Source organism: Ectobacillus funiculus, from assembly GCF_004138295.1.
GTDB lineage: Bacteria > Bacillota > Bacilli > Bacillales > Bacillaceae_G > Ectobacillus > Ectobacillus funiculus.
This window is the reverse complement of the sequence record NZ_SCFM01000013.1, coordinates 1-115,343: the sequence shown is the minus strand read 5'-3', so window position 1 is coordinate 115,343 and position 115,343 is coordinate 1. Positions and strand designations below refer to the sequence as shown.

The window sequence follows — 115,343 nt, the reverse complement described above, 5'->3', positions numbered from 1 at the left end:
CATTTATCCCCTTGGACAATAACAAATTTGCATGAGTATATCTTAAATCGTGGAAGCGGATTTTAGGAGCATCCGCCACTTTAATAAATCGATTAAAGGTCCTTCTAACATTTGCCGGATTGACAGGCATTCCGTGCTGTGTACATGCTACCAAATCGAAGTCCTCGTAAATAGGTCCCAAGCTAAGCTTCTCTTTTGAAACGATTAATTTACGCCCCTTCAACACCCTTATCGTAGTCTCAGATAAGTTGATGGTTCGTAGACTAGGTTTAGTTTTAGCCCCACTTATAAATTCCTTCCCATCATAGCTTAACGTTTGCCTAATATGGATTAAACCTTTTTCCAAATCAACATCTCTCCAGCGTAGCCCGAGTCTTTCACCTTGTCGCATTCCCGTTGTTAACGCCAAGTGAAAGACGATATATCCAGGATCCTCTTTTGCTGCCTTGAGAAACTGATTTATTTGCTCTTCATTCCATACTGTCATTTCTTTTTTATTTGCTTTTACACTAGCATGTTGCTCCCTTCCTAATTCAAGTTGTTAATCATCCAACTGCTTCTCCTATAGAGATACTTCCTTTTTCACTTAACCAAGGGGATCGTATTTTATAGTTTTTAGTTGGCTGGCATACCATCACATCTCAAAACCTTGTTATTTCCCTTGCAAGAAATGCATTTTTCACACCAAAATATTGGTCACACACTACCGAAAACTACCGGAAATTACAGTCAATTTTAAAGTTGACAGACACCTCATAAGCCTTAATATAAAACCATTTCCAGGCACAATAGGATATTATAGAAAAATAATACACTGACCGCGTTGTCAAGGTAGCGCTCTCCCAGTTGAAACACTTTATATTGCTGGGTTTATCAATAACTAATGATTAAGCCATCTTTTCTAACGGTCACGTGACTAATTTGTGACCAAAAATATACTCTTGAGGCTGCGAATAAAGGTTTCCTTTAATTAAACAGTTTGATATCTAATCAAACAAAGACAAGGAACTTTAAGTTGCTCACTGTCTTTGTTTTTAATAGCTTAAATGAAATATGCTACCCCCTATACAAGCGGTTTTGAAATTTGCTAGCATCTGTTTTTCTAATACCTTGAAGTAGCCATAAGTATTAATAAATTAAATTTTTTTGCTTTCTATTGTTTTCCTGTGATTTCTAATTTAAGAAATTTGGGCACCAAGCAGGGCACCACAAATCAATATGTTAAAATCCATATGATTTTATTACCTTTTGTCCCCAGAATACTAAAAAGCAATCAATTTATTGGAGTGTGGAAGCGCCTTTCAATTACACTCTCTATGTTTGTACTATCTCATAACCTAATCACATGAAGATTAAATGTACCTTCTTTCAAACTTCGGTACGCCTGCATAATTTCACTAAAGAGTTTATTACGAACAGCCGATGAACGACTTACCAATAATATTTTGCATTCTCTAAGAATTTTCAACAAAAATAACCTATCATTAGTAAAGTTTTTATGCTATTTAGCCTAGGAAGATAGACTTACTGTTGGGTATCCCTACTCCACTTGGAAATAAGTGTACTAATATAACCAAATATTAGTTAGAATATGAGATAATTGAATCGATAATTTTAATTAAATTAGAACTGAGGTGGAAATAATGACAGACTTTTATAACGATGAACAAGAGATAGAGGAGGAGGTATATAATGATGATAATAATGAAATTATAACTGAACCTTTTGATCCCGCAAAAATAGATATTTCTATGCGTTCTATGACATTAGATTTACTTATCAAAAGAATTAAAGAAAATGAAATTGCCTTAAATACAAAATTCCAAAGAAAAGGCGACCTTTGGAGAACTAGTGAGCAAAGCCGATTGATTGAATCTCTTATGGTAAGAATCCCCTTGCCAGCATTTTACTTTGATGGTACAGATGATAATGAGTGGCTAATTGTTGATGGCTTACAAAGATTAACAACTTTAAAGAAATTTGTTGTTGATAAAAATTTACAACTAACTAATCTAGAATTCCTTACTCAGTATAATGACTTTAAATTTGATGACCTTCCCCGCCAGATGCAAAGACGAATAGAAGAAACGCAGGTTACAGTTTTTATTATCAATCCTGGAACCCCTCCGGAAGTAAAATTTAATATCTTTAGAAGGATTAATACAGGTGGTCTTACTCTTGAACCGCAAGAAATTCGTCATGCTTTAAATCAAGGTTTTGCTGCAGACTTTCTCGAGGAGTTAGCTGAGTTGGATGTTTTTAAGGAAGCGACATGTTACCTTATTAAATCAGATCGTATGCAGGACAGAGAAATGGTGTTACGTTTTTTAGCTTTTACAATGGTCCCTTATACAAACTATACACCTGATCTCGAAAACTTCTTGAATAATGCGATGATTAATTTAGGGAAAACTTCTCTTTCTGAAAGAAAAATACTAAAAGAAAAATTCATTAAAGCAATGGATGCAGCTATTAAAATTTTTGATAATGATGCATTCAGGAAAAGATACGGTAAAAATGATTCAAGAAAACCTATAAATAAAGCATTGTTTGAAGCGTGGTCAGTAATATTGGGTGGCTTAAGCAATCAACAGTTAAATTTATTAAGAATAAAAAAGAATAAATTAATTTCTATGTTTATTGACTTATTAAATAATGATAAAAGTTTTGACAGGTCAATAACCACAGGAACTAGCCAAAGCACTTTTGTGCAAAAAAGGTTTAAAGGCATTGAAAATATCGTCCAGGAGGTTTTGAAATGATTAATTCTTTGTATTTAAAAAACTTTAAGTGTTTTAAAGAGGAACAAATATCGATTGGACCTCTAACTTTACTATCTGGTTTAAATGGTACCGGGAAATCAACAATTATTCAATCTTTACTTCTTTTAAGACAATCTTATTTACAGGGTACTTTAAATACTAGTGGGTTAGTTTTAAATGGAAACTTAATATCAATAGGCACGGGGCAAGACGCGTTGAATCAAAATGCTGAAGAAGAAGAAATTTCTTTTACGGTCGAAACCTCTGACAACTACAAAGCAACTTGGATATGGGAGTATGATAAATCCTCAGAGTTTTTAAAACTAAAAAATAAACAGAACGATGACGCCATCTATCGATTAGCCCTTTTTTCAGACAGTTTTCAATATCTTACAGCAGAACGAATTGGACCGAGAACCTCTTTTAAAACTTCTCAGTATAGCGTAAGGAATCACAAACAGCTTGGAATCAGAGGAGAGTATACAATTCATTTTATTTCTGTTTTTGGAGATGAGCCTATTCCAAATGAAAGTCTTATCCATCCTGGAACACCTTCCCGCAGTCTAAAAACCCAAATTGATGCCTGGATGGGAACAATTAGTCCGGGTACACGATTAAAAGTTACTGAACACGATGATATTGACCTAGTTAGTCTTCGGTATCAGTTCTTAGGGGAAAGAGATGTTACAAACGAATTCCGTTCCACTAATGTGGGATTTGGATTAACCAATGTATTACCAGTAATTACTGCTATTCTAGCCTCTCCTCCAGGTTCAATTTTACTAATTGAAAACCCAGAAGCCCATCTACACCCTCAAGGACAATTTGAAATGGGGAGACTTATAGCGAAGGCTGTTAATGCCGGAGTGCAGATTATCTTAGAAACCCACAGCGACCATGTACTTAATGGAATTAGAGTAGCAGTAAAAAATCAGGAAATCTCCGATAAAAAAATAAAAATTCATTTTTTTGAAAGAAGTTGGATAACTGAACAATTAAGCCACAAAGTTATTTCACCTAAAATAGATAAAAATGGACGGTTAGATAGGTGGCCGGAAGGTTTCTTTGATGAATGGGATAAGAGTTTAGATCAATTAATCTAGCTAAAGGGAATGAATATAAATGGAACTTATATTAAATGATTTATCCTCTAATATACCTGCAAAAGATATATTTTTAGGTCGCGAGTTAATGAATAACTTCATTTTAGTATGCAAAACAGCCATAAACAAAGGAGCCGAGAGGTCTTTAAGAACAACGGAAAACTTTTATAAAGAATTAATTGCCCCTGATTATCATATTGGAAATTGGCTTAATGATCCTCATGTTGATAAAGAATATCAAAGATATCTTCGTTCCTTATCACATAAGGCACCATACATAAATTCCGAAGTAGAAAATGAATTATACCAACGACAATTAAATTCTGATTTTAAATTTGATGGCAAACAAGGAAATGGTCTGGGAGCAGCATATTTACTTGATGGTCTTGCTGTAAGTTTCAAAAGTGAAGATCGGTGGTCTGCCTCAAAGCTTTACTTGGTAATGGAGTACCTGGATGATGACGTAGCAGATATAGTTACCGAAGAAATTTTAATAAACCATGCAAGTGATCAATCTCATTTGGAAGAACACCTTGAATGGTTCAATACTCAAAAGCTTAATAGAATTATAGATGGTAAAGATTTATGGAACAGAAGGGAATCAATATTCCCACATTTGGTATTCTGTGAGCGCGTGGAAAGGCAAATTAGGGATTTGCATTTTGGAAATCCAATTTTTCGCCAAACAATAAAGCGTTTATTGGAGTTCAATTCATACTTTTCAACTTGGAACGGTCTTTTTGAACCTGACTATTTCTCTTCTAAAGTTACTCCAGAGAGCAAGGAAACATTAACTCGTTTTGAAATAGAACATACTTTTCAATTGCCAAATGGTGAATTTAAGGTATTTTCATGGCATGCAAGGATGACTCCTGGTCCCTGGAGATTATTTTTTATTCCAGATGAAGAATATAACAAAGGGATTATTGGTCATATAGGGCTTAAATTACCTAATGTCACTTATCCCAAATAAGGGCGGATATACATGCCGCTCTTATTTATTTCATTTTATTACTTGCTACTTCTTGCATCACTTTAGTTTTTAGCTTACGTTTAGCCCATATTAAGGTACTTTTTGAAATTCCAGTCATTTCTTCAACATTTGTCATACCATCACATCTCAACTTCCTACTTTTTAATAAAACAAATACATTTTCAATACTAAAATATTGGGCACACTCTGGTAACATTTTGGTCACGTACTCTAGAAAACTATCGGAAATTACAGTTCACCAAAAGACTTATAAAGGCCTCAGAAACCTTGATACAAAGCCATTCACGGACTTTTAGTAAATCATAGGAAATGATGTAGACCACGCTGGCAGCGTAGAGGTCAGGGGTTCGAGCCCCCATGCTCCATTTTAACAATATTATCAAGGGTTTTAGGATTCTTGTCTTACTATTTTGTGTAGTAGTCTGAGATAGCATCTAAAACGCGACGGACTGACCACTTCTCCATTACATTGTGAGGAGTGTTTTTTTATGTTAGTACGATTTTTAATTGAGGAGTTTATTGCTGAGAAACGGTATGAGAACGTGACAGAGCATAGCATTAAAACTTCTGAGTATAACTACAAGCATTTAGAGGGGTTTCTTGTTGCTCAAGGTATTGAACAAGTTAATGATATTACACCTCGAGTTGCAAAGCGCTATATGATGTACTGCAAGGAGAACGGTGATAAACCAACTACCTTAAACTCACGTCTAAAACGAATTAAGGCTCTTTTTAACTGGGCGGTAAAAGAAAAAATTATAGAAGAAAATCCTTTTACAGAAGTTAAAAAAGTTCGGGAGGATGCTCGCATTCATACCTTTACTGATGAAGAAGTAAAAGAAATCATTTCTTATCTGAGAAGAAAGAAACGCAGAGAAGATACATTCTATGCGGTACGAAACTATACTGCATTCCTTACTCTTATCGGAACGGGTATACGCCTAGGAGAACTGGTTAATTTAAGATGGGAAGACATCAACTTTGAAACAGGACAAATGAAGGTCTTTGGGAAGGCAAGAAAAGAAGCAAATGTGCCTATTGCAAGTTCCTTACTCCGAGAACTTTCCCTATGGAGAGTATATTGTGAAGAGAAATTCAACAAACTCTCTTCTAACGTTTTTGTTAACAAGACTAATCAGTCCCTGACAGACAATGCCATAAAATGCTTTTTTAAACGGCTTTCTCAGGCTATGGAATTTCCTGAGACACGCTGTTCTGCACACTCTTGCCGACATTACTATGCCAAGACTTATATTCAGTCTGGTGGAGACATTGTGTCCTTAGCAAGGATTTTACGTCATACTAGCATAAAGACAACTGAGCGTTATTTGCATATGTTTTCTAATGAACTAAAAGAGAATAACGAGAAATTTAACCCGCTAAATAAGTTATTTTAAGTAGCCATCAGCAGTGGATAATTCTTAATTGATTTATGTTGCATAAGTTGTTTTACATGTTAAGGAGAAGGATGGAATACTAATCGTTTTATTGACCAAAAATTAATGCTGTGAATAAAAATTTTTTTTGACTTTTTAACACAAAAAGACAGTAAGTATGTACATTACTCACTGTCTTTTATTATTTAATATCCTTCGGTTTTGAAGACCGCGGGGACACCGGTACCCCATTCAGCTTCAATTTCTTCAGTAATATCAAGGGGTCTCGGCAGTCTGCTATCCAATAGACCCTTCCATTTCGAACTTGATTAGGCGAACGTAAAACAGCTTGAAATGAATTATAAAAAACGGCTTTATATCAAGGGTTTAACCCTTTTCTTATAATAAATTTAAATGCAAAATAAAATCATTTCGGCATGAAATCGGCACGAAGTCGGCATGAAAATTCACTGTCAAAAACCGTTTGTAGCAAGGGCTAAGAGTGTTTTCATTTCCTTATAATATTCAGCCCAAGATTATCTAATAAATGTTCAAAAAGCCAAACTAGATGGAGTGAATCTTCCTTGGTTCAATTACTAAAGAAGAAACAATTTTATTTAATCCTTGATGATCCAATTGTTGAGTTTAGCTGGTTCATAAGCCGACAGCAGCAACCACAAAAAGGGAATGATTATATATCCCATACACGAAGAAAGAGTGAATTTCCGTTTGTTCTTACATGTAGACTGTATAATATGGAAGAAATCAGACTATAAATCCTTACTATATTAGTGTCTTATATTTTTTCTCGAGAAATATCATTCTAAACTTTTCGTGACAGAAAGCACCTGACTAAAATAGTTGGGTGCTTAATAAATATGATAAAACATCCACATGTTCAATATATCTGAACTGTTGGAGTGGAAAAAAATTAAATAAGATGTAAATTGTTTACCATAATATAAACAATTACTTTATTTTATTAAAAAGTGACCTAGATTAATTAGTAGTAAGATAACAATTGTTCGAACCTTATCTCGATTCCCACTTCTTTAAGTAAATCTTTTCTATCATTATATAACTTCTCTAAAACACCTGAATTATCCCTACCGTAGTGTAAAAGATTATGACAATGGCTACATAACGATATAATATTTTGTTCCACATCCAAAGAATAGGGAAAATCACCATGAAAACTTAATGGTATTAAATGATGTGGTTCAGTATAAGGTTTGCCATCTCTTTTTCTTATGAAAGTATTATGACTGTTATCAAATTCGCACTTGAATCTTGCCAACTTAAGTGCATTCATAGCTATTTTTAAATTTCTAGGATATGTAGGAACACCTTTATCATTTGTTTTTAATGATAACTTCTCTTTTGGAACCCTAGTGTACGAAACCTCTTCATTATCCTCTATTTCAAGTTTCTCAACTAAATCAACTAACCCAAAATCGTCGAGTAATTCGGTTTCATTTAAGTTCAGCAGTCCAAATTGTTCTCTTATTTTATTTATCTCGTTCTTACTAATTTCATCTTCTTGGCTCAGTTCAGTTTGTATTAAGATGTATTTTGCTAACTCTTTGTTTGCTGAAAATAAATATCCTGTATTACCTCTTCCAATTGAATTGAAAGGAGCATTATGAGATGGCTGTAATTCCCGAATTTTTTTCATATGATCTGAAGTAATTATAGGTTTCTTAATTTCATAATATTTTGTATCTACTCTCCAGCCTTCATCTTCCCATAATTTCTCCTTTTGAAGTTCCTCAGGCTGATATGCAGAGTAGGCATTTGAACTTGCAATACTAATAGCCACTATTTTCTTTAAATAACTATGTATAATTAGATCACTTTTTTTGACCTCCAGCATTCGATCCCAATGGGAAACACGATTACCATTTTTATTCCTTTTTGGTGCCCATAGGTAACTACCTGCTTTTTCCTTCAAATAAGTTTTATTTTGAAATACAAAAAAGTAATTCATAAAACCTCCTATATTTTATATTTTCTAGCTATGAAATGTCACCACCAAAACAAAGCATCTTATCTTATCGAATTTCCTTAACTCCAAGTTCTTCAACAAAATATTTAAATGTATTATTAAGTAGAGGATCCTCTGGTATACAAATAATTAGACCATTTCTTCCCCTTGTTAATAATACTCGGTAGATATTCTTTAATATTTTTAAAGGATCTTTATAGCCCTTTAATCCATCATACAGTTCTCCCGTATGTTTTTTTCGATAAAACGTTTGCCCCTTACTCCAATTGTCTTTTTTACTGATTTTGATTAAATCATGTCCCCAATAAACGACTGGATAGTCAATTTCAAGACCTTGGGAATCAAATTCTGTTACATACGCTTTAAATTCCCTACACTTTTCCTTGTACCATGACCCTAAATCCTTTCTTGATAAAGGATATTTATCCCTTTTATCCAATTCATATTGTGCAAACGAACTTGTAACCAGGCCATATGTCTCCAAACTTTCATCAACATGTTGTCTTATGTGTTCTTGACCTTTCAGCAAAGATTTTGTTACAAAAATCGGAAAATATCTTTGCTCATCATAAATGGATTTTAATAATTTTCTTGCACCTTCCGTCTCATTATTCAAAACGGCATTTATCCATTGAGGGAATTTATCTGCTCCATGTCCCCTTAAATATGAATTTAAATATAAATTATCATTAAAAATTGCATTTGTTCCCTCAAGAATTTTTCTGTATCTTGTTGGAGCGTAAATTTTTATTTTTCTTTTTTTAAAGCTTTTACTTTTAATAGCTGAAACCCAATTATTAATTCCATCTTCCTCGCCACGGTAAATCTCCTGACCATCTCCAACTAAACATATTAACGTTTTTGAGCTTTTAAGTTTCTTTATACTACTCAGTAAATAATAAAGTAAAACTTCCGGTTGACTAAACTCCAACTGATACTTATATTTCATTTGCTCTTTTCCCCAAGCTCTCTGTGCCTCATCAAATACTAGTATTTTCTCTTTTTTTATATCACCATAGCCTAATTTCTCTTCCGTTTTTTGTAAATATTTTATAATAGGATCTAAATAATGGGGAACTGCATTTACATATGCCTCACCATATGTCTTTCTCTCTTCTTTTCCTTTATTACATGCCTCATCAATCTGAAACTTTAAAACATCTACTAATGGGCCGTTACCTGATAAGTATAGTGCTGAACTACTTGTTTCAAATTGATTTATATAATCCCGCACTATTTTTAAGCCAAGCAATGTTTTACCTGCACCGGGATCACCAGAAACTAAAATAAGATTTAATGTTTCATTTTCAGTATGATCTACAGTATCCTTAATTGAACTAAGAACCCCTTCAATATTAGATTTAGATCTCATAATGTCAGGTAAATTACTAGAGTTAAATATCCCATCCACTGCGTTTAATATATCTGGGATTGCTTCATAATTTGAGTTAAACCACTCAGAATCTTCTTTATCATAAAGGATATCGTTTATTTCTTTACTAATAATTGGAGCAAAATTATCTTTATATAAGGCATCATCTTCATTTATATTTATATTTGGGTGTGTGTAAACAATGTATGGTTTAACTTTCAACTTATTTTTATAAGTATATTCGTGATAGTTTTCAAACCTCATGCTGTAATTTTCTACTTGACCACGGTGTGCATCTATATAAGCACCTGCATTTTCACCACTTTTAAACTCTAGTACAAGCAGAGTAGATTTTGTGAGAACTAGTACATCTGGTCGCATACCGTTTTCTAACTTATATTCAAATATTATTGTTGCTTCCTTTTGCATTGAAGACAACTTATTAAGTTCTTCTTTTAAAAATATAAAACAATCTTCCCACGCACTAAGTTGCGATTCACTTACACTAAAACCCAAACTGCCTAATTTATCAGTAAAGTCTTTTTTATCAAGAATTTTTAAGAATGCGCTTATTTTTAATTTCCATCCACGACTCATACAATTTCCCCCTTAGCCAAATAATCATATGATAATATTACTATAAAAAAATAATGATTGTAAAAAATATGGTCTAAAACATTACTAAATAATGCACCATGTAGCTAAAAGCTAAGTTATAAGAAGTAAGTTTGGTTAAAATAGTAATGACACCTACAAAATAAAAAACCACCTCAGTATGAGATGGTACCTAACTTGTTACTAATTTAACCGCTTTGTTAATTCTCAAAAAAGTGACATTAATAATTGGCTCTGTTAAATTTCAATGTTGATTTTTAGCCCCCAAAAAAACCAGAGGTTTCTCCCGCTTTTTTTTGGCTTCTTTCTTAAGCTAACGCCCCAGATAATTCAAATAGAAATGTTCAAAAATACCTTCTACAATCTAAAATAATTTGTTCACTAAAAAATGGGATGTACCAAAATATAAGTATATTGGCTGAACACCTTTTATTTTTCATAAGTATCGCTTATTTTTTAGTTTATAACTCATCTTTTACACTTTGGAATAACTTGACTAAATCAAAAATATACCTTTTGAAACTTAATAATTGAGCATATACTGCTTCATATTTTAATTCCGTTATAGGCTCTACTCCATAATGAACGGAGTTTCTGTTTCCTAGAACAGTATTAGACCATTCCTTAACTTTATTCAAGTGCTTATGATTTATGTCCGTTTTTTCAGCTATATCTTTAAACCAATGTGTATAATCACTATAAAATTTATTTATATCTTCAACTTTCCTTGTAATTGGAGTTACACCTTTTAAATAATCAATTTTAGTTTCATAGTTTGTTTGATCGTAACCGAATTTTTCTTTTGCTAGTTCATATAATGCAAGTCCTAATTGTATCCAGGCTCCTTCCAATGCAGTTACAGCCATTACTATTGCTGGACGATATAAATCATTATTAAAACATTTTAGAGAATCTCTAAATGCTTCTTTCATCTCTTCATCCACACCTGGAAAATCCTTAAATACTAATAAGTCAGGCTCTGTAAATAAATATGTTTCTTTTGAAGACTGTCTCATTGAAAATGCTCTATGTATAAAAAATGGTAGTCGAATTTTTAATTCTTCAAATTCTAGGGTCTTCTCTTGAAACTCGTCGTAGCAATTTATTTTAACATTAAGAGAAAGGGGACTATAAAATCTTGAATCAGGGTTTTCAATAATAAAAGAATTTGACCCAATCAATGACCAAACAGCTTCACAATAAGCTAGGTGTATTGAAATATAACGAGCAGATACCTGAATATTTTCCTCTTCATTTTCTTTAAGAAAAAATTTGGTGGGCTTTTTTATATTTTGACTCTGTACGAATGCTTCCATTAATTCTAGTACATTTATCTTATTATCCTGGTTAGTTAATAATAATTCTTTTGCTAATATGACATCATGTTTAGAAACAATTATTTGTCTTTCAATTTCTGCTTTAATTTGATGTACGTTATCTATCCTCATTCAATTCAACCTTTCAAATTATAATAATTTTAGTCTTAAATACTTTAGCATAGAATCATTTATTTGTTAGTTTCTTCTATAGCTTCCTGCTTGTTATATTAAAATCAAACAACTCTATTATCTTCATGTTCTCTTGCAAACCATCTAATAATTTGCTGAGCAAGAATATCTAAACATTTAGCGAAATCATCTAATTGGTCTTCAGGGCACTCTTTCCCTTTTTTTTCGTAATTAGTTTTTGCGTGAGCAAGCATGTTTCTTGTGTTACTAATTGCATTAGCTACTTCATCAAGGGCTCTTTGTAAATCTTCTGGCTTACTATCCATCGTAAGTTTCCTAGTAAATTTCAAAAATTGAGGAGCATTAGACACTATCTCAAGTAGGTCACAACAAGTCTCAACAGTTAGTTTTATTGCTAAATGATCTTTTTTGTGATTTCTATTTCCCTCAAAAATCTTACTTAGTTCAAGTATGTAATTTGCATCAGGACTAAGAGCTTTAGGACTAGATAGTTTCTTAGAAACAGTGCGAATAAGGTCTTGCTGAATAACAGTTTGAGAAACATATTCTATTACCTTTGTATACGTCAAAATAAGAATTTCGGCATTTTGCGTGGATAAAGATGAATTATACAATTTTAGTAATTCAGGCACTCCTTTTCCTCGCAACAATGGTCTTAATCTTGATAGTGCTGCTTCCAATTGAACATCCTCTTCTTCCCATGGATCATAAAAAACTCTTGGTGAAGGATGAACTTCTATACCTATTGTTGATTTTAATTCAAACAAATACGCCTCTACTAAGCTTTCAAGTACCTCTTCATCTAACTTATCTTCGCACGAGATTTCTATAAAAATATCATCAAAATCGACAGGTGGTACATACTTACTATACATTTGATCAATGACTAGCTTAAAAGCATAGCTAGTTAACCCTGCTACAATATTAAGCTCATATTCCTGGTCATGTGCGGATTCTGTAATAGTTGTAGGCAATTCATATGCCGCTCTGCTTAACATTTCTCTACTATAACTGTCAATGCGAAATAGAGCCAACCTTTTCCCAATAAACTTATATTCATCTATTTGTCGCGCTTTTAAAGCTTCTCTAACCATCTCAATTACATCACCTAAAGTCGAACTTTCTTCATAATCAGTACGTGGTAGCCAAACTTGAATTGCTGTGTCTTTATCAATGATAGTATCTTCTTCTTTATAATCATTTGACAAATATCCATCAAAGTCATGCTGAATTTCATGTTCTTCAAAGAAATCCAACAGTTGTTTCAATTCTTCTTTTAGTTCTTCCGGAACAAATTTAACAGCCATATTTTCTACTCCTTAATTAATACGGAATTTTTTTATAGCCCTACCAATATCAATTTTATAATTAATTCAACACAAAAATAAAAAAGCCTTCCTTAATATAATATGATCCCCTTATAGTAGACAGGAAAAAGGAAGCTCCTTAATCTATCTACTATGGAGGGGATTTTTTTATAGGGGAAATTAACAAAACATATGATCAAGCATTTAAGAAAAAAGCCGTAGACTTATACTTCCAAGAAGGAATGGGATACGAGACTGTTGCCAAGGAATTAGGCGTTGATTCTAGAATGGTACGGCGCTGGGTGAAGCACTTTGAAACCGAAGGAATGAAGGCTCTTGAGGAAAAACGAGGAAAGGCAAAAGGGACTTGGTCAGGGGAGACCTAGAATTCGACCAGAGGACCCAGAGGCTAAGATAAAACGATTGGAAGCAGAAAATGCATTACTAAAAAAGCTGTTAGGGAAATGAAAGGGGGAATGGAAGCAATGTCGGCAAGGGAGAAATACGCAGTGATTCAGGGGATGGCACATCAGTACTCAATTCAGCTCCTCTGTGACCTAGCGCAAGTCTCTCGGAGCGGATACTATAAGTGGCTTCAACGACAAACATACCTCTCCCCTAAACAAATAGAGGGTCAGAAAATAAAGGAAAGAATTAAGGAATACCACGCAAAGTTGAAAGGAATTTATGGCTATCGAAGAGTTATGGTTTGGCTGAGACGTAGACACGGCTTACAGTTAAACCACCATAAGCGTGTACAACGACTCATGCGGTCATCCGGAAGAAACGCCCCTACTATGGCAAGAAAGAAGTGTATGTCATTTCACAAAATCATCTAAATAGAGATTTTCAGGCATCAAAACCGGATGAAAAATGGGTTACAGACATCACCTATCTCATCTTTCACGGAGAAAAACTGTCCCTATCTGTCATTAAAGACCTCTATAACAATGAGATTTTGCGTATCAGATCAGTCGAAGAAATGATTTAAAGCTCGTTATGGATACACTCAAGAAGGCCCGAAAAAGACGTAAGGTACAAGGAGTTCTTTTACATAGCGATCAAGAGTTTCATTATACATCCCGTCAATATAACAACCTACTCAAAAAGTATCAGATGAAAGCGAGTATGTTCCGAAAAGGAAACTGTTGGGACAATGCAAGTATGGAAAACTTCTTTAGTCATTTTAAATCGGAGTGCTTTCATCTTCACTCCTTTCATACAATTGATGAGGTGAAAACTGCCGTTCAACGATATATTCGCTTTTATAACCACCAACGATTCCAGAAAAAATTAAACAACCTGAGTCCATACGAATATAGAAATCAGGCTGCTTAGGGTTGCTTTTTTATCACTGTCTACTTGACAGGGGTCACTTCACTTGAGGAGGCTTTATTATACATCTATTAACATACTCCTTACTCTTCCAAGAATTTTAATTCGCTGTTAAAAATCAGAGACTCTAAAATTCCATTGTCTGAAGTAAGGGTTTTTTCTCTTCCACACACCGATACCTTCTTTTAAGTTTTTTGTTGTAAACCAATATAATTTTTGTACCAAAACTGAATAAACTACAAAAATAAATTCCCGTCCAAAACTTCTTGCCAACTAATCTTTTTTAAAGTAACAAATCCTGCAGATAAATCCCTAACATAAATCATATCATTTTTATCGTCTTCTTCAGAGTAACCTAGTATTACTTCTTCTTCAGGCAATTCTATTATAGAAATTGTCCCTCCCTCTCCAATTTGAATTGCTACATATTCTTCTCCTGCTTGACGCCTTTTGAGTATTTGCTCCTTAATCCAGTCTAAATCCAGTCCATTGTAATTATGCGTATCAAAGGGTGTAATTTCGTGAAATAAAGGTGGAGTAATACTATCTACCAACTCCAGAAAATATGTCTCAAAGGTATCAATTATAAATTCATCGCTAATATCGGCCACTATATTTGAAATATCCTTGTCTTTTATATTACAAAAATCTATATTATGTAAGTATTCAAACTTAATCATTTTCATTGTTTCTTCCGGAGGATATCGAATTTCTTTTACAAAGACATCCTCTAATATACCGTTTAACCAATCTCTAACTAGTGTAATTATTTCTTTTTTCATCCTATTTATTGTCTCAATCGAATCCTCATTACCTGAATTTAGAATCATGTTAGAATATTGGTTTTCTAGGGCTAAGCCTTCACTGAATCCAAGGTTAAAAAATAATTTATATACACCATTAGAATCAAAATCTAATAGATGCTCATTGATCCAAAGCACATAGTCTTCCACTAGCTTGATATTCCTTAATGTTTCATTATAGATATGCACTTTGAAAGTTGGGGGTGGTACAGTTATTGAGTCACTTTCTTCATATCTAAAACCTATTTCCTTAATTGCAGGAATCAAATAAATATTCAACCAGTATAACCATGATTCAAATAAATTATAATTAGAATTGATCTCTCTTAATTCACTTATTTGGATGAGAAGCGCAAGGTTTTTACCGAATAAAAAGAAACTTTTCACACAAAAATTTCCATTGTTAAATACAGTCATACCCGTCATATAATTGATTATTTGAATTCCAATCACTGGATTTTTATAGGATAATTGTCCGTTGATGGGTTGTCTGAAATAAGTATTTTTAACCCCTGGATGCAGATAAAAGTACCTGACAAAATCCCCGACAGTCCCCCATGAATCCATCAATAAAGGAAGTTTTTGAATCTTAAGATTACTATCATTAAAATCGTTATGCCAGGTAGACGGAATTTCAAAGGTTGAATCAAAGTATTTTTCTAGTAACTTCCTAGCATTGTCGGTAATCCTAAAAATAGATTGAGGGGAGTAGTACTCATATTCAAACAACTCGTTTCTTTCCCATAGTTTACTTAACAGAGGGTTAGTTTCATTTATACTAAGACCAACTAAATATTTTTGAAATATGTATGGATTAATTACATATATGGTTATACAATATTCTGAATACCCTACATTCAACATATTTCTCCATATAATATAAAAACCATGGGAATTGTGCCTGTTACCATAGTGTGTTATTAAATCTCCCGCCATCTCTAACAAATCATATATCCCATCACCGAGATTTTTTAAGGAATCTTTATAATCATAAAGAACCAAGGTGTACGAAACAAGAGCTTCACTTGGTAAGCATGCGCAATATAGATCCGTCCAGGAATTAGGTTGAACCACTTCTAGGCTAGATACTTCACTCTCCTCAATATTTGGCTTTAAACATAGGATATTTAGTGTTGTATCTAAAATCAACGAGCCCACTGAATGTCTCAAGAGTGTTTCAAACTCCGTTGAAATTATAATAAAGGAATAGTCATAATTGGAAAGAAAGGGAAGATGGTTTTTCATCTCCTGTGCATAAGCAATTAATTCTGTTATCGCCTCCCTCTCGGCACCAGAATCTCTTTTTAATTCAATAATAATAATCTGTTCTGTTTCATTATTTATCAAAACAAAATCAGGGTATAATCGTTCATTTTTCTTGAGAGATATACTTCTTATTTTTTTACCATTAATTATCTCTAAATCACCAGATAACATTTTAATAACTTCATTTGCGGAATAGCAGTAGCGATATTTTAATAAGTAATCGATAGAAAAATTAGGTATATAATTTTCTGCCTCATCCTGCTTTAGTGGTTGTTCAATAGATTCAATATTACTTATATAATTATATAAATTCCCGTTTTCTATAATTTCAAATAATTCCTTTTGAAGTTCATTTTCTTTCATCATTTTCCTTCCTTCCATGTATATCGGGAAATCTGCATCTTCGATCGAATTTGTTCTGGTGCAACGATTGTATTTGTTTCAAAGAGGTATATAGATTCCCAGGGGCTCCGGTCTTAAGCGGGCGCCTTCAAATAATTGATGGGTGAACTTCACGTGTTATCAAAGCTACAATGTAATATTAAATCGTGTTATTGTTTAATATAGTCATTCACCCTATTCACCACCTTCTTTGATATCTTAACACTAAAATTATATCAAATATTTCCATTTTAAGATTCAAACATATTGTATGAACTCTAATGGAATATTTCGTTGAAAAGATGGTACCAAAAAACTTCATTGTGAAAAGTATAGGTGAAAAACAGGTCGTAGCATTAGCCTAAAATAATGCCGCCTTTGTGCTATAGCAAATAAGATATTTTTCAGATAGATGGCTGAATCTATATTGGAAGGAAAATGAACCTATTGAGTAGAATAACAAGTTATAGCAAAGTTTTTTCTATTCTATAAGTAGTTTATCTAAGTCAATTAGGTATTCAAAAGTAGGGGTAGTTAACATAGCTATAATTTGGTTTCTAACGAGAAAGAGGAAGACATTCCCTCCGCTTTTAAAGTTCTTGGTAACCACTTCGTGGATATTTGACAAGAATCACTCCTGCTATAAAGTTTACAATAGGGCCACGTTAGGAAAAAAAATCAGAGAATAGTTATAAGGAGAACAAACCATGATAAAAAAATGTTTAAATTGTAATCGAACATTTGGAAGGCAATTCGAGCCTGGTAAGTGCCCGTTTTGCAAATCAGAAAAGATTAAAGTACATGAAATGAAAATAAAACAAAAATAAAAATGAGGGCATCCATTCCCTCATTTTTCTGTCGGTAAAGGTAATATCAGTGTATGCATTGTCTCCATCCTCAAGATATTGAATGGCTGGCTTAACAACCTTCCCTTCAATCCCATGTATCCTCATTGATTCCAACATTGAATGACGCCCCATTAATAATAATTTAAAAAATATATTGGTTATGTGTAAATTCCTATGTGCTATAGATCTGAAGATAAGTTATTCATAATCGTTTATCTCAATTATTTGTAAAGTCAATTTACTGGTTCATCTTCTTTTCGACACAACTCGATCCATTTATTAGATAACAACTTATCTGCTACAACATCAATAACAGCTGCTGTATTTGGTGCATAAGCAACAACTTTCTCCTCGCCCGTAGATTTTAGTTTGAATACCTTCTTCTTACCATCCTTTACAGAATGTCCAGTGATGGCAATCCAATGTGTACGATAGCGATGCCAATCAATTTCTTTTAATCTTGCCACAAACTCCTCGAGTGCCATTGGAGCTTTACCCTTAAACTGTTCCTTCCTCTTTTCAGCCTGAATTAGAAATTTCTCTTCCAAATTCTTTGAAGCATCCTGTACTTCTTTTTCGGTCCCGATGGCTGCCGCTAACGGGCCAATCTCCTCAATCCGAACTTGGTGATAAGCTTTAGCCAGGGCTTTTAAAGCAAAAGGCCAACCATGAACGTATAGACGTCGGTATGGATCCATATTTTCCGGGGTTTCCGCGGGCCAATATTTTGCAAACAACTGATCTAATAATCGAATAAATTCACGGACATATGGTTTAAAAGCGTCAATATAATAATGTTGGAATTTTTCAGGTTTTATTCGACCATTCGCAACCACATTAATTAACATTTGCTCCATTGTGGATAAATCGACGATATTGCCAGTTGCTGTCTCGGACGTTCCTGTAGTACGTCCATCTGCAATTCGATTTTCAAATACGGTCCCTTCTATTGCAAAAACGCGAAGCTGACTTAATGGTGAAGATCTATCCATTTTAATCACAAGATTCTTATTCTTCTTCGAACCTCGACCATTGCGATCAGCAAAACTTTGCCCTGCTTCATGCGTCGAGACATTCAACTCAATTTCTAGCGTAAGTGATAAAGAGTCCAAAGCTCCAGAAGTAATTGCTTCGATGGTTTTTGAAGCTTGAAAAATAGCAGCCGTTTGTGTTTGTCCATCAGCCTGCATAACAGGATCTTTAGGCAAATATAATTCTCCATACATTGCATTTGGATTTTCTTCATCAAAAGTAACAAAAATTGTCTTCTCAAAGCTAAGTGTGGACTGCCAGCCAGTTACGGTAGGCAAATACAGCGTACGATGACCGGCGATCCCTTCTAGAATATAATTTCGGAAATCTAGGGCATTTTGTTTCTTTTGTCCCTGAAAATCACTTTGTGTTTGTTCATGGGCTTCAATCATGCCGTGGGCAAGATAATCATCAGTTGGTGGGTTGGATGGATCATACTTAATGATATCGACGAATTGTTTCATTGTAGGATGAACGATTGCAACAAGTCGATAAATCTTTTCAGCCCCCTTACGGCACAATGTTGCCTTTATCACTGTATAGTCCGCATGGTCATGCTGAAACTTATAGGTCCTGTTAGTATAATTACTTCGATCTTGCTCATTGCTAGCATAACGAACAATTCGAAGATTTTTATAGTTAGGATCTTGTTGGATTTGATCATTTGTTATTTTTGATTGATTTGGTATTAACATATAAATCACCTCAGTTTCTTACTTCATACGATTCTTACTCGAATAACTCCTTTCAAAAGAAGAGACAGAAGAATGTCTCTTCTTTTGAATTATATCTTTCAAGGAAGCTGAATTCTAACAAATTCATCTCCTAGTGCTTGCAAGGAACTGGATTCAGACAAAATTTCATCTTTCCAAGACCATTTATTGGAATGAATTGGAGCTAAACGTGGATTTCCACCCCCAATGAAGCAAACAGCATGTTGCGCACGCGTAACAGCAACGTAGAAAACCCGTGCCTCTTCCTGAAAGAAATCTCTCCGATATTGTTCCATCCACTCGTTAAAACGCAGTGAGCGACCATGTTCATTTGAAAGGTTTAAGTCAAGCCCCCAGTCACAGTCAGGTCTAGCTATATCAAAAAAACTCGGTAACTGGAAATCGTTAAGTAGTGGTCTTTGCACCTCGGGAATTATGACAATGGGATACTCTAAACCTTTGGATGAGTGTACTGTCGAGAAAACAACTGCATTCGGGCGTCCAGCCATTTCACCAAGATCCGCCTCATCCATTTTTTCACCAGTAAATATAGCATTCTGGAATCTTTGGAAGAAACTCTGCATTGTGAGAGCTTCCGCATTGTCAAACATGGTTCTAGACCATGCCACCAATTTTTCAAGGTTAGCAATTGCCTGTAAATCTCCCTGTTGTGCATACCACTCTCGAACACCCGTAAACTCATAGATTTTAGTTAAAAGTTGCGGAACAAGGTCCACTTTTATATCTTGTCTTACTTCCATCATTCCTTTATACCACCGCTCTACGGAGGGTTCTTGCTTCAACCAGGTTGAAAACTGCGTACTGGAGAAATCAGTACGATGGATAGTGATTGGTGCTTTTATTGGAAAGAAAGGCGTCCCCATAATCTGGCTAAGCGTCGTATCGTTCGGATAACTCAAGATTGCATGTAGCATGTAATAACAATAAAGAATCTCAGGTTTCTGAAAGAACCCTCCACCAACATCCGTAACTACAGGGATACCTGCTTCTTTAAATAGAACTTCGTATTGTGCCATATGTCGGTTGGTTCGAAATAGAATACAGATATCCTTATAGTTCACGGAACGAGACCCCTCTTTAGGGCGGTGAATTTGTTGACTAAGGTAAGACCGAACCTTATCAATAGTTCTCATAATGTACGCTTCACGGTCGTTTCCCATTACATGGAGATACTCTAAAGGTGTAATTTGATCTTGCGGCACATGCGCATCTTCCGGAACTGTGAGTTGTTCCTGCAAGAAAGAATAACGTCTCCTCATTCCTGCAAACAAAACCCTTTGCACCTCAAATAAGTGGCGGGTTGGGCGCCGGGATGCTAGTAATGGTATTGGATTCATGTTGTATTCGTTCGCTAGTTCTTCTAGAACTGAATAGTCTGCACCACGCCATCCATAGATGGCTTGTTTACGATCCCCTACGACTAACACATGTTCCATGTAAGGAAGCAGTATTTTAATGATCCGCTTCTGAGTACGATCTGTATCCTGAAACTCATCAACGAACAGAAATTTATACCTTTTTTGTATCGTTCTGCCAATTCGTGCTTGGTGCTTCTCAATTAGTTGCGCGCATTTGTACAATAAATCATGTGAGTCCTGACCTCCATGTTCCTGCTTAACTCTTTTGTAGTTACGGTCAATTTTCTGCAGCATTTTGGCTACCGCATTCCGATATCCAGACTCCCCATCAACAGGTTGAGCATACGTTCGCTTCGCCACATGATCAATAGAACGTCCGTTGTTGCGTATGTGTTCGTAAAGATTTGTCAAATATTTTTCCCATCGAAAAGGTTCCCATGGAATATTTGCTTCATTAAACAACAGTTGTGTATCAGGGTCGGTTAATCCTTCATTTAGTGCATCCTTTAATGATTGCTGGAAATAACGCTTAGCAATTAGGATTTCTGTTTCATGCGGGACGTGCTCCTCATACCCATACTGACGTAGGAGCATAGAACAGAACCGGTGAATTGTTCCAATGAATGCATTGGCAAGCCGTTCTTTTTGTTCAAACCACATATCTGCTTCTGCCTGACTTTCAGCCTCTTTAATCCGGTTATCTAATTCTTCTTCTAGTCGTTTGCGCATCTCATCGGTTGCCTTGTTAGTAAAGGTTATCAACGCAAAATCATCAACTCTAACATCTTCCCTCGATTTAATTAAGTGCAGGTCAGTCGCTATCATAACACGAGTCTTGCCGGACCCGGCTCCTGCAGAAACCACTGTCGGAGCTACGGGTCCAGTTGTCATAACATGATCTACGATATTAGCCTGCTCTTGAGATAATGTAATTCCACCTCGTTCTATCATTCTTCCGTTCCCTCCTCATCAAGCGCAATTCCAAGACATTCCATGCGCACTGGACATTTGTTACAGTGCGTTCCCTCATTTTTGGGGAACTTGTCACCCTCAATCCCTGATATCCATTCAATAATAAGGTCAGGTGCCTCATGAAATACCCTCAATGCTTTCCGAATATGATTTTGACTAATGGGAGCACCACTCTCCTTATAGTGATGTCCGTTGATGATATTTCGCCACCAGCCTACAGCATGTCCTAGTGTTGAGAACAGTCGAATTCCATTCTTTGACACAAATTCTTCATCTGAACCCTCAGAGTCAGCGGGTAAAAGCCATTCTCTGTGGAGTATCATATCAAATACTGGAACATCGAATTTTGTTGTCTTCCAATAGTATGGAACTTCGTACTCAATATCTATGGTATCTTCTTCCTCATTCATAACGGAAAAGACCTCCAAAGAAGCTCCACGTACCCCTTTTAGATACTTAAATCGATGTTCCCAATGAATATTGATCAATTGATGGAATACCTTATTTTTTATACCGTGCCAAGTGATTTGGTTAAAGCCTGAAAACCACTGGCGTATATGTGGCTCAACTGCATTCATCGTACGGATGAAGTAGATTTTTAACTTTTCAGGATCTCCATACGGTAAATGATCGTTCTCTTGCTGAAGCCTTTGCAAAATCTCATCCAACCACTTCCCTTGCGCAACAAACGGCAATTGCCAATCCATACGGTACGAACGTGCCTCAGAGTGTAACAGTTCCAGCCGATATCGTGCCGGACAAAGGCCATAGTGTGCTAATTCATTAAGTTCGTAGTTCCTACGGATTGCTGGAATCGCTGTCGGCATTAGCGGAATCTCTGGCACATTACTCATATCTAAGGCATCAAGTACTGTAAACTTATCTAATTCAGCATTTGCTAACTGCAGTACAGTCCCTGCATAGGCACTAGGTTGATAGGAACGTTCTGCATCCTGCAAGGAGTAACTGAGCACTAATTTTTCCATAGCCGCTCGTAGTACGGTCAGGAACATATATCGTTCTTTTTCTAAATGCTCGTCTCGAACGTCTTCAAAAAATGGCCAAGAGTCTGTGTACATCGCGGGAACATGCTGGTTGTCCACCCCGATATAAAGTACGGCCCTTACATGAATACCGTCAATCGTCTCCGGACTGTAGACTTTCAATTCCCCTGGGTCGCCTTCATCATTTGTTTCATCATCATCGTTGACCTGATCAGAGATTAAGGCATGGAGTGTACGACTAAATTCATTGGTGCTTAAGTCGATTGTATGCTCTTGCACAAGTTCTTCAAAAACCTCCATCACTTTTTCCAGGACACGCTTCTCGGTTTGACGTATGTCATCTGGGAGTATTCCTTTCAACTGTTCTTGCAGTACTCGGATATGTTGACCGATTGCACTTTCACCAGTACTGAACAGCTTTCTACAAACCCTTTCTAGTAACTCGATGACATCTTTCCAAGCCCTAATTGCACGCTGATCAAGAATATTTATAGGCATCCGTTCCTGTGGTCTTCTTGTACGGCAAAGAGGTAGTAGGGAATCGAGAACATTTAGCCACTCATTTTTCTTCGTGCATTGAGCAAAAGACTGGTGTTTCACTGCGCGAAATTTTTGGGTTAGATCTTGTGCTTTTGCACCAAGCCAACCAGATCCAAGAAGAATTTCCAATTGATCGGCACTAAGAGACAGTTCATTGTCTTCCCAAATTTCATATAGAGTCAATATAAAGCGCCCAACAGGCGTAAGAAGCAACTTTCGTGGTGATATAGGTAGCTTCACTTGATGCTGCTCTGTTTGTCCATTATCTAAGTGTTCTTCATAGATAATTGGACGCATCTGTAACAGGTCAGCTAATCGATACAGAAACTCTTTTTTGTTACGCATCACGATTGCAATTTCAGACGGCAAGTACCCATTCGTCAGTAATTGTTTTATTTGCTGCAATATAGCAGCCAACTCTTGATCGCGATTAGAGTACTGTTGGACAAGTATGTGAGTAGCTTTATCCTCATACGGCACTGGTGCTTTCGTAAAAAATTGCGATTGTAAGTGCTGTAGATCTGGATATTCAGAGATTGACTCTGTATCTATGTTCTTCCGTTCTACCCCCGGAATACTCGCATACGTCCTTTCTATAATCTCGAATCCCTTCCTTTGCATGGGGTTATTCGGAACGAGGAAGCAAATTCGAATGTCATTATTTATACAGACATCAATGAGATGCCTTTGTTGTGGAGTAAAGTACGTGAACCCTTCCATTACAATCGTAAAGTAAGATCCAAACAACTCCAAAAATTTGGGAACAAAGTCCTGTTTTATGTAGTCATAAGCCAACTTCTCATACAAAACCTTGCCTTTTGAACGCAACTCGTGATAAAATTGCCGTTGAATATCTGGAAGAAGGACTTCAAAAGTTGGTTCTAAAAGTTGATCTTGCAGGTTGGGCGGGAATCCATTTGCAAGATCGATATTTTTTGCTGCAAGGTCCTTTAGGGTCTTCAGAAGCGATCCTCTATCTTTTTTCAGAATATCCTGAAGTTCTTGATCTGTAGTGACAACTTTTTCAATGGCTCGGATTAACAAGGTCTGTTCTTCAAGACCAGTCGCAGCCTTGCCGGGATAAGATTGCTTCACCCATCCTTTGAGTAAATCACCAAAGAGTGCTAACTTTTCCTTTGACTCCTTCTGCCCTTTCCTCGTTACAAACTCCTGATGGGTAGAGGGGATTAACTTCTCGCGTTCTTTCGCCATCTTCTTCGTCGCTGTCAGGTACACGTATGAATGTTTTGATGTGTCAAGACCCAATTCTTCCTTCACTTTCTCATTTCTCGGCCTTTTATTTTGATACTGATACAAAGTAATCATAGTAATAATAGAACCCCCTTTCCAATCTTTCATGAATTAAATCTCGGAGATTTATGGTAAATCTCCAATAAATAAGGTTGCGTCTCGCAACCTTCGCACTCATATAGTAACGTTTTCCATTTTTATTGTCAACTCTTTTTACTAGTTTCATATCTCTTATTTCTTTGTTAAATCTCGGAGATTTATAGCAGAAGCTTTTTTAAAAATACCCCACTGAATTTTCTTTTGAAGTGATCAGGAATCTATAGTAATACTGTTCCTCAAACCTTTCCTGCGTCATACCTTCATCTCTTTAATGCAACTGCTCTACTCCTAAACGGAAAAGAACACGCATGAAGTTTATGTTTTACTTATTACAAACAATGAAGCCATAGTGCTGATTTTAGTAATGAGTATTTGCCATTCTTGTTCGTTATATTTCATTTCTTTATACAAGCTATCCCATAATGATACGACAAAAAAACGCTTCCCCTTCTTCATTTTCGTCCTTCTCTATTCCGTTTAAACAGTTTAATGCTTGCGCAAACGCTGTAACTTGTGGTTGTCTACCGTCCTTGATTGCCTTCTCATTCAACAGATAAGATATTTTGTTATCATCAATATGATGTCAACTGATAAATTGAAGTTTTGTTGGTTGCATGAAAACCCCTTTGATCTGATTAATAAAAAAGAACCGTTCAAGTTTTCCAACGATCCTTATTCCGTGTAATTTTCAACATTGAATAATATTTATTTTACGTACTAACTAGGAAGTTACTCAATGACATGCTAATTATACAAATGTGGTATACAATGGTATTTATCATACAACATGTATAAGGAGGGGGATATTGGTCATGCATCCATTTTTTTCACATGAAAATCTAATTTCTCTAGTGAAGCCGTTTTCAGAGGAACTTCCCTACTATAGACCATTCATCTTGCACGGCAGACCTGAACAAATTGATCTATTTTTGGTCGGGATTAATCCTGCAACGGCCGTTTCCCCTGAAGATGGAGTCGACATCGATACGTGGGTAGAAACGTTAATGGACCCAGGCCTTTATAGTACCAGACATTCGTCAAATGGTCCAACAAGACTAGGAATCCAGGGATTGCTTCGCTATGTAAAGACGTACTATCCCTATTCGCTGCTGGAAACAAACATCAATGCATTTCCCACTTCGAGGGCAATTGGTTTAGAGGAATATTCCGTGAAGGAGGCTGTAATAGAGGGCCAGCACCGTTTTATAAGAATCTTAACTACTCATGAACCTTCTCTTATCATTTTACATAGTCAGCATACAACTAGGGAGTTTATCGATATCCTCGTGAAATACAAATGGATTCACCCGCGCCATGTGTTAAAGAAAACCACCATTAAACATCGTGAAACTCAATTTCCACATTTCACGTTTACATATCCAAGCGGAAAGAAAGCGAAAGTGTTTGCTTGTCGGCACTTGCAATACTTTGGTCATGAAGGAGATTCATTCCAACCATTCTTACATGCATTGGTTCCTTTTTTAAAAGAAAAAGCTAAAATACCTTATTGCCCTCTATCAAGGGATGGTGTAACAGGAAAAGAATACATGGAAGAATTTAGGGTATAACTCCCCGATTCTTCCATGGATTAAGCTTAAAAATCAGCATGACCCTTACATTTTTGTGTCAAAAATATTGACTTAAGTCCCTGGAATAATCTCTTTCATTTAATTTTGTTCTGGCTAATTTTTAAAATAGTTGTTAAGAAAGATGTTCCAAAGATAATCCTAATTTTTCTAAAAAATTACCTATGATTTGTCTCTGTTCTTCACTAGGCATATCTAGTTTCATTTGCATTAAATAAGTTTTAGCTGCTTCATACGCTAAAGATACATCTTTATTAAAATGTATAATCTTTTCTATTTCTTCTTCAGTATCAGGAATAGTTATTGATATGTCAAAAAGCTTCAATCCTAATCCAAATAGAATTTCTTTTTCATACTCATCATTATCTTGTAATATTTCCTTAGTATTGTCTATTCCTTTCCGTCTAAGATGTAAGTGATAATCACTTGAAATATTAAACTTTTCATTTAATATGTCTATAATAAATCTATGGGAGAGAGCGTTATTTAGCTCTAGTTTTAAATAGTCAATTGGCTCACCATATTCTGGATCAAATTTTAATACCCCTAATTGTTCTACATACAAATGTCCTAATTCATGTGCTTCTGCTTGTAATTTATTTTCATCAGGCAGATCATCTAATACATAAATTTTTCCATCCCTAACATTGGCTGGAGACTCTTCTGTTAACCAGTTTTCTTTAGCTTTAGATTTTTCCACATAAATAACTTCAATCTGTTTACTCTGATTCAGTTCTTTCTTCAAATCACTTATACTCATATTTATTTCCCCTTCATAAATGTTTATAGTTTCATTATATTATTCTCTTCTCTTCACCACGAGAAGCAATGTTCACCTTTTTTCCAACCCATTCCCTTAATACTCTTAATGAAAGACAGCGATCGAATATTTATTATTAGAGGGATTTAATTGTTTCTGATAGCCTGGAGGAAGAGACTCCAGGCCATGCTCCTTATCTAAGTCTTTGGTTGCAACTAGATAGGAATATTCTCTAGCCTTTATAATCTCTTTTTTAATTTGGAGTAAAGTGGGACGCTTCCATGAAAAAATTATCAGTTTAAGCATAATTTTTTACCATCTAATTTGGAATTCGTAATCCTATATGAGAAAAGGCTAGTTAAATAGACTAATCATACGAATAAATTTTAGGTGTTATTATAATTATATAGCACAATATAATCATAAAAAGAAGTTTTTGGTAACTGTGTAAGTAAATTCTTTTATAATAACCTGTATTAGTATGAAGAACCAATTTCTCATATTTCAATTTCAAAAATCTTATAAAAGATAACCCAAAAAAACACTTAAATTGAGTGCTTTTTTTGGGTTATTACAGTAATATTATAAATTATTTATTTTTATATCTTGAATTAGTACGGTGGAATTAACTTCTCTTGTTATTTTAAGTGATTCAAATTAGAAAACGGTAAGTAATTTCTCACATTTCAACCATCTTAATATTTACTCTGGATTGTCAATACTAAACTAGAAAATTTTCTTGAAGTGTTCAATTTTGTATTAGATTGGGCGTACATACAATTATTCCCTAAATTCCAATGTATTAAACCAATACATATGGTTTTGTAGTCCTCTCTTATTTACAATAAGGTTTTATACTTCATTATAATTTTATAAATTTTGAAACAAGTGTTTACCAATTTTAAAATGGAATCTAAGCAAAATGTTGCTCAAGTTCTGCAATAATACTGGATGTACCAGAAGACTTCGGATATAGAGGTGGATCCTTTAGATATGGTGTGATTCCGTAAAACAATGCATGTTTCATAGCTGTCGTAACCAATACGACAACATCTGAATTACTAGCTAGGCTTTTTGCTTGTTTTGTTAAGCTAGTATCTGCGTTTACTATAACCTTTAAATTTTGGTTCCGACTTGTTATTTGCTCAACAGCTCGACGAGCTGAACTTTCCCGTAGTGAGAAGATAACAATTGTGGTTTCTGGAACAAGTGAAAGAGGGTCTTCCTCATCCTCATTCTCCGTTACAAATTCTTTTACAGAATTAATAAGATATTCTTCTCCACTAAGAGCCTCACCGATTCGTAACCAGTCTCTTATTTCAATATCCGTTAGCGTTGAAAGACCCGATAAAAGGGTAGACGTCCATTGATTCCAAATTTCTTTTAAATCATCAAGAGTTTGTCCATAATCATAAAATAATTCAAGCGTAAATAAAAGGTTAGGAAGCATTACCTTCATTGGTGTCATATCATACCATTGTCTTGCCCAATCCCAATACTTTGAAACTTGTTGTACATCTATTAATAGTAAGCCTTCAAGTAACCTGTTTAAGTAATTAGTGTTGATTTCATTTTTTTTACAATGTAGTAATAGTACCTCGACCGAGTAACTATATAATTCTGTACCCATTGTTCGTGGAAATTGCTCATCTCTAATAAGTTCAGAGAGATATGTTGTAATTCCTTCACCAAGGACAAGCGTTTTTTTGTGAGTAAATGACGTTATGGCAATTTCAATGATTAAGTTTCCTAATTCACTTATCATCGATGGTGACCAAATAAAAGTCGGGAGTTTGTCTTGAGCATATAAAAGCTCAAATAATGGATCTAAAGAGTTCTCATCTATTTCCACGATTTGTTGAAACCAATGATTCCAGGTGTACTCAATTTTTTCCTGAACTTCCTTAGGTTCATTACGGGTACCTTCATTAGCCATCTTAATAAATGTCAGATAAGCATTAGCTTGTATATCTGCTGTTAACTCACTTTGCTCACTCTCTGATAATGCAAGTAACAATTCATAAGCATCTCTTTGAATTTCATTGGATCCAGTAAAGAAACCAATAGCACTCATAATTCTTACTTTTTCTTTTGAGTTGCTACACTCCCTAATTAATAGATATGCATCATCTAATAGACCATTCTGAAGGAAATCGGCTGCTTGTTTTTCCGGCGGAGCCGGTATAACAGGATCTTCCTTCCACATGAACTTCGACTCTAGGTAACTTATTAGTTCTTGTGTTGTTTCATCAACAGCCTGACCTTTTATAAATGAAAGTTTTTCATAATTATTTTCAACTAGAGATTCATATGCAAATACTCTGAATATATGTTCTTCTTGTATTCCTAGATGAGTATCTAGAAGTGAACTAAGTCGGAAACGATTTGTTTTAAATTTTTCATAACTGGTTTGGAACTCTCCAGATACATCAGATTCAGCTAATATTACAAAGTAAAAGGCGGATAAAAGTGCTATTTTTACATCCTTTGGGATTCGATGTAAACCGGAAAGAGCATCAAACTCTGTCCAGTACCAAATTTCTTTCCATTTCTTTTGTGCAACTAAAAGTTCAACATAAAGAAACAAATAATTTTCATCCGATACGTAGTGCCCTTCACGGATGACATCTAACGTTCTTTCTGCTGGGCCCCACTCCATCATTTCTAAATAACTTCGGAACTTACTTCGTAATGTGTACGCATTGATGACAGATTCTTCCCAACGAATCGATGGTTTTCGTTTCAGGACAGAAAGCCAGAGGTTCAAGGAATCCCAAACCTTTTCCTCTTTGTCTAGGTCAGACTTGAACACATAATACCCATTAACAAATAGTTCACTACCTAATCTCCCAAACTCGGACGTGTCTTTAAAAAATTTTTTTGGATCTGATACACCTACGCAATAAGGAAGGATAAATTTTTTCAATGAAGCGTAATCAATAGTTAATGATTGCTTATCACTTTGCAGGCACATCCAGTAGATATCATTCTTACTTTGGAATGGTAGTATGGATGTTTCCCCTTTTGCAAATCTATCAATCATTTGTTGGAAGCCAGAATGATCAACAAATAACTGATTATTTATCTCGGTTACTCTGTACCTAGGGCCGTTCAATTTTAGTAAGTCTTGAAGGAACTTAAGTAATGAAGTATTCATATGTCTTCTGCTTCCTCCCAACGTTGCCGAAATGCTATTAGGGCTTCATTAATGTCTGAACCAACGCTCGTCGTCCTTAAACTCTCTTTGTTCAAATAAATACCACTATACGTAAAGTTCATTGAACCATGAACATATACATTGTTTGTAACAAGCCCTTTATCATGATTTTGTTCTAGTTTTCGAAACTCAATGTGATCACGAAGGGCATGAATTAACGGTTTTGTTTCTTCCCGTTCATTGTCACAGATGATTCGTACAGACATTCCTTTCCAAGCAAACGTTGTAAGAATATCTGAGAGATAGATCGTTTTAGACTTGATCAATGGAAATACATCTGTATATTGGTTATGTTTATTTTCAATAAGTGGTGAATTACTTAAAAATGGTGAAATCAAATACAACTCTTTACTCGGATTCATTGCCTCCGCAACAAATAGTGATACTAAGTAATCTCTTAGTGCATGACTTCCCCCAAATGAACGAATAATTCTACTAGACATACGAAACCTCCCGAATGCTCACATCATAATACCAACTGTCTCCATTATTTGTGACTCTTTCTAAAAACGGATAATATAATTGGAACTTGAATTCAATTGGCGTATGGAAAAGACGGAACAGTTCACCTTGAAATGTAGCCTTTTCCGATGTAGGCACAACAACTCTTAGACGTTTCGCAGATTCAAGCGATCTTGTAGCTTTTTTATAAAAGTCCGGACTTGGATACTGATGAATTTCATGGGTTGGCTTAAATATTGCCTGTAATAATAGCCTAGACGGTTTTAAAAACGATTGAAATAGACTATATAAATTTAAGCACTCTGGACAAGAATCGTGACAATCATGTAATAGAAACGACTCCATAAATAGAAATGCTTGTGTATTGGTTGAGAAGTTCAGATTGACATCTTTCATTACTGCATTTAATTTCTCTTTTATTTCTTCTCGGCGTAAGCTTGCCACAGAAAAAACATTTGGAGTAATTTGAAATTGTAATCTTTCTTCTTCTTGCTCCCAAAACTCATGTATTTCTTTCATGAACTTGTCTGTTTTGACTGAACGATTACTTCTAAAGAGCTTGTTTGACAAACTCATAATCAAATCTCGTTTAGGAGGGATACCTAATTGGTCAAGAACAGCTTGAAGTTCTCTTAAATAATTTTGTTGCTTTTCTACCCTCTGCTCTTGACGAATATTTGCTATCAATGTTGACATCTTATCCTCTTCAATATGTTGTAAGACTGATTTCAGTGACGTTGTTATAGTATTTCTTTGACAGTGATTAATATTACTAGACACTAACTCCTCAAATAAAGAAGGACTATGCTTTAATGATGAAACAATTTTTGTAATAATCCCTAAGCCACCCGATTCTGTCTCCGAAATCCAGACACTGTTACCTATTACATCTACATTTGTATCCTCTGTATTCACGTCAGGGAGCATTTCTTCTAATGCTACTTTAATTGTAGCGGCAATAGAATCAACAACAGTTAAACTCATCCATTGAAGAAATTGTTCATTTTTCCGTAAGTCACCTTCAAGTGTTTCTAAGTGGACAAGTAAAGAATTCATGAATGATTCGTCCTCGATAATAGCTTGTAGATTTCTCTTGACTTTTGGATCGTTTGAAGCGTTCTCATCATCTGTAACAATCGTAGAATGAAAGATAGCTTCAAGAGTTCGTTTTGAAATCGCAACGAGATCTTGCTTATATCGTGCAATCGCCTCTTTGAGTGAAACGTCTTGGCTAATACTGATAGCTGTGACAGCTGATAAAACAATTTGTGCCATCCATTCGCGTAAAAACACGTTTAATCTTCCAGAGATTTCTTGATCGTTCATTAACAAATAATTGTAGAATGCAGGTTTGGAAACTGAGATAATTTGTTCAGACAAAGATGAATCCAATAATTGTTGCATGTCCATAGGTTGAACATCAAAGCGAATCGCATCAACATAACGCTGAAATCCAATTGCACATGGATTACCTTTGTTACTAAATTTAGATACAAAAGGTATCTCCTGTCCTTTACTAGTTTTTTTAACTCCCTCTCCATAGAGAGCATACCTTGTCATTTTAACGGAGTTGTGTTCATCACTAGTGAAATACTCAATTTGTTCAAAAAGCGTGTTCAATGAACTTTGAACTGGAAATTCAACTTTGTTCTCGGATGTATGTTGAATTGGTTTAATATCTAAATTCCAAATATACTTTCCTGTTGATCGGTCTGAAATGTCAAAAGGAATAGTTGTTAACGTAATAGAAACTGGCTCAAAGACATGAATTAACTGTGCATTTAGTTGAACTGTTTCAACTTGGCGAGAATTCATGACTTTGGAATTAACGTCAACCATATCCTCTTCATTGACTGGCAACCAATGAGCTTCATTAATTCGATAAGCTTTTACATACCGCTTTGAAACATTCCCTGGTGCAAACTCCATCATTCCTTGGACGAGTGGTTGATGGATAACTTTATCTGAGTTAGGAACATGAATTGCCAATTCTGATATATCAAGTGATGAGAATAATGTTCTTGGAATATAACCTACAAAAGGATCATTTGTTTGATTCTCTTTTGGAATAAACGAAAAATTCTCCTTTAACTGTGCATATAAAGTAGGTAAGACATCAAAAAAGAACGATCGTGGCTCACTCCACGCAATACGCTTGAGTGTATCTTCATCAACTTGAAGCGATTTTTGCCAATACCCCATTAAATCCTGATCATTTCCTTCAAGTACATCTCGTACTAGAGATAAAATAAGGTTACTATTATAGTCATTACCATTTTGACCTAAAGCACTTAATTTATATCGTACATTAAGACGCTTTGATTGTTTATAGAATCGATCCATTAACCATTCCATAAATGTAAATACCATCTGTATACGTAATACATTTGAATTTTGGATTGGTAAATACATTTCATTTAAGTTAGGCTGAAAATATAGTTCTGGGAAGTCATACACAAACCGATCTCGTCCGTAGGCAGATGATATAACAACCATCCAAGGTCTCATTCCTCTTACACGTCCAGCACGCCCTTTTCTTTGTAAGAAAGAGGCTAAATTACGTGGTGCTTTATGCTGGATAACTCCACCTACTTTTGGATCATTATAACCAACCTCTAATGTACTAGTTGCAATAACAAGTTTGGCCTTTTCACTAACTCCTTTATATTGAGAAGAGGTAAGATCAACTTCCATAGGTGTTTTCAATGTTCGCTCATCAATTTCAGTAGGTGCAAGCCATATTTGTCCTGCTTTATATTGTTCCGCTAACTTCGAAGGATTTTTTCTTTTAACTTCACTAGCATCACGATACTTACTTAACGTCTTTTCTCTCTCTGCATCTATTTCAATGTGAAACCATCTGTTAATAACATCTAGTTTATCTGTAAATCCAAACAACTTAGAGCCATAGGCTCCTAAAGAAAGATTTTTATCAATCGGATCTAACATTCGGCCTAATAGCATGGCAGTTTGAACAGATGTTGATAATAAAGAAGCTGCTGAGAAAGGGTCTCCACGTACAACCAGATTATACTCAATACCCTCAGATACTAAATCCTTTTCAAGTGGTGTGATGTATTCAATATATTTTTCTTCTATCCCAGTAAGTTGCGAGAAAAATGAACTAGGATTAGACAAGGTTGCAGATAGACCAATAAATTGAATACCACGATTTGGATGTTTCTGCTTTATCAGGTGTTTCATTCTTCTTAGAAGATAAGCAACGTGTGCACCTGTAATACCTTCATACACATGGACTTCATCTAATAATACAAACATCGGTGGGCGATTTGCATAGATTCCGAATAGACCATTTTCTTTAGAATTGGGTAACTTTTTATTAATCATTTCTGTTGTTGTAAAAATGATATCTGGTGCAGTTTCATTCATTCTATCTCTTGTAAGGACAATGTTTTCCTCTCCAATAACAGTGCCACATTTTTCGTTTGAACAATTTAAGCGTTCAATATTATTTATAACATCCTCTTCTCTCCAAACCATAGTTTGGGAACATTCTGGATCTGGACAAGTAAAAAATGGTGATTCGTAACCACCCTCTACTTTCTTCCACTTACGGTCTTTGTGATATTGAACATCACTAGCTATTTTAGGAGTGTCACCAAAGAGTCCTCCAATCGTAAGTGGACGAATCCCTAAGCTAGCACAAAGAGGATTCAAGGTTAGGATTTCTGAAATAGCCTCACGGAATTGATCCTTTAAAAGCTCGACACGTGGGTATAGACCAATAATTTTTGTCCATTTTGATGGATCCTTTGTAATCGTATCTATAAGTGCTGCAAAGGCAGGTATGTAAAAAGATTTTGTTTTCCCCGATCCAGTACCAGCCCCAACAACAGTACCAGAATCAAATTTACTTCTAGATGAAGTAAGAATTCGTGATAAAGAGTCCATTTGGAATTGGGAAAGTTGAAATTTTCCATCTCTAAGCAAGGTAGATATTACTTTTCTATGAACTGAAGAGATTCCAATCATTCCATCTAATTTCTCATTAATAACATGTAAAGGAATATCACGACGAGGATAACTTCGATAAGACAACATTGGCTTTATATTACTTACTAAGTTTTTACCTGATTGCCAATCATCAAATGAAAAACGTTGCTTTAATAAATATAACATTCGAATTGTCTCTGCAAATCGTGAGCGATACAATGGCTTATTATTTGCTTTTAAACGGAATAACAATTTTCGATCAAGTAGATTATTTAGAATTGCAATTGTATCATCTTCAGTCACTTCAAGTTTTTTTATTAGGTCTTCTAAAAAAGAAGTAGATGGATGACGCAGAAGAGAACGTATTTCCTCTTCTGCGTCAATTCCACCTCCAATAAATCCCCATTCAAGTAACTGATTTTCCTTCATTTCAATCTGCGTTAAGATTTCTTCAGCAAGAATATCAAAATCAGTTCGCTTCTTCATTCTGGAATTTCTCCTTACTTGAATTTTATTACTAGTTTGTTCATTAATTGCTGTTTACGGAGCCACAAGATTACTTCTTCTGTTAAATCGTCTAATGTTGCATGATTAGTCGCGACTTTTCCGATAAATTCTTGGATACCTTTACTTGCTTGCATGTCTGAAATGACTTTTTTCGCATTTGCAAGTTGATCATGGTATCGATTTACAGTAGTTGAAGTAACAGGCCACTTACTCTCAAACTGTTTCAAGTCCACAATTAATTGCTTTATTTCATTTGGATTGTTTACAATGCTTTGCATCTGGTCTAGTAATCCGATGATGTCGTTATTTTTATTACGGACATAGTGCATCCAACCTATTTTTAAGTCTGCATCCAGTTTTTTTAGTGGTCGAGAGAAGGCTAAGACCTCATCCCTATTGTAATTCTCCAAACTATCCTTACTTAATGCTTCTAACTGCCTAATCACAAACGACATATTCCTTTTAGGGAAAGCATCCTCATCCATCGCATGAAGTGCAGAATAACTTCTAAGGATGGTTTTACATTTATTCAATTCGTCTTTAGTAAATTGAAAAAAGGAGTTAACTCTTTTTACTTCCAGGAGTTTTTGATCAAGTTGCTTATATTCTCCAACTGTCTTACGGACTTTTGAAATTTTATTTAACAACATACTGAGCACTCCTTTCATCCAAATTTGTAATGTCCTCTTTAATGGTCATCAATTCATGTTGCATAGCCGATATCTCATTTTTCGAATACGAAGATATCTCCTCCTGTAATCCTTCAATTTTGGGCGATAACAACCTATCTTTCTCATCCACAAGCTTACTAAACTTGTCTAAGAGAACATAGAATGGTTGAACTTGGAGTAAAGGATTGTTTGACATCATTATAAGTTGCTCTACCATGGAATCTGTTTCTGAAAGAGTCTGAAGAACCTTGATCTTATCAGCAATTTCCCGATAATCAAAAACATCCTTATACAAGATTTCATACGTATCATGTTGAAATGGTTCCATTATTTCCTTTAAATAATCAAGAAAACCTTTCATTTCTTCAACCGTCTTGATAATGATTTCATTAGACACTTCGTTACCAATAATTTCTCTTAAAGCTTCAACAAAGGCCCTTGACTGCTTCACTTCTTCTTCAATAGTCGTAGTCACACGTTCACTGATCGCTTTTGAAATATTAGCAGAAATGTACCAACTATTAGTTCGACCACTTGGAATGTTATCTACTTGTATTTTAAAATCAACTGATTTTAGTTTGTTAATCATTGTAATGATTTCATATGCGTCATAGAAAAGAGTAAACGATGCTCGACTTAAAGTTTTAACTCCTCCTTGAACGACGTTAAAATAATGTCTAAACAACTCAGTCTGACCTTTGTGTAAATAATTTGTAATCGCAGACCAGTATTGACTATGTTGCTTCGTTTTATCACTTTCTTTGTTTTTGACTAATTGAAGATAAATATCTTCAGCCAATTCTTCCGCTCCTATAAACCCATTTAACAAGGCTGTTGTATAAAATTCAGCTGAAACCAAGTACTCTTTCATTTGCCAATGATCACTATCGTAATCATAAGGTTTTTTCAAGAAGTAAATAACATCCCCCTTTACCATTTCTATCCATGTGTGCAAGGATAAAAGCGCCATGTAAGAATTATCAAAGTCCCAACTTTTCTTGCCTTCATATTTATAGGAGGCAAGTGCTTCTAATGCATATCGAAGATTATCACTACGTTTAAATACAAGTGCATTCTCTTCCTTAACCTTTACACTTTTTGATTGACCTTCGATTAATACGTAATTATTTGTTAAAAAGTCTTTCACAATAAGCGTTGAAATTCCTTCTAGGTCCCAGTGGATATAATCACGAATAATGTCCAATAAATCGGAAATCATCCAGGTATTAGACAATGGACTTCCTTTTGACCATTTCTCTATTTCCCCTAACGCCTCTTCTAGTTCAGGGTTTAGGAGTGATTCATCAATTACAGGTGGTTTTGGATTTACAGTTGGATCTACAGGTGGTAGACTTCCTTTTGTTGATACAACTGGTTTCGGTTTGATAGTACCTCCGTGTTCCTCAGGTTTTTTACCTCTAGCGGTAGGTCCTTGTGTAACTGAAGATGTATCACCTGAAGTTCTACCTGTCTGAGCCTCAGATGTAGTTGAACTACTCTTAATTCCCGAAACAGGTTCTAGACCGAATGCTAGAAATATATCATCCTCTAACCCGCCAACTATATTTTTTCCGTTAAAGATTTGCTCTTCCATTGTTCCATTTCCCCAAATACGGAACAGTGTCTCATATTGCTCTTTTAAGTGAGCTGGAACTTTATTTTTCAACACACGGTCTGTACTTGAATTCCTCCAGTTTGGTACCCTTTTGAAATCAGTAATTACCTTATGTATTGGTGGTGGGAAATTGCCGCTTGGCCCATCAATAGTGTATTTTTGGATATATTGTAATAATACGATTTGAAGGAAGTTTCGCGGTGTTTGTGTATCTAAATTCTTGTAAAAATTCCAAAGGGCAGCTTTTGTAAATGGAAAAATAGATAATTCAAAATTATTTTCAATCTTACAATTCGCCCATTCATGATGTTTAAATACTGTTGCGACAGGAAACTCATCTAAGCGATATCCGCTACTCTTCCATTGTTGAATTTGATCATCTTCTACATAAACTGCATTGATATATCGTGCTGCAAGTTCTGCTGCTTCATCCTCATTTTGAATAACGACATTATCGATTTCAATATGACTTGTGATACGATCCGTAATACTACCTGGTAGGGATGTATTATAATAACCATTTGTAATTCCTACAATGGATATTAATCTACAAAGCGTGGAATCCTCTTTATCATCACTAATTAATACTTCAACTAAATCTTTGTCAACCCCTGTAAAGGATGTAATATCTTCAATGAAGAGAGTTAAGTTTTTTCCTTCCTTTTTTAGTTCTTGACGCAGCAATAAGAAAATGTCTGTTAAGTCTGTTCCACGTAGGCTAAGACATTCTTGAACAACTTTATCAAGGAATTGATTTAAATACTTGGCAATCTGCTCTCGAAACTCTTCTACCTCTTGTTGCTCTTCTGCATCGGAAGCATCTTGTATCTCAGCAATAAAATTTAATGCTTTTTTACTTAAATCAGTTAGCTTCAATTCTCCTGCTCGTTTCGAAGTAATCCGAAAATCTTCTGGAACAAAATGAGGATTTACGTCATTCATTACCTCATTATTAACTCCTGGTGCTAACTTCTTTTGAATTCGATCAATCGGACCGTTCGCTCTTAGTAACAATTCTTGTGTTTCTTGGCTAGCCAGGAAGTCATACAGGCTATTTCGTTTACTTTGACGTAGCTTTACTTCTTGTTTGTCGTTATCCTCTCGAACGGCTACCATGAAGTGCGCAAGGATAAGATTCTTTAAATGTTTGTTATCTAAATGCTCATTTGCTTCTATTAGTTTCTTTAGTCTATCCGATGTCTCATGATTACGAATAACCTCAGCATTTATAATCTGTTGAATGGCACCTTTCAATGTACTTTGCATTCTCGAAATAAAGATTACTGCTTCATCCTGGACCTCTTGTTCATAATGTTCTTTAATCCAGCGGATAAGATGGGATTTACCTGATCCGTTGTCCCCCTTTACAACATGAAATTGGTGATCATCTCGATTGGCAAGAATTATGTCATAGAGATCATTTTCGTGAAGACTTTTTTCACCGTTTAAAAATAAACTATTACTAATTAGCTTTATATTTTTAAAAGGCTTATGCGTTAACATGAAATAATCTTTTTCAACAGTTATAGCATTTATTTGAAAAACATCTGATAGTTTCCTTTTATATTGTGTTATATGCATCATCTATCAACCTTTCACCATAATATCGGTTACTTGATTTGGAATTTCATGAGTCTGCACCTCATGCAAATACCATATATTTTTTACGTCTCTCGTATTCTGTAAAATAATGATCTGTAAGTCATGTAATGTTCTAAGTGCTAGTGAAAACGCAAACGAGAGTTGTTGGTTACTAAACTGGTCATTAAATTCAAGATTTACTGTTCCGCCGTCTAATTCTGGACATCTTTTCACAATCCAGTCCATAAATTCCTGGACACGGATAAATTCTCCTCTAGGTAATTCTTGATCAAACTCTAGTTCATTTCGAATTCTATTAGCAGGATTAACAACAAACTTACTGTTTAACGTATGACCCATACCAAAGTAATTCGCCCATGTCATCCAACCTATAATATTAGTTGAGTTAAATTCTTGTGATGATGTGTACTTCCTGGATACCTCATTAAAAAAACGTTCAGCAAGTTCATCTCTTGTCTCAGTAAGGACTTTTTCTCCCCTAGTCATGACCCATGCACTAAATCGCCCAAAGATAAAATCTTTATTTTCAAATGCTAATCCGGCTACATAATGTGCAAATCTTTTACTGTCAAGCACTTCACTTTTTGGAACTTGTAGATGTACTTTTTTATTCTCATCTAAACTTACCAATCCGCCATTTCGTGCTAACTTAAAAACATCTTTTGCTTGTGTTTTGTCTGAGTCGGGTTGGAGCAACTCCATCAATTTCTCTTGACTGTAAGATTCTAGTAATAAAAGCTTACACAGTGCGTGAACTCTGCCTGGAGTTTGTATATTTTTCAAACTATTATCAAATGGCATTTAGATCAACCTCCCATTTTCAACAACTTATAATACCCTTAAGTGAACTTTATTAAGAAAAAACTAAAGACAATTATTTAAAACATTTCGAGTGTAAACATATCACCTTGTCTTTCAAGGAAATCAGTTAGTTCAATTGTCATATAATCAATTAAACTGTCTAGAGTTTTCCCTTCTGACAGTATATAAATATCTGGGATTGTTACATGAACGATTTTTCCAAACGGATGTATTTCCAAGAATCTTCTTGACCATTGGTAGAGTTGATCATTTAACTGCTCATCCTCTTGATAAAAAATGGCTATTGGGACCTTTAAAAATTCTATTGGATAGTTCGTTAACTCCTTACTCGTTAAGAATGTATAATTAGCAGAACCAAATCCTGAAGGGGATTCCTTCACCAAATCTATTAAATTGATCCTTTGTCCTTCAGGTAGTACAATTGTAGAAATGTTACTAAGGATCAACTGTTCAACCAGCTCTAAAAGACTAACCTGGTTCCATTCGTTTTGATTCGTTTTTAATATCAGTTCTTGAAATCCAGCTGACTGAGTTTCTAGACTTCCAGTAAAATCTGCTTTTACTGGAACGTCGTGATGACTATCTGGGATTCGTAATTTGGGAGGGTAGTACGAAATGTCATTTCTAGTTTCAAAGCAAGCTGGACACCCCCCGCATGCTACTACTGCATATGGATACATATCAACAAAAAACTCAGAGAAGCACTCAACATTACTTTTTCTAACAAGTTTTCTCATTTGACGTTGATCTTTGTTTACTCTTTCTCTTTCCTTTTCCCGATCTGGTTCGAGTGTAGTCTTTAACCTCTCCTCATCATTTACAACTGAAAAGTTTACGATTTTTACAAGTAATTTTCTAGTGATTTCTCCACTTTCAAGCAAAGTATCAACAATTTCAATGACACCATGTCTAGCAAGCATCAAACAAACTGCTTCATTCCAAGCTCCATTACTTTTCCCAGAAGGACCGGTTAATCCATCATGTTGGGAATTCATATGAAGCCAAAATTCATCCGCAACGGCAGTAGACTCTCTCCGTACATACATCGCTTCCCAACGTTTCCATACCATTTCAGTTGTTAAAACAGCTTTCGATGTTAAATTATCCTGAACAGCTACGTCCTTATCATATACATAACTTAATAGACTAATAGAAGCAAATCCGTCTCGTCCACCTCTTCCAACTTCTTGATAAAAACGATTCACACTTTCAGGAAGACAACAGTGGATCACGGTTCGAATATCGCCTTTATCCACTCCCATTCCAAATGCTGACGTAGCAACAATGATATCAAGTTCATCATTATTCCATTCACGAATAATACGCTCTCTTTCAGAATCAACCGTATCTCCATTAAAAACAGCTACACTCTGATAGCCCTTTTCAACTAACTTTTCTCTCCACATTTTTGTGTCTTCCTTCTTTGACACATAAATGATAATCGGCCGTGGCATAAATGGTAACATCTTTGTTATTTTGTTAAATCGTTCATCTACTGATTCACTTTCATCAATAAAATAGGTTGGTTCAAGACGGAGTTCATCGCCACGTATTTCAGTATATCTGTCATTATGACAAAATAGTTGTTTTAACAAGCTAGTAGCTGCATCCGATAGAGTAGCGGATAATAAGATTGTTTTTAACTTTCCTTTTGTTGCTTTGATCAATTTCTTTTGAAAAACAGTCAATAATTGAAAATCAGTTCTAAAGTTGCTACCCCAATCTAGGACAATATGAGCCTCATCTATTACAAATCTCGTAATATTTCCCTTGTGAGCGGCATTTATTAACGCTTTAGCTAATGCTCCATTTACAATTGACTCTGGAGAAGTAAAAAGGATTGGAAGCGAACCATCTTGTAATCCTTCAAAAATAATTTTCTTTTCCTCAGATGCTAAGTCACCGTAATAAGCTTGTGGTTGATATTTTTCTTCAAGTGCATTTTTAAATAATTTCCTTGCAGACATTTTTTGATCGATTGCTAGAGAAACAGTAGGAACAACTACAATAGTAGTTCCTACTGTTTCTCTTATTGATCCTAAAAGTGAACCACCTTCTGTTTCAAAGAAGGATGGTAGTAAGAAAACCAAACTTTTCCCCCCGCCTGTTGGTAAACAAGAGAGCAACGTTTCTCCCTCTTCCATGTCCATACATGACTTGACCATGATCTTTTGAGCTGCAGAGCGGTAATTCGGAAACTTTGCCATATTATACAGGATTCCATCTCCAATTGGTGGGGTCACCATTCTTCTTTCAGGTAACTGATAAATCTCCTGCATTTTCAAAAGGTGAGGAATTTTAACAGGAAAGTCTGAATGGATATCTACTTCTCCGTTTAACCTAACATACAAACCGGCCTCTTCACTAATGCTCATTAATTGCTCACGTAAGTTTTCAGAAACACGAACCTTCGATTGAAACATCAGGATAAACTGGCGTAAATGCCCTGCTAGGTCTAAAATAGATGATTGAATAGGATAGGCTTTAATGCCTTTGACACAACGAAATAAACGTTTTACACAACTCGATTTAGAGCGAAATCTAATGTTAACCTCTTTTAAGAGATCGTTTAGTGTTTCAATTCCATCTACTACATCTATTTCTTCAAGTAAGACCTTCTGAGTTAAGTCATACACTTTATCCACTCACATTCACCAACCTTATAAATGCTATAGATTCTAGTCGGAAAACTGGGTTTTCAATTCCCTTTTGTACAGCATCAAATATGGACGATAAATAGTTAATTTGTTCATCATCGTTGTGTCCATAATAAAGGTTTGAGGCTTTTAATGAATTTATTTTTCGCTTAAAATCTTCGCGTGCTTGGTCCACTTGAACTTCAGATTGGAAAAACTCTTTTACTTTACCTCTACTATTTTCATAACTAATTTCAATTATATTTTCCCAAATATCTCTAGGATATTCTTCTATGAATTGCTTAGATGATCCTCCACTTCTCTTGCCTAAATGTCTTAAATATTTGCCAGGAAGATCTCTAGAGAGTAAAGATGAGATTTTCCTTTCATCAATATCATCTCCGTTAACTTTTTCAATTGTCTTAAAATGTTGAAGTGGAAGGTAACCTTGAGCATGATAAAGATGATCCAATGATTCTCCCATTTCAATAAGTGGTCTTGGGTTCAATGAAATCGACCACGTAAAAACAATTCCTTCCCAATCAACACCATCTATCCTAATTTCAAGTGCTGTCGAACGTCCTGCTGAAAGTTCATAAGCATTATTAACAATCGAATCAAATAATAAATCTCCAGGGGCAAAGAACATTAAATCTTCGCGTGTAATGGCATTTTTTCGAATAAATGTCCCACGTAATTCATTTGATCTTAAAGATCTTTTGCGCGCCTCTTCCAAATCTGGTACAAAATATTGAGAATTATTCATTGACTTAAAGTTCAATGATTTTCTGGAATACATAATGGCTGTACCTTGCTCAACAGTTATTCCATGTAAACCACACATGGAAGCCCACGCCATCATTGTTGAAGCTAAGACCCCGCCATCATTTTCATCAAACTTATCTATCAAATGTAACAATTGTTGTTCTACAGATTGATCTAGTTGTCTTGCAACATCGAAGAAACGTTCTTCTTCAACTTTTTCTCGCATCTTGTGAAGACTCAAATTAATTTCCTCTAATTTGTTTCTTAGACCAGTTTGTAGATTGGTAGTAATTGCATCTGAAATTAAGTTTTGAATTTCATATAAAGCGATTTCAATACCACTTAAGGACTCATTAAATACATGTAATCCTTCGTCCCATAATCGATATAAATCTTCTTCAACTGTTTCTTCCGAACAGAACACTACAGATAGAACATCTTTTTCACGATTTAAACGATCAAGACGCCCAATTCTTTGTTCTAAGTCCGTAGGAGACCATGGTAAGTCAAGGTGTACTAAAAAATCAGCCATTTGAAAGTTGCGACCTTCCCCACCAAGTGGATCACAAACCATGAAGCGACATGAAGAATTACTTTGGAAATCATCTACTGCCTGCTGTAGTTCCTCATCACTTTTACCATAATAGAAACTTCTTACAGTGTCTTCACCGAAGCGAGAAACAAGTAAGCTCTCAAATTGAACAATCGTTTCTTTCCATTGGGAAAAGATAACGACCTTTTCATTTTTCGTGTTTTCGATTATATAATCTAAAGCGTGCATTAACCTTCCATTAATTAAATCCGGGTCGTTGTAGAGGGCCTCCATATTTTCAAACTCTGATTCTGCAGCCTTCTTCCACCTTTTATTCATTTCTAATAAATCATTTAGAAAGGTCTCCTCATTCTCAGAAGTAGGAAGGTTTATTAATGCTTTAAAATGTTCATGTTTATCAGTTAGGCCACGTTTTTTTAAGACATCAAGTCGTTTTAAAATCATAGACTCAAGAGCCCAAGGTGAACTATACATACTTGAGAGGAATAAGCGATGATAAGCCCCCGTTAGACCACTTTCATACCCTTCTCTATTAATAAAGTCTAAATAGGTCATAAGTGTATCGTTTACCTCAGACTCATAATAAAGCATATCTGAGCCTTGCATTTGATAATACATTACTTCTTTTAATCGTTTCGGTAACTGCTGTCGTTGTTCTAATTCTTTACGCCGATGACGGATAACCTTTCGTTCAATTTGATAATTTTCTGCCAAATAGGCAAGAGCAAATTTTACTTGGTCTAATCCTTGATCGTCTGAATTAGGATCAATATTGTCGATTATTCCATCAAAATTATCGTCTTTCAATTTTCTAGAAATCTTCTCAAAATTATCAATGTAGTCTTCCGCATGTTCCTCTTCAATATATTCAGGAAGATTTTGCATCATTTTATAAACTCTACGACGAATGTAAGATTGCTTTTCCAACAATTCATCAAAATGGTCCTCAGACATCTCTAAATATTTAGTAGGTTCTAGTAAACGAACCAATTTTAAGAATTCGTTTGGACGAGATTGAATAGGAGTCGCGCTTAATAGCAAAAGGTTTTCAACTCGTTGGCTTACCCGAAGAATCTTCTTGTAGTCATCATCTAAGAACAGCAAGCGGTGAGTCTCATCAATGATGACTAAATCCCAATTGGCTTCCATAATACTATCACCAACCAATGTATTTACCTTTTCTAGCGGGAATAGCACAAATGGATTATTGTTACTAATCGATTCTTCGTTATGCACTTGAAAATCCGTCCAGAATTTATAGGATAACTCGTTTTTCCATTGATATAGTAATGATTCTGGTGTAACAATCAGAATCCGCATATCTCCTGATCGTTTTTGTAGGCCTTTCATAATAACAATCGCTTCAATAGTTTTTCCAAGTCCTACTTCATCAGCTAACATAAAGCGGCATGGTCTCTCAGAGATTGCTCGAATAATCGTATCTACTTGGTGTTTTAATAAATAAACACGAGAACCAACTAATGTATCAAATCCAAATGTTGCATTCTTTAACGTATGTAAGGAATTAGTTACAACTTCACGCTTTAAGTACCATGTTGGATTATTTAGCTCATAATTTAAAAGTTGTTTCTTAGGATTAACATCTGCCCGATTAAAAGAAACCGTAAGTTGTGATTCTGAAAACACACTAACTGTCTTCTCTTTACCAACAGTTAACTCAATATGATACCAGTATTCTCCTTTGTTGTCTTCATGGGAAAAGTCAACAACTTGCCCTTCATAATTATAAATTTTCACTTTAACTTTTGTCTTAGGAAGAATTTTAATACGCTCTACCTGAGTAATATGAAACAGTTCTCGCTTAGGAACTTTGTAAAGTGAAAAGTAATCAAACTGCTTATCCAAACTATAAAAATTAACCATAATTTCTTCACTTTGAGAATAAACCTGATCAATCTGACCCATCGCAAACCTTCTGGGTATATCTGGGTATTCTTTATCTATATTACATCTGACATACATACCTAGGTGGTATTTTTCCATTATCTGATCAGCACCTTATTACAATTTCTGACATCATTTATATTAATTATATAATATTTCAATATTCTCGTCATATGTAAAATTCTTGAATACCCCTATAAACATTATATTTATTACGAATATATTTATATTTCACAAAAGAGTACGAATAGAACAATGAAAAACAAATAATCAAACTGTTTAGGTGAATTTAGTGTTTAGCCCTTTTTCTTGACGGAGGGATAACTATGGACGAAAAAATGCCTAATATTCAAATTCAATCGTTGTCTTTAATGTTAGGAAGCGGGAGTGCTTATCATGGGGTAGAATTGAGCGCTGCACTGGGTTGTATGTGCCTGTGTCATTATAGATAATAAATCGTGTCTTGGTGATGGAATCCACTTTAATATAGTAGTGCAAAAGGTAGTAAAGACTAGCTTTCTATAATACAGAGTACTCAATAATCCAAGGATTTATAAAGTTACTGCTATAAACCAAAAAAAAGAGGAGTGTTTCCCTCCTCCAACTGTTATCCTAATGCCTCTTCTTTCTGTAACTTCGGAATACGACTTAGAACAATTGCTCCAATTCCCTGGATAATAGTTTTAACTATTACTTGTCCAACTATTGCAGCAGGTACTGCAGCCCATGGTAAGAAGTTCGCTCCAAGAGGACTTAACCCAATAACTACAAAGATTGCGGAATCTAAACATCCTCCCACAAGACCACTGTAGAAAACACGCCAACTCATAGGTAATTTTAGTCGTGAATATATCTCTGTATCAGTTGTCTCCGAGATTGCAAAGGACAATGCGGAAGCAAGTACAATTAATAAAGTGTCTCCATGCAAATATGAAACAACTGCTGACAAAATTAAGGCAATACCAATTATCATATATGTCTTAACTCGCCCGTGCTGATTTTGTACTAAATCGCGTAAGATAAAGGTTATACCAATGAATAACGTTCCCATCGGAACAATGAATGCTCCTAAATGTAAAGGTGAAAATGCAGCTGTTACAAAGTTAGCTAGCACAATCACGGTAAGGTAAAAAATAATTCTCATCCGAATCCTCCATTCTCCTATTTTAATGGCAACTTCTACTTTATAAGATTGCTGGTTTACTTTCAACAAAACTCTAACTGAATTATATTTCCAATATCTAATTGTATTTTTTCTCGAGCACTTGATTATCTAAGAGACATTCTGGAGATCTCCCTTAGTTAAAAAAGTCCTCGGCAATCGATATCTCTCATGGACCTATTGAGTACAGTGAAACTTCTAATCGATCAAGGATATATTGCAATTCACTTATATATACTTGTTGCTTCCCAATTCTCTCATATGATTAATCTCACCCGAAATATCTACCTCTTTAGATTGATCAAGCTTTCATCTTTAAAGATTAATTAAAGATAAAAGCTTTGATTTAGAATAGTATTTGATATTCTTCGTCTGTCGTAATCATCGAATTGAAAATCGCTTTAACTGTTCACTTCGAGGCCAATACATTATCTTTTTTATAATGTCTAATTTTCACGAGACAATTTTCGGCTTTAACTTTAATGTTACGGTAATAAGATCTTTTAATATATCTGGATGGATTTGCTCCAAATCTCTAACGATTCCTTTCCATTGATGACGCGGTAAAATCGTCTCCCCATTTACCAAAAGTTTTGTAAGCTGTCTTTGAACTTGTGGTCTTACTTGCAATGTTTCTCTTAGCAATCTTTCTAAGTCTTCTTTATCTTGTAATAGTACTTCTTCTTGTGAAAGGTACTGTGCAAATTGTTTTGTATTAGTTAGAAATTCTTTTTTTTCATACCAGTTTTGTACTAAACCACTACCTTGATCGCACTGATTGAACCAATTTTCAATATCATGGAACTCCAGAATATGTTGAATGTTTTCCGGCTGTACAACCCAGGTATCTAGGAAATCTTCTACCCTTTTACCGTACTCCATATTAACGCTATGAATAAAAGGTACTAATTCTCTGTATAGTTTCATTCTCTCAGTAATGAAGGCAACTGCTTTTTTCTTCATCTCTAATACAGTCTCATGCAATAAGTAAAGGAACTTATCTAGGTTATATTCTCCGATACTGTACTTACTTAATGCAGGTTGAGGTTTAAAAGTCTTTAACCATATTTCGAATTCATTTACATCTGGCATGAGTTCAATACTCGCATAGTCGATCATATTATCTCTTAGAGAGAACCAGTCGAGATACAAGTGTTCAATCAATTCGTATATCTCATCGGATATCAGAGGTTGAAAATCTTTTCCCCAGTCTGCTTGACCTACAGTCCACCAAATATCCATATATGTTTTTAAGCCATGTGCAAACTTGGGTAAACTTAACTGCAATAGTTGCTCTATCTCACATCTCCAATCCTCCTTCAAAAACTCTGTGGTATAAATCCAATCTGCAATAAAAGAATCTTGGGTACTTCGGGAAAATAGATCTGCCTTCCGCTGTGGTTTTTGTTCATGAAAATTTAGTAAATACTTATTGCTTAAATCTTTTTGAATTACTATAGTAGGCTCTCTAGATTCCCCTAAAACAATAGGATACTTATATCGCTGCTGTACCTCTGTTCTTTGTAAAGTAGATCCTGCTCTTACATATCTAGGTGTGTAAGGTCTAGATATGTTTGTTCCTTTTGTCACTTCATGAACAATCTGAGCTGTACTCTTTTTCAAGGGATCAAGCACATTTTCGTTGACTTGTCGCCCCTCTACCCAATCGAGAAAATGAGCTGGAATAACCTCCTTTTTTATAGCCACTTGTTCCTCTATAGGAACGACCTCTTCCGTAAACTTCATAAGAGGTAGTGTAACATCTAGAGCATCTAAACCGAAGGATTGTAGCATCTGGCCGGGAAGAGTCACAAAATCATCATTCGAATCTGCAAACATTTCCCCTAGTAGCTTTATAACAGGGGAATCATATTTTACAAAACTGTCACGCTGAATATAGCCTTGAATTCTTTGTACATCCTTGATTTTTTTAGAAGATAAGCTCTTCAAGATCTCTCGCATATGTAAAACCATGTAGCGTAAAACACCTTTACCTGCCGGGATACCATCATATATCCTACTAATGAGAGCTCTATTAAACGGCAAGATTTTAGTATTAGATTCTCCTATAAGAAGTTCTTTACATCCTTGATAGTAAGGACATTCTACTGAACAAGTATAACCATTGGCTTTTTTTAGTGCATTCAGATACTTTTCAGTATATTCGTGTGCTTGTTCTTTAGATAAGGAGAAGAACGTTTCCCCCGCTTCATCGGAAAGCCAAAGCTTTTTTACCCTATCATCTATGGTATCCAAATGCTGTACCCTCTGATTGAACTCTTTATTGTAATCTGTTGCATTAACTACACCGGGAGTTAGTCCAACAACAACGTCCCAATTTCCCTCTTCGAGTGTAATAAAATGGTCCAAAATTTCCGCAGCATATAAATTTACAGACTGCACTAAGTCATCAATCAATAAAAGGGGTCTAATTCCTTGTTGTTTTAGATAATGAGATAATTGTTTTAGAAGTTGTGAAAGGCTATGACCTTGAAACAAGAAATGTTCTAGCTTTTTTGCAAGGGCATCCTGCAATGTTTTAAACTTAATCTCTACTGGGATTGTGGTACATTGTTGAACCTTTTTAAACTCCCCTTCCGTAATGATTTGAAGAGGTTTACTAATTTTCTTTTTCCGCACCTGTTTGGCAAAATCCATGATATTGCGCTCCACAACTGGTCTTAAGAGTAGAGCAACTGGCACAATCTCCTCATCGCATTCCATCACCTCAGATAAAGCCGTCCAAATTATTTGATTGACAATAGTGATAGGTTTTTTCAGCAGGATATCCCATTTTTGTTCATCCAACTGTAGGTCCTCTGCCTGAATATTCAGCGCATTATAACATTTTTTGATTAATAATTGTGGATTCAGTTCACTCCTTGAGATACGAATAACCGGTCTGGTAACCTTGTGCATAATCCATTGGTCTCTTAACCAGCAAAGTAGTTCAGACTTCCCTGAGCCTGTAGAACCAAATATAATGTATACTCTATTTCCTGTTGATTCCGGGGCATCCTGTAATTCAGCAAGTAATTCCTTCTCTTTCCACTGCCTTAAAAGTTTTTGCTTGTAAAATTCACTCATCACTTGTGGATAGTGAGTCTCTCGAAACAGTTCCCTAGAAAATTCATACCGTTCATCTGCTGTTCCCTTCAACATCTTCAACGTCTTCACATCTAAACAAGGTATCATGAAACTTCCTCCTTAACTTGAAGCCAATTCCATCTTCCATTTGTTCCTTCATAGTGTGCATATGGCAAGTCTTGTCTATATTGTAAATCGACTACTCCCTGACGGTATAGACCTTGTAGTCCATATAACACTCCTCGGTAAACTTTCCCTTGATATTCACAAGGAATAATAGAGGAGAGATGTTCCTGACAAAATACCTGTACTGGTCCTTCCCAACCCTTTTTACTTTCTATAATTTTTAAAAGTAATGCTGGATGCGGGAGTGCATAAAAACCTCCGTACGCTCTGTACCCCAATCCTAAAAACTCCATTACTCTCTTCCATGCATTTACCTTTTCTTGTCCAACTGGTTGACTTGCAAACATTGCATTAGTTTCATAGTATACATCTTGTACATACATCCGATCTGGCTTTACAAACAATTCATAATACATAGTTGAAAATAGATAATTGAAGGAAGTCTCTTTTTCGTTTTGCATGATGTTATTCAGTTGTTTTAGCAGGGTAATAACATCCCAACGATTCTGCTGAGGATAAATTCGTTTCTCTTCTACCCTCAAAAAGTTTACCTCTTTTAAAAAGGTGATAGCCCCCTCTATGAGAGAGGTAATGTCTCCCTCTCGTTTATACTGGAACAGATCGGTCAGTTCCAGTATTGTTATACCTGGTTGTCGGCAAACAATCGTATGAATACTTTCTAACTCAGGACCGTAACACATTTGAAATAGCATTTACGTCATCCTCCTTTCGTAAGAACGGTTGTACTGTCTTCAGGAAATGATAATAATTATGAATAGAACGTACCTTAGTATACTTTCGGTGAGTAAGGTTCATGAGGTCCATTGGATTCTCTTGGCACACTGGGCAATTGCAGTAAAGGGGAGCTGAAATTTTCTGGTACCTTTTATCTATCCTTGATCCCTCAATAACATAGGTACGAAGGGGCTTACTATAAAATACTTGATGGTATATCGCCATTTTTGTTGGTCTGCTAGAATCAAATGAAGAAATCCCCATACGACTCATTGCTTGAATTTGAGGAACCCCAGTTACGCCAAACACATGGAGGTTTTTTGCGCCAACAATTTCCGCTGCCCAACTAATAAATTGTATCTGTTCGGACATACTTCTTCCCAACAATGATCCAATACCAAATTTATGGTATCCTAACCTCTTAAGTTCAAAGATACTATATTGAATACTCGGGAAGTCATAACCTTGAATCACACCCAAAATAGACACATTAGAATCCTTACCTATATTTTGTGCCCTCACCAAGTTCATGTACTCATAAGCATTAATAAGTGTTCTCTCAATTGCTCCATATTTTTCTACTAGTGTTACTTTATTTAACAAAGGTTCGTCTACATGTACAAAGGTAACTGGGCATTGATGTAAAACTGGCATTGCAGTAAGAAGTTGTCTTTCAAAAATCTCTTCTACTGTATAGGGAATTCTTTTTCGTACATAGTAAACAGCCCCTGAATCTACCATTAATCTAGACGGTAGTTTTTTAAACTTTCGCAAGGAATTCTTATTATCAGGGACCGCAGATATAAGAATTGGACAATCAGTAAAGTATTCACAGTATAGAGCATCACTATGCGACCAACTAACATAAAAGTCCATCCCTAACCTCCTTCCAAACTAAGTTAACATAACCAGTATTCCATTATTTTCAATTCACCAAACAAAAATCCCTTTTTTTCTCTGGCGAGTTCGATTGAATAATTCTTTTTATCCGTTAGTACAATTAAAGCGGGAGTTCTTATTTTCATGAAAGTTGTCTTTTCCTTAATATAGTTTCTATTGCATAGAAAAAGGGTTGTTGAAAGTAGATTTCAACAACCCTTTTGATGGAAGACTATTGCGTAACTTTAGTGTTTTGCATAATTTCTTTAAACTGTTCATAAAAAACATGAGTATTATGAAAGCCCCGTCTCCGATTACGATTATTACCACGGAAAATGATAACCTCTACTCCAATACCCCTACAAATCTCACAATTACATTTCTTCCAAGGCTGATCCGCTAGTACTCGTAAATAGTGAGGTCTAAGTTTATTATTAGCACATACTGTTTCGTAATTTTCTGTAAAGTATTCCTTTAGTGTAGATGAAAGAAGTGTCAGGGCTTCCTTCTCAATTACTTCTACTTCTAGTGCTGCTATGTCCTTCATAATCCGTAGAAATGGATCTTCTATATACTTTTCGACAACAGCAATATTTTCAAAAAGGAATTTATGAAAACTTACATCTCCCCAGGAATATTCTTCAAATTGTGATAATTCTTCTTTTTTATGAATAGTACGCATTTGTTTCTCAATTTGTTCCTCTACCCATCCCAATATTTTGGAGGGTGTCCAAGTTGCAGATTTAGCTAAAATTGTTTCGGCAGTGTTAACTGCCGCTTTACTTGTCGTACCTTTAGCAATTTTCCATGCAATGTTTTCTAGCTCTTGTGATGTAACCTTAAGGTTAGCAACAATATGTTTATTTCTTTTTTCTACTTGCCCCTTATAAAGCTTTTTGTACTCCTTCAAGGTTTCATAATGGGAATCGTATCTTATAACAGCTTCAATTGTTTCTTCCATGCTAACATTTCCGTCAGCATAGCTTCGCAGATAGTTAAGAGCCTTTTTTTCCATGTCTTCAAAGTAAGATATCTCACCGATGTCTCTAGCCACTAGTTCCTTCAACTTTGGATTTTTACTTGTATTAGCTTGTGGAATCCGGACAGCAGCGTATTTTTCTTGATCCTTAGTAAAATAATTTCCACCAGAAGCCCCCCCCCATGCCTTCTTAAGGAAAGCTGTAGAATCAAATGAAGTAACACCTAGTTGATAATACGTTTGGAGTAATTCCAGTCGTGCCGCTCCAAATAAGTGTACTTCCATATATTCTGGCAATAGAGGCGCAACTTCTATTAATACATCAAGAATCTGTTCAGATTTTGCATAGGCGAGTCCTCCGAGAGAAATATGTCGATATCCCATCTCAACCAACTGTTTGACAGCTTCATGATAAGAGGATGGATCCCATCCTTGAGCGATGCCAGATGGTTTGAACTGGTACCCTCCTGACTGATGTTTAACGAGAAAGTCTTTTGCATTCTCTAGTGTTAAGTCGAACCGATAATTTCTTTTAGCTACATCTTGAGCAATATGTCCAATTACAAGGTGGTCAATTGATACACCGATATCAAACTGGAAATCGCTATAATACTGGAGTATTTCTTCTGTTTGGTAAGGCGGTTTGTCCTTGTTAATGTAGCTGAAGGCGCCACAATCACCGTATAATGGAATATTAGCAGGTAACCTTAAGAAATTACGCAATCCCCCAACTTCAAGGATCCGTTGTTTTCGCATCTCGGATTCGTCGATATTGACCTTAGAAATCAAGACACCGTCATAATTAGGTACTCCATAAATTTCATGCGCATACACATCATCCATAAATGGGTCTCTATCCTTTGTATGCTCTTCCGTAATAAAGTTAAAGTTTGGATCCACACGATCGTTATTCTCTGGCATGAAATACTTCATTTCATGGAAACCGTAGTTCTTTGCATTCTGGATTTGGGGTATGTGTATAACGGGTGGTTTTGCTTTACTATCTTCTCTGTTAACCTTATTCTTGGTTGTTTTAGTTACTTCTTCTTCAAAGAGTGAAAGTTGTTCAATCTCTGGCTGTCTATACCGATCCAATAACTGAAGTAATTGTTCTGGTTCCTTATATACATCCTCTAGAGTGTTTATACCGTTTATTGCAACTTCTTGTGCTAGTAATTTAAAAAGATGTCCTTTTATACTAATTGACATCTCCCCAAATTCTTTAGCATCTTGGTGTCTCACTTCCACAAAGTAGTACGGGCGATGATCCGGAATTAATTTCTTACTAGCCTTGCCTGATAAAAAGATTAATTTTTGATCATCTCTGGTTTTTATGAATGGCAAGCAGAGGGAGCGAAGGTATTCTTCTCCAAGTAGAAAAAGTACTAAATCATATGATTGAATTAATTTACTGGTATTCTCATTTATCTTCAAATGATTAGACCAAGCAATAACCTCGTCTTTCTTCATTTCACTGAAAGTAACATTGTAAGGGACTATTTCATCATCTTCGTCCAACAAGCCATAGCCTGCAGAAATAATAGCTAAATCGACTACATCCTTCCCAAATTTGTCCCTCAAATGTTGGATGCCTTCCATCACTTTTACATGCTGTCTTCCTTTATATATGTCTTTAGCTTTAGTTCGAAACTGCTCCAACCTTTTTTCTTTTTGGGTAATAAGATCTAAATCAATAAAGTCCTCTTTACTTAATTGATTGTTAACATTGTATATTTTATCCTTTGTACATGAACTGATAATTAGAGTTTTCATTCTTTTCCCCCTATTTATGAGGTTAGCTGTAAGGTGTCTTTTTTCGACATAAACTATATTGTAATATAAAAGACACCTTTTTTCCATTTTAATAATTCCATAAATATAATTTGTGGGATTGATTGGTTTTAACGTAAGACAATTTACAGGGATTATATTTCACAAACATCTTGCTGGCTTATGAATTATCTGTAGCCTAGATATCACAACAAATTTGATATTACTTTGCTGCAACCACCATAAACGCATATACTATAGATATGGATACCATCATGATTCTAAGACTTTTAACTAAAGAAGCCTAGGCATATGTTACAGGGAGTTCTATTAGAGATCTAAAGGAAAACCTTCCTTTTTAATCTAGATTAATTTCTATATGATACTTATCATCTTCACCAAACAACATTTTACCAAATTTGATTGCCGTATCCTTCTGCATACTTGGTAACAGATGACTGTAAGTATCAAGTGTGATTCTTACATCAGCATGTCCCAAGCGTTCTGATACAATCTTAGGATTTACCCCTTGCAACAGAAGCAGTGTAGCATGAGTATGCCGCATATCATGAAATCTAATCTTTGGCAGTTTAGCTTTTTTGATGATGGCATTGAAACTTCTCCGAATATTACTTTTATTTGTTGGTGTACCTAACTCAGTGCATACGACTAAGTCCATGTTATTATAGGCTCCCGACCCTACTTCTAACTTTTCTGCTTCTATCAGTTTTCGATGCTTCTTTAACTGAAGAATAGTTTCCTCTGGTAAATCCACCGTTCTTGAGCCTGATTTTGTTTTAGTATACGGCAAAATCTCTTTTCCATCACTGCTTAAAGTTTGTGTGATTCGTACACATCCTGTTGTAAAATCAACATCTCTCCAACGAAGTCCTAATATCTCCCCCTGCCTCATTCCAGTTGTTAACGCCAACAAAAAGGCAATGTAGTACCTGCTATGATTTTCAGCATATTTTAGAAAAGTTTTTACTTCTTTTACATCCCAAACCTTTATTTCCTTCTTCACTGCTTTGGGTCTATCAACTAAAGAAGCGGGATTTTTGGGAATAAGTCCCCAACGCTCTGCTTTCTTTAAAGAGTCGTTTATTAATGTGTGTACTTTTTGTATATTTTCATCAGATAATACCTTTTCTTTAGTTAGTTGGTTATATAGCTTTTGAATTGCCATTGGTGTAAGTTGAAGAAGTTCTATATTTCCTATTGCAGGTACAATATGTTTTTCCACAAGCCATCTATATGTTTGCAAAGTTTGTTTTTTTACCTTAGTTTGCTTATCTTCAAGCCATTGATCCAATAGATAGTCCCTGTAAAGCATTTTTGTCGGAGCAATATATGTTCCTGTCATTAATGAATGTTCAAGTTCATGAAGTGCTTTAAGAGCCTCCTGCTTTGTTTTAAATCCACGTTTTTTAAATTGTCTCGGTTTACCGTCCTCTTTTTTTCCATATGTTAAGACGAAATACCAGCTCTTAGCATCCTTCTTGACCGTTCTACCTGCCATTTGTATGCCTCCTGTTTTATCAAGAAATGAAAAACAGCGACTACTCGCCGCTGCTTGTGAAGATTCAAGTATTAGTTTAGTTACTCGTGTTCTTCTAATGGGATTTGAACTTTAGTAAGAATAAAGTTTTGAATACAGATCTTTGGTATTCTATATGACTTTCCAACCTTAAAAGACTTGATTTGTCCAGACTGTAGTAATTCGTATGCCTTATTTCGGCCTATATCTAACATTTCCATTAGGTCCTCAATGGGAACCACATCATCGTATGTATCAAACATAAGATAACCTCCCTTATTTTATTTAATTCAAGGTAATAATATAGATTTAAAATCTTTAAATTTACTATATTGTTTACTGCAAATTACTTTTAATTACTATTTATTTTTTAACGTTACCATCGTTTATTTGGTATTCTTTTGTACAATTAAGGAACGTTAAATAACCCTTTAATTAGGAAGTTAAATTGTAATGTAATTAATATCATTTGATATTAGAGGTAGTCTTTATTTGCTTTCTAATGTTATGAAGATTAATAACCATAATCTTGCCATGTAGATCATTTTCCTGTAAAAAACTTTCCAACCTCTTGGAATTCTCATAATATACCCATAATCTGTATTCCGTCTTAATAGTTCGTAATTTTTTGATGGATCTCTTACGTAGTCCTCCATCTACTGCTATTGCCAATTTAATATCTCCTGACTTATTAAACCACACTACATCCATGTATCCATTTTTATTAGACGCATATTTTTTTATTTTTACTTTTGCCTCATGGTACCCAAATGTTTCTGCTAGATGGATTAGATAATCACATAACTTTCTATATAAATCCTCACTGTTTTTTATCATTGGCATTAATACATTTATTTGTTTAGATAGCATTCCTTCAATACGCAGGACATCTTTCACATTCAAATTGATCACCGCATTGAATTTTATAACTTAAACTGATGAGCTAAAGGCAGATTGTATCCTTCGTCTTTCACTACTTTTCATATTGCAGTACTTATAGTGAATTCTATATAATAGCAGTACTGTTATTTTTTAAATCCCACTGTTCTAATTCATTTTGTTTCTTTAGATAATCTGTAAAGTAGTTAACAATGTTGCTTCGTAGGTTAGGTAAGGTTTCTACTCCCCATTCTGACGGTAAAGCAACTGGATTCATTCCTAGCTTCCTAAGTTGATTTAATCTCTTACTAAAATCATCAGCTGCTTTCTTAGCATCAGGTTTCATCGCTACATATTTCAATCGCGCTTTCCATATACTACCTTCCTGATTAATCAATTTATAAATTCCTCTTAATAGCATTTTCTTATTCTGAGGTTCAACCTTTTCAATAATCTTTACGCCTTGATCATAAGTATAGTAGGTACCCGAACCAACAATAAGATCATAGAAATACATAATTCTCTTCTGGGATCTTTCTAGTTTCAAGAAATTAAGTACTGAATTGTCTTTTGATTTCATATAGTCTTGTACATCACTATTTTGTGTTTCTAAACGGAATACACCTCTAAGTTGCTCGAGATTGTTGAATTTCTTTTTAGTTTTCTCTTGTTTACTGCACTGGGTTGCATAACGATCATACCAATTAATTCTAAAGTTTTTGCATATAATATAAACGTTGTTTTCTTCATTAAAATATTTTAAAGAGTCTTGATTACACATGTAATTTGCTAAATTACCTTTTTTAAATAAGAACATATATTTAGAAAGTAATTGTTCGTTCATCTTTAAATCAATTGCATCGTCAATTCTTTTCACTTTCCAATCAAATAGATCGGGGACATCAAGACCAATTGTATCCCTGATTAGATAATTGAAGTTACGACGAGCAGTTACAAATTCATGAAGATGTGTAACGTCATTGTAATTGCCTGCTTCGACTAATAATTTTGGTCTTAATAAAATTTCTATTGCCTGATAACCGTACCTCCAATTATTCCGTAACCTTATTTCCTCAAAACCATAACTTGCTAATCCATAAGTAATCATCGCGTTACTATCACTCTTTTTCTTTTTATTAAGACGATCTAATGAATGGTCTTTTAAAAATAAATTCAAGGTACTAACAATTGCTCTATACTCACTTCCAGTCAACTGCCAAGTAATATACATAGTATCTATCACTATATATACCTCCTATAAGATAAGATTAGAGTAGAGAAAACACAGTCCCATAAAGAATACAAGCGGAGGGGACTATATAATTTAACTCAAAGCAATGTTAGATAAAAAATAAAAAAGTACTCTATAGAGTACTTTTTAAAATAACCGTGCACTTTTTTATTTTTGTTGCTCTTTAATATATTCCTTTGCTCTTGTCCAGTCCATCCTAAAAATTTTAATAGTGGTTCCACAGGCATTGAAAGCTTTTTCTATAGTTCTAACTTGAATCTTATCAAGATCCTTACCATCTCGAGGCGGAAGTACAATCTTATTTTTATATAGCTCATTATATATTTGATTCTTTGCTTCTGGGGAAGTAATCTCCTGTCGGTCAGAACTTTGACTAGTCTGAATCCTCTCAAAAATATTATTTTTAATATATAAGATGTTTTTATCATCAACCCAGCCTATTGTGTTTCGATTCTCCTCTGAAGGAGTTCCTTTCTCTTTATACTTAACAGGCTTAGTGTCTTCGAGTAAATTTAAAAGGTTTTCTAAAAAAAATACTTGCTTCTCTGATGTAGAATTTACGGTAACTGCCTCTAAAAAAGGAGCAATTATACTCCCGTTTCTAAAAATTTGTATAGCTTCCTGATAGTAGGGGGTTTTTAATTTATCATCTATTGCCTTTATCACTTCCCCATACTCTAAGAATAAATCAAACCCCATCAATAATAATGTATTAACTTGTACTTTGTTAATGTCATACTCAGTAATTTCATCATTAAACAACTTCTGATAACTTTTGTGACGTCTAATAAATTCCTTCTTAATCTTTTTTTGATCGTCCTCACCTAAAACTTTCCTCAAGAAACGAATAAAATAAGAACTACATGTCGTAAGGTGCTCAGGATTTGATTTAAGTTCAGATAATAAAGGTATATTGACTTGTACATCGTTGATATTCAAATTAAAAACAAAATCCTGATCAATTTTGTTTTTACCTAGCAAAAGCAACATATTTTCAATCTCGTTATCTTGAAGTAACTTCCGAGCTAGTGCTATTTTTTGATTCTGATTTTCAGTGTTTATAATGAGAATGCTATCTCGAATTTTTAATGCCTTGTTCCGGAGTTCTTCACTAGGACTATATAGGTTCGAATGAAACTTAGCATTAATGCTATTCAAGTTATGTTGTCTGTTAAATAAATTGCAAAAAAGATTCGCAAATCCTTCTCTTCTTAGATCTCTGTTATCTCCAGAGATACATACTAAAAACTTAGTTAAATCTGATTCATTATACTGGATTAGGCTAGTGACCAAAGAGAGAAATGTATATGAAAGCAGGGGGATGGTTATCTTCTTATCGGCAACATCCAGCATTTTCAAAGTATATAAATAAGCATCTTGAAGAGTGAGTGTTCTATCAACCTTCATGTTATATGTAGAACTTAAACGGCTACTATACATTAAATCAAGTTTGGAAGGGGGTGTGACGGGAACATAATTCCAACTCATTCCACCTTTTATCCATCCCATTTGATTTGTATAGATAATTTTAGGCTCATTCTTTAATCTCTTTTCAGCAAATTGTTTAATTACAGAAAGATAGCTTCGGTAATTCTTCACCAATTCGCTGTCCTTGTTCAATCTGAACTTTCTTCTCGTTGTATCTGAAGTAAGCCAATCTGCCGTTTCCAGTGAATCTGTATTTATGTCCATGACAAGAATATCATACTTTCTCTTCTTATCCTCTTGTTTTTGTATGGCAAGTACTCTTAAGCCAACCTCTGTCTCTTTCAAACCATCGGAGAAGTAAATCTTATGTATAGGAAAGAGAAAAAAATTATTTAGCACTTGATCCTTATTTGTGATATTCTTATTTGTAACAACTTGGTAAAGTCTGTTTACATACATGTTAATTTTGTTTTTAACAAGAATCTTGTTAAATGCTTCCCTCATTACATTTATTAGTATTTCTTTAAGATCCTCATCCTTAAACTTACTTGTTTGTAAAGTTGCATGTCCCTTAACGCCTTCTATTATTTCCATCATGAAACTCCTAAAAAATAATTTTTAATTTGCCTACAAACATCTATTTGATGTAGAAGAAACAACAAACGTGAACACTAAACTATAACTATCATAGATAATAAAACCAATATTCTTCTCTATTATAAAATGATATTTAGGAATTTGTAATCATGTAATCGTGTAATTCTGTAATTAAGCATAAAGAGTCAATTGAATTTTAAAGAAAAAGGAACCATATAGTTCCTTTTCCTTTTCTCCTATTGGGCAATAGTGCTCCCTAGCCATTCACCTATAACCTCACCAATCTTTCCTCCTGCTTCTCCTGCGATAATCGTTCCAACTACTTTACCAATTACACGACCAATTTCCTTACCTTGTTCACCGTCTCCGCCTAATAAATCTTGCTTCATTAAAATTCTCCCTTCAAGTTCTCAATATTCAACATACTCCTAAACTATAGTAATCTTTATTTAATCACCCCTTTCAAAACAAGAAAGACGATATTATCCACAAAGGTAATAAGAAGCACCTAGAAAAGAATAGTTAACGAAATCTTTTCTAAATGATTACTGATTGGTTACCTTTCATGGTTATATCGTCTAATATTCTTAATGTATTAATTAGGGATTAAATTTATAAAATACAGATTTCAGTGTTTTTTGAAGCCGAAATAGAAATCACTTCAAAATTTCCTAAGTATTTTCCACTACTAAAAACAATCCCCTATAAAGCAATTTTCTAAACCTTTCTTTGTTCTATCCTAATTATTTACATTCTTAAAACAACTTTTAGCTCTTAGAATTCATCATTTCCACCCTAACTCTAAAGTCATACCTTATCAATAATCAGATGGTAAGAGCATAGTGGCGTATTCCCCATTATCTATTACCCATACTTTGCTATTAATCAATTCTTTAGAGTGCAAATTGAATTTGTATTCTAATTGTGAAGGAGGATACTCCTGTTTATTACAGACAAGTTGATATTCCTGATCTGGTTGTAATTCAAATATCTGTAAGTAATCGAGTTGGTCCCCAGCTGCTTTTCTACAATCAATAATAAGCCACAGAAACTGCTGTAACTCTACTGGAGTCAATTCATGCGCTGCTTTTGTAACGTAGCGTTTTTGATTAACTCCAAACATTTATAATTTTCCCTCCCTGTTTTGTACCCTTAGAGCTAATAAAATTAAGAAGCAGTAGGCTATACCCCTTTGATCCGTTCTCCCAAGATAATTGAATACCTGTTTTTTATAATATCTTAAATACGGTCATTAGGGCTCCTGCTTACTACCTCCTGAATAGTATCCTCATTCGTTTTACGCTCTTTATTGTAGTTTCTTTCAATGTTTTTTCTGTTAATTTTTCTCATCACCAACTTGCTATTTATATCATTGGATAAACTATATAAAGTCTCATCTCGTATGATTATCTTGCTGTATTTCATACCCACACTCCTAACTACATATGCCCCTTTTCCTTGAGCGAAACAAAGTTTTCCTCACAAACAATCAAATGATCTAGCACATCTATACCTATGATTTTCCCTGCTTCAACAAGCCGTTTGGTAACCTCAATATCCTCCCTGCTCGGGGCAGGATTTTGACTTGGATGATTATGACCGACAATAACTGAAGCAGCATTACTTAATATAGCTGGCTTAAATACTTCCCTTGGGTGTACAAGACTCGCATTTAAACTACCTATATGACAAACATTAATTGCGGTGGGCTGATTCTTTGTGTCAAGACACACTACGACAAAATACTCTCGATCAGCCTGTTCAAGGAACTTTTTAAGTAACCCGTACGCATCATTCGGAGAAGTAATCTGGCGTTTAGGGTACAGAATACTGCTCTCCTTTACAAGCTTTAAACTAACTACGCTAATACGTTTTGCTGGTTGTCTCTTAAGTGTTTTTCGAAGTTCCTCGCTCATAGTTAATGTTAACTGCTCCATTTCCAATCTTCCTCTCTAATTTATTAAACGGGTTTATAGTTTTCTTACTGTAGAAGCACCTATCTGCATTTCTCTCTAAATTGGGCATATAGCTGTTTTAAACTATTCCTTAATTAAGTATCTATACATATCGGCATCAATTCCTCCCTCTGCATTTCTTGTATACATAGGGATAATATATAAATGAAAAAGCATTTAAAACGATTTAAAATATAATAGGGATACAAACTTACTCTTATTTAAAGTAAGTTTGTATCCCTATAAAATAACCTGAAACTTGTGGTAAGAGTGACTTATATTTCCCCCTTTATTTTTCAACTACATTTTGTATTTCCTGCAACTTTTTCTGGCTTTCTTTATACGTTACATATAAATGCTCGACCAAATCTTGAGTTCGGAACAAGAGCAAGAATATTATCAGGCTTTTTTGTCTCGCCCTCTATCCTTTGAATGCAGCATCAAGTAGAGAACAAAATTGTGAAGCGTCTCAAGTTAGCAATCTTTCTGTATCATAAAACGCTAGATAAATTTACTATCTTTTTCTTACAATAGGCTTTATTGATTGGTATCTTATAAATGAATTATACAAATCTCCTATAAAATCCAGAAAGTCATTATTTCTAAAATCATAACTTTGATATTTATCTTCGCAAAGTTTAAAGTGAATAGCATCCTTATTTGTGTTTAACCAAATCCGTGATTGACTGCTCTCCTCACTTGTAGGAAGTTTAGTTCGATTAGCACATTCTACTTCTAAAAATTCCTCTGGATAACAATTAATACAAATGAATAAGTGTGGAACCTTAGTTGCATCATTCATATCAACCATAATCCATCTCTGTCTAAAACCATCAATATAAACTGAATAGCCGTTCTTTCGCTTTGATTCAATGTTTAAATTAGGAAATTTTGTTGTTAAGGCTTGAATAAAATATGTATTAATTTTTTTAGGAAATGATGATTCCATACTGTCTCTCCTTAATACAAAATTTTCATACTTTCTATCACTACTCTTACCCTCAATCCAATGCTACCCGTCCAACGTATCAACTGTTTAGATTAATAGGCAAGTAATCAGGATTTCTTATATCTTCTTGCCAACTTATTTCAATAATGTTGATAAGATGCTTTCCTATCCTGACAAATATCTAGATTCAATCATACCGTCTAAATTTTTTATTTCAACAAGCGGTTGAAAAGTAACTCTTCTTTAGAGAAAGTGACTACTTAGTTATACTTAACTCAGAATTGCTATAAAGTATTTATAGGTATGATGGTTTATTTTCACTCTTATTTCAACCAATATATAGAATGATTAATTATCTTTGTCTATTCTAGTCAAGTTATGCTGTCATTATTTTAAGTAACAATCTACAAATTGTTCCCCCATTCATTAACAGTATTCCTTTCTCATCAGCTAGCTTACAAGCTTCTTCAGTAAAGTCGTCAGCTAATGACATTACACATCCATCCGCGCTTGGTTCCTTTTCCATCATTTGGATTAACTGTCGTACTGCATGGGCGTCAGTCGTTCCGGAATGTTTCTTGATTTGAACAAATAAGATTGTCTGCCCCGTTTCAAAGGGAGAAATTTCTGTTCTCTCCCTTGTACAAAGTAAATCCACATCTCCCCCCTTGCCATCAAAAACATTTTTATTTTGGATCCTATACCCCTCTTTTACTAATAAATGCTCACAAACAGCCTCAAAGGAGATATGACTTATACTTGGACTAATATTAGTTAGGCTCCCCTTTAATCTATGAAGAATCAATGAATATTGCTCATGCAAATATTCCTCTATGTAGGATAAGTTAAAAGTAGCGGCAGCATTCTCCTCTAACTCATATATGATTTCCTTAAATTTGGATTCAAATTGTTCTATAGGTAAAATCGGCAATCTTAACCATTGTAGTTTTCCATACCATGAAGCCAGTCTGTGATTGTAAATACTGATATTTCCATTCAATCCATATGATTTTTTCACCTTGATTACGTGGTTCAAATGTGTATCATCTTCTGGATTATACACATAGCAAGAAGGATAGTTCCCGTCTACAATATGTATTGATACCGTTCCGTTCTCTGGGAAATGTGGAGTGACTAAAATGTCACCGTCTCTAAATAACTTCATTTTCATTAAATTAGTTGGGATCCTAGTACTCGTAAGTTCATAGTATTTCTTACACAAAAGTTGATAGTTGTCCTGTTCAATACTTAAACCTCCATTTTCACCTCCTCCCCATCCTTGAGAAAGGACACCCTCTCCTTTCAATCTCTTCATTATTGTATCCCTTCGATTTCTATCAATCCTAAAGTTGTAAATCATTAACACTCCTCCTTTAATCCAGTTATTAAATAAGTATCCCTAATTCAGAGAAACTACGTTATTATATTTATGAATTAGACATCAAATTCAAACATATTTATAAGCCTTTTCCCATATTTCTCTAGAAATTGATGGCCCAAATTTTAAAGATGTTCTGTTAAATGGTCTTGCAAAAAAAGGATCTACTTGCTTGATTATAGAAACGATGTCACCATAGGGAATTGGTATTACTAGTTCATAAAACTCATCCAAAGACATAAAATATTCTGCCTCTACTTCCCCATTATCTTCTTTCTTCTGAACCCTCCCGTCCGCTATTCCTCTCGCAATAATCCCTATCTCATTGCTGTATAGTAATACTTTATCACCTGTTTGAATCCCTTCAATCTCATGCTTAGTAGAACGATAAGCTGCACATTTTCGTTCCTTTAACATTTCTTGCTCATATCTATGCTCTCTTTGTTTATTAGTATTAATGATAAATAGATTCATATTCGATTCCCCCTCAAAATAAATTGTACATATATTACCACTTATTTCTTTACGCTAAAAGCAATACTTCATTTAGCCTTCACAATGTATTAACCTCTCTAGATAATACTATTCAACTACAGAAAAGAACGTGAGTACCTTTCCCGCCCTCTGCTCTTACAACAAACTATTTAAAACACATTGCCTTCTTAATTCCTCTTGCTCCTCTGTATCTAATACCACCTCTTCTCCATCCCAAATGATTTTTCCTGTTTTATCAATGTAGTTCAAAACTTTCATAATTCAGCCAATCTTCTTTGTTCCGATTTAAGTAAGATCTTCCTATTTGAGTACCCAAATTTGCTCAGCATATACCTTCATATCCCTTGCATAATATAAATAGTTAATCAGATTATATTCCGAACTATGATATGGTTAAACAAGATTCCTAACGAATTAAACTTCCTACGAGCAGGAAAACTATAGCTTCCATAAAAACTAAACATTCCCCTGAAGAAAAGCTATAGTAATAACTTCCTCAAAGTTAAAAAGTTATTTCGATGAAAGGAACTTTCTTTAACCTAAATCCTTCCTTTGTTACAATGTATAATAATTACATAGGAGGAAAAATTATGCCCAAATTTTTAGGAAGTGAATTTAAAAACTCTATATCTAAAGACTTAAAAAGTTGTAAACAGTCGATTACCATCATCTCCCCTTATATTACACAAAACGCGGTAAGAAGATTGATAGAGACTTTACCTTCTTGTATCTCATCTCGGCTCTTCATTACTCTTCCCCCGGGTCCAGAGTATGTCATAGGAACAGTAGAAGTTGAAGGGTTAGAGTTATTAGCACAAGCAGGATTTGAATTAAGATACCTGGAGAACCTTCATGCGAAAATCTATCTTTTAGACCAAAAGTATGCATATATAGGTTCTGCTAACCTAACTTCAAGCGGATGGGAATTAATAGGGAAATCGGGTGAGGGAAATGTTGAGGATATGGTCAGGCTTCCAGTTACAGAACTAGATTTCACTCACGTTAAAAAACGTTATATAGTTCCTTCGGAGTTTCTTGATCTGAAAGGGGAATGGAGGTACGAGGTAGAAAAATATAAAAAACAATTACTGAAACAGTATCAAGAAGCACTTAATGGAATGAAAATTGAACGTAAGCCTAAAAACTTTACTATGTTTTCTAGGTATCAGTTTCCACCTAAAGATGATCTCTGGTACTTTCAATTTTCACTGGCAAAGACCACAGGGTATTTAGTCAAAAAAGAAAAGCAAAATTTTATTTTTAAGCTGGGTGGAGATGAGAAGAACCCTGATGCTACACTTTTTGTCCCGTATAAAAAGGTAGGTAAATTTTTAACAGAGAAATATTTAGATGGTGCTAGAAAGAGCTGGCAATTTCGTATCGGTATTGATCTACATAACCAAATTACCTTTAGGATAAAGGAGGAACGAGTTATTTTGGATAGGGATTTAGAGGGGGATCTTCAGAATGTTTATCCAAAATAACTTTAAAGTTTGCTAATTTAGCATATATTACTGTTTCGTATGTTTTCATTACTTCCCCTTCAAACAAAATAACACTCAATTCCTTAAACAGAAGGAACTAGGCTTAAAGCGTAGGCGTCAAATTTTACACACATAGTGAATTTTCATTGCCTGATTAAGACTTAAGATAAGATTGCTATTACTAAATGTTGGTGGACAAACTTAATGATATCAACTTAAATCGTAATTATATGCTATTCACCCGTTCTAAGATTTTGATTATATGACAATAGCAGCAAGGAACCGTAATCGGTTCCTGCTTCTTCTTTTAAGACTAGTTGTGAAACACACTCAACATGTCCAGAGTAATGAACTAAATATTATTCAAACTATTTAAAAAACAGTCTAATTCACCTTCTGTTTTAAATTTGAAAGAATATCCATAATGTATTGGATTTTGTCCATTATTCATTCTCTTAGGAAATTGTCTTAATGCAGTATTATGATACTTGTCATTACTTTTACTTTTTAAGGTTAAATTTCCTTCGACAATATTTGGATTCAAAACAATACTTATTTCTTGGGTAGGCAATAAATATAATACATTTTTAGTTTTAATATTTTCAAACTCTACAGCCTTATTGGTTTCCTTTGTAAATTCGAAATTGTTACTAGTAAAAATCTTATATAGTTTCTCCATCGAATACTCCCCCTTACTTCCTAATTATAATATTAACTATAAAAGGTATATTTGTTTTTTGTGTATCACATTGTCCGAAGTGTATGAAGCATATGTAGGAGCACTATCCAATCGTCCACGGTTATGAAATGACATTCACTCAACAGGTTTAACTATGGACTGATGCAATATTAGACAACAAACGAACTTTGCTTTACTGACTCTTTTTTTTATACAGTTGCTTAGCAAGATCCCCAATCTCATCGCCATACTTAACCGCAGAAAGCCATTTCTCAGGAATTGCATTCACACCATAATACGCTCCGGCAATCTGGCCATAAACAGCACCCGTTGTATCTGCATCATTTCCAAGGTTCACAGCAAGCAGCAAGCCCTCCTCAAAACTCTTCCCATGATAAAAGGCCCATAATGCCGCCTCTAATGAATCAACCACATAGCCAGTTCCTTTAATCTCTGGCGGTTGCTTATGCTTAAAAGATCCTTTGGCTACCTCAGTCAATTCATCATGCAGAGGTTTTTTCTCCCATGCATTTGGCACTGGACAGTATAATGGTTGCAAGAGCTCTTCTTTTGTTACACCATGCAATGCTCCCATAATGAGTCCACTCATATATCTGCACGCATCAACGGCTCTTCTTTCTCCGTGTGTCGTCCGGGAGCTTTCTCCTGCCATCTCAAGACCAGCCTCTAGGTCTTCTACATAAAATAAAGAAATGGGACATAACCTCATGATACTGCCATTTCCTGCAGACCACTCGTCTGTCGAACCACAAAAAGGCTTTCCTGTCTCTTCAAATAGCTTCAGTGCATCTGCCGTCGTATTACCAATGTCAAAACACCAACCTGTTGCGCTTCTGTATCCTTCCCGATACCACCTCACATAACGTTTCATTTGATCATGTGCATCAAATCCGCTGCATGCAAGCAAGCTGTCTGCGAGACAAAGCGCCATCGCTGTATCATCCGTATATTCTCCTTTCTCTAAACGGAACGGTCCTCCGCCCAGCATATCTGTTACGGGTTGAAATGTCCCTGGCTGCTTAAACTCTAAAGCTACTCCCACACAGTCTCCTACTGCCAATCCCAAAAGGCTTCCTTTGTAGCGATCAATTGTTTGAATCATTTCTGTTTCTCCTCCCATTCAATCACGATCTTTTGGTATGTAAGTTTTTCTCTGCACGTCGGACACTGTGCGTGATGTACAAACAGATCGCTTATTCGCGCATATTTTTTTAATATGTAAAATCAGTCCTTTTACTAGTCAATATTGATAGTGACTTTGACGAAGAACGTTATAAAACACACATTCCAAATGAGATAAAAAAATGTTCTGGAATTACTTGGGATAGTATAATTTCTTTGTACTTATAATTTCTATCTTTTTTATTATAGTAGATTTAGTAAGTATTTTTGAATTAACCAATACATTAAAAAGGAGTTGTAGAAATGAACGATTTAATTCTTTTATTAAAAATTGGGGGATCTCTTAAAGAAGGAAAAGCTCCATATGAAGCCACTTCTGGAAATTGGAAAATAAGTAAAGATAAAATTAAGAAAGATCAAATCAGATATGTAGCTGGCCTGGATAACATTTATAAAAATAAAGTAGTCGGCGTTTACAATCCTCAACAATGGTACAAGATTGAAAAGGGTCCAGAAAAAGAAATTGGTAGATTCTATTTTGATGGTATTGAAGCAAAAAATGAGATTTTAGAGAAATTAAATAAAATATATGATTTGTTATTAAGTCGATTCGGTAGGGGTTCAGAAAAAGCCTATATTTCCGTGTCAGAATTAGAAGAATTACTTTCCGCATCTTCGACAAAATAAGATTACCACTAATCGTCTGACAGTATCTATCCTTTTATACAAGCATTTAAAGACTGGTCAAGATTTTTTATTTTTCTATGTCACAGGTTTTGTATGAGAAAACATGAAATACCCTGTAAACCCTTGATATAACTAGCTTTTTTCTCGATATTTCCTAGATGTAAAATATATGTATGATTTTAATAGAATGGAGAGCACTGGTTCGATTCTAGTCAGAATCATATAAAAAACCTTGTAGTCCTAATGAATGGACTGAAAAAGTTTGTTTAAGGAGAAAAAGAAACTAACTTGGCAGTTTCTTTTTCCTTTTAATTCAATAATAGATTAATCCAATTCACTATTAAATTAATATTTGAGGGCTTGTGGTGAATGTAATCATTCCATCCAAAGATTTTTAAAGGCTGTTTAGGTTTTATACCAAAAAATTCATCAACTTCTTTGTAATATCCTTCAACTTTAGGATATCTTCTTAAGGATACAGTAGTATGGTCAACCATGAAATATCTTTCTAAAATTGTTTTTGAAGTCGTAAATCCATTTAAACTGTTAAATCAATAAAATTTTCCTTTTATACGATATAAAAATCAAAGAGAACCGAAGAAGTCAGAACTTATCTACTACTTCCTCCAATATTTTTTTGATATTTAAGCTTGTAACATAAACAATCTGTTTCCCTTCATCAATGGCTCTTTCCTTCGCTTCCCACATTGCTGCATGAGAAATATAATTAGTGATTACCGCAATGACATCTGATTTTTTTAAAAGCTCATAAAACGCAGAATCTAATTTTTCACCACTATGCTTAATAATTTGACAATTTTCCAGAAGCAACTCTTGTTCCTTGCGCCGATAACCACCAATAATACCAACTGTTTTTCCTTTTAAAACACTAATATCCACTTGAATCTCTTTTGGTGAGTCAACATCATCTTCAAAAGGTTGTTCTTGGATATGTACCTGCGGCGTATCCGGCTTAAGCTGAGCAAGAAGTTGACGGTTCATTGCCTTTAGCTCGGCAATTAGCCCTTTATATTCCTTGATTTTTCGAATATCATCGGGTTTGCGTTCAAAATTGATGATATTCTGCCGTTCGAAATCCCTTTGCTTTTCATAGAACTCGAATAGTTTTTCTTCCAAATTATATTTTGCAGCTCGTTCTTCTTGTAGTTGACGTGTCGTACTTTGAAATCGATGAATTAACTTTATGTGTTGCAATTCTAGTTGAGTTAATCGATTAATAAGCATCTCTGTTTCCTTTTGAGGCTTTTTAATCACTTTGCTAATATGTTTTGCTCGAAACAGCTCCAGCTCTTGGGGAAGCGGGAAATGTAAGACTGTAAAGTATATTCTCTCCGCACCAAATATTTTAATATCTTTTTCCACTTCCCAGTCTTTTGGAGAGGTCTTTAGATAGATGTCATTCACCAATTCACGATTAACCTCCCTCCAAAACAGCTTTTTTTCCTTAACCGTTTGACAGTATTTTTTCACATCTCTTCGCAGTTCAGGTAAATTTACTTTTGGGCGAAACTGTTTCCTATTTAATAGCATGAGCGCATCGTTTATCTCTTTAATGGTCAGTTCACGACAGATTCGATCCCATTTCTCTAGAGCATACACGGTGTATGCTTCCCAGAAAGCATCTTTTTGTTGTGCAAAAGTATCTGCTTGTTTAGAAACACCTACTTCATGAAATTGGGCCTCTTCTTCAGTTAAAGCCGAGCCATACACACCTCCATCGTCCCCCGCTACATCTATATCTTTTCCAATTACACGGCGATTAAGAATTTTATTTGAAAGCTGATCTTTTAATAATAACTCTTCCGGGTACATATCTTCCCCACAGTTCATACAAAAAATCGGCCTTATCTCTAGTTTTAGATTAGAGACATTAAGCTCAGAGATCTTCATTAATCCAAGATCGTAGGCAATTTTCATTACCGATCTTTTACAATCGGGACAACGACTAAAGTAATAGTAGGTTAGATGGACTTGTTGGTTGGGATGCATCATGTTATTTCCCCTTTACTAAGCGTTATGTTGGTTAACTCCATTATAACTTTGGGTGGATTACAAAACTGTAATTTACTTTATTTCCCTTCTGCTGTACTCATTTCTTCCATCCACTCTATCAATTTCACATAATCACCACTCTTTCTGTAGCCTTCAGCTCTTTGTTTCATTTGTTGGTTTCGTTTAAAAGAATAAATCTTTCTTTCTCTTATTTCTTCTGAGTGTTCCTTTAACTTATAAGCCATCTTCAATGTATCCTCATAAATTTTTTTCATATCCCAGCTTTCTGTTTCCCCCTTTCTAGCAACAAACTGCGCGCCTGTGCCCCCTTTAAAGGTGACTTCCCACGTATAGTTCAATTTCAACTCATTAAGATATCTCTTTTGGATAATATGGAACCAAGCACCGTTATAGACACCTGAAAATTGTAAATTAGGTGCATGTTTTAAATGCCCATCGCATCCGGCTAAGCAGGAAATCCCAGCCTGATTTACAGTTTTAACTAAGCATGCAATATAAGGGTCTAATTCCATCGTATTGACTTTTAGCCCATATTTCCGATTCACAAAGGCTCTCCATTTGTAATGATAGTTATTCATATTAACTGGAAATTCGCGGCCCATCTCAGTAGTAATTTTTTTCATCATTATTACTGGAAACCTATTTACAAGCAGTTGAAAGTTGTTACCATCCCAAAATATAGGAATACTTAATTTCGTTAATAGTGCCTTTAAAGCTGGATAATCTAACGCTGCGCTTCCGCTAACTAACGTAAGAAATGGTCCCTTCTTCTCCACTAAAAAGCCTCTCATCTCTAATGCTTCAAACAACCTTTCCTGACCATCCATTAACTCAAGTGCAAATAAATTTGATTTCATCCTTCAGCACCTCCCTATTTGTTAACTTAAGTATAAAATAAAGAGGATTACAAAATTGTAATCCCCTCACTGGAACTTGAACGTCGACTTCTCATGTTTTTGTAATGAATACTTCCTTTTAACAATTGATGGTCCCAAACATAAATTCCTGCTACCGTCTTTAGGAGAGCCTTTCCTTCAACCCCTGTTGTAATTTTAATATCCGAACGAATATCCTTTATCATTCTCGGGACATAGGAGTCTGACATATTTTCAGAATCATGGCCCCAAAGAACTTCCGCAATCTGAGGTATAGATATTCCGGTTTCACTAAGCATGATCGTTTCTAATATTTGCGCCTTTACTGATGAAATCTGGACACTCTCCATTTTACCATTCAAAATTGTTTGAAATGGATGAATGATAAGTACTACACGCTCTCCAGTCATGACACTATTTTCTATATCCTCTTCTGTTTCAATTAAAGTTCCATGTTGCTGCGTAAGTGGAATATACCCTTTTCTTTTTGAAGCTTTTATTTTTGCTTGATAAGGTTTTAAAAATGTAGCTAATGCAGGATCAGACTTGGTCTTTTCTTCTACTTTAAGCAGGTAGTGAAACGCATCTGATATATACAAAAGCTTGTAATAGCAAAGAGCCATATTGCAAAAGAGCTTGTTTTTGAGTTTTTCATCTAACCCTAATTTAATTGCACGTTCCGCGTAAAACAATGCTCCCTCAAAATTTTTTTCCTTTTCCAATAAGAACGAAAGATGATAGCACGGTCTGGGGTCCTTATAATCTATGTATGTAGCCTGTTTCAAATAACGGACTGCTCTTTGGAAATGGGAAAATTTCATCTTTTCATTTCTTCCAAAGTTCAAGTACAACCGGGAAAGTGACTGTAAATACTCCCCTTTATTTGCGCTGTCTACCTCAATACACTTTTCATAGAGTGATATCCCCGCTTGAATCCACTCCTGCTCGTCCTCTTCCTCGTCGATTCCCTGCATATCCTCCCAATCCTCAAGCCGTTGCTTTAATTGTTGTATTGTTTCCAAGGTTTTTCCTCCTTAAAACCAAACTATGTTGTTCTATGAAAAAAGTTCCAATGGTAAACTCCCACAAATGAAAAAACTAAGCATAGGCACCTTATAAATCCTATCCTGCCCCCCATCCTCAATCCAATGTTGCTTGTTCAACATGTCAACTTCAAAAACTAAATATACGAGGAAAGCCTTTGTGCGATTCTAAGTGGCATTGAAGCAATACATATGGTTAAAAAAGCAAATTCGCCATGGGATGAATTCTTCCCAAAATGAAGTTAAATTTATTCATAAGTTACTTCAATTAGCTGCTTACTACCAAATCTAACAGGGTATTATCATTTTATCTTTCTGATGAATTATTTTTGCACCAGAACCCTCTTCTGTTGTTTCTTCTTTAACTGTTCGAATAACTTCTCTACCGTCCCTACCCCAACATTTTCATACTTTGCAAGAATGACAAGCTCCCTTGGTAATTGTTCGACCGTTTCAATTTGATCTTCGTTTAGTTGTCTAAGGAGGTTAGAGATTCCTGTGAATTCAGCAGTGGTTAGAGGTATCTTTGACAACTCTTCTGTCACCACAATATGGTCGGCTTTATAAAAAAAGAATAATTCTCCTGGACGTTCCATTACAAGCTGTTTACGAATTTTCTCTTCCTCAATAAATAATTTTAATTCCTGGAAGAGACTTTCATCATTTTTTTCATTATAACGTTTCACAAACTTATGTATTCCTTCAAGATTGTTTGGTAATTCACTCATAATACGTGCCTGTTGTTCTGCTCCAAGTCTAATAAGAAAGGTTTCAGAAATGGCAAATCGTTGAGGTAATAGAAACGCATCGCGCAAGAAGTATGGGACTTGAAGTTGTTGGTTCTTATATGTAAGTGTGCGAATTGTTGTAAAACCTGGAAATTCCGATTCTGGAGGTGTAGTGACAGAAGGATTATTTGTTCCTGTGTCCCTTGGGTGTCCATTAGGTCCTGGGATTGCTCCTCTAAGTAGTTCTTCTAGAGCTTTGAGTCGTTTTTCGAGTTCAGTAATGTCATAAGATTGTTTCACGTTAGGTGATGGGTCTTGATAATTAGGAACGGTAAAGTCTACAGGTCCGTATACTTCAACATACCATTTAACAATTTGATAAACAGATTCCCAGGACAAAAGTGCTTCTGAATAACGAAACATCCGAGTATCATGTGCAGCTTGGTTACCGATTTGACGAACAGAATGAAGTGCATCGCGAATTTGAGGAATTAAATAGCCGTTTTCGTTAAGCAAGTCAATTCGTTCTTTTAAATTTGTCCATGGCCCATCTGGTAATTTTTCTGCTCGAATCACTTTCTGTAGTATACTTTCTACAAATATTCTTGCATGGGTGAGCATCGTACGTGGGCTTGTAAAAATACTATTTTCAAGCTCACACGCCACCAACGCCAACTCTTTTGAAATTGGCTCAAGGAATTTGTAGAAATAGGATTGTTTGTCCATATTATAGTTCCCCCTATTCGGTAACAATCTATGTATAGTTTTATTCTATCATATAGAGAGATGATTCGGTTCCAAAGCAAATACATGTATTTATTCTACTCATACAGCACATAACACTAATCTTCTCCACATACATACTCAAATACTTTTTATCGTACCTGTACAACTACCGGTTTCATCCCACAAATGAAAAAACTAATCATAAGCATTCTGTCCTTTTTAATGATATGTATCGCTTCTACTCCCGAAAGAATGGATTTGGCTGTACGAAATATTTTCAATCATAACATCGAACGAACTCTCTTTTTAATAAAACGATGATCTTGTTCTACAATATTATTAAGATATTTTATCTGTCTTATTTAGATGCCTACGGGCATCTTTTTCTCTTTTCTCAACCCTCCAATAGCTACAGAAGAAGGATTCTTATCGACTGTAATAACACGAGGCTTTGAAACATGAAAAGACCGCAAAGCTTTCTTGAAAAGTGCTTTGCAGCCTTATGATTCCTTGTTTTGCTTAAATAAAAATCAATCGTATTTCCTTCTCAATCAACGGCACGATATAGGTACATCCATTGATCCTTGACTTTCACATATGTCTCATATACTCGCCCATCTAATATTGCTGTACCCAACGCGTAATAGTTGTGTGAGCAATAAATAAGCCTCGTTCTTCCATCATTTCGACTAAATTATAAAAAACTTCAGTTGTGTACCATAGGTGCCATCTCACGGTTAACAAAATAATAACAGGTTGATAATGTTTCCACTTGAATAGATTTTGCTTTTCCATACTGATCACGTCCTTTTTTAGAGTAGCAGTATTAGTATGTCCAAGCTTTAGAGATTAATTGCAATTGCTTCGAGGTTTTTGCACCAGAACTAAAATATGATCAAATTGCTACATTAACACACTTGTTAAAGTCGTTATCCCCCATAACTTATTAACTATTTCTGGGGGACATTCTTTTAAAAAGTATTTAAAACATGCCGGATTGTATAGAACCACATGTACATAACCTTTATCGAATTGAAACTCCATGTCTCCAGGAACTCTCCATTCTCGCTCATGTGTCCAATCAATTACATCCCAGTTTTTTTGTTTTTCGTCATGTTTAAACTCATAATTAACAATTCGCCACCACTCTTCTTGTGGTAGGAACTGTTTAGCTATGTCTGTTTTTTCATAAATGACTGGTCTACCACCGTAGTGCCAATATACATCGGATTTAATAAATGAGAGACCGACCCCACAATAACGTAATTTCTCTTGAGGATTATTGTCTCTTCTGTATTTTTCGTGTTCAACATTTTGGATTAAGGCATACAAAGGAGCATCTTGGAAACATACTGCTTTTTTGTTACCTACTATGTATCCAGATTTTGTAGTGCTTCCATTTATTTTTTGATTCTTTAAAATATTAATTAGGTTATCTACAGCTTTTATATTTATATCCTCAAATGACATTCCTGGAGTAACCGCCTCTGATGGTTTGGTCAAATGTGTTATTCTCCCAGTTAAATCAGTTCTGCTACTAATTCTCTTATGCCAATCATCTATACTAATACCCATTAATTTTTCCTCGTTTCAAAATCTTAATCCTTGTTATTTTCTTAAAAATAATTTACAAAGGTTGATAATTATTGAGGTTTTTGTGCATCAATAATTTGTTGCAATTGACGTGGTGTTGCTTCAGGATTAATTATTTTTTCTATGCTAATCACTTGTTCCTTTGCATGTAGTAATGCCTCAACATTTTTTAACTTCCCATCTAAGAACTTTGAAACATCACCAATGTTTAAATCATTTGAAGATGTTTTTTCTAAATAGTGCAATGTACGGGCTGTATCAAAAAAAATAGGTCTTTTTGCTACCTCTCTTAAAACATCCCCTGCTGATAGACCATACTTATCAATCAAGAGACCCGATGTTAACTCCAGACCTTTTTGCATCTTTTGTTCAGATGTATATTTTTCTGCCTTCAGTGGATCGATTTCAAATTTTTCAATTATTTGTACATATTCCTCATATGTTTTAAATTTTTCTGGCTTCAATCCTTCTTCTTCAGCTACTAACGCTTTTTCTCCTAAGTCCTCTGTTTTAATTTCTGGGTTCTCAATTAAACCGAGTGCTTTACATACAGAAATTACAGTATGAGCAACAATTGAAATAGCTGTAGTAATAACCGTCAATGATTCCGCGACAGAAACTGCCACAGAGACAATACCTACTAATGCACTAATTAGAGACATGTACATCCGTCCTCCTATCCAAAAATAAGTGTATATTCAAAACTACTTGGATTTACCTCTTCTATATTTAATGAGAATTGACGATAACAATCATCTGCTGCCTTGAGAATAGCTGACTTGTCACATCGATTACAATGAAAATGATGTGTTTGAATACTATGGAATAAACATAAGTTTTTCCATAGCTGCACCGGTGCTTTGTCGTAACTATTCCCAAAATCCTCTAGTTGATCGACAAACCTATCCCACTCCTGCTGTGTAATAGACGTTGCACGAGCAACAATATTTTTGTAAATGGAATACACGGTTTTCGCTTGCTCAGTACCTTTAAGCGGGAGTTCCAAAATACTTAGCATTGGATAAAACGTTTTAAAGAATAATTGCTTTTGCAGCATACCAATTTCTTTTAAACGTTCATCCTCTACTCCATTCTCACTCGTGTCTGTCATGCGTTCAATCGCAATATGCACTGGCTTATGTAAACCTGCCGTGAACAAAATAGCCTCACCAACATTTAAGTTTGATAGGAATTCCTTTTGACGATCATTCATAAGCATCGTATCACCAATTACTTCCTTATCGTCTCTTGCAAAAATACAATGAATAATTTTCGTATTTGTATTTTTTAATACCTCGCTAGCAAGTTTATTTGGGATTTGATCCACAATAATAAGCCCTTCACCATATTTGCGCACCTCTGCGAGCATATCACTAAACGTTTCGACAGCCGCTTTTTTTGCAGAAGAGTCCCCATAATCAACTTTGGATAATAAACGATGTGCCTCTTCAACAAGCGTAATATGCTTATAGTTACGATTTGCTTTATACTTACGTTTCACTGTTTCCCCAATTCGTGCTAAAATAAGTCCCATCATTAGTGACTTATCCTCTTGTGATTTAATATCCTCCATTTCAATAATAACCTTCTTATCGAGCAAATTGTTAAAATCAACGGATAGATGACAATCAAGCATTAAACCTTTTGAGCCAATTGTCAAGTTAGACATACGACTTACGAGGGAACCAATATAATTTTCCCGGAGTTCATTACCAAATCCCTTTTTATTGACTACCTCGCTAAGCTGCTCTACCAGCATTGTTAGAGTGGGAAAATATTCACCGTTCGCTGCCCAAGGATTGTTACAATAATTATTTGTATCATCCTCAATATTCCAACCACACTGCTTATAACATTCATACATCGCTTCCTCTAAAATTTGAGGCATCGCTGCCTCCATTGGAAACGCAGCTGTAAAGGTTGCCTTTAGCATGTCAATATGTGAAGTGATGCCCTCTCCTTCTAGTAGCTCAAATGGGTTTAAACGGAAAGGTGAATATTTTTCATTCCCTAATGTGAAAACAATAACATCTTCCATGCCTCTCATATCAATCATGCTTCGGTATTCTGTTTTCGCAGGCTCAATAACAATAAACGGCATTTCGGACTGAATTAATAGTTTTTGACATGTCGTCGTTTTCCCAGAACCAGTTACACCTCCAATAAAAATGTGTTTATTGATTTGGGACTTCGTTAAACTAATTGGTATTGCCGGTTGCTTGTGCCCACGTTTCATTAAATAGCCAAGTTCTATCGGATTTTCATGCTCTAATTTCGGTATAACATTTAACCCAAAATCAACGCCTTCCTTTAATGCTAATCCAGTAATCTCCTTTTGCGGCATTGCAGCAACTAGGCTGAGTTCTTTAGACGTCATATATGTTGCAAGTTCCATCTCATTAGCTAACTGTGGGGTCCCATGCAACAGTGCTGTAGATGGCTGAAATTTTGTTGGAAAACGGAGTAGTTGAAACGAGCTAATAACATCTGCTAGCACTTGCCCGTTTGCCATCTTTATTTCATTAACTCGTAACGGACTCATTGTAGGCTGATCACCTTGAAAAATGGCTAAAACATTTGATTTTAACCGATCGTGTTGGTCTAAGTTTTCACCCAAAATGTACATAGCCGTTTTAAATAGTCCTTTGGTTATGCCAAGTTTTAAACGTCCAAACTGTACCTCATCAATATACTTTAAGACTTCCTGTACACGTTTATTTACAATATCAATGGTCATTGTCTCTGATTTACCCATTGATTTATTTGTACCGCTTGTTTCCGAGGAATTTGTTCCAGTCGTTTGGTTATCACTAGTACTGCGAGTTGTTGTATTGCCTGTTGATTTGCTTGTATTATTAGATGAACTGCCACTAGACGTTGATTTATTTTCATTAAAAGCCTTAGATTCATTAGCACCCTTTGACTTCGATTGACTTTTACCTTTTGTCTGAGAGGTTGATTCACCTTCACTCATATTGCTTGATACCTGAATGGATTGCTTTGATTGAAGATGTAGAAAATCATATAGATTGTATAGCTCATTTTGTAAGTTCACAACGTGTTCTTGCTTAACACGCTCTGCTATGATAAGCAATTTCCAGGTTTCATTCGACATACTATTAATTAGGCGGTCAATCCCTTGAAAATCTAAGTTTTTGCTTGCTGATGATTCATGAATAGACGGTATACCAGTTATAACACTAATACGACGAACATGTTGTAGCGGCTCAATGATTTCTTTTTCAACTTGTTCGGCTACAAGTTTTTCTAAGATACTCCCTTGGAAATAACCATTAAATGCTGCTTCAAGCTTTCGACCATATTTGGCAACAGAAAAGTCTGTTGCCAAATCACAGTTTTTAACAATCCCTAGATAAATGGTAATACCTGTTAGATCACCGGATAACAAATAAACAAAATTAAAGTACTCATTCTCTAACGTTGATAAAATATTTTCAATTGCCTCACGATATGGTAATTTGTCATCATATGTTAAGGAACAGAGCTTAAAAAAACAAAGGTTTTTATATTTCAATTCCAGCGGTTCACTGGTAGTAATTTCGTAAGGCTCATACATTGTAACAGCACGTTGCATTTCATCTAAAATTGCAAACATCTGCTTTGACCCCTCTTGAATCATTTGCACATTGCAAACCTCCTTATTCTGCGCAAATACCACTTAAGTAACTAATAAGCTCTGGAGCATTGAACCTATACATTGATGCTACTGAGTTTTGCCTTGTTTCAAAGTAGCGATACTGATTGAGCTTAATTTCATACGTGCTATTTTCATATGATACATATAAAGCTTTGTTCGGGTCATATATTTTCTTTGTGATTGTGACTAAGGTTAGTGCATTTCCTAATGTCATTTGTTGAAACTGCTTTGCATCTTGAAACGTACTCATAAACTCTACAACTTCTGCTACGCTCATACTTTCATAGATAAACAGAATTGCATATTTAGAATAATCCTTAATATTTAGTTCATCCTTAATTTCTGCTGATAGAAACTGACCTGCTTGGCTATAATCGTCATGCCTTAGATAAAACTCATCTTCACACTTAATGCGGACTAATTCATTCTGGTAACGCTCTGTACGCTCATAGATTTGAAATTTGTTCTTGTGCACAATAATAAAGATACAGCCCATAGTTGCACCTACTTTATTCAATTGAAATTTCCCGAACGGAAATTAAATTGTCCATTAATTCACCTGTTAAGTAAGCATTTACAACGAATGCTAAGTCGCTCATTTTCCACAAATCCTCTGGCTTTTGCAGATTAAACTGTAAGTAAGAGTGAAGTGGTTTACTATCTATTTCATAGCAACGTGCATCAATACTACGCACATATTTTGCAAGTTTCCGCATTGTTGTTGAGCCAGTTTTTAAACGTTTAAATTCAGGCTTATCCCGAAGTGCTAGAATGGCTAACAATACCTCGCAGTAATCACGGAACACCTTCGGCTTTAATGCCCCTTGGTTCCTGTAAACCCTATTAATCCATGTATAAATTTCTTGATACATTACTTCAATAATCTTAGGATTATATCGATAAATGTTTAGTAATAAGTCTGTGTCACGCCACAACGTATCGCGTAGTGAACGAATTATTTGCTGTGGATTTTTCTCTACTTTTTTCTTCAAGAAAGCTAGCAGTTGCTCGTTATCACTATTTTGATACAATAATGCAATGCCTACCTTGTCATCGAATTTGTTCAGATTTTTCATTACATAATCCCACACATTTTCGTGGATATGTTCGCCGAAGCTACATAAGTAACGCCAAATATCAGTTTTAAATAACTGAATATCTCTTGCATAGTCTTCATATAAATGATCTGCGATATAATTATCGATTTCTAAACAATAAACATATAAATCGCTAGAGTAGAAGTCATTAATGAACGCTTCAGCAAGTTCATTATTCTGCACGACAATACGACGTAAATGATAAATTGTACTATGGAAGATACGATGTGCCCTTTGAATTGTCTGTTGATCAGCAAAATCTCTCGGTAATTGCCGGGTAATTACTTTTTCTGTTGATTGTATAAATGCTGATAGCTTTTCTACCTCGCGCTCTAAGTCAGCCTCATGCATGAAACTTGGCGGAATATCTAAATGTGATTTTGTTTGCATCTCAGGTTCTAACTCTTCCACCCATTCTGCTTCGACTTTTTTGAACGGAGCATTTGTATTAATTGTTTGAATAAATAAACGATAGCTATTTTCATAGCCATATTTATATTCAATGGACAATTTTACCTCTGTATCACTTCTTAGCGGGAAACTCACATCCCTGATAATAGCATCTAGCTCGGTATTTGTAGACCCCTCACGAATAAGTGGAAAGCGGTACGTCTTCTGCCCTTTCGGTAACATTAAGTGCTCATGCACTTCAAATACCTTACCCATCCCCATCGTATTACCGATAGCCTCATCTTTAATTAGTTGAAGCTTTGAGTAGTGGCCATTTTTCACGACCTCTAAGCTTAAATCTGGTAAATATTCAAACCATAACGGCTTACTCTGAGCAAGCTTTTCATTCACTTCATCATTAACAATAGCTGTTAGGGCTTGTTTAGTTTGAACAGTTGCACAATACGTTGCCTTAAATCGTTCTTTGAAAAGAGTTTTAAGAGGTTGCTTATCAAATAAATGATCCCCTAGCACAACAATATAATCAATTTTTGACACCTTTTCTTCTCGTAGAACTTCCTGCAGTTGATAAATGTACGTTGAAAAGCTAGTAAACCACTTTTTTTCTACCTGTTTAACAAGCTCTTCATCATAAACTAGCTCAATTGGCGAAGCACCATGGTCAGCAACAATGAACGTATCCTGCTTTGCTAAAAGTAGCTTTTCAGCAATTCCACTTTGTAATAAATGTTCAATTTGTTCAGATGTAAACGTGACTTTGTATTTGGTTGCATAGAGTCTTAAATATTCAAAACAATAGCTTTCAAGCGTTACTTCTTTACTTTTTCTAGGTGCCTCAAATGGTGGGTAGTGCTGAAAGTATGACTTATTTCCATGCTTTTTTCTTATTAATTTGATTGCACTTGCTTCATTTCCATGTGTATCAATAACTAAAATCGTATTTGCGTGCGCAGCTAAAATATCATTTTCAACCGCTAAAGCACCCGCAACACTTCGCCAAATCGGAAACGACGTCGGATACTGAACTGTTAGTGCTTTCTTAATGTCTTTTTGTGCAAATTCATCTATATTGTCGGGCACAAGATAAATAAACGGTGTTTGCAATTCTAAAGGGAGCTTTTGCCGAAGTTGTGCTATCAACATCGAGTAGCTTTGCATAACCATACCATAATCCGTAGTTTTTGGATTGAATGCATTGTACAGGTTGTACACTTTTTGATTTAATGAATATAAATGAGATTCATTCGGTGAGGCTAGCATTGTTTCAATACCCCTTGTAAATTGAAGCATTTTATAATGAGTCTTGTCCCAGCTCTCATTATTTACTAGCATCATAGGGACTATCCTCGTAAAATCAATTCCTGCATTCCGAACAGATAGCTGTTCTTCCGTAGTGACAACTTCTCTTAATTGAAGTTGATATTTTTTCTTCAACTTTACTATTAACTGATCAATAAATTCATTTATATAGCGCATATCAGCAAAGCTTTTTACTTTGTACATTGGTACTTTACTAGTAGATGCGTGCCCTGAAATTGTAATTGGAACACCACGGTTAACTTCTAGCGTTGCATTGAGTTGTTCGAAATTGTAATACCAAGTTTCACAATTAGTTAATGAGTAGTTTGCTGTATCAATTGTTCTCTCCCATTGCTCAAGTCTTAATTCAATTGTAGATTTGTTATAAACTACCACAATTGAATAGGAGATTGGCCGTACTGCACAAATAATTGCATTTATACCTTTGTTTGTTTTTTGTGCTTCAACATAGACTACATCCTTCGATTTCAGCTTACCAAATGTTTCTTCGCCCAAAAGTGATTTATGAAAATATATCTTTGAATGCTGCTTCGTTTTAATAAAGCCGTAGCCTTGCTCACGGTTTACCATAATAATTGAACCCTTCTCGATTGGCTTTCGGAAAAATCGGAAGCTTGTTTTACTGCTTTCCTCATATTGATTAATCCCCATAAAACCTTGTGTATCCTGGATTTTCCCTAATCCATCTTCAAGAATTAATTGCTCATATTGTCCTAGTCGTGAAACAAGCTGAATAAAAGTTAAAAAGACATAACGTTCAATGGCATAGTTCCAGCTTACTTCCAAATTATTTTTGCGTGTGTTCAATAATTGATAGGTGCGCCAAATAATAGAATAGTTTTTATCGCCAATTAATATGTTATTCGGCTGTGTTACAGGAACAATCTGCACATCGCCAAGTTCTTGGTGTTTTAACTTTGTCGCGAATTTTAAAAAATTATCAATTTCATCAAATAACTCGTTGTCACGCTGCTGTAAATCAAAAAGCTCTGTATTAATACCGTATTCTAGACGATTACGGAATTCTATCATGAAGTTTTTTATTACCTTCATAAAGACAGCATTTTCTTTTGTTTGAATTGAATACACGTTTTGCTCGGTTAATACGCGGTTTTTCCCTGCAAGCTTTTCACGAATGTTTCGCCCTGGCTGCTTTGCCATCCAATTCATGGTTTTCGTCCTTGGAGATTTTAAACGGTTGGGTGAAACCATTGCTGTCTCTTTCATCATTTTCTTACTAGGATTTTGTATAATTTTTTCGATTGCTTTTGAACTATAAGAAAACAACTGATGCACTGTATCAAACGGGATGGGACGATTCGCTGTCTGCAACTCTAGTTCATTTATTAGTTCAAACATGGTTGTCCATAATTCGTACAACACTTCGTTGTTAATTGGGTCTCGTTTACAAAATGAATTGTATAAATGATCGACTAACTGTACTGTGTGAGCCCAAGAGCCTTCTAAAGAAGGCTCTTGGCTCGAGGCTAGTTGCTCTAATTGATCAAGTTCAGGAATAGATGGAATCATAATATCACACCTTAGTTTTCAGTATCTTCTAAATATTTAGCGCTACGCCAAATAAAGATGCGGTATGCATTTGTCATCGCCAGTTCAAAGTCCTCACTTAAACCAGGTGCAAATTCACGGATTTTTGCTGCAATCGGATTTAAACATTGGCTACGTGCAAAGCCGGAATCAACCTCAATACCACGTAACTTTGGCATTACTTTATGCACCAATGCCTCCTCGAATGCTTTTCGAATTTCTTTATCCAGTTCATTGTCGTCATTATTTGCCTTTGCTTGAATTACGAGAGGGTGATTAGCAATATAGTTTTCAACTGATTGCCATACTCGGTGACCTAATGCACGGCCGGCCTTTTCTAAATACATATTTATCTCTTCTAATGCTTCCTTATATTTTTCAATCTCATTGTCGAGTTGTACTTGCTGCTTCAACCACTTATTCCAAACAGATTTACACAACTTAGGACTTTCATTCGAAAGTTTTGGCTGTAAGCGACGTTCAAACTTCTTTGGACGCGGAAAGCTAATTAAGTTGCCCCGGTCAATTACTTTATCTGAGAGAGATTTTGTTGTTTCGTCCTCGTTCATAGTACCAACCCAGAACACGTTGGAGTTCAATAACACTTGGTATTTATCCATCCCAGCTCCTAAGTCAATATCTACGTGTACACCATTCTCTTCTCCACGACGTGTTTCAAGCTTACTTAACAGTTCACTGAAGTAAAGCTCCACATGTGCAAGATTCATCTCATCCAACAAGACTAATAACAAGCTGTCACCTAGGGAAGTTTGTTGTATATGCGGGTTCTCTTGCTCTTGGAACTGAATTAATGCTTGTACCAGTGGTGTAGCATTAAAGCGATTATCAACTGAGTTAAAATAACCAAATAGTGCTTGTGGACTATCCCAGTCTGGTTGTACTGCTAGTGGTAAGTAATACAGACCTCCAAAGCGAGAGTATAACCGTGGTAATTCAGATTTACCAGTCCCACTAACACCAGCTAAAACTGTTAATGGAGAGTAGTCTGATGTTTTAAGCGCTGTATGGAATGCATAAAATAAACGTTTATTAAAACGTAAACCTGATTCATTACATTTTTGCTCAATCATGTTTAGCCATTCAATTTCTGAAATATCCTCAGACTTAAAGAATTCCTTTCTCGTAAAATGAGGATTTTCAATAACACCAATACGTGCCTTGACTTCAGCAGGCTGCTCATGTAATGCTTTTAAGCGATTTACCTCTGCAACATATTTCTCAATTTGCGCTTGAATTACCTCACGACGCTTTACCTCGATTTCATATTTTTCACGTTCAATTTGTAATTGTGCGACAGACATTTCATAGCGATGCTTACTACTTTGGAGTTGCTGTAGTTCTCTTTCGGACTTAATAAATGATTCGTATAGCTCATCATATTTACGCGCCTTTTCTTCAAGCTCAATTAAAATCTCTTCTGTCGGACGATTTTGCAACTCTTTTTTTAATAAGCTAATTGTTTCTTTTAATTGCTCAATTTCATTTAACAAATCTTCAGAAGAACGAGAACCAATTCGCAGTTCTAAGCGTTCTTTTTCATCTAGTTCATTTTGAAGGTATGTTAACCGCTCCATTAAGCTGGATTGACTTTGCTTTAATTGATCAAATTGACGCTCTTTTTCTTCAATACGTGCATCAATCTCTTCCTTCACTAACTCATCAAAAAGCTCGCGATCCTTTTCAAGCATGTTGTATCGAAAATCAATATCTTCCTCACGAGCAGTTAGTTCAGCTTTAAGCCGCTGTAACTCACTTTTCCCTACTGACAACTGCTGCTGTTCGCGTTGAATCGCTAAGCGCTCATCTTGCACTTCTTTACGGGACTCATCTAACGCTTCCTCTTTTTCACGGATGATTCCTTCCATATCCTGCTTGTGCTTTGCCAACCGTACATCAAGTTCTTTCTTTTCCTCGTTATATTGCTTTTCTAACAATTGGATACGGTCTCTCCTGTATTTTTCAATTGCTACCTCGCTCTTTTGCTGCTTGCGCTCGAGCTCACTCTCTAGCTGTTCCATCTGCTGATTAATTTCTCTACGCTTCGTTTCAAGCTTTTTTTGTAACTGCTTGTGATGCTCATCATACTCCTTTTGTAATTGGTCCTTCTTCTTTTGAAACGTGCTCAGTACTTGCTCCTGCTGTGCAACGAATTCAAGCTCCGCATTAAGCTCACGCTTCTGAATAGAATCCTCGCGCCGCGTAACATTTAGTCGAAGTTTTTCCAGTTGTTCTTCTTCTCGCATTAACTGCTGCTGTTTTTGCTCTAACTTTTGCTCTTCTTTATTTAGTTGTTCCAATTTATCCTTTAACTGCTGAACTGTAAGCGTCTCTTCTAAGTTTTCGACTTGTTCTATTACTGTTTCTTTTGTCATGATTTACCTCCGTTTACACTCGCCTTTTGCAAAACAATAAAAGGTTCAATTTTCTTTATGAAGTCGAATAATTTTTCTTCAATTTCCAGCATCTCTTCATCTTCTAACACCACATGTCCATGCTTACGTTTATCCGAGATTTCCGCCGTTAACAAAATTAAATTCGGATATGCTTTTGCTAACTCAGCCCAACGTATATTCTTATGTGCACATATTGATGCTAGAAAAGCGTATACTTTCCTACTCAGTACAGAGTCTTTTAATTTCTGTACCTCAAGCTTCAGCTTTTGCGTATTCGTATGTGTAAAAGACTGTGGTAAGCGCTCAATATTTACAACAAAACCATACTCATTTAGCATTCGCTCCATTACATATAACGTTTGACGACCATCTCTTTTAATAAATCTACCAGCATCTTGCAAAGAAATTTGATTAAGCCATAAATTAAACAATTCCTCTAAAACAGCTGTTGCTTTGAGTACAAAATGATGATTACGTGTTTTACGGTAGTAATGTACATCCACCAACGCTTTAAATAACTTCTGCTGTGTACGAATTGTTGAAGATGTTTTTAAATCAACCGTTTTCTCACAAAGAAGACGCTCTTTTTTATCAATTAATAACTCATCTTGCTCATACTTTACTTGCTGGGCAACAACAGCTTCATTAAATGGCAACTCTAGTAATACCGAAATAATTTTCAAAGTATATAAGAACACCTTATCAGTAGTTTTAATGTAATATGTTGTATCTGTTGTATGGGCAAATTCGTTACGCTTATTCATTAAGCGTTCGAAATATTGAATGCAGATTGGAAACGTTTTTGCTAGTTGATGAAATGGATGATCAAGCTGATCACGCGCTGCAAGTAAATGATATGCCACTAATGCCTGTAGCTTTTTTGACTGATCCACATACTTTACATCACCCATCGCTACAGCTAAAAATCTATGGAATACTTGCTCCTCCTTTGTTGGATAATCAATAAAACCAATCAACTTTGCAACATCTGCTAGTAAATCTGCATTTTTGAAACGGTGCTTTGACAATATAGTGTTATAGCTTAAAACACGCTTTTGATCCCTTACTTTATGAAGATGCCTCATCACAAATAGCGTTTCTTCAATGATTTCAGCAGATTGAATTAGAAATGTACTTAACTGCGTTTGAATATCATCAAAATTACTGCCGCGATTTGTTTGCTTCATAAGCTTTTGTAAATCATTAAATTTTTGACACAAGCGCTGAGCTTGTGAGACAACAGACGGATACATTAAAATTTCATGACCTAACACTTCTTTCAAGTACTGCCGTGTACCTAATTCTTCCTTCGACATATTTTCTTGACGTTCAATATTTGATGTACGAAGCGTTTCTTCTACTAAATCTTTAATATGATCCCTTAAATTTTCGTTCGTGTTACGCAAGTTATTCAAATAATCCTGCAGCTTTGCAGAAGGACCTCCACCAAAAGGGTGACATACTTCCCAGTTTGATTTATTTAAGACATCAGCTGCCATATAAATAAATGTTGTTAAATAAATTGGTATTGCCTCTTCTAAAAATTCCACTTTCTCAATATTACGTGGCAAAAAGGGGATGTTTTCCTCTTTTGAGTACATGATGCCTTGCTGTAGGCCCTTTAGACGATTTCCATATCGATTAATAACAGTTAACGCATCAAGTGCTGTAGGTCTATTGAATTGTTCATTCAGGGGAGGGAGCACCAGTGCCTGGCGTTTTTTAGGTGCATCGATACGACCCATTTCGATTTTTCGAGTGTAATCCCCAAACTCCGCACTTGCATAATGCAAGTCATCTGTCAAAATAAATTGGTCCCAATATGTTCTTGTTAATAAGTCAAAAAAGATATAGCCTATTTTCAATTCATACGGTTTATTTAATTCATCTAAGGCTTCTTGTCCCTTTTTTGAAACAATGCCGTTCTTTTCTAAAAGCTCTTGATCCATTAACTCACCAATGATATATTGAACAAGCTCTTCTTTTAAAAGAAGTTTATCTGATATATATCCAGCTGTTTTATAGCCTGATAGACAGAGACGCAAAATTGTTTGCTGGAAAAAGTTAAGTCTTTGCTCCTTTTCTATCGGTACTAAAATTTTGTACGCAATAGTCGGTAATAAAATCCACTTTCGTTTATTAATTGTCAGTTTTTCATCTTGGATTGATGGCGTTTGATGTACAACTGGTGTCATATGATTAAATAATTTTTCCATATTGCACATCCTCTGCACATAATTGATAATAATTCACAAGTGCTCGTATAGCTTTGTTTGCGTTTGTTGTTTGTAGCATAGCTTTATCCCCTGCCACAATAAGCATTTTCTTTTGTCGGCTCATGCTTACACATAAACGATTTTCAACCATCAAGAACCCATACTTTTTACGACGGTCCTCCTCAGTTTCATCACTAAATGTATTACTACGAACCATTGATAGATAAACGAAATCAAACTCCATACCTTGGAAGGCGTCTACTGTACCAATTCGAAGTTTTTCAATTTTTTTGCCTTTCACCTCTTCTTCGGCATATTCCTTTAAAATGGTGTATTTTCGACCTTCCTTTACAGCCATCCCTTGATTTACAAGTTCAGTATAAATCTCCTCCACTTGATCAGCGTAGAATGTGATAATACCAAAGTTTAGCCCCACTGCCTGTTCACTATCCATCATTTTCTTTAAGTGGGCTACAATTCGCTTCGCTTCAATTGGTCTACTTTTACTTCGTGCTGAAACTTCTGTACCTTCTGTTATCGGTATATTCATCCACACAGCAGCTTTATTTTCCAACCCTTGTAATTGATGTGAAAAATATTTGGCCGGCAAGCCACTATCAATATGGACTTCACCATGATATTCATAAAAGTTTTTGCTAACAAACTCACCAAGTAGCGGATGAGTACGATATTGCTTATCTAAAGTGATTGTACGTTTAATACCATCAGCTCTTTCTAGCTCTTTTAATTTATTAAACAGATATTCAAACATACTTTTTTGAATATTGTCTTGAATTGTTTCTGAAACTGATTTATCTGCATTGACATTTTTTTCGATACTTCGTACAATGCCTTCATCCACAATATGTGGTAACTGACGGTGGTCTCCGACTAAAATAATGCGTTCCTTTGCTCTAGACATCGGAATAAACAAATCAAGAGGATTACTACGTGCAGCCTCATCAATTAATACGTTGTCGTATAAAATACGTGCTTTTCTTCTCTCGCTTTCTGAAATAATCCCTTGACGGACTTTTTCATTAATAATGACATCTCCAACTGATTGCTGATTTGTTGCACCAATAACTGAAATATAGTTACTAACTGCATTTCGAATAGCAAATGGATTATGTTCGAATTGCTGAATATAATCCATTAACACTAAATCTTCCCCGGATTGGGTTTTTAACAGTTCGTCATTTAGAAAGTCTGAAATCTTAGCTAGCAGATCCAATATTTCCTCATTTTGCTTTGGTGTATAAAAAATCTCCTCCCGTGGAAGTAGCCCCACTAGCAGTGACTTTCTAGCTGCCTTTAGCTTTGTATAGGCACCTTCGTTCTTTTCTTGACACTGAAACTGTTCGATTACATTGATTTCTTTTGTAAATTCACGTTCATATCTACGCTTTAATCGGAATACAACCTCGCGTAGAATGTTTGCTCCGTTATCTTCATATGCAATCGGATGAACCGGGATACTGTACACTCTACGAATTAAATATGCATGCTCGGCGTTGCTATACCTCTGACTCGTCATTTCTAACTTACGAATAATCTGCTGTAATTGCTGCAATAGCTCTATAGGTAATTTCATCTCAAGCAATTCAGCTATTTCTTTTAATAGACGAATGGTATTATCTTTGGTATTGGCAGAAAGCAAATAACTTTTATGCAAATGATCAAACTGCTTTATATATTTATTTTGGGTATAGTTCGGGTATTTTTCATAGAGCTTATACCGCTTGTCACCAATCCAACTATCGACTGTGTATTCAATTAATCGTTCATCATTTGCAGCTTCTCCTCTTTTTTTACCGTATTTAATACTTGGTAAACCCAAAATCTCCAAACGGTCGACCACGTTTTGTACAGCATCATGTTGGAATGCTGTTACTAAGTTTTTAGCAAACATTTGATCAGACGAATCGGAAATTTCATTAATTCTTTCAAGTATCCCTAAAATTACTGTCGTCTTCCCTGTTCCTGGAGGCCCTTGAATTAGAGCTATATCAGGCGTATTTAATGCAATTTCCATGGCTTCCTTTTGTTTCGGTGTCGGCGGGTTAACAGGAAACACCTTTTGTGCTGTCTTTTCTGATATAGGCTCAATAAAAGAGCGGTTTGGTTTTGACACAGATTTACCTTCTAATATGGATGCTAAATGTGGTATCCCAGAGTTGGCCAAAATAATATCCTCTTGTGCACGGTTACGACGATTTAATCTTGAAATATTACCTGAGACAGATAAGAAAATATATCCTGTTTGTGGTAAATTCTCAGTATCAAAATTTGTACGCACATAAATACGACCTGACTTCGCATCAATCGACTCATGAATCTCATAGTTCTTATTAAACGATGAAGTTTTCACAAACTCTCTGTAGTTATCGACTGTAAAGCCTTGAATAAACAAGTCCGCTGGGCTTATGTCAGTAAATGTTAATGTTCGATCCTCATTCGACAAGTTTGTAGCTAATTTATATAGTTTATTAATATCGCCTATATCAAAACGAGTGACTCCATTCCCTACCGAATCCCAGTTGATATATTGAACAAATCCCACGTCCTCCGCATGCATCATAATGTTCTGCTCTTCAATCTCACCGTACTTTTTCCAAATATTCATATACGCCTCAATTGAATTTCCGAGTTGTTCCATATATGCTAGCGTTTCAAGACGCGCCTTTTCAAGTTCTGTTTCATTTTTAAACGCAAGCTCTCCACGTAATAATACGAATTTATAATCTTTTGATACTTTATCAATAATTTTATCTGCGTAAAATGTGACTTGGCCGTCCTCATCAACGCAGCGCTTTATTTGTAAATAGCCTGTTTTACCTGTTAAAATAAAACTCTTGAATAAATCTACTTTATTAACATGTGTATGATAGCCAATAATAGCGTATTGCTCTGAGCCAACCTTCATTAAAAACATATCAGTCAAGTCTAACTCCGGTTTTTGCAATGTTTTCAGCTTTAACTTTCGCTTGATTTGCTTAACGAATTGATCTTGTACACCGATTTGAATATTAAACTGCTCACGCTCTGCAAACACTTTAATTTCAATATTAAAAACCCCGTTACCATTTGAACTCAAAAATTCAGCCAGATGGGGCAAATTCCGACCTGTAATCATCTTGAGCTGCTCATCATACTTTTTGGACACCCCTTTAATTCGGTATAACTGGTTATCCTCATACATCGAAGCAATTGTTGAACTACCTTCCTGAAATAGACGAATTGGGGTTCCCTTCGTAATTTGCATTTTTGTTTCACATGTTACTTCTAAAATATAAGATTGGCTGGCATGTCGTATATCTGAAATCTTCATCTAATCCCTCAATTCAAATTTAATATAGCGTGTTTTAAATTGTGTTAGATGTATTGTAATAATGACATCCATGATTCGTGACACTTCAACACTCTGTAAATAATTAAGCTCCTTATTAGTTCCATTCACCGTTACTAGAATGGGAGTTTTTGATAGATTTTTAATGAATGTTGTGTTTCCTAAATCAAGTTCGACCGTATTTTCAATTTCTTGTGTAAAAAACGCATCTTCAGTATGGCGATTAGTTAGGTAATGTTTCCCTCGCATATAGTCAAAAGTCTTGAATGATGTCTGTTTGAAAAACAAATGATTTTGTTCGTGATTTTGCACATCAAATTTTTCTGTTATAAACTCATCATCTTCGAATATTTTATCTACGTGGAACCAATTGAAAATTTGTGTCTCTAAATGTTTGCGCTTTTCTACATGACAATAAGGGCATGCTTTTTCAATAAAATAATAACTGTGCTTGCACTCATGACATTTAACTGTTGCTTCACTTGCTTGAAGCAAACATTCATACCATGCCTCCATCGTTGGACGTGATACTGGATTTTGACGACCTTCTAAGCCAAATGTTTGCTGGAATAAGTCAAACATTCTTTGTGTTAAAACATGCTTACGATTAAAGCCTGCTTTAGAACGATTACTATCATCAAACCTATCCTCAATCCAAGGCAATTCTCCACGTCCTGCCAATTCATCTGGATCCGTTGTATCACCTGTCCCTTCATTGCTCCAATCATCATCCCAGTCGTCGGAGTTATCCTCTTCAAATCGGACACCGAAAAATGGATCTACGAATGCTAGCATTTTAAAAGCTAAAATGGCAAATGAATAGACATCACTATATGTCGTATTGCAACTTATTCCCTTTACTACTTCTGGTGCACCATAGCCCGGTGTACAAATAATACTTTCAAAATCCATCATGTAGCGCATGTTGTCTGAGTCAATTAACCAAACTTCTGTTTCTTCTGGATTTTCCGATATATAAATGTTATTTTCAGAAATATCACCATAAACGATAGGTAATGATTGTAAATGTGAAAACATACGAGCAAGCTTCGTCAATATTTGAAGGCGTCTACGTAAGCCACCCGTCTCTAAGTAGTGTTGGAAAGGGTCTTCTACTGAGGGTCTTAATAACAATTCACTAATCGGTACCATATTATTTAATAACCGCATGACGTAGCCATTATAAGGTTTTTTAAGCATAAGCTCTGGCTTCGCAATATTTACACCTTTAGGGATTTGTAGGATACGAATATCGTCGATTTTACTTTTATATATATCATATTCTTTCTCGTCTACGACTAACTGATCATCTTCTGTCATTACGACTTTGATTACTACATTGTCGTCTTTCGTTCGATAAACAGCGCCTTGAGCCCCTTTTCCAAGCTCTCTCGTAATGTAATGCTTATGATTCTCTTCATCAATTAAATACGCCGGCATTGTCACCTCTGCTGTCGACATCTTTTATCACCTTTCTGCTAAAAATAATTAATGATTTATCGTCCGTATTGTTTGGATTTGCCCACGTTTTTAGCTTCTTTTTAATACATAAATTTCGACGTTTTTGCTTACGGTACTTTGTAATTTCGTCCAGTAAATACTGCATATAGTCTGCCCGACGCTCCTCAATGATGTCCTCTGCAACACCATCTGTTCCTAAAAACAGCATGAAATCGTCCTGCCCAACATTAAATTGCTTAATTGCCCAATCATTTAACGTTTGTGCACTGTGTAAAGGCATTGTTTCATTATAATACTCATCGCCTTTTTCCTTTAAAACGTGTAGCTCGTTTTGGTGATGGAGTATAATAACTCCATCACCAATTTGAGCTAGTATCACTGTTCCGTTATGAAGGTAAACACCAAATAAACATGTTGTCGCACAATCATTGCTTGCATAAGGCTCGATGTATAATCCCCATAAGACATGTACAAGTCTTATGATGTGATGTATTGGAGCACTATCTTTGTGATACCAATCTTTAACCGCCTCGACTACAGCCTTTGTTGCTGCCTTCGAACCGATATCCGAATACTTTTTTGAACCCATACCGTCCGCGACCACAAATACATAGCCGAATGAAAATGGTTGAATACGTACTGCATCTTGATTTGGTAGATTATTTGCAACATGTGCTGGTCCTGGTACGGACGCAAACGCATAATCAATTTTATTCATATATGCTACAATTCCTTTTAAAAGTATGGGCTAGGAGATGAATCGTCACCAGTTCTGTTTGAACCACCATTATCTAATGGTAAAATGTCATTTAATACTGGTACAATAATTTTATTTGGATCTTTTTCTTTTGAGCGCATTTTTGTTGTGTTTGTTACAGTAGCAAAGAATTTCGCAATTCCAGCTGCATCAGAAGCCTCCATTACACGCTTTTCTTGACCAGTTAAAAACTTCTCTAACAAGCTATGGTCTGCATCGTTACCAATTGCTAATGCCCAACGATCACATTGTGCTGTACGACCCTCTGTAACAAACTTCGTTAAAATTTCTTTATAATCATCGTTCGGCTCACCATCCGAGACTAAAACAACTGTTGGACGGAAGCTTCTCTTTGGCCAACGCTCTTTGTCGTTAATTAGTTCCGCACAAAGCTTTAATGCGCCACCCATTGGAGTCATTCCATTTGCATCTAAGTTTTCGAATTGGATTAAACGTGAAGGTGTAATATCCGTATGTAAATTCACACGACCACCAAATGTAATGATTGCTGTGTAAATTTCTGAAATCGTTGAATCCTCTTTCCCAAAGCTTTCAATCATTTTTTTAACTGCTAAGTTTAATGCATCAATTTTTTCACCGTACATTGAACCGCTTGTGTCTAGCAGTAAAATTACAGGTAAAGGCCTTACAGCTTGTCTAATAAATAAGTCACTCATAACTTAGTCCCCCTAATTTCATATATTCATATAAAATTTTTCATAATAATTATATTTTTCCTAAATGATGGTTATATCTTATCTGGAATGATTAATATTTCTTGATGAAACTGAGATAAATGAATATAGGTTAGAAATCTTCCGTTTATTTTATTCCAAAACCAGATAATATATTATTACATTAATACAGACCAATCGGGTAGTGTGTCGAAAGATGTTGAATGATATAAATATTTAAGAGGATTTTTACTGGTAATTATACATTCGTTTTCTATACTCTTCTGCAAGTCTACGGGAGACAAGTGAAAACCCCATAAACAAACAAAAGAACCCCGTTGAATTGAACAGGGTTCTTACCACAATTATTCTAAATGTAAATAATAACAGTTGGAGTTGGGGCTATTCTCCTATGTTGCTCATTCAACATGTCAACATCTATTCGATTAATAGATAAAAACTAATATAAATTCCTCATATCTCCCTGACACCTTGACCTATTACTCCCAGGGGTTACGACCTTCCTGAAAACCAACCTCTGTTGTTCTACAAAAGAGCTATAATGATATTTTCCCTCGAGTGAAAAAGCTAGGCATTAACTTCCTTACGAATCCTATGCTTAGCCTGTTCCCCTGTTCACTCTCTTTTTCCAAAATCCCAAACGATTTCATCCGGTGCATGTATTATTTTTCCTTCTTGTACAATCTCAAATACTTCTACCTCACATTGGAACAAAAGAGAGAGCAATGCTATGCCGCGGATCTGACTTTCACGTAGTTTGTCTCGTGTATCTACTCTTTTAGATTCTGCAAATCGAATTTCGGAGAAGTCAGGTTTATAGATGAGGAGATCCGGTTCCTCAACGGATTTATATACAGTATAGAGACTTCGGATTGCTTCATATTTGTCTGCCCCTATGCAGTTGCGTATCACTTGTTCAGCAATGGGATACTTACCTAGTCGGTTCCCACCAAATACATTGAAGTCATGATGAATCCAACGGTATCCTTGCCGTTCAAAATATTTTCCGACAAGAGCTTCTCCAAAGCCGTAGGAACCAGGATAGTTTCTACAATATGGATCTATACAATCTGAACGTTCTCCCCGTACCCAACGCTCCTTCTCCTCCGATACGAATTTAATTCGTCTAACTGGTATTGTAATCTTCATTAATCCATGATCTCCTCTGGAGCAGTTGTCAACTCTGCATTCAAATGGTTGTGTGCTACAATATCCCATTGCATTTCTTCTTGTCCCTCTCGATAGTAAGCACACAATTCTGTTACATTGCCTCGCGCCCATTTTTTCTGATCATCAGTCATCCACGAGGCCACTACATCGTGATAATACTCATATTCATGGATAAATGCCAGATAGTATTGTGTAAAATGTTCATCGTTTACCGAATCAATATATGTTTTCACCTTAGTGATATCTTGTTCAAATGGTTCTGTACCCGAATGTCCTTTATATTTCACTTCTATGATTGCTAACACCTGTTCCACATTGTCCCCTAGGTAACAGGATGTTTCCTCATAATCTTGTCGTAATCGCACAATTGCTAGGTCCGCTCGAAACCCACAATAATGATATTCTGTAAATATGCGAATACGGTTTGCTTCCAGAAAAGCTGCTGAAAGTTTGGTCCGTAAGTGATAGTAGATACTGTTTTTTAGGGTATCTTCTTTGAGAAGATGACATGTTTTATAATCTTGTTTGATATTGTACAGCCATATCTCTTTTATTGCTCGATCAATTGTTCCGATGAGATAAGAATAATTCATAACATATCCTCCCTTTCACACATAGAAATCCTAATTTATAAAACGTATCTTCTTCCTATTCGCCCAAATACTCATCCTTCCTGCTCAAAATTGCTATGTTACAGATTCTCCACTTCCCTTGCGATGGGTAACGGTAACCATGGACGGTGAATCTATTCGTTAACACGCTATCAAGTATAGTCTCCAGTGCAGGCATAACCTTCTTCTCATTTCAATGTTACCTATCAATATGTCAACATCTTTTCGGGTAATAGGTACAAAGCAACCTAAAAAATCAGACTTGCGACCATAACAAAGGCCCATGCAACTCAAGCACTCACCGCATGGACCACCCTGTTTTCATAGTTGCTGCATATAAAATAACGAGAGATTTTTCACATAGATACGAAATCAATAGAGAGCGCTTCCTAATAAGCTCCTTTCGGATTTTGCATTCCTTCCCTACCGTAGTTGGAATTTCTATCCCCTTACTAAGCGATGACTCTCTAAGCTTTCGCTGGTCAAACTTGAAAGACAGCATAATCTCCACTTTTTTGTGTCCAACTTATTGGCTCAAATTTAAATTTCCCTTAAATAAAAAAACTAAGCATAGACATTCTTACAAACCCTCTACTTAGCTTTTTCACCACCCTCTTGCAACTCTATTATTCCCTAAACAACAAGTAGCCCGTTTACTGTTAAAAGGTATAATATAATTTAGATTCCCTAGAACTTCCTGTCTCCTAATTCACTGTTTCCAAGGATATGTATAGACCGTTTAAAAACAAACCCATGTTTTTCCTTACAAAAGTTATAATGATAGTTCCCCTCAAATGAAAAACTAAGCATAAGGCGTCATTATGAATCCTCTGTTACCCTTCTCTCCTCACTCCGTTATAAACAATGCAAATTTATTGAGGACACACCCAAATAATATCAACTTTAGAGAAGAGGAGTATTAACAAACCATAGGTCTTTCCTGATAATTAAACTCCTATTTTGACCGAATTATGACACAAACTCTTCCGTAGAGTAACATTTACTATTTTCAATTATGAGCTTACATCAACAGATAATGTTAAATACAAATACCTAAGTACCCCCATGTTCCTTACTCCATTTTGCGTAACTCTTCTAATTTTACATCACATTGTCTAATTAGATTTTCATACCTCACCAAGTTATCCTGATCTGTACACTGTGACTTTAATGGAAGAAGTAATTCCTTAGCTATCTTGTAATTCTCAGCAGACATGTAGTAGTTCCCTTGATTATAAAAAACTGCGGCCCTACCCATATAAGCTAAATCATACCTCTCATCTAAACGGATTGCTTGGTTGTAATCATTTATGGCCATTTGATAATCTTCTATTAGCATATGTGCGTTCGCCCTATTATAATAACTTTTTTTATCTTCGCACCTCGACAATACATATGTAAAATCATTAATTGCTTGGCTATAATTATACATGTAACAATAAGTTATTCCTCTACCACGATATGCTGGTATGTAATCTTCTTTAGTGTCAATAGCCTTATTATAAAAATATAAAGCATTGTAATATCGGTTAGAAAGCATACAAGCTCTCCCTTGTAAACAGTAGGACTCTGCAAGATCATTATGAGAAACTGTAGGCTTTTTCATTTTTATATCTTTATATCCAATGCAATTAATAAAAGCGTCTAATCTATCAAAGTTTTTCGATTCGACCATTAAATTGATTAAATTAGTTTCTAAATCTTTTAGTTTAAACTTTTCTTCCTTGTCTATTGGATCTATAGGGTGACTACTTTTAATGTTAACCATACCATCTTCAGAAATAATTACTGCTAGACATTCCTTTTCCTTATTCTTCATACTTGCTACATACCTCACTGCAGAGTTATATCTAGCTCCTCTCGCCGGATCACCTCCGTTTGTATCCGCTACCCCATCTAATATTACACCTAAGGCATGACATTTCCCATCTACGTCTAAGTACAGGGCCCCATCTATGTTAGTTATATTCTGAATTAATTCTTTGGAAATATTTATTTGGGAGTGGAGATCAACCTCTTCAATTCTAAGACTTTCTTTGCGTAATCTGTTTACCTCTTCTTTAGCATCCTCAGGTTTACCTATTACTAACATTGTTCCATGTTCCTGCTTTACTGCATGAGTCACTATATCTATTAGTTTTCCTAACGCTTCCCTTCCCTTACTATCCTGAAAACATGTCTGAAATGTATTTTCCAAAGACTTCTTTAATTCTTCAGTGAAATAGTCCCCTTTACTAAACCTCAATACCCCATCCTGAATATTTAATATAGTCTTCTTCCCTATAGTTTGCTCCTTTATATTTATGGTCACTAAACTTAATCTGTATTCAAAATAGTCTATGAACTCTACGCCTAAGACAGTTTGATTAATAGGTAGTAGGTTTTGTATATGTTGAAATGAAGTAAGTCCGTAAGCCCCTTTCTCTCCCCCAATTAGATAAATATCCTGACCTGCCATCTCGAGGAGTTTTCTTATATTTCTATGATCCCGGTATTCTACTGGTTCCCTAAATCTTATGAGAAACTTTATCTCCTCCTCTATTATTTTGTCATTAAACAAAAGTATCGTAGCGAATAGCTCTTTCCCTTCATATTCCATTTTGGATATAGCTTCAAAATCTTCAAATAGATCTAGCTTTCGGTTATGCAAATTATAAAAATCAGAAATTAATACATCTAAAAAATTATTCCCAAGGGATAATATATGAGTGCTAATAGCTTTTCCATTGACATTATGTGCTAGTTTTCTTAGAATATCTTTTTCATTTCTACTTCTATATAATTTAAATAAAGTATCCATTATATATTTTATAAATGAATATGTAGGTTTATTTAGAAATATATCTTTCACATCTTTTTCAATTATCCTCAAACCAATGAAAAAGATATATTTTCTTGACTTGTCTGCATCTATATGATTGATATATGGTACAACTTCAAACTGACTATCTTCCATAATCCGTCTAAACAAAATGTTAGCCTGATCCAAACATCTATTTACATATTCTAGACTATAGAATCGAGGACCTATCCCCACTATGTTGATAATGCTTTTTAGGAAAGTGGATCCAATCGTATTATTATTATCGATATCCCATAATAGACTTTCTATGTGCACGTCTACTTGCAATCCCAAGGATATGAGGTACCTATCAATAGTGTTTTTCAGCTTATTATCTATTCTTTTTAATTTCTTTTCCTCACATTCATGGTCCTTCATTTCTCATACCTACTTTCACTCAATTCAACTTATTTGCTCAAAACTAAGATATTAATCAATGGTCGTTCAAGAACTTTCAATAATCAAAAGGGGTATTTACTTGGGAAGGATTAAAGGCAGAAATCATTCCAGTTCCTACCTCTTGGGCACTAACTGCATCTAGAAAATTTGCTATTATCAACTCCAAAACATCAACTGGGAAAGAATTATTTATAAGTCCATATCCTTTAGAAGGATGAGTGCTAGCAAGTAAACCATTTAATAACAACTCTGGTAATCCGTTTAATCTACCATACTCTTTTACCGTCAGATACCTTGGTGAGTTCCCCGTACCTTTTATTATGTAAACATCCCCAGGTTTTCGTACAACTACTCCCTTATAGTTATTAGCATGTATAATCTTAGGTTTGCTTGATGGTTCCCTAGGTTTCCTTCGATTCCCCAAAAATTGTTGGAACAATTTATAATCAGCATCTTCTTCTAGAAACTTTGTAATGTCCCATGCTTCTTCAGTAAGATGAGGAAAATCAGGAAAATTAAACTTTGTACCACCTAATAAGCCAACTATGTAAATCGCTTTTCTTCTACATGGTATTAACCCTTCAGGACTAATCACCTCATAACTTAAGGTATAACCATGGATATCTAATTCATCCTTTATTTTCTCAAATAGCTCTTCTGTTCTGATACCCCTTCTTAATTGGCTCATTAATATAAAGGCTTTTGGTCTATGGTCACTGATAACTCTACAGATTGAAAAAATATTGGTTTCCAATTTTCTATTCCTATGTCCTCGATGTATAGGTGGTAAATACTCGAGAGTAGCAACTAATATATCATGACTAGGTAAACTCATCGGATCTACTTCATCTAGGCTTGTAAGCAGCGTTGGAGTAGTATTATTATAAGTAGAAATTTGCACATCTATTTGCCTTTCTGCCAAAGCACATATACATTCTCCTCCAAAACGCTCAAGTACCCAGCTCTTCTCACCAATTCCTGGTAGCAAGTCAATAAATGTAAACATGTAAACTCCTTTATATATTTTATTTTTCATTTTGAGGTGCTAAAACCATACCACACTTTTCTCCTATATAAACATTAAAAATATTACTATAAATAATTTGCTAATAAAAATAAGAATCTACGTTATAAGTAAGAATTGAAACTTTCTGAAAACCGAATTTTGTTATTTTGTAAAAAATATAATTCTAGCAAATCTAAGAATAGGTATCCTACGAATCTTATGCTTAGTCCCTTCATCAATCCGCTATTAACCAAACAACCAATAATACCTGTTTTGTTAATAGGTATAAACCAATATCATTTTCCTGTATCCTCCTAGCACCTCCGCCAACTATTCCCAAGGACTGCGGTATCCCTGAAAACTAACCTTTATTGTACATAAAAAGCTATGCTGATAATTTCCCGCAAGTAGGAAAACTAAGCATAGCTACCTTTATAAACCCTATAATACCACCGTCCTCCATCCAAATGTTACTTATTCAACATATCAACATCTGTTCGGTTAATAGGTAAAAAGTTACCTGAAAAATCCAAGTTTTGTACATAATAAAAATCTATGTAACTCAAGAATTTTCCACATAGACGCTCAGTTTCCATAGTTGCTGCATACAAAATAACAAGACATGCTCCGCCTGAATACGGAATCAATACAGAGTGCTTCCTGATAAACTCTCTTGTTTGGTTTCATGCCCTGTCACAGTATACTAGTGTTGATAACCCACGAGACGCCCCTCTACTTTTTTAAGTTTCAAGTTGTATCTAGAGTCATAAAGAAAAATTATAGTCTTAGCAAAAAGTTACCATATCATCCGTTATCGGAGGTTATATCCTTTCAGAAAGTGCACAGTATCAACGTTTCTGAACAACGCAAATCTATGTGATTTGCAACATTTTATACATCGTTAATTCTAATAGGTTTCTGATACGTAAAAGCACTTTATTTCCCGAAATTTATGCATAAAAAGGGTATCGCGCATCCTTTTATTTACAAAAATGGAGAAACAACCTTTTCAAAAGTTAAGACGAGTTTTTTTATTAACGGGAACGCTAGGACCAGAAGGAGGGACACTCTCATGGCCCATGATTCCTATAACTTAGATTTTAGAAAGGGCTAGAGCACAGCCTACACGTTGCCAGCCAAAAACATGTTCAAGCGAAGAGGATCGCGTTACCACCTGTTGATACAAAGCCCCCTAAACAAAATATTTGTGTAAAATTTCCTCACTAATTGGTTAGCATTCACTTCAATATGATTGGGATAGGATAATTGCAGGACAGAATAAAAAGCAGGAAACGTCAAGCAGTACGTCCAAGTAACAAATACACATAGAAAGTTAACAATATCTTAGATTACCTTATCCCTTTACTCAATAACTAAGCCTTTACTAGTATTATCTGAAGAGAATTTCATTATTTTTTCATTAAAAAGTCCCCACCATTTTTTTTTATATATCACAATTTCTCTCTCGGCCTTATCCTTCTGAACTGGTGTCTCCTTCATCACAAGTTTTTCATTAAATTGTGTTTGAAAGGTTAATTTCATTTCTTCTACTGTAATTTCAGCAGGATAGTGTTCAGGGCTATCTAAAGGAATATAAATACACTCATCTTTGTTAATAACACTTTTATAGTTCTTTATAACCCAATTTTCATTCTTATTTTCTTTTTTAATAGTACATTTAATTTCAAAGTTGCAATCTAACGCGAAACTAGGTCCTAGATTGTTTACTTTTAAATACTGTATATCTTTAATACTAGGATTTACTTCTTTTGATATAGAAAGTTTCTTATAATGCTTTGTGAGCAATAGACTCCCTTCCTCAATACCTTTTTCTGCAGTGGATAAATTAATATTCCTCTTAAGTCTAGTGATTGAGAAATAAGGCCTTACTGCTAATTGTCGAGTTACCCGCTGACTCCGAGCATTTAAGGATTGTGTTATAATGAATGTTAATATTGTAAATAACAAAGTAGATAATGCAATCCAATCCTTGGGCTCTAAAGCATCATTAGGGTCTAAAACATTCAAAAAATCGTGTAACTTATCCATTATTCTCTAACTCCTCTTCTATCTCTAAAATTTGTAACCCCTCCATAAATACATAAAAGCATTCCTAAAAGAATGCTTTTCTAATATTCAACATTATATAAAATTTCCCTTCCTGTATGTGAAAATATTGTCATAAATTGATCAAAAAAAAAGCACCTCTCGAAAGGGAGCGTTCACTTTCAGTCCATGTTGGCGATAAATAATGCTATTAATATAAGTATTTAGCCAATGATATTATGGAACAATGTTTTCGTATCGCTTCCTCAATAATAAAAAGGTTGGTCTTTTTTCCGAAACACTCTAACATAACTAAAACCAGCAACAGTCCTTATCTTTCCTACTTTGTTTATTATTTCACATGTCAAGTAGGCCATCCCCTGGTTTTAGTAGAATAAAATGTATACGCTTTTGTTTCCCTATGACAACTTCTCATGCTTTTTATTTTAACTTTATATATATTTGATTCCAATGTTATTCATTCAACATGTCAACATCTATTCAGGTAATAGATATTATCTATTCAACAAAGATTTCTTAGTACCGATTGAAGGGAAGCATACCTCTAAGTGGCCTTGATTGGAAATATTTATTGAAGACACAAATAAACCTACCGCCTTCAGTTATCTCCTAGTTAATCTGGTATATTAAAGAGGAGAATACTAATATCTCTATTTTTTCATTTTCCCTGTTATAACCTAAAAAGATGTTCTACGTAGCTACCCCCCTGACAGAAAAATGTTTTTCAAACGTGCAAAAGCAATTAAAAAATGGTCAAGATTCTGGTCAAGATTTTTCATTTTTCTACGTTAGCGGATTTATATAGCAAAGTGAAAAATCCTCTTTAAGCCCTTGATACGACTAGCTTTTCGCTCGATATTCTCGAAACGTAAAATATATGTCTATTATCTTGACAGGGTGGAGGTCGCTGGTTCGAACCCAGTCGGGATCATACTTTTTAGAAACCGCATCACATAAGGGTTCGTAAGTGTCAAGGTTAATTCCTTCACACACCAAAAACTACCCTAGTGTTGCGGTTGTTCTCTTTTTAGGGTGGAAGTCATTCATGTCTTCTTATACGGTAAACCAAATTACCGATATAGGGAGGCGTTTTATTTTGTCTAGAACAGGTAAAAGAGGACAAGCAAAGTTAAGTCGTACAAATATTGGAGTTACACAGGGTGAAACCTACACGTTCCAAGAGTTGTTTAACATCTACATGTTTGCAAAAGAAGCAGAAGGTCTTGCAAAAAGAACACTTGAAAATAAGAAAGGTTATTTCTTGGTATTTCACAGATACCTAGAAGAACATCATGAAGAGATGACATCTAATACACTAGATACAAATACTATTAGAGAGTTTTTATATTACTTGAAGAATGACCACATTAAGCATAAGAATAATCATTGCGTTAGGGATGAGTATAAATCCGTTGGCGTTTCGGTTTCTTATATAAATACTGTCATGAAACATATGAGAGCATTCTATAATTTCCTCGTTGAAGAAGAATACGTACAAGCAAATCCATTTACAAAAATCAAATCATTAAAAGAAGCACAGGACAATATAGAAGCACTATCCGTTAACCAACTTAAACTATTATTAAAACAGCCTGACCAACGAACATATGCGGGATTTAGAGATTATGTCTTAATGATGTTGCTTGCTGATACTGGAATGCGAATTAGCGAAGCATTGAACCTTACACAAGAAGATATTGATTTTAAAACGAATGTAATTGAGTTAAAAGGTACTAACACGAAGAACCGTAAAACTCGATACGTGCCTATTTCGCAAAAGACAAGCAAGTTATTGCGTGAATTACTCGTTGAAATTGAGGAATTTGATACACCTCATATATTTGCTACTGTTTACGGAGATACAATTGATCCTGCACGATTTAGACAGAGATTAAAGATATATGGTGATAATGCAGGAATTAAGGGTGTTAGAGTTTCCCCTCATACATTCAGACATACATTTGCAAAGTATTATTTACTTAATAACGGTGATGTAATGACACTCCAAAAGATTTTAGGGCATTCATCAATTGAAATGGTTAGAAAATACGTCAACATGACCAGTAAGGACATCGTGACCCAACATAATAAACATAGCCCTATTAATAATTTATAAACAAAAAGGGTGAACAGATCACGGTTCACCCTTTTTTCGATATACTGCTCAATATAGAAATGAGATGATTTAACCCCATCTCCCTCTTTTTTTGTACGATAATTCACACGTGAAAATAGTGTGTATTAACATTACTGTCCTACACTTTATACGATAATAATTCTTGCTCTGATTGCGGGAGCGTTAGAGCCACTTACCTATTCTATAGCCAAACATACCCTTTTGGCGAAAAGCGCACCCCCCACATATAAAAAAGAAACCCTTAAATACTCCTATACTGTTCTGATGTAATCGTGTTCTCTATCTGCTCATGATGCTTTGCTTAGATGCTATAGCATTACCTCCAATGCCAATCAGCTGTAGGGGCTACTTAGGAAAAGAGTGCCCCCTCCTGAAGAAGGATTAATAACAAGGGAAATACTAAATCTGTAGCCATTCTTAGTTTCTCGTGAGAGCTAACTTTAAAAGTTTTTAACATTAGCATTTGATACATATTTATCAAAATGCCTCAGTATATTTAGCGACATTAACAGGACGATGTGTAAATTAATCTCTTCATCTACACATTCTTCATTTACCTTCACATATGCTTCTTCTGAGATCAGGCGTCTAAACAAATTATCTACAAATCCATTTTGTTGCTCTAAGTATTCTCCTAAATCTCTCCTAAAGCTTTCTGTTCGAACTGAGTTCGGAATGCTCCACTTATTTTTTTTAATCCCTTCCAATAAGGATGATTCATAAAAAAATATTGCTCTATTTCTTTGACCAAACTCTCCATGTAATTGATTAGTCGTCCGTTATGTTTATCATTAAAAACAACTTCATGCTTATTGACCGCTAACTCTAATTTCCCTAAGGTATTTTGAAAGTCATACTTCCTTAGTAGTCTTTGTATTTCATCCTCAGGCGATTCAATATGTATATACGTTGAGAGTTCTCTTTGAAGTCCATCGTTAGTGACAATGTACCCCTCTAATTTTAAATAACTACAAAGTTCTGGATAGCTCGATTCGAAATCATAAAGTGCACCATAAGAAAATAGACTTGTGCGTTTTTCACGTATCTTTTTAATCTCTTCCTTCACGATATGGCTTAAAATATCTTCTATAGTATTAATACGGTCACATTCCGTACTACTCTTATTGTTTAAAATGGAAGCTGTCATTTGTAATAGACTTTCTACCTTTTTACCATTTATAAAATACTTTTCCAGCCCATATCGGAGAGCGAACCAACTAATACTCTCTTCATCCCAATTCCTTAATATTTTAAATGCTTCAACAACTATTTCTCTTGAAAACATAACTACTACCCCCATTCATAAGATCTTACGATTAGTCTTTAATCTAAATATTTTTTAATTCTCCAAGTGCATTAAAGTTTTCTCGTTTCCATCACTCCACACCATGATGATACTGTAACTAATAAAATCCATAAGAAGACGTATACCCTTTAAAAATCTCTAAGCCTTGAGTTATTTCCTCTTAAAGTGCTCTATAAGAGTTTAAAGGCATTCTAAAAAATGGTACTTATTTAAAATTGTATAAATTTACTATAAATTAGGCAATAATTTATTAAGATAAAAAGATTTGATTAAGAAAACCAAAATAAAAAGCTAGTCCTTTACTAGATTGGAATTGATTTGTAAGGTAAAACCTTGTTTAGAGAATAAAAATATTCTCCGTATTTTTCTTATCTAATCCTATTGATTTTTCAAAAATTTCTCTTACATATCAGGGGGTTATTATAATTCTAAGTGCAAGAGTGATAGATCAATCGTTATTATTCAAATGTATTTTTTATATTCAGATAAACGTATCATTTAATATATAAAAATTGTTATTTACAGAAGGAAGATTATACTATATTGTCGAATTTACGGAATATTGTATATAAAGGGGGTTTTTACCATGGAGGCAATCTTATTAATTGGGGTTTTGGCATTCATTTATTCAATTATCTATTTGGTTTATCATTTTATCAGAAAAATTAGATACCCTGAGAAGCAGTTGTCAAAGAAAATCTTTTTTCCTTTTTTCATTGGCGGTCTAATTCTTACTATTTTCGGTGCTCCATTTGCCGATAGCGGATCACAAGCTAAGTTAAATTCAGCATTAGAGAAAAACGCCAAAATAACCAAAGAAAATAAAGATCTAAAGGCTTCTAGCAGTCTAATGCAAAAAGAAATCAAAAAATTAAAAAATGATGTAACTGATTTATCAAAAAAACTTTCAGACTCATCAAATGCCGAGCAACAATTAAAGGATCAGCAAACTGGATTTCAAAAAGAGAAAGACGATTTAAATAAGCAAATAAGCGATCAGCAAACTGAACTTCAAAAAGAGAAAGACGATTTAAATAAGCAAATAAGCGATCAGCAAACTGAACTTCAAAAAGAGAAAGACGATTTAAATAAGCAAATAAGCGATCAGCAAACTGAACTTCAAAAAGAGAAAGACGATTTAAATAAGCAAATAAGCGATCAGCAAACTGAACTTCAAAAAGAGAAAGACGATTTAAATAAGCAAATAAGCGATCAGCAAACTGAACTTCAAAAAGAGAAAGACGATTTAAATAAGCAAATAAGCGATCAGCAAACTGAACTTCAAAAAGAGAAAGACGATTTAAATAAGCAAATAAGCGATCAGCAAACTGAACTTCAAAAAGAGAAAGACGATTTAAATAAGCAAATAAGCGATCAGCAAACTGAACTTCAAAAAGAGAAAGACGATTTAAATAAGCAAATAAGCGATCAGCAAACTGAACTTCAAAAAGAGAAAGACGATTTAAATAAGCAAATAAGCGATCTAACCTCTAAAAACTCAGACTTGCAAAATCAAGTTAATAGTCTGAATTCCCAACTTGCAAGTACAAGTACTACAGCACCTCAAACTAGTACTGCTACAGCTACAACATCCTCCTCTACTAGTGGTGGAACTGAGATTTTTGCAAATTGTACGCAATTACGTGCTAAATATCCTAGCGGTGTACCAGAAGGTCACCCAGCTTATAATCCAGCTTTAGATAGAGACAAAGATGGATATGCATGCGAAAGATAAATTTACTTGAGACAGGGTAGTTAATCTACTCTGTTTTTTCTTCCACGGCATTTCGCTATGAATTTGCCCCCAGAAGCTGATAGTGACCTGCTCTGGTTTCTGTTTCTTCCCTTGGATCTTAAACTCTCCTCGTTACATAATCCTTGTTTGGCTCACAACGGTCAAATAGTATATTGCGATCACAGCAGTCTTCATGTTGTCCCCTCATAATTATTTGTGTACTGAGGGTATAGTGTTAATTTCTCCTGTCAATAAAGCTCAATTTAAAAAAATAACCTTAGTGCATGGGCGTAACAGCTACATCCTATTTGGAATTTAGAAATTTTAAAATGGTGAAATCCATGCCCCCTACTACCTAATTGCGGGAGTATATTTCTGTATAAAAATAAGAAAATATATACAAGTTATGCATAAAATCTTGTATGTATTAGCTTATTAAAAATTACTTCTTATTTCACTAAAGCACCTGTTACTTTAAGTGAATTCTTTCACATTCTATTTCCTAGTTTTCTTACATTGAATCAACAATTTAAATACTTCACCGTGGAATAGGCACTTAAATCAGTAACAGAGACCTAACAGGAATCATAATTTGTTGAAGAGAGTGCACGCATATAAGATGGTTTCAATTACACAAAACTGACTAATTACCCTCGTTCAGCTCTCTATTCAGGTGTAGGACTAACCTGATTATTAAATACAAAGGGGAGGAAAAATGCAGAATCTTCAAAACGAACTACAAATGTTAGGAATGGATAATTTTCAAGTGGGTGAGTTAATTCCTTTTGATCCAAACCTCAATGATCCGCGTCAATTTGGCGGTATGCGTTGTGGTGGCGGCATGATGTGCGGTGGCGGTATGCGTTGTGGTGGCATGCGTTGCGGTGGTGGCATGATGTGTGGTGGCATGCGTTGCGGTGGTGGCATGCGTTGCGGCGGCATGCGTTGTTTCAGTTGTTTCAGTTGTTTTGGTTGTTTTGGTTGTTTTAGTTGTTTTAGCTGTTCCAACTGTTGGAACGGTTGGAACGATTGGAACGGTTAGTAATTCTCAAAAAAAATGGCTATCCTTTGTAAACAAAGTGCCCTTGCAAGATTTGCCGCTCGGGCACTTCTTTATGGTTTATCATATTGGACAAAAAATAGTACAAAATATAGCGCACAATCGTAACAATTAGGCATTCGTTCTTTCACTAACCTGCCAATTCGTGCAATAAGAAGCACTTATCAAGTTTGCATAAAAATTAGTTTCTATACAATATGATCTTAAACTATTTGTGTTTATATAGGCTATATATAGCTTAGAAGGCATATAAAAAAGGATAGTCGATTGACTCCCCTTTATACTTGTGGTTTACGTTCTTTCACTGCTCTATATATCGTTGCTCTAGATACTCTCGTCATTTCCGCAATTTCATCTACTGTCATTGTTTGGCTATCATATAGCTTAAGTGCTTTTTCAACGTCTTTTTTATCTGCTTTTGGTCTACCACCTACACGACCTCTCGCTCTTGCTGATTCAAGACCTGCTTTCGTTCTCTCTCTAATAATATCCCTTTCAAGTTCTGCAATACTTGCCATTGTACGAAAAAAGAATCTACCCATTGGTGTACTTGTATCAATCTGATCTTGAATAGAGACAAAATCGACCTCTTTTTCTTCAAATAGTTCTGATAGTTCAATTAAATGCTTTGTACTTCTGCTGATACGATCTAACTTATAAATGACTACCTTATCACCTTTCCTTAATTTATCAATCATTTTTGCTAATTGTGGTCTATCCTTTTTAGTACCACTCATTTTTTCTTGGAAAACTTCATCTACTCCATATTTTGAAAAAGTGTCTAACTGCATTTCTAAATTTTGATCTTGTGTACTTACCCTCGCATATCCAAAAATCATATGTATCAATCCCCTACCTCAATTTTATTGTTTTTATTGTATCAAAAATGGTTATATGAGTAAAGTTTTGATACATAGTTTTTGATATAGGTTTTGATACAGGTTATAAGGTGAAAAACAAGGATAAACAGTCTAAAATGTGGGAATACAAAAATGAATCATTAACCTTCCTTTTTGAAACCGCCTGTTACATTCATTTGTAGTAGGGATTTATCTGTAAAGCTACGCTTATCAATTTCTTCACTCAATTCCCAGATACCATCACCTGTCAAACGAACAAAGGGGTGCTCGGGATGATAAGACGAACGAGGGGGCCCAAATTCCATAAGTAGTTCTTTTAATGGCAATTTTACGTCACTATAGGGTAACTGTATTTGTTTCCGAGATTGTAGTTGGCCTAAGGCATATAAAATTAACAATGGCTTATGCGGGGCCCGTTGATCTCCTTTTTTCCAAATGTTTAGATGTCTTATCCTTTCTAGTACCTCTTCCCTATCCATAATATTGTCCTACCTTCTATTCATAATTTATATGGTAAAAATATGGCTTAATATCACTCTTTCGGACTGCCAATTATACTCAATTTGCATGTATCTTTATCTCTTACCGACACAAACCCCACACCATCGACTTGATGCTGATTCATTTCCATGTCACCGACGAAAAGTATTCCCTCCTCTTCTACATTAGCAGGTTCACCTGGTCTGAGAAAAATAATTTTCAATTTTTGTTCTAAGGAAAAGCTACGCTGCTAATGCATCTTTCACGAAAACAAAACATAAATTCTACACGAAAAGAAAATGTACATGTTATCTTAGCCTTCCCCGTGCACTAATGTTACTCCTTCAATACATCAACATCTGTTCGGGTAATAGGTATTATCGATTCAACAAAGGTTTCCTAAAATTCAGGCTGAAAGTACCTGCACTCATAGACTGATATCAGCATTTAATGCTAGCGCATGCTATTTAATTTATGAATGGAGGACCGCTTTTATGGAGCACCATGAACGAACAGCCTGCCCTAAACTCACTGGCCGCATTGTTTCTCCAGGAGAACCGGGTTACAGCGAAGCCCGTTTAGATTCCAATTTCTATTATTCGAAGGACAAATTTCCCAATGTGATCGTCTATTGCCAAGATACCCATGATGTCCAAAACGCAGTTAGATGGGCACGTTGCCAAGAGGTGCCCATTCGAGTGCGGAGTGGCGGGCATCATCATGAAGCTTTCTCGACTGGAACCGGAGTCATTGTCATCGATGTAAGTGAAATGAAACAGGTGCATATCAATAAGTCCAAAGGTATCGCTACGGTTCAGGCTGGGAATACCGGTCAGGAACTTTACAGCAAACTTTATGAGTCAGGCCTTACCCAAGTTGGAGGAACATGTGCGGAAGTGGGCATTTCAGGGCTTTTGCTCAGCGGCGGCATGGGCCCGCTCCTAAGAAGACACGGTCTGACCTGCGATAGTTTAGTTGCTCTTGAGATGGTAGATGCAAATGGACGCGTCATCCATGCTACCGAGAACAATGAGCATAAAGATCTCTTTTGGGCCTCCCGGGGCGGCGGCGGGGGCAACTTCGGCATTGTGACTTCTATGACCATAAAGGTTTATCCAGCTAAACCTGTAACCTGGTTCAATATCGGTTGGGATTGGAACCAGCCTGTTGAAGAGGTGATTGATACCTGGCAGAATTTCTTTTTGCGTGCTGATATAAGGTGGTTTTCGCATCTTGACCTATGGTCGAAACTTTTCCCATCGGAACAATTCGACAAACTGCCATTGAAGGCAATGGGGGTCTTTTGGGGTACGCCGGAAGAAGCTCGATGGGAGCTTACACCTTTATTGAATATAGGAAGACCAAGTAATCAAACGATCGAATTAGTAAGTTGGGATCAAGCTATTAAAAACTTTGAGGTTTCTAATGAAATATTCATAACTTCGAAACCTGAATACAAGTCGTCAGGTGCTTATGCAATGAGACCTTTGCCACCGGAGGCTATTAAAATCATCCGTAAAACTCTAGAGGATACAACCTCTCCGCTTCTAAATGTTCTAATTTATTCGTTGGGCGGTGCATTTCAGGATACACCACCAACTGGTACAGCGTTCTACTATCGTGAGGCAAAGTTTTTTATTCAATACTACAACCAATGGCTGGAGGATGAAGAAGCACCGAAACGAAAACACGAGCTTGAATCACTCCGCCGACGGCTCCTTCCCTATACAAAGGGTGACTATGTTGGAAACCCGGATTCGGACATTGAGGATTATTTGACGGCTTATTACGGTGGCAATGTAGACAGACTCCGGTATGTGAAGGGGAAGTATGACCCTTATAACGTGTTCTGCTTCGAGCAAAGCATTCCGCCGGCATCTAAAGCGGGGTCCTGGCTTTAATATGCTCCCTTTTAAGGACCGCTTACTTAGCCTAAAAAGCAGCTCAATGATGAATATTGCAAGAGTTCTATATGAGAATAGAAAAACACCTTGCTGCCCATAGCTTCTCAGCGCTTCGGCAAGGACGGAAACGAGTTTAGAAATCTTAATTTTATTACAAGAAAGAAGGCATTTTCATGGTTTTCATGTCGGAGAGAGAAAGAAATGCAAGAAAAGAGAAGCGAATTTTGATTCGTGATGCCACGATCGTCACCATGAATCGAAATCGCGACGTTTTATACAATCACGACATTCTCATTGTCGGGAATCAGATTAGGGCTATCAGTCAAGGTATGAGTCAATGGGGCAGAATACCTGAAGGATTTGACGAAGTAATTAATGCCAGCGGCCAGATTGTTATTCCAGGGCTGATCCAGACTCACCTCCATCTTACTCAGACACTTCAGCGAAACCTGGTGGCTGGCCAGAATCTGGAACAATGGCTCAATACGACCCTGGCATTAGAGGCTGCACAAGATAGTGATTCAAATTATTGGTCCAGTATGTTAGGGATTGCCGAATTACTTCTAAACGGCACGACAGCCTTCTACGATATGGAGACCACTTATCATACGGATAGCTGCTTCGAGGCGATGGAGCAGACAGGAATCCGGGGCTTTGCAGGAAAGGCGATGATAGATCGAGCGCAACCTGGCGTAGACATTCCAGAAATTATGATCCAACCAACTGATGTAGCATTCGGAGAAAGCGTCGATCTGTTTGAGAAATGGGATGGACGCGACGGAGGCCGGATTCGGTACTGCTTCGCTCCGCGATATGCCCCCACTTCTACGACGAGGCTTTTGCAATTGACGGCCGACTTTTCCCATACGTATGGCGCACATGTTCACACTCACGCATCGGAAACCGAGGAGGAAGAACTTATCATCATAGAGCGTACCGGTATGAGAGAAGTAGAATACCTTGATTCCGTTGGACTGGTTAACCCTAGGACCATTTTGGCTCATTGTGTTCACTTGGATGACCGGGAAATCGATATCATGGCGAGACGTGGTTGTCATGTGGCTCACTGTCCTTCAGCCAACCTGTATCTCGCCTCCGGGATCGCTCCTATCCCGAAAATGCTTGCACGTGGAGTCAACGTTTCCATTGGACCTGACGGGTCAGACAACAATAATCTCGACAACCTCATTGAAATGCGGCTGGCCGCTTATCTTCAAAAAGGTCTTCATCAGGATCCACCGATCCCGCCTACTCCTCAGCAAGCTTTCGAATTTGCAACCCTCGGCGGTGCACGTGCCCTTGGTCTAGAGAATGAGATCGGCAGTATTGAGGTTGGAAAGAAAGCAGATTTGGCTATCCTTGATTTGAGAAAACCGCATTCCTGGCCGAATGAGCGAGAAGTGAACTCCAAGGAAAATATTTATACACGAATCGTGTTTTCAGCTAATGCTGCGGATGTTGTCCTGACTATGGTACACGGACGTATAGTGATGAAGAATCGTAAATTGCTCACCATGGATTTAGACGAGGTTTTGAGAAACTCAAACGTAGCAATCAAACGATTATTGAGACGTACCGGTCTCTCATTCTAATACGCTGTCTCGGTACATTCCATACAAAACCTTGCTTCCCAATCAATCATCTATTGAAGAAGTTGTTTTTCAGCATGGTATAAATAAAACTCGCCAATCGGCGAGTTTTATTTATACCATGCTGAAGCTCTTTAGAATCATGAAGCTAGCTTAGAGTTTTCTTTTCATCTTTTATTCTACCTATTTTAATACATAAGCTGCTAAAACACTTTGCAATTCATAAATGTTTAAGCTTTTATTGAATTGCTTTTGCAGCGGTGTCTGACTTCCAGACAGCCAAATCTTCAACTCTGCGTCTAGATCAAAATTCCCAGCTGTTTCAATACTAAAATGTGTAATGCTACGGTAAGGGACAGAATGATATTCCGTTTTCTTCCCTGTTATCCCTTGTTTATCTACTAAAATTAAGCGTTTATCTGTGAATAAGAACATATCGCGAATCAGCCGATATGCCTTTTCGATTTTCTCGTCTGGAGCCAAAATTTTTTGGAATTCAGCTCGAATTTCTTCAATATCTACTTCTGCCGCATTCCCCATTAACCCATCTAAAAATCCCATTTGCTATCTCCTCCCTATTTTATATATTATATAGTTATTTTCATATTTTTTCCAATTTTTTCATGGTCCACTTATAGATGTTCTGAAGTATCATCAAACTGATATGAACGAAACTGTCAACAGCTACACCCCAAATGTTTTTGTTTGTATTATGGATCCATTGATGGACAAAGTCATCCTTTTTTCAGCTTACCTACCCTAGATCCTTTCACGCTGTGGTAGCTTGGACGTATAGTTATGGAACGTATTCGGCTTGATCCCTAGAACATTTACTAGCCCTTTCCCGCGTATTGCGTTTACTTGCGGTGAACTACCCACCACTTATCCGCTGCGCGTCTTGAAGTGGGGGCTTCGAAAGACAAACAACATCTTTCTCTTTTATTACTACTTCACTCACAAACCTAACGGTTCATGTCCATAGCCTTGAATTTGCGGCGTTCCTACCGCTATTTGGAAACTGATACACATTATGCAGACAACACACCCATTTCCTTCAAAACATGAGTACCGTATTGCTTGAGGTTAAGTGCTGCATTATAATCTCTATCAGTTTTTGTACCACATTCGGTACATCTGTATATCCTTTCGGATAATGTAAGTTTATCTTTCTTATGTCCACAACAATTACAGATTTTACTAGATGCAAAATACTTGTCAGCAACAATATAATATTTTCCTTTTCTTTCACATTTATATTTTAGCATTGTACGGAACAGCCCAAATCCGTTGTCATGTAACTTTTTCCCTAAATGTAAGCATTGTGCCAGATTTCGTAAATCGATATCTTCTACCACAACAGCCTGATAATC

The 115,343-nt window shown here is 35.4% G+C and carries 75 protein-coding genes and 5 pseudogenes (1 of these 80 running past the window's edge); 16 read left to right on the top strand and 64 right to left on the bottom strand.

Features of this window, described 5'->3' with window-relative positions; translation table 11 throughout:
* Positions 1-505: pseudogene (locus tag EP737_RS10660) on the bottom strand (site-specific integrase) (its annotated part extends 122 nt beyond the left edge of the window); the annotation flags it as partial.
* Positions 506-1,643: 1,138 nt separating this feature from the next.
* On the opposite strand from EP737_RS10660, the gene EP737_RS10655 reads away from it, so the two are divergent.
* The 3 genes from EP737_RS10655 to EP737_RS10645 are packed head-to-tail and all read left to right on the top strand — an operon-like array spanning position 1,644 to position 4,838.
* Positions 1,644-2,762: a DUF262 domain-containing protein gene (locus tag EP737_RS10655; protein ID WP_129727957.1), complete on the top strand. Its 1,119-nt coding sequence runs from the start codon at positions 1,644-1,646 to the stop codon at positions 2,760-2,762.
* On the top strand, positions 2,759-3,865 hold the full coding sequence (locus tag EP737_RS10650) for a DUF3696 domain-containing protein (protein ID WP_129727956.1): 1,107 nt from the start codon (positions 2,759-2,761) through the stop codon (positions 3,863-3,865). The genes EP737_RS10655 and EP737_RS10650 overlap by 4 nt, the downstream gene beginning before the upstream one ends.
* Positions 3,866-3,884: 19 nt before the next feature.
* Positions 3,885-4,838 carry a hypothetical protein gene (locus EP737_RS10645; RefSeq protein ID WP_129727955.1) on the top strand — a complete coding sequence of 318 codons (954 nt, stop codon included), beginning with the start codon at positions 3,885-3,887 and terminating at the stop codon, positions 4,836-4,838.
* A 25-nt stretch (positions 4,839-4,863) separates the two neighbouring features.
* Here the strand turns inward: EP737_RS10645 and EP737_RS26000 are convergent, their stop codons facing one another.
* A complete protein-coding gene (locus tag EP737_RS26000; RefSeq protein WP_205650920.1) occupies positions 4,864-5,064 on the bottom strand; it encodes a hypothetical protein in 201 nt (66 codons plus the stop codon).
* 283 nt (positions 5,065-5,347) lie between these two features.
* On the opposite strand from EP737_RS26000, the gene EP737_RS10640 reads away from it, so the two are divergent.
* A complete protein-coding gene (locus tag EP737_RS10640; RefSeq protein WP_129727954.1) occupies positions 5,348-6,256 on the top strand; it encodes a tyrosine-type recombinase/integrase in 909 nt (302 codons plus the stop codon).
* Positions 6,257-7,238: 982 nt separating this feature from the next.
* Here the strand turns inward: EP737_RS10640 and EP737_RS10635 are convergent.
* The 4 genes from EP737_RS10635 to EP737_RS10620 all read right to left on the bottom strand — a co-directional run bounded on the left by EP737_RS10635 (position 7,239) and on the right by EP737_RS10620 (position 13,003).
* Positions 7,239-8,222 (bottom strand): HNH endonuclease, encoded by a 984-nt coding sequence (locus EP737_RS10635; RefSeq protein ID WP_129727953.1) that lies wholly within the window; start codon positions 8,220-8,222, stop codon positions 7,239-7,241.
* A gap of 64 nt (positions 8,223-8,286) precedes the next feature.
* Positions 8,287-10,209 carry a DNA/RNA helicase domain-containing protein gene (locus tag EP737_RS10630; protein WP_129727952.1) on the bottom strand — a complete coding sequence of 641 codons (1,923 nt, stop codon included), beginning with the start codon at positions 10,207-10,209 and terminating at the stop codon, positions 8,287-8,289.
* Between the two features lie 479 nt (positions 10,210-10,688).
* Positions 10,689-11,675: a hypothetical protein gene (locus EP737_RS10625; protein WP_129727951.1), complete on the bottom strand. Its 987-nt coding sequence runs from the start codon at positions 11,673-11,675 to the stop codon at positions 10,689-10,691.
* A 104-nt stretch (positions 11,676-11,779) separates the two neighbouring features.
* Positions 11,780-13,003 (bottom strand): hypothetical protein, encoded by a 1,224-nt coding sequence (locus tag EP737_RS10620; protein WP_129727950.1) that lies wholly within the window; start codon positions 13,001-13,003, stop codon positions 11,780-11,782.
* Positions 13,004-13,173: 170 nt separating this feature from the next.
* On the opposite strand from EP737_RS10620, the pseudogene EP737_RS26880 reads away from it, so the two are divergent.
* The 3 genes and pseudogenes from EP737_RS26880 (at position 13,174) to EP737_RS26875 (ending at position 14,341) form a co-directional block, all read left to right on the top strand.
* Positions 13,174-13,471, top strand: a pseudogene (locus EP737_RS26880) (transposase).
* Entirely contained in the window at positions 13,468-13,842 is a 375-nt protein-coding gene (locus EP737_RS26530; RefSeq protein ID WP_342772900.1) for an IS3 family transposase, read from the top strand. The pseudogene EP737_RS26880 and the gene EP737_RS26530 overlap by 4 nt, the downstream one beginning before the upstream one ends.
* Positions 13,843-13,972: 130 nt before the next feature.
* Complete coding sequence (locus EP737_RS26875) at positions 13,973-14,341, top strand: IS3 family transposase (protein WP_425455880.1); 369 nt, start codon at positions 13,973-13,975, stop codon at positions 14,339-14,341.
* Positions 14,342-14,574: 233 nt separating this feature from the next.
* Here EP737_RS26875 and EP737_RS10600 read toward each other — a convergent pair whose 3' ends face one another.
* The 4 genes from EP737_RS10600 to EP737_RS10585 form a co-directional block, all read right to left on the bottom strand.
* Positions 14,575-16,770, bottom strand: coding sequence for a hypothetical protein (locus EP737_RS10600; protein ID WP_205650918.1), 2,196 nt, complete (start codon positions 16,768-16,770; stop codon positions 14,575-14,577).
* A gap of 1,099 nt (positions 16,771-17,869) precedes the next feature.
* A complete protein-coding gene (locus EP737_RS10595; protein WP_129727947.1) occupies positions 17,870-19,363 on the bottom strand; it encodes a DNA sulfur modification protein DndB in 1,494 nt (497 codons plus the stop codon).
* Positions 19,364-19,461: 98 nt separating this feature from the next.
* On the bottom strand, positions 19,462-21,711 hold the full coding sequence (locus EP737_RS10590; RefSeq protein ID WP_129727946.1) for a UvrD-helicase domain-containing protein: 2,250 nt from the start codon (positions 21,709-21,711) through the stop codon (positions 19,462-19,464).
* On the bottom strand, positions 21,708-24,602 hold the full coding sequence (locus tag EP737_RS10585) for a PD-(D/E)XK nuclease family protein (protein WP_165350753.1): 2,895 nt from the start codon (positions 24,600-24,602) through the stop codon (positions 21,708-21,710). Before EP737_RS10585 ends, EP737_RS10590 begins: the two co-directional genes overlap by 4 nt.
* 836 nt (positions 24,603-25,438) lie before the next feature.
* Between EP737_RS10585 and EP737_RS10580 the strand changes: the two genes are divergently transcribed.
* A complete protein-coding gene (locus EP737_RS10580; RefSeq protein ID WP_129727944.1) occupies positions 25,439-26,194 on the top strand; it encodes a hypothetical protein in 756 nt (251 codons plus the stop codon).
* Between the two features lie 133 nt (positions 26,195-26,327).
* On the opposite strand, the gene EP737_RS10575 is transcribed toward EP737_RS10580, so the two are convergent.
* The 26 genes from EP737_RS10575 to EP737_RS26520 form a co-directional block, all read right to left on the bottom strand.
* The gene (locus EP737_RS10575) at positions 26,328-26,972 is read right to left on the bottom strand and encodes a hypothetical protein (protein WP_129727943.1); all 645 of its coding nucleotides are present in this window, start codon (positions 26,970-26,972) and stop codon (positions 26,328-26,330) included.
* 913 nt (positions 26,973-27,885) lie between these two features.
* Complete coding sequence (gene dpdD / locus EP737_RS10570) at positions 27,886-30,129, bottom strand: protein DpdD (RefSeq protein ID WP_129727942.1); 2,244 nt, start codon at positions 30,127-30,129, stop codon at positions 27,886-27,888.
* Positions 30,126-30,632, bottom strand: coding sequence for a phospholipase D-like domain-containing protein DpdK (gene dpdK / locus EP737_RS10565; RefSeq protein ID WP_129727941.1), 507 nt, complete (start codon positions 30,630-30,632; stop codon positions 30,126-30,128). The genes dpdD and dpdK overlap by 4 nt, the downstream gene beginning before the upstream one ends.
* Positions 30,625-35,091, bottom strand: coding sequence for a protein DpdJ (dpdJ, locus tag EP737_RS10560; RefSeq protein ID WP_129727940.1), 4,467 nt, complete (start codon positions 35,089-35,091; stop codon positions 30,625-30,627). The genes dpdK and dpdJ overlap by 8 nt, the downstream gene beginning before the upstream one ends.
* Positions 35,092-35,105: 14 nt before the next feature.
* Complete coding sequence (locus EP737_RS10555) at positions 35,106-35,762, bottom strand: hypothetical protein (RefSeq protein WP_129727939.1); 657 nt, start codon at positions 35,760-35,762, stop codon at positions 35,106-35,108.
* Entirely contained in the window at positions 35,749-38,979 is a 3,231-nt protein-coding gene (locus tag EP737_RS10550) for a hypothetical protein (RefSeq protein ID WP_129727938.1), read from the bottom strand. The genes EP737_RS10555 and EP737_RS10550 overlap by 14 nt, the downstream gene beginning before the upstream one ends.
* A gap of 6 nt (positions 38,980-38,985) precedes the next feature.
* Entirely contained in the window at positions 38,986-39,801 is an 816-nt protein-coding gene (locus EP737_RS10545) for a hypothetical protein (RefSeq protein WP_129727937.1), read from the bottom strand.
* Positions 39,802-39,878: 77 nt separating this feature from the next.
* The gene (gene dpdF / locus EP737_RS10540) at positions 39,879-42,467 is read right to left on the bottom strand and encodes a protein DpdF (RefSeq protein WP_129727936.1); all 2,589 of its coding nucleotides are present in this window, start codon (positions 42,465-42,467) and stop codon (positions 39,879-39,881) included.
* The gene (locus tag EP737_RS10535) at positions 42,460-45,702 is read right to left on the bottom strand and encodes an SNF2-related protein (protein WP_165350751.1); all 3,243 of its coding nucleotides are present in this window, start codon (positions 45,700-45,702) and stop codon (positions 42,460-42,462) included. The genes dpdF and EP737_RS10535 overlap by 8 nt, the downstream gene beginning before the upstream one ends.
* Before the next feature lie 586 nt (positions 45,703-46,288).
* Positions 46,289-46,825 carry a VUT family protein gene (locus EP737_RS10530; RefSeq protein WP_129727934.1) on the bottom strand — a complete coding sequence of 179 codons (537 nt, stop codon included), beginning with the start codon at positions 46,823-46,825 and terminating at the stop codon, positions 46,289-46,291.
* A gap of 471 nt (positions 46,826-47,296) precedes the next feature.
* A complete protein-coding gene (locus EP737_RS10525) occupies positions 47,297-50,038 on the bottom strand; it encodes a hypothetical protein (RefSeq protein WP_129727933.1) in 2,742 nt (913 codons plus the stop codon).
* Entirely contained in the window at positions 50,035-50,769 is a 735-nt protein-coding gene (locus EP737_RS10520; RefSeq protein WP_129727932.1) for a hypothetical protein, read from the bottom strand. Before EP737_RS10520 ends, EP737_RS10525 begins: the two co-directional genes overlap by 4 nt.
* On the bottom strand, positions 50,741-51,667 hold the full coding sequence (locus tag EP737_RS10515; protein WP_129727931.1) for a tRNA guanosine transglycosylase family protein: 927 nt from the start codon (positions 51,665-51,667) through the stop codon (positions 50,741-50,743). Before EP737_RS10515 ends, EP737_RS10520 begins: the two co-directional genes overlap by 29 nt.
* Before the next feature lie 235 nt (positions 51,668-51,902).
* Positions 51,903-54,422, bottom strand: coding sequence for a tRNA-guanine transglycosylase DpdA (dpdA, locus tag EP737_RS10510; RefSeq protein ID WP_129727930.1), 2,520 nt, complete (start codon positions 54,420-54,422; stop codon positions 51,903-51,905).
* A 355-nt stretch (positions 54,423-54,777) separates the two neighbouring features.
* On the bottom strand, positions 54,778-55,938 hold the full coding sequence (locus EP737_RS10505; protein ID WP_129727929.1) for a site-specific integrase: 1,161 nt from the start codon (positions 55,936-55,938) through the stop codon (positions 54,778-54,780).
* Between the two features lie 80 nt (positions 55,939-56,018).
* On the bottom strand, positions 56,019-56,219 hold the full coding sequence (locus EP737_RS10500; protein ID WP_129727928.1) for a helix-turn-helix domain-containing protein: 201 nt from the start codon (positions 56,217-56,219) through the stop codon (positions 56,019-56,021).
* Between the two features lie 202 nt (positions 56,220-56,421).
* Positions 56,422-56,859, bottom strand: coding sequence for a hypothetical protein (locus tag EP737_RS10495; protein ID WP_129727927.1), 438 nt, complete (start codon positions 56,857-56,859; stop codon positions 56,422-56,424).
* A 103-nt stretch (positions 56,860-56,962) separates the two neighbouring features.
* A complete protein-coding gene (locus tag EP737_RS10490; RefSeq protein WP_129727926.1) occupies positions 56,963-58,078 on the bottom strand; it encodes a hypothetical protein in 1,116 nt (371 codons plus the stop codon).
* A gap of 156 nt (positions 58,079-58,234) precedes the next feature.
* Positions 58,235-60,109 carry a hypothetical protein gene (locus tag EP737_RS10485; protein WP_129727925.1) on the bottom strand — a complete coding sequence of 625 codons (1,875 nt, stop codon included), beginning with the start codon at positions 60,107-60,109 and terminating at the stop codon, positions 58,235-58,237.
* A gap of 239 nt (positions 60,110-60,348) precedes the next feature.
* Entirely contained in the window at positions 60,349-60,501 is a 153-nt protein-coding gene (locus tag EP737_RS25530) for a hypothetical protein (protein WP_165350750.1), read from the bottom strand.
* Between the two features lie 428 nt (positions 60,502-60,929).
* A complete protein-coding gene (locus tag EP737_RS10480) occupies positions 60,930-61,235 on the bottom strand; it encodes a DUF960 family protein (protein ID WP_129727924.1) in 306 nt (101 codons plus the stop codon).
* 316 nt (positions 61,236-61,551) lie between these two features.
* A complete protein-coding gene (locus EP737_RS10475) occupies positions 61,552-62,049 on the bottom strand; it encodes a JAB domain-containing protein (protein ID WP_129727923.1) in 498 nt (165 codons plus the stop codon).
* A 532-nt stretch (positions 62,050-62,581) separates the two neighbouring features.
* Complete coding sequence (locus EP737_RS10470; protein WP_129727922.1) at positions 62,582-63,016, bottom strand: hypothetical protein; 435 nt, start codon at positions 63,014-63,016, stop codon at positions 62,582-62,584.
* Between the two features lie 376 nt (positions 63,017-63,392).
* Complete coding sequence (locus tag EP737_RS10465; protein WP_165350749.1) at positions 63,393-64,331, bottom strand: restriction endonuclease; 939 nt, start codon at positions 64,329-64,331, stop codon at positions 63,393-63,395.
* Positions 64,332-64,463: 132 nt separating this feature from the next.
* Positions 64,464-64,868, bottom strand: coding sequence for a hypothetical protein (locus tag EP737_RS10460; RefSeq protein WP_129727920.1), 405 nt, complete (start codon positions 64,866-64,868; stop codon positions 64,464-64,466).
* A gap of 156 nt (positions 64,869-65,024) precedes the next feature.
* Positions 65,025-65,147, bottom strand: a complete 123-nt coding sequence (locus EP737_RS26520) for a hypothetical protein (protein ID WP_281278886.1) — start codon at positions 65,145-65,147, stop codon at positions 65,025-65,027.
* A 332-nt stretch (positions 65,148-65,479) separates the two neighbouring features.
* Between EP737_RS26520 and EP737_RS10455 the strand changes: the two genes are divergently transcribed.
* Positions 65,480-66,373, top strand: coding sequence for a phospholipase D family protein (locus EP737_RS10455; protein WP_165350748.1), 894 nt, complete (start codon positions 65,480-65,482; stop codon positions 66,371-66,373).
* Positions 66,374-66,725: 352 nt separating this feature from the next.
* Here the strand turns inward: EP737_RS10455 and EP737_RS10450 are convergent, their stop codons facing one another.
* Positions 66,726-67,052 (bottom strand): hypothetical protein, encoded by a 327-nt coding sequence (locus EP737_RS10450; RefSeq protein ID WP_129727918.1) that lies wholly within the window; start codon positions 67,050-67,052, stop codon positions 66,726-66,728.
* A gap of 193 nt (positions 67,053-67,245) precedes the next feature.
* Positions 67,246-68,175 (bottom strand): ADP-ribosylglycohydrolase family protein, encoded by a 930-nt coding sequence (locus EP737_RS10445; protein ID WP_205650917.1) that lies wholly within the window; start codon positions 68,173-68,175, stop codon positions 67,246-67,248.
* A gap of 323 nt (positions 68,176-68,498) precedes the next feature.
* On the opposite strand from EP737_RS10445, the gene EP737_RS10440 reads away from it, so the two are divergent.
* Positions 68,499-68,882 (top strand): hypothetical protein, encoded by a 384-nt coding sequence (locus tag EP737_RS10440; RefSeq protein WP_129727917.1) that lies wholly within the window; start codon positions 68,499-68,501, stop codon positions 68,880-68,882.
* A 603-nt stretch (positions 68,883-69,485) separates the two neighbouring features.
* Here the strand turns inward: EP737_RS10440 and EP737_RS10435 are convergent.
* The 21 genes and pseudogenes from EP737_RS10435 to EP737_RS10335 all read right to left on the bottom strand — a co-directional run bounded on the left by EP737_RS10435 (position 69,486) and on the right by EP737_RS10335 (position 102,884).
* Positions 69,486-70,895, bottom strand: coding sequence for a DUF2325 domain-containing protein (locus EP737_RS10435; protein ID WP_129727916.1), 1,410 nt, complete (start codon positions 70,893-70,895; stop codon positions 69,486-69,488).
* A gap of 77 nt (positions 70,896-70,972) precedes the next feature.
* A complete protein-coding gene (locus tag EP737_RS10430; protein WP_129727915.1) occupies positions 70,973-71,773 on the bottom strand; it encodes a hypothetical protein in 801 nt (266 codons plus the stop codon).
* A 47-nt stretch (positions 71,774-71,820) separates the two neighbouring features.
* Positions 71,821-72,813, bottom strand: coding sequence for a tetratricopeptide repeat protein (locus EP737_RS10425; RefSeq protein WP_129727914.1), 993 nt, complete (start codon positions 72,811-72,813; stop codon positions 71,821-71,823).
* A 344-nt stretch (positions 72,814-73,157) separates the two neighbouring features.
* A complete protein-coding gene (locus EP737_RS10420; protein WP_129727913.1) occupies positions 73,158-74,288 on the bottom strand; it encodes a DUF4145 domain-containing protein in 1,131 nt (376 codons plus the stop codon).
* 149 nt (positions 74,289-74,437) lie between these two features.
* Positions 74,438-75,083, bottom strand: a pseudogene (locus tag EP737_RS10415) (IS6 family transposase).
* Positions 75,084-75,191: 108 nt separating this feature from the next.
* Entirely contained in the window at positions 75,192-75,863 is a 672-nt protein-coding gene (locus EP737_RS10410) for a DUF2971 domain-containing protein (RefSeq protein ID WP_129727912.1), read from the bottom strand.
* A gap of 68 nt (positions 75,864-75,931) precedes the next feature.
* A complete protein-coding gene (locus tag EP737_RS10405) occupies positions 75,932-76,543 on the bottom strand; it encodes a hypothetical protein (protein WP_129727911.1) in 612 nt (203 codons plus the stop codon).
* A 14-nt stretch (positions 76,544-76,557) separates the two neighbouring features.
* Positions 76,558-79,521, bottom strand: coding sequence for an ATP-binding protein (locus EP737_RS10400; protein ID WP_246040232.1), 2,964 nt, complete (start codon positions 79,519-79,521; stop codon positions 76,558-76,560).
* Between the two features lie 19 nt (positions 79,522-79,540).
* Positions 79,541-80,056, bottom strand: coding sequence for a hypothetical protein (locus EP737_RS10395; protein WP_129727909.1), 516 nt, complete (start codon positions 80,054-80,056; stop codon positions 79,541-79,543).
* Positions 80,049-83,897: a cold-shock protein gene (locus EP737_RS10390; RefSeq protein WP_129727908.1), complete on the bottom strand. Its 3,849-nt coding sequence runs from the start codon at positions 83,895-83,897 to the stop codon at positions 80,049-80,051. Before EP737_RS10390 ends, EP737_RS10395 begins: the two co-directional genes overlap by 8 nt.
* 11 nt (positions 83,898-83,908) lie before the next feature.
* Positions 83,909-86,308 (bottom strand): hypothetical protein, encoded by a 2,400-nt coding sequence (locus EP737_RS10385; RefSeq protein ID WP_129727907.1) that lies wholly within the window; start codon positions 86,306-86,308, stop codon positions 83,909-83,911.
* Entirely contained in the window at positions 86,305-88,545 is a 2,241-nt protein-coding gene (locus tag EP737_RS10380) for a hypothetical protein (protein WP_129727906.1), read from the bottom strand. Before EP737_RS10380 ends, EP737_RS10385 begins: the two co-directional genes overlap by 4 nt.
* Complete coding sequence (locus EP737_RS10375; RefSeq protein ID WP_129727905.1) at positions 88,529-91,876, bottom strand: DEAD/DEAH box helicase; 3,348 nt, start codon at positions 91,874-91,876, stop codon at positions 88,529-88,531. Before EP737_RS10375 ends, EP737_RS10380 begins: the two co-directional genes overlap by 17 nt.
* Positions 91,877-93,355, bottom strand: coding sequence for a protein kinase domain-containing protein (locus EP737_RS10370; RefSeq protein WP_129727904.1), 1,479 nt, complete (start codon positions 93,353-93,355; stop codon positions 91,877-91,879).
* Positions 93,315-94,073 carry a PP2C family serine/threonine-protein phosphatase gene (locus tag EP737_RS10365; RefSeq protein ID WP_129727903.1) on the bottom strand — a complete coding sequence of 253 codons (759 nt, stop codon included), beginning with the start codon at positions 94,071-94,073 and terminating at the stop codon, positions 93,315-93,317. The genes EP737_RS10370 and EP737_RS10365 overlap by 41 nt, the downstream gene beginning before the upstream one ends.
* A 17-nt stretch (positions 94,074-94,090) precedes the next feature.
* Entirely contained in the window at positions 94,091-94,789 is a 699-nt protein-coding gene (locus EP737_RS10360) for a vWA domain-containing protein (RefSeq protein ID WP_129727902.1), read from the bottom strand.
* A 633-nt stretch (positions 94,790-95,422) separates the two neighbouring features.
* Positions 95,423-95,956, bottom strand: coding sequence for a hypothetical protein (locus EP737_RS10355; protein WP_129727901.1), 534 nt, complete (start codon positions 95,954-95,956; stop codon positions 95,423-95,425).
* The gene (locus tag EP737_RS10350; RefSeq protein ID WP_129727900.1) at positions 95,956-96,570 is read right to left on the bottom strand and encodes a hypothetical protein; all 615 of its coding nucleotides are present in this window, start codon (positions 96,568-96,570) and stop codon (positions 95,956-95,958) included. The genes EP737_RS10355 and EP737_RS10350 overlap by 1 nt, the downstream gene beginning before the upstream one ends.
* A gap of 1,090 nt (positions 96,571-97,660) precedes the next feature.
* Positions 97,661-99,808 carry a tetratricopeptide repeat protein gene (locus EP737_RS10345; RefSeq protein WP_129727899.1) on the bottom strand — a complete coding sequence of 716 codons (2,148 nt, stop codon included), beginning with the start codon at positions 99,806-99,808 and terminating at the stop codon, positions 97,661-97,663.
* Between the two features lie 76 nt (positions 99,809-99,884).
* Positions 99,885-100,835 (bottom strand): DNA cytosine methyltransferase, encoded by a 951-nt coding sequence (locus tag EP737_RS10340; RefSeq protein ID WP_165350747.1) that lies wholly within the window; start codon positions 100,833-100,835, stop codon positions 99,885-99,887.
* A 1,362-nt stretch (positions 100,836-102,197) separates the two neighbouring features.
* Positions 102,198-102,884 carry a hypothetical protein gene (locus tag EP737_RS10335; RefSeq protein WP_129727897.1) on the bottom strand — a complete coding sequence of 229 codons (687 nt, stop codon included), beginning with the start codon at positions 102,882-102,884 and terminating at the stop codon, positions 102,198-102,200.
* A 1,063-nt stretch (positions 102,885-103,947) separates the two neighbouring features.
* On the opposite strand from EP737_RS10335, the gene EP737_RS10330 reads away from it, so the two are divergent.
* A complete protein-coding gene (locus EP737_RS10330) occupies positions 103,948-105,018 on the top strand; it encodes a tyrosine-type recombinase/integrase (protein ID WP_246040219.1) in 1,071 nt (356 codons plus the stop codon).
* A gap of 655 nt (positions 105,019-105,673) precedes the next feature.
* On the opposite strand, the gene EP737_RS10325 is transcribed toward EP737_RS10330, so the two are convergent.
* Positions 105,674-106,324, bottom strand: a complete 651-nt coding sequence (locus tag EP737_RS10325; protein WP_129727896.1) for a hypothetical protein — start codon at positions 106,322-106,324, stop codon at positions 105,674-105,676.
* Positions 106,325-106,931: 607 nt separating this feature from the next.
* Here EP737_RS10325 and EP737_RS10320 point away from each other — a divergent pair.
* The 3 genes and pseudogenes from EP737_RS10320 (at position 106,932) to EP737_RS26235 (ending at position 109,255) form a co-directional block, all read left to right on the top strand.
* Positions 106,932-108,080 (top strand): excalibur calcium-binding domain-containing protein, encoded by a 1,149-nt coding sequence (locus tag EP737_RS10320; protein ID WP_129727895.1) that lies wholly within the window; start codon positions 106,932-106,934, stop codon positions 108,078-108,080.
* Positions 108,081-108,795: 715 nt separating this feature from the next.
* Positions 108,796-108,963 (top strand): annotated as a pseudogene (locus tag EP737_RS26870) (heterocycloanthracin/sonorensin family bacteriocin); the annotation flags it as partial.
* Between the two features lie 16 nt (positions 108,964-108,979).
* Positions 108,980-109,255, top strand: a complete 276-nt coding sequence (locus tag EP737_RS26235) for a hypothetical protein (protein WP_246040218.1) — start codon at positions 108,980-108,982, stop codon at positions 109,253-109,255.
* A gap of 163 nt (positions 109,256-109,418) precedes the next feature.
* On the opposite strand, the gene EP737_RS10310 is transcribed toward EP737_RS26235, so the two are convergent.
* On the bottom strand, positions 109,419-109,979 hold the full coding sequence (locus EP737_RS10310) for a recombinase family protein (protein ID WP_129727893.1): 561 nt from the start codon (positions 109,977-109,979) through the stop codon (positions 109,419-109,421).
* Positions 109,980-110,146: 167 nt separating this feature from the next.
* Positions 110,147-110,479, bottom strand: a pseudogene (locus EP737_RS26750) (phosphorothioated DNA-binding restriction endonuclease family protein); the annotation flags it as partial.
* A gap of 495 nt (positions 110,480-110,974) precedes the next feature.
* Here EP737_RS26750 and EP737_RS10300 point away from each other — a divergent pair.
* Together EP737_RS10300 and EP737_RS10295 are read left to right on the top strand one after the other, a co-directional pair.
* Positions 110,975-112,381: an FAD-binding oxidoreductase gene (locus tag EP737_RS10300; RefSeq protein ID WP_129727892.1), complete on the top strand. Its 1,407-nt coding sequence runs from the start codon at positions 110,975-110,977 to the stop codon at positions 112,379-112,381.
* A 176-nt stretch (positions 112,382-112,557) separates the two neighbouring features.
* Positions 112,558-113,976 carry an amidohydrolase family protein gene (locus EP737_RS10295; RefSeq protein WP_129727891.1) on the top strand — a complete coding sequence of 473 codons (1,419 nt, stop codon included), beginning with the start codon at positions 112,558-112,560 and terminating at the stop codon, positions 113,974-113,976.
* A gap of 180 nt (positions 113,977-114,156) precedes the next feature.
* Here EP737_RS10295 and EP737_RS10290 read toward each other — a convergent pair whose 3' ends face one another.
* Together EP737_RS10290 and EP737_RS10285 are read right to left on the bottom strand one after the other, a co-directional pair.
* Entirely contained in the window at positions 114,157-114,534 is a 378-nt protein-coding gene (locus tag EP737_RS10290; RefSeq protein ID WP_129727890.1) for a PH domain-containing protein, read from the bottom strand.
* A 467-nt stretch (positions 114,535-115,001) separates the two neighbouring features.
* The coding region (locus EP737_RS10285) for an RNA-guided endonuclease InsQ/TnpB family protein (protein ID WP_165350746.1) at positions 115,002-115,343 on the bottom strand (342 nt) is incomplete at its 5' end.

What these genes read in the sequence shown, in the direction of transcription:
- EP737_RS10620 (WP_129727950.1), bottom strand. Translation starts at nt 13,003, where the DNA reads ATGGCTGTTAAATTTGTTCCGGAAGAACTAAAAGAAGAATTGAAACAA.
- EP737_RS10595 (WP_129727947.1), bottom strand. Translation starts at nt 19,363, where the DNA reads ATGTTAATACCAAATCAATCAAAAATAACAAATGATCAAATCCAACAA.
- EP737_RS10385 (WP_129727907.1), bottom strand. Translation starts at nt 86,308, where the DNA reads ATGACAAAAGAAACAGTAATAGAACAAGTCGAAAACTTAGAAGAGACG.
- dpdK (WP_129727941.1), bottom strand. Translation starts at nt 30,632, where the DNA reads ATGTCTAGTAGAATTATTCGTTCATTTGGGGGAAGTCATGCACTAAGA.
- EP737_RS10400 (WP_246040232.1), bottom strand. Translation starts at nt 79,521, where the DNA reads ATGATTCAAGAGGGGTCAAAGCAGATGTTTGCAATTTTAGATGAAATG.
- EP737_RS10500 (WP_129727928.1), bottom strand. Translation starts at nt 56,219, where the DNA reads ATGTTTGATACATACGATGATGTGGTTCCCATTGAGGACCTAATGGAA.
- EP737_RS10600 (WP_205650918.1), bottom strand. Translation starts at nt 16,770, where the DNA reads ATGAAAGAAAATGAACTTCAAAAGGAATTATTTGAAATTATAGAAAAC.
- EP737_RS10380 (WP_129727906.1), bottom strand. Translation starts at nt 88,545, where the DNA reads ATGGAAAAATTATTTAATCATATGACACCAGTTGTACATCAAACGCCA.
- EP737_RS26530 (WP_342772900.1), top strand. Translation starts at nt 13,468, where the DNA reads ATGAAAGGGGGAATGGAAGCAATGTCGGCAAGGGAGAAATACGCAGTG.
- EP737_RS10440 (WP_129727917.1), top strand. Translation starts at nt 68,499, where the DNA reads ATGAACGATTTAATTCTTTTATTAAAAATTGGGGGATCTCTTAAAGAA.
- EP737_RS10345 (WP_129727899.1), bottom strand. Translation starts at nt 99,808, where the DNA reads ATGAAGGACCATGAATGTGAGGAAAAGAAATTAAAAAGAATAGATAAT.
- EP737_RS10580 (WP_129727944.1), top strand. Translation starts at nt 25,439, where the DNA reads ATGCATCCATTTTTTTCACATGAAAATCTAATTTCTCTAGTGAAGCCG.
- EP737_RS10575 (WP_129727943.1), bottom strand. Translation starts at nt 26,972, where the DNA reads ATGAGTATAAGTGATTTGAAGAAAGAACTGAATCAGAGTAAACAGATT.
- EP737_RS26520 (WP_281278886.1), bottom strand. Translation starts at nt 65,147, where the DNA reads ATGAAAGTTTTGAACTACATTGATAAAACAGGAAAAATCATTTGGGAT.
- EP737_RS10375 (WP_129727905.1), bottom strand. Translation starts at nt 91,876, where the DNA reads ATGAAGATTTCAGATATACGACATGCCAGCCAATCTTATATTTTAGAA.
- EP737_RS10480 (WP_129727924.1), bottom strand. Translation starts at nt 61,235, where the DNA reads ATGTTTGGAGTTAATCAAAAACGCTACGTTACAAAAGCAGCGCATGAA.
- dpdJ (WP_129727940.1), bottom strand. Translation starts at nt 35,091, where the DNA reads ATGAAGAAGCGAACTGATTTTGATATTCTTGCTGAAGAAATCTTAACG.
- EP737_RS10625 (WP_129727951.1), bottom strand. Translation starts at nt 11,675, where the DNA reads ATGAGGATAGATAACGTACATCAAATTAAAGCAGAAATTGAAAGACAA.
- EP737_RS10655 (WP_129727957.1), top strand. Translation starts at nt 1,644, where the DNA reads ATGACAGACTTTTATAACGATGAACAAGAGATAGAGGAGGAGGTATAT.
- EP737_RS10445 (WP_205650917.1), bottom strand. Translation starts at nt 68,175, where the DNA reads ATGATTCAAACAATTGATCGCTACAAAGGAAGCCTTTTGGGATTGGCA.
- EP737_RS10455 (WP_165350748.1), top strand. Translation starts at nt 65,480, where the DNA reads ATGCCCAAATTTTTAGGAAGTGAATTTAAAAACTCTATATCTAAAGAC.
- EP737_RS10650 (WP_129727956.1), top strand. Translation starts at nt 2,759, where the DNA reads ATGATTAATTCTTTGTATTTAAAAAACTTTAAGTGTTTTAAAGAGGAA.
- EP737_RS10590 (WP_129727946.1), bottom strand. Translation starts at nt 21,711, where the DNA reads ATGATAGAACGAGGTGGAATTACATTATCTCAAGAGCAGGCTAATATC.
- EP737_RS10460 (WP_129727920.1), bottom strand. Translation starts at nt 64,868, where the DNA reads ATGAATCTATTTATCATTAATACTAATAAACAAAGAGAGCATAGATAT.
- EP737_RS10350 (WP_129727900.1), bottom strand. Translation starts at nt 96,570, where the DNA reads ATGAATTATTCTTATCTCATCGGAACAATTGATCGAGCAATAAAAGAG.
- EP737_RS10640 (WP_129727954.1), top strand. Translation starts at nt 5,348, where the DNA reads ATGTTAGTACGATTTTTAATTGAGGAGTTTATTGCTGAGAAACGGTAT.
- EP737_RS10360 (WP_129727902.1), bottom strand. Translation starts at nt 94,789, where the DNA reads ATGAGTGACTTATTTATTAGACAAGCTGTAAGGCCTTTACCTGTAATT.
- EP737_RS10450 (WP_129727918.1), bottom strand. Translation starts at nt 67,052, where the DNA reads ATGGAGAAACTATATAAGATTTTTACTAGTAACAATTTCGAATTTACA.
- EP737_RS10320 (WP_129727895.1), top strand. Translation starts at nt 106,932, where the DNA reads ATGGAGGCAATCTTATTAATTGGGGTTTTGGCATTCATTTATTCAATT.
- EP737_RS10545 (WP_129727937.1), bottom strand. Translation starts at nt 39,801, where the DNA reads ATGCCATTTGATAATAGTTTGAAAAATATACAAACTCCAGGCAGAGTT.
- EP737_RS10290 (WP_129727890.1), bottom strand. Translation starts at nt 114,534, where the DNA reads ATGGGATTTTTAGATGGGTTAATGGGGAATGCGGCAGAAGTAGATATT.
- EP737_RS10555 (WP_129727939.1), bottom strand. Translation starts at nt 35,762, where the DNA reads ATGTTGTTAAATAAAATTTCAAAAGTCCGTAAGACAGTTGGAGAATAT.
- EP737_RS10550 (WP_129727938.1), bottom strand. Translation starts at nt 38,979, where the DNA reads ATGCATATAACACAATATAAAAGGAAACTATCAGATGTTTTTCAAATA.
- dpdA (WP_129727930.1), bottom strand. Translation starts at nt 54,422, where the DNA reads ATGAAAACTCTAATTATCAGTTCATGTACAAAGGATAAAATATACAAT.
- EP737_RS10430 (WP_129727915.1), bottom strand. Translation starts at nt 71,773, where the DNA reads ATGAAATCAAATTTATTTGCACTTGAGTTAATGGATGGTCAGGAAAGG.
- EP737_RS10485 (WP_129727925.1), bottom strand. Translation starts at nt 60,109, where the DNA reads ATGGAAATAATAGAAGGCGTTAAGGGACATGCAACTTTACAAACAAGT.
- EP737_RS10420 (WP_129727913.1), bottom strand. Translation starts at nt 74,288, where the DNA reads ATGGACAAACAATCCTATTTCTACAAATTCCTTGAGCCAATTTCAAAA.
- EP737_RS10295 (WP_129727891.1), top strand. Translation starts at nt 112,558, where the DNA reads ATGGTTTTCATGTCGGAGAGAGAAAGAAATGCAAGAAAAGAGAAGCGA.
- EP737_RS10435 (WP_129727916.1), bottom strand. Translation starts at nt 70,895, where the DNA reads ATGATGCATCCCAACCAACAAGTCCATCTAACCTACTATTACTTTAGT.
- EP737_RS10475 (WP_129727923.1), bottom strand. Translation starts at nt 62,049, where the DNA reads ATGGAGCAGTTAACATTAACTATGAGCGAGGAACTTCGAAAAACACTT.
- EP737_RS10505 (WP_129727929.1), bottom strand. Translation starts at nt 55,938, where the DNA reads ATGGCAGGTAGAACGGTCAAGAAGGATGCTAAGAGCTGGTATTTCGTC.
- EP737_RS10465 (WP_165350749.1), bottom strand. Translation starts at nt 64,331, where the DNA reads ATGAAGAGATTGAAAGGAGAGGGTGTCCTTTCTCAAGGATGGGGAGGA.
- EP737_RS10300 (WP_129727892.1), top strand. Translation starts at nt 110,975, where the DNA reads ATGGAGCACCATGAACGAACAGCCTGCCCTAAACTCACTGGCCGCATT.
- EP737_RS10535 (WP_165350751.1), bottom strand. Translation starts at nt 45,702, where the DNA reads ATGGGTCAGATTGATCAGGTTTATTCTCAAAGTGAAGAAATTATGGTT.
- EP737_RS10340 (WP_165350747.1), bottom strand. Translation starts at nt 100,835, where the DNA reads ATGTTTACATTTATTGACTTGCTACCAGGAATTGGTGAGAAGAGCTGG.
- EP737_RS10520 (WP_129727932.1), bottom strand. Translation starts at nt 50,769, where the DNA reads ATGCTATTTCAAATGTGTTACGGTCCTGAGTTAGAAAGTATTCATACG.
- EP737_RS10370 (WP_129727904.1), bottom strand. Translation starts at nt 93,355, where the DNA reads ATGTCGACAGCAGAGGTGACAATGCCGGCGTATTTAATTGATGAAGAG.
- EP737_RS10515 (WP_129727931.1), bottom strand. Translation starts at nt 51,667, where the DNA reads ATGGACTTTTATGTTAGTTGGTCGCATAGTGATGCTCTATACTGTGAA.
- EP737_RS10390 (WP_129727908.1), bottom strand. Translation starts at nt 83,897, where the DNA reads ATGATTCCATCTATTCCTGAACTTGATCAATTAGAGCAACTAGCCTCG.
- dpdD (WP_129727942.1), bottom strand. Translation starts at nt 30,129, where the DNA reads ATGAATACTTCATTACTTAAGTTCCTTCAAGACTTACTAAAATTGAAC.
- EP737_RS10635 (WP_129727953.1), bottom strand. Translation starts at nt 8,222, where the DNA reads ATGAATTACTTTTTTGTATTTCAAAATAAAACTTATTTGAAGGAAAAA.
- EP737_RS10355 (WP_129727901.1), bottom strand. Translation starts at nt 95,956, where the DNA reads ATGAAGATTACAATACCAGTTAGACGAATTAAATTCGTATCGGAGGAG.
- EP737_RS10405 (WP_129727911.1), bottom strand. Translation starts at nt 76,543, where the DNA reads ATGTCTCTAATTAGTGCATTAGTAGGTATTGTCTCTGTGGCAGTTTCT.
- EP737_RS10410 (WP_129727912.1), bottom strand. Translation starts at nt 75,863, where the DNA reads ATGGGTATTAGTATAGATGATTGGCATAAGAGAATTAGTAGCAGAACT.
- EP737_RS10645 (WP_129727955.1), top strand. Translation starts at nt 3,885, where the DNA reads ATGGAACTTATATTAAATGATTTATCCTCTAATATACCTGCAAAAGAT.
- EP737_RS10330 (WP_246040219.1), top strand. Translation starts at nt 103,948, where the DNA reads ATGTCTTCTTATACGGTAAACCAAATTACCGATATAGGGAGGCGTTTT.
- EP737_RS10585 (WP_165350753.1), bottom strand. Translation starts at nt 24,602, where the DNA reads ATGATTACTTTGTATCAGTATCAAAATAAAAGGCCGAGAAATGAGAAA.
- EP737_RS10525 (WP_129727933.1), bottom strand. Translation starts at nt 50,038, where the DNA reads ATGATACCTTGTTTAGATGTGAAGACGTTGAAGATGTTGAAGGGAACA.
- EP737_RS25530 (WP_165350750.1), bottom strand. Translation starts at nt 60,501, where the DNA reads ATGAAGCAAGATTTATTAGGCGGAGACGGTGAACAAGGTAAGGAAATT.
- EP737_RS10310 (WP_129727893.1), bottom strand. Translation starts at nt 109,979, where the DNA reads ATGATTTTTGGATATGCGAGGGTAAGTACACAAGATCAAAATTTAGAA.
- EP737_RS10325 (WP_129727896.1), bottom strand. Translation starts at nt 106,324, where the DNA reads ATGTTTTCAAGAGAAATAGTTGTTGAAGCATTTAAAATATTAAGGAAT.
- EP737_RS10630 (WP_129727952.1), bottom strand. Translation starts at nt 10,209, where the DNA reads ATGAGTCGTGGATGGAAATTAAAAATAAGCGCATTCTTAAAAATTCTT.
- EP737_RS10530 (WP_129727934.1), bottom strand. Translation starts at nt 46,825, where the DNA reads ATGAGAATTATTTTTTACCTTACCGTGATTGTGCTAGCTAACTTTGTA.
- EP737_RS10335 (WP_129727897.1), bottom strand. Translation starts at nt 102,884, where the DNA reads ATGGATAAGTTACACGATTTTTTGAATGTTTTAGACCCTAATGATGCT.
- EP737_RS10470 (WP_129727922.1), bottom strand. Translation starts at nt 63,016, where the DNA reads ATGGAATCATCATTTCCTAAAAAAATTAATACATATTTTATTCAAGCC.
- EP737_RS10365 (WP_129727903.1), bottom strand. Translation starts at nt 94,073, where the DNA reads ATGAATAAAATTGATTATGCGTTTGCGTCCGTACCAGGACCAGCACAT.